This is a genomic window from Dyadobacter pollutisoli (assembly GCF_026625565.1).
Lineage (GTDB): Bacteria > Bacteroidota > Bacteroidia > Cytophagales > Spirosomataceae > Dyadobacter > Dyadobacter pollutisoli.
Genome location: NZ_CP112998.1, coordinates 3,462,788 through 3,578,130, shown reverse-complemented (window position 1 = coordinate 3,578,130; position 115,343 = coordinate 3,462,788). Strand labels below are relative to the sequence as shown.

General features: G+C 45.6%; 96 protein-coding genes and 1 pseudogene (1 of these 97 cut by a window edge). 64 read left to right on the top strand and 33 right to left on the bottom strand.

What is annotated here, in order from left to right; translation table 11 throughout:
- Positions 1 to 169 precede the first annotated feature (169 nt).
- Together ON006_RS14560 and ON006_RS14555 are read right to left on the bottom strand one after the other, a co-directional pair.
- Positions 170 to 532: a hypothetical protein gene (locus ON006_RS14560; protein ID WP_267609992.1), complete on the bottom strand. Its 363-nt coding sequence runs from the start codon at positions 530 to 532 to the stop codon at positions 170 to 172.
- Between the two features lie 112 nt (positions 533 to 644).
- On the bottom strand, positions 645 to 1,028 hold the full coding sequence (locus ON006_RS14555; RefSeq protein ID WP_244823198.1) for a hypothetical protein: 384 nt from the start codon (positions 1,026 to 1,028) through the stop codon (positions 645 to 647).
- A 371-nt stretch (positions 1,029 to 1,399) separates the two neighbouring features.
- Here ON006_RS14555 and ON006_RS14550 point away from each other — a divergent pair, with 371 nt between their 5' ends.
- From ON006_RS14550 to ON006_RS14535, 4 genes are all read left to right on the top strand, one after another.
- On the top strand, positions 1,400 to 3,115 hold the full coding sequence (locus tag ON006_RS14550) for a hypothetical protein (protein ID WP_244823199.1): 1,716 nt from the start codon (positions 1,400 to 1,402) through the stop codon (positions 3,113 to 3,115).
- Positions 3,116 to 3,251: 136 nt separating this feature from the next.
- Positions 3,252 to 5,498 (top strand): M1 family aminopeptidase, encoded by a 2,247-nt coding sequence (locus tag ON006_RS14545; RefSeq protein WP_267609991.1) that lies wholly within the window; start codon positions 3,252 to 3,254, stop codon positions 5,496 to 5,498.
- A 48-nt stretch (positions 5,499 to 5,546) separates the two neighbouring features.
- Positions 5,547 to 7,802, top strand: a complete 2,256-nt coding sequence (locus ON006_RS14540; protein ID WP_267609990.1) for a M1 family aminopeptidase — start codon at positions 5,547 to 5,549, stop codon at positions 7,800 to 7,802.
- Positions 7,803 to 7,868: 66 nt separating this feature from the next.
- Positions 7,869 to 9,986, top strand: a complete 2,118-nt coding sequence (locus ON006_RS14535; protein ID WP_244820518.1) for a metallophosphoesterase — start codon at positions 7,869 to 7,871, stop codon at positions 9,984 to 9,986.
- 6 nt (positions 9,987 to 9,992) lie between these two features.
- Here the strand turns inward: ON006_RS14535 and ON006_RS14530 are convergent, their stop codons facing one another.
- From ON006_RS14530 to cobA, 6 genes are all read right to left on the bottom strand, one after another.
- Positions 9,993 to 10,463 carry a nitrate reductase associated protein gene (locus ON006_RS14530; protein WP_244820517.1) on the bottom strand — a complete coding sequence of 157 codons (471 nt, stop codon included), beginning with the start codon at positions 10,461 to 10,463 and terminating at the stop codon, positions 9,993 to 9,995.
- Entirely contained in the window at positions 10,463 to 11,938 is a 1,476-nt protein-coding gene (locus ON006_RS14525; RefSeq protein WP_244820516.1) for a rubredoxin, read from the bottom strand. Before ON006_RS14525 ends, ON006_RS14530 begins: the two co-directional genes overlap by 1 nt.
- Before the next feature lie 25 nt (positions 11,939 to 11,963).
- Positions 11,964 to 15,494, bottom strand: a complete 3,531-nt coding sequence (locus ON006_RS14520; RefSeq protein WP_244820515.1) for a nitrate reductase — start codon at positions 15,492 to 15,494, stop codon at positions 11,964 to 11,966.
- A gap of 153 nt (positions 15,495 to 15,647) precedes the next feature.
- On the bottom strand, positions 15,648 to 16,958 hold the full coding sequence (locus ON006_RS14515) for a NarK family nitrate/nitrite MFS transporter (RefSeq protein ID WP_244820514.1): 1,311 nt from the start codon (positions 16,956 to 16,958) through the stop codon (positions 15,648 to 15,650).
- Positions 16,959 to 17,007: 49 nt separating this feature from the next.
- A complete protein-coding gene (locus ON006_RS14510) occupies positions 17,008 to 18,366 on the bottom strand; it encodes an alginate export family protein (RefSeq protein WP_244820513.1) in 1,359 nt (452 codons plus the stop codon).
- Between the two features lie 36 nt (positions 18,367 to 18,402).
- The gene (gene cobA, locus ON006_RS14505; protein ID WP_244820512.1) at positions 18,403 to 19,161 is read right to left on the bottom strand and encodes a uroporphyrinogen-III C-methyltransferase; all 759 of its coding nucleotides are present in this window, start codon (positions 19,159 to 19,161) and stop codon (positions 18,403 to 18,405) included.
- 275 nt (positions 19,162 to 19,436) lie between these two features.
- On the opposite strand from cobA, the gene nirB reads away from it, so the two are divergent.
- The 12 genes from nirB (at position 19,437) to ON006_RS14445 (ending at position 31,172) form a co-directional block, all read left to right on the top strand.
- Positions 19,437 to 21,953, top strand: coding sequence for a nitrite reductase large subunit NirB (gene nirB, locus ON006_RS14500; RefSeq protein WP_244820511.1), 2,517 nt, complete (start codon positions 19,437 to 19,439; stop codon positions 21,951 to 21,953).
- A gap of 82 nt (positions 21,954 to 22,035) precedes the next feature.
- Positions 22,036 to 22,389: a nitrite reductase small subunit NirD gene (gene nirD / locus ON006_RS14495; RefSeq protein WP_244820510.1), complete on the top strand. Its 354-nt coding sequence runs from the start codon at positions 22,036 to 22,038 to the stop codon at positions 22,387 to 22,389.
- A gap of 4 nt (positions 22,390 to 22,393) precedes the next feature.
- On the top strand, positions 22,394 to 23,824 hold the full coding sequence (locus ON006_RS14490; protein ID WP_244820509.1) for an ATP-binding protein: 1,431 nt from the start codon (positions 22,394 to 22,396) through the stop codon (positions 23,822 to 23,824).
- 23 nt (positions 23,825 to 23,847) lie between these two features.
- Entirely contained in the window at positions 23,848 to 24,522 is a 675-nt protein-coding gene (locus ON006_RS14485) for a response regulator (RefSeq protein ID WP_244820508.1), read from the top strand.
- Between the two features lie 86 nt (positions 24,523 to 24,608).
- Entirely contained in the window at positions 24,609 to 25,526 is a 918-nt protein-coding gene (locus tag ON006_RS14480; protein WP_244820507.1) for a ThuA domain-containing protein, read from the top strand.
- A gap of 74 nt (positions 25,527 to 25,600) precedes the next feature.
- A complete protein-coding gene (locus ON006_RS14475; RefSeq protein WP_244820506.1) occupies positions 25,601 to 25,834 on the top strand; it encodes a type II toxin-antitoxin system Phd/YefM family antitoxin in 234 nt (77 codons plus the stop codon).
- Positions 25,831 to 26,229, top strand: a complete 399-nt coding sequence (locus ON006_RS14470) for a type II toxin-antitoxin system VapC family toxin (RefSeq protein ID WP_244820505.1) — start codon at positions 25,831 to 25,833, stop codon at positions 26,227 to 26,229. The genes ON006_RS14475 and ON006_RS14470 overlap by 4 nt, the downstream gene beginning before the upstream one ends.
- A gap of 376 nt (positions 26,230 to 26,605) precedes the next feature.
- The gene (locus ON006_RS14465) at positions 26,606 to 27,550 is read left to right on the top strand and encodes a hypothetical protein (RefSeq protein ID WP_244820504.1); all 945 of its coding nucleotides are present in this window, start codon (positions 26,606 to 26,608) and stop codon (positions 27,548 to 27,550) included.
- Positions 27,551 to 27,685: 135 nt separating this feature from the next.
- Positions 27,686 to 27,856, top strand: a complete 171-nt coding sequence (locus ON006_RS14460) for a hypothetical protein (protein ID WP_244820503.1) — start codon at positions 27,686 to 27,688, stop codon at positions 27,854 to 27,856.
- A 107-nt stretch (positions 27,857 to 27,963) separates the two neighbouring features.
- The gene (locus ON006_RS14455) at positions 27,964 to 29,391 is read left to right on the top strand and encodes a sulfatase (protein ID WP_244820502.1); all 1,428 of its coding nucleotides are present in this window, start codon (positions 27,964 to 27,966) and stop codon (positions 29,389 to 29,391) included.
- An 11-nt stretch (positions 29,392 to 29,402) separates the two neighbouring features.
- Positions 29,403 to 30,914, top strand: a complete 1,512-nt coding sequence (locus ON006_RS14450) for a sulfatase family protein (RefSeq protein ID WP_244820501.1) — start codon at positions 29,403 to 29,405, stop codon at positions 30,912 to 30,914.
- Between the two features lie 126 nt (positions 30,915 to 31,040).
- On the top strand, positions 31,041 to 31,172 hold the full coding sequence (locus ON006_RS14445; protein WP_255772873.1) for a hypothetical protein: 132 nt from the start codon (positions 31,041 to 31,043) through the stop codon (positions 31,170 to 31,172).
- Positions 31,173 to 31,460: 288 nt separating this feature from the next.
- Here the strand turns inward: ON006_RS14445 and ON006_RS14440 are convergent, their stop codons facing one another.
- Positions 31,461 to 32,411 (bottom strand): EamA family transporter, encoded by a 951-nt coding sequence (locus ON006_RS14440; protein ID WP_244820500.1) that lies wholly within the window; start codon positions 32,409 to 32,411, stop codon positions 31,461 to 31,463.
- Positions 32,412 to 32,417: 6 nt separating this feature from the next.
- Positions 32,418 to 32,894 carry an Lrp/AsnC family transcriptional regulator gene (locus ON006_RS14435; RefSeq protein ID WP_244820499.1) on the bottom strand — a complete coding sequence of 159 codons (477 nt, stop codon included), beginning with the start codon at positions 32,892 to 32,894 and terminating at the stop codon, positions 32,418 to 32,420.
- Between the two features lie 213 nt (positions 32,895 to 33,107).
- Here ON006_RS14435 and ON006_RS14430 point away from each other — a divergent pair, with 213 nt between their 5' ends.
- The 5 genes from ON006_RS14430 to ON006_RS14410 all read left to right on the top strand — a co-directional run bounded on the left by ON006_RS14430 (position 33,108) and on the right by ON006_RS14410 (position 38,889).
- On the top strand, positions 33,108 to 34,217 hold the full coding sequence (locus ON006_RS14430; RefSeq protein WP_244820498.1) for a glycoside hydrolase family 26 protein: 1,110 nt from the start codon (positions 33,108 to 33,110) through the stop codon (positions 34,215 to 34,217).
- Between the two features lie 288 nt (positions 34,218 to 34,505).
- A complete protein-coding gene (locus ON006_RS14425; protein ID WP_244820497.1) occupies positions 34,506 to 34,946 on the top strand; it encodes a hypothetical protein in 441 nt (146 codons plus the stop codon).
- Positions 34,947 to 35,116: 170 nt separating this feature from the next.
- The gene (locus ON006_RS14420; protein ID WP_244820496.1) at positions 35,117 to 37,075 is read left to right on the top strand and encodes a UbiA family prenyltransferase; all 1,959 of its coding nucleotides are present in this window, start codon (positions 35,117 to 35,119) and stop codon (positions 37,073 to 37,075) included.
- Entirely contained in the window at positions 37,068 to 37,763 is a 696-nt protein-coding gene (locus ON006_RS14415; protein ID WP_244820495.1) for a methyltransferase domain-containing protein, read from the top strand. Before ON006_RS14420 ends, ON006_RS14415 begins: the two co-directional genes overlap by 8 nt.
- Complete coding sequence (locus ON006_RS14410) at positions 37,747 to 38,889, top strand: NAD(P)/FAD-dependent oxidoreductase (protein WP_244820494.1); 1,143 nt, start codon at positions 37,747 to 37,749, stop codon at positions 38,887 to 38,889. The genes ON006_RS14415 and ON006_RS14410 overlap by 17 nt, the downstream gene beginning before the upstream one ends.
- Here the strand turns inward: ON006_RS14410 and ON006_RS14405 are convergent.
- The 6 genes from ON006_RS14405 to ON006_RS14380 form a co-directional block, all read right to left on the bottom strand.
- Entirely contained in the window at positions 38,845 to 39,585 is a 741-nt protein-coding gene (locus tag ON006_RS14405; protein WP_244820493.1) for a lycopene cyclase domain-containing protein, read from the bottom strand. The two genes, ON006_RS14410 and ON006_RS14405, sit on opposite strands and share 45 nt — an antisense overlap.
- Positions 39,582 to 40,055 (bottom strand): sterol desaturase family protein, encoded by a 474-nt coding sequence (locus ON006_RS14400; protein WP_244820492.1) that lies wholly within the window; start codon positions 40,053 to 40,055, stop codon positions 39,582 to 39,584. Before ON006_RS14400 ends, ON006_RS14405 begins: the two co-directional genes overlap by 4 nt.
- A gap of 38 nt (positions 40,056 to 40,093) precedes the next feature.
- On the bottom strand, positions 40,094 to 40,615 hold the full coding sequence (gene idi / locus ON006_RS14395) for an isopentenyl-diphosphate Delta-isomerase (RefSeq protein WP_244820491.1): 522 nt from the start codon (positions 40,613 to 40,615) through the stop codon (positions 40,094 to 40,096).
- Between the two features lie 71 nt (positions 40,616 to 40,686).
- Complete coding sequence (locus ON006_RS14390; protein WP_244820490.1) at positions 40,687 to 41,523, bottom strand: phytoene/squalene synthase family protein; 837 nt, start codon at positions 41,521 to 41,523, stop codon at positions 40,687 to 40,689.
- Positions 41,520 to 43,031 (bottom strand): bifunctional phytoene desaturase/3,4-desaturase, encoded by a 1,512-nt coding sequence (crtID, locus tag ON006_RS14385; protein WP_244820489.1) that lies wholly within the window; start codon positions 43,029 to 43,031, stop codon positions 41,520 to 41,522. Before crtID ends, ON006_RS14390 begins: the two co-directional genes overlap by 4 nt.
- Complete coding sequence (locus ON006_RS14380; RefSeq protein ID WP_244820488.1) at positions 43,021 to 43,920, bottom strand: MerR family transcriptional regulator; 900 nt, start codon at positions 43,918 to 43,920, stop codon at positions 43,021 to 43,023. The genes crtID and ON006_RS14380 overlap by 11 nt, the downstream gene beginning before the upstream one ends.
- Positions 43,921 to 44,050: 130 nt before the next feature.
- Here ON006_RS14380 and ON006_RS14375 point away from each other — a divergent pair, with 130 nt between their 5' ends.
- Together ON006_RS14375 and ON006_RS14370 are read left to right on the top strand one after the other, a co-directional pair.
- Positions 44,051 to 44,869, top strand: coding sequence for an XRE family transcriptional regulator (locus ON006_RS14375; protein WP_244820487.1), 819 nt, complete (start codon positions 44,051 to 44,053; stop codon positions 44,867 to 44,869).
- A gap of 377 nt (positions 44,870 to 45,246) precedes the next feature.
- A complete protein-coding gene (locus ON006_RS14370) occupies positions 45,247 to 47,343 on the top strand; it encodes a choice-of-anchor A family protein (RefSeq protein WP_244820486.1) in 2,097 nt (698 codons plus the stop codon).
- Positions 47,344 to 47,413: 70 nt separating this feature from the next.
- Here the strand turns inward: ON006_RS14370 and ON006_RS14365 are convergent, their stop codons facing one another.
- Entirely contained in the window at positions 47,414 to 48,565 is a 1,152-nt protein-coding gene (locus tag ON006_RS14365; protein WP_244820485.1) for a glycosyltransferase, read from the bottom strand.
- A complete protein-coding gene (locus ON006_RS14360) occupies positions 48,562 to 49,563 on the bottom strand; it encodes a lysylphosphatidylglycerol synthase domain-containing protein (RefSeq protein ID WP_244820484.1) in 1,002 nt (333 codons plus the stop codon). Before ON006_RS14360 ends, ON006_RS14365 begins: the two co-directional genes overlap by 4 nt.
- A gap of 7 nt (positions 49,564 to 49,570) precedes the next feature.
- Here ON006_RS14360 and ruvC point away from each other — a divergent pair, with 7 nt between their 5' ends.
- Entirely contained in the window at positions 49,571 to 50,155 is a 585-nt protein-coding gene (gene ruvC, locus ON006_RS14355) for a crossover junction endodeoxyribonuclease RuvC (RefSeq protein WP_244820483.1), read from the top strand.
- Between the two features lie 2 nt (positions 50,156 to 50,157).
- On the opposite strand, the gene ON006_RS14350 is transcribed toward ruvC, so the two are convergent.
- Positions 50,158 to 53,544, bottom strand: a complete 3,387-nt coding sequence (locus ON006_RS14350) for a zinc-dependent metalloprotease (RefSeq protein ID WP_244820482.1) — start codon at positions 53,542 to 53,544, stop codon at positions 50,158 to 50,160.
- Positions 53,545 to 53,801: 257 nt separating this feature from the next.
- Here ON006_RS14350 and ON006_RS14345 point away from each other — a divergent pair, with 257 nt between their 5' ends.
- The 8 genes from ON006_RS14345 (at position 53,802) to rodA (ending at position 64,695) form a co-directional block, all read left to right on the top strand.
- Positions 53,802 to 54,446 (top strand): TetR/AcrR family transcriptional regulator, encoded by a 645-nt coding sequence (locus ON006_RS14345; protein WP_244820481.1) that lies wholly within the window; start codon positions 53,802 to 53,804, stop codon positions 54,444 to 54,446.
- Positions 54,424 to 55,764, top strand: coding sequence for a TolC family protein (locus ON006_RS14340; protein ID WP_244820480.1), 1,341 nt, complete (start codon positions 54,424 to 54,426; stop codon positions 55,762 to 55,764). The genes ON006_RS14345 and ON006_RS14340 overlap by 23 nt, the downstream gene beginning before the upstream one ends.
- A gap of 73 nt (positions 55,765 to 55,837) precedes the next feature.
- Positions 55,838 to 56,950 carry an HlyD family secretion protein gene (locus ON006_RS14335; protein ID WP_244820479.1) on the top strand — a complete coding sequence of 371 codons (1,113 nt, stop codon included), beginning with the start codon at positions 55,838 to 55,840 and terminating at the stop codon, positions 56,948 to 56,950.
- A gap of 31 nt (positions 56,951 to 56,981) precedes the next feature.
- A complete protein-coding gene (locus ON006_RS14330) occupies positions 56,982 to 58,556 on the top strand; it encodes a DHA2 family efflux MFS transporter permease subunit (RefSeq protein ID WP_244820478.1) in 1,575 nt (524 codons plus the stop codon).
- A 109-nt stretch (positions 58,557 to 58,665) separates the two neighbouring features.
- Entirely contained in the window at positions 58,666 to 59,751 is a 1,086-nt protein-coding gene (locus ON006_RS14325) for a PLP-dependent cysteine synthase family protein (RefSeq protein ID WP_244820477.1), read from the top strand.
- Positions 59,752 to 59,778: 27 nt separating this feature from the next.
- Positions 59,779 to 61,350 carry an NFACT RNA binding domain-containing protein gene (locus tag ON006_RS14320; RefSeq protein ID WP_244820476.1) on the top strand — a complete coding sequence of 524 codons (1,572 nt, stop codon included), beginning with the start codon at positions 59,779 to 59,781 and terminating at the stop codon, positions 61,348 to 61,350.
- 111 nt (positions 61,351 to 61,461) lie between these two features.
- Positions 61,462 to 63,375 carry a penicillin-binding protein 2 gene (gene mrdA, locus ON006_RS14315; protein WP_244820475.1) on the top strand — a complete coding sequence of 638 codons (1,914 nt, stop codon included), beginning with the start codon at positions 61,462 to 61,464 and terminating at the stop codon, positions 63,373 to 63,375.
- Positions 63,376 to 63,411: 36 nt separating this feature from the next.
- A complete protein-coding gene (gene rodA / locus ON006_RS14310) occupies positions 63,412 to 64,695 on the top strand; it encodes a rod shape-determining protein RodA (protein WP_244820474.1) in 1,284 nt (427 codons plus the stop codon).
- A gap of 122 nt (positions 64,696 to 64,817) precedes the next feature.
- Here rodA and ON006_RS14305 read toward each other — a convergent pair whose 3' ends face one another.
- On the bottom strand, positions 64,818 to 65,195 hold the full coding sequence (locus ON006_RS14305; protein ID WP_244820473.1) for a DUF423 domain-containing protein: 378 nt from the start codon (positions 65,193 to 65,195) through the stop codon (positions 64,818 to 64,820).
- Between the two features lie 196 nt (positions 65,196 to 65,391).
- Between ON006_RS14305 and ON006_RS14300 the strand changes: the two genes are divergently transcribed.
- Positions 65,392 to 66,450, top strand: coding sequence for a glycosyltransferase family 9 protein (locus ON006_RS14300; RefSeq protein WP_244820472.1), 1,059 nt, complete (start codon positions 65,392 to 65,394; stop codon positions 66,448 to 66,450).
- Positions 66,451 to 66,456: 6 nt separating this feature from the next.
- Here ON006_RS14300 and ON006_RS14295 read toward each other — a convergent pair whose 3' ends face one another.
- Complete coding sequence (locus ON006_RS14295) at positions 66,457 to 67,119, bottom strand: YggS family pyridoxal phosphate-dependent enzyme (RefSeq protein ID WP_244820471.1); 663 nt, start codon at positions 67,117 to 67,119, stop codon at positions 66,457 to 66,459.
- A 140-nt stretch (positions 67,120 to 67,259) separates the two neighbouring features.
- On the opposite strand from ON006_RS14295, the gene ON006_RS14290 reads away from it, so the two are divergent.
- The 4 genes from ON006_RS14290 to rplI all read left to right on the top strand — a co-directional run bounded on the left by ON006_RS14290 (position 67,260) and on the right by rplI (position 69,442).
- Positions 67,260 to 68,201 (top strand): DUF8428 domain-containing protein, encoded by a 942-nt coding sequence (locus tag ON006_RS14290; RefSeq protein ID WP_244820470.1) that lies wholly within the window; start codon positions 67,260 to 67,262, stop codon positions 68,199 to 68,201.
- A 138-nt stretch (positions 68,202 to 68,339) separates the two neighbouring features.
- Positions 68,340 to 68,720 (top strand): 30S ribosomal protein S6, encoded by a 381-nt coding sequence (gene rpsF, locus ON006_RS14285; protein ID WP_244820469.1) that lies wholly within the window; start codon positions 68,340 to 68,342, stop codon positions 68,718 to 68,720.
- A gap of 3 nt (positions 68,721 to 68,723) precedes the next feature.
- Positions 68,724 to 68,975, top strand: a complete 252-nt coding sequence (gene rpsR / locus ON006_RS14280) for a 30S ribosomal protein S18 (RefSeq protein WP_233848921.1) — start codon at positions 68,724 to 68,726, stop codon at positions 68,973 to 68,975.
- 20 nt (positions 68,976 to 68,995) lie between these two features.
- Positions 68,996 to 69,442: a 50S ribosomal protein L9 gene (rplI, locus tag ON006_RS14275; protein WP_244820468.1), complete on the top strand. Its 447-nt coding sequence runs from the start codon at positions 68,996 to 68,998 to the stop codon at positions 69,440 to 69,442.
- Positions 69,443 to 69,592: 150 nt separating this feature from the next.
- On the opposite strand, the gene lysM is transcribed toward rplI, so the two are convergent.
- On the bottom strand, positions 69,593 to 70,051 hold the full coding sequence (gene lysM / locus ON006_RS14270) for a peptidoglycan-binding protein LysM (RefSeq protein ID WP_244820467.1): 459 nt from the start codon (positions 70,049 to 70,051) through the stop codon (positions 69,593 to 69,595).
- Between the two features lie 208 nt (positions 70,052 to 70,259).
- On the opposite strand from lysM, the gene ON006_RS14265 reads away from it, so the two are divergent.
- The gene (locus ON006_RS14265) at positions 70,260 to 71,891 is read left to right on the top strand and encodes a glycerol-3-phosphate dehydrogenase/oxidase (RefSeq protein WP_244820466.1); all 1,632 of its coding nucleotides are present in this window, start codon (positions 70,260 to 70,262) and stop codon (positions 71,889 to 71,891) included.
- Between the two features lie 32 nt (positions 71,892 to 71,923).
- On the top strand, positions 71,924 to 72,967 hold the full coding sequence (locus ON006_RS14260) for a beta-ketoacyl synthase chain length factor (RefSeq protein ID WP_244820465.1): 1,044 nt from the start codon (positions 71,924 to 71,926) through the stop codon (positions 72,965 to 72,967).
- A gap of 6 nt (positions 72,968 to 72,973) precedes the next feature.
- On the opposite strand, the gene ON006_RS14255 is transcribed toward ON006_RS14260, so the two are convergent.
- From ON006_RS14255 to ON006_RS14245, 3 genes are read right to left on the bottom strand one after another with little or no spacing between them, the layout of a single operon-like run.
- Positions 72,974 to 74,218 (bottom strand): NAD(P)/FAD-dependent oxidoreductase, encoded by a 1,245-nt coding sequence (locus ON006_RS14255; RefSeq protein WP_244820464.1) that lies wholly within the window; start codon positions 74,216 to 74,218, stop codon positions 72,974 to 72,976.
- 1 nt (position 74,219) lies between these two features.
- Positions 74,220 to 75,752, bottom strand: a complete 1,533-nt coding sequence (locus ON006_RS14250) for a phytoene desaturase family protein (RefSeq protein ID WP_244820463.1) — start codon at positions 75,750 to 75,752, stop codon at positions 74,220 to 74,222.
- A 50-nt stretch (positions 75,753 to 75,802) separates the two neighbouring features.
- Positions 75,803 to 79,636 (bottom strand): trifunctional MMPL family transporter/lysophospholipid acyltransferase/class I SAM-dependent methyltransferase, encoded by a 3,834-nt coding sequence (locus tag ON006_RS14245; protein WP_244820462.1) that lies wholly within the window; start codon positions 79,634 to 79,636, stop codon positions 75,803 to 75,805.
- Positions 79,637 to 79,808: 172 nt separating this feature from the next.
- Between ON006_RS14245 and flxA the strand changes: the two genes are divergently transcribed.
- The 19 genes from flxA (at position 79,809) to ON006_RS14150 (ending at position 95,914) form a co-directional block, all read left to right on the top strand.
- Positions 79,809 to 81,338, top strand: a complete 1,530-nt coding sequence (gene flxA, locus ON006_RS14240; protein ID WP_244820461.1) for a flexirubin biosynthesis tyrosine ammonia-lyase FlxA — start codon at positions 79,809 to 79,811, stop codon at positions 81,336 to 81,338.
- Positions 81,335 to 82,066 carry a flexirubin biosynthesis SDR family reductase FlxB gene (gene flxB / locus ON006_RS14235; protein WP_244820460.1) on the top strand — a complete coding sequence of 244 codons (732 nt, stop codon included), beginning with the start codon at positions 81,335 to 81,337 and terminating at the stop codon, positions 82,064 to 82,066. The genes flxA and flxB overlap by 4 nt, the downstream gene beginning before the upstream one ends.
- A 3-nt stretch (positions 82,067 to 82,069) precedes the next feature.
- Complete coding sequence (locus ON006_RS14230; protein WP_244820459.1) at positions 82,070 to 83,293, top strand: beta-ketoacyl-[acyl-carrier-protein] synthase family protein; 1,224 nt, start codon at positions 82,070 to 82,072, stop codon at positions 83,291 to 83,293.
- A gap of 213 nt (positions 83,294 to 83,506) precedes the next feature.
- Positions 83,507 to 83,752 carry a phosphopantetheine-binding protein gene (locus ON006_RS14225; RefSeq protein ID WP_244820458.1) on the top strand — a complete coding sequence of 82 codons (246 nt, stop codon included), beginning with the start codon at positions 83,507 to 83,509 and terminating at the stop codon, positions 83,750 to 83,752.
- 3 nt (positions 83,753 to 83,755) lie between these two features.
- Entirely contained in the window at positions 83,756 to 84,625 is an 870-nt protein-coding gene (locus tag ON006_RS14220) for a lysophospholipid acyltransferase family protein (protein WP_244820457.1), read from the top strand.
- Positions 84,622 to 85,041 carry a hotdog family protein gene (locus ON006_RS14215; RefSeq protein ID WP_244820456.1) on the top strand — a complete coding sequence of 140 codons (420 nt, stop codon included), beginning with the start codon at positions 84,622 to 84,624 and terminating at the stop codon, positions 85,039 to 85,041. Before ON006_RS14220 ends, ON006_RS14215 begins: the two co-directional genes overlap by 4 nt.
- Positions 85,042 to 85,061: 20 nt before the next feature.
- Positions 85,062 to 85,475, top strand: coding sequence for an acyl-CoA thioesterase (locus tag ON006_RS14210; RefSeq protein WP_244820455.1), 414 nt, complete (start codon positions 85,062 to 85,064; stop codon positions 85,473 to 85,475).
- Positions 85,476 to 85,477: 2 nt separating this feature from the next.
- On the top strand, positions 85,478 to 86,560 hold the full coding sequence (locus ON006_RS14205) for a beta-ketoacyl-[acyl-carrier-protein] synthase family protein (protein WP_244820454.1): 1,083 nt from the start codon (positions 85,478 to 85,480) through the stop codon (positions 86,558 to 86,560).
- Positions 86,557 to 87,168, top strand: coding sequence for a hypothetical protein (locus tag ON006_RS14200; protein WP_244820453.1), 612 nt, complete (start codon positions 86,557 to 86,559; stop codon positions 87,166 to 87,168). Before ON006_RS14205 ends, ON006_RS14200 begins: the two co-directional genes overlap by 4 nt.
- A gap of 41 nt (positions 87,169 to 87,209) precedes the next feature.
- Entirely contained in the window at positions 87,210 to 87,467 is a 258-nt protein-coding gene (locus tag ON006_RS14195; protein WP_244820452.1) for a phosphopantetheine-binding protein, read from the top strand.
- Between the two features lie 19 nt (positions 87,468 to 87,486).
- The gene (locus ON006_RS14190) at positions 87,487 to 88,671 is read left to right on the top strand and encodes a beta-ketoacyl-[acyl-carrier-protein] synthase family protein (protein ID WP_244820451.1); all 1,185 of its coding nucleotides are present in this window, start codon (positions 87,487 to 87,489) and stop codon (positions 88,669 to 88,671) included.
- 11 nt (positions 88,672 to 88,682) lie between these two features.
- Entirely contained in the window at positions 88,683 to 89,642 is a 960-nt protein-coding gene (locus ON006_RS14185; protein ID WP_244820450.1) for a beta-ketoacyl synthase chain length factor, read from the top strand.
- Entirely contained in the window at positions 89,632 to 90,402 is a 771-nt protein-coding gene (locus ON006_RS14180; protein ID WP_244820449.1) for a polysaccharide deacetylase family protein, read from the top strand. Before ON006_RS14185 ends, ON006_RS14180 begins: the two co-directional genes overlap by 11 nt.
- The gene (gene lolA2, locus ON006_RS14175) at positions 90,389 to 91,021 is read left to right on the top strand and encodes a flexirubin biosynthesis/transport protein LolA2 (protein ID WP_244820448.1); all 633 of its coding nucleotides are present in this window, start codon (positions 90,389 to 90,391) and stop codon (positions 91,019 to 91,021) included. Before ON006_RS14180 ends, lolA2 begins: the two co-directional genes overlap by 14 nt.
- 17 nt (positions 91,022 to 91,038) lie before the next feature.
- Positions 91,039 to 91,395 carry an ApeI family dehydratase gene (locus ON006_RS14170; RefSeq protein WP_244820447.1) on the top strand — a complete coding sequence of 119 codons (357 nt, stop codon included), beginning with the start codon at positions 91,039 to 91,041 and terminating at the stop codon, positions 91,393 to 91,395.
- A 13-nt stretch (positions 91,396 to 91,408) separates the two neighbouring features.
- Complete coding sequence (locus ON006_RS14165; RefSeq protein ID WP_244820446.1) at positions 91,409 to 92,578, top strand: DUF2062 domain-containing protein; 1,170 nt, start codon at positions 91,409 to 91,411, stop codon at positions 92,576 to 92,578.
- A 278-nt stretch (positions 92,579 to 92,856) separates the two neighbouring features.
- On the top strand, positions 92,857 to 95,097 hold the full coding sequence (locus ON006_RS14160) for a sodium-translocating pyrophosphatase (RefSeq protein WP_244820445.1): 2,241 nt from the start codon (positions 92,857 to 92,859) through the stop codon (positions 95,095 to 95,097).
- Between the two features lie 130 nt (positions 95,098 to 95,227).
- Positions 95,228 to 95,452, top strand: a complete 225-nt coding sequence (locus ON006_RS14155) for a hypothetical protein (RefSeq protein WP_244820444.1) — start codon at positions 95,228 to 95,230, stop codon at positions 95,450 to 95,452.
- Between the two features lie 153 nt (positions 95,453 to 95,605).
- Entirely contained in the window at positions 95,606 to 95,914 is a 309-nt protein-coding gene (locus ON006_RS14150) for a hypothetical protein (protein WP_244820443.1), read from the top strand.
- An 80-nt stretch (positions 95,915 to 95,994) separates the two neighbouring features.
- Here the strand turns inward: ON006_RS14150 and ON006_RS14145 are convergent, their stop codons facing one another.
- Positions 95,995 to 96,843: a dienelactone hydrolase family protein gene (locus ON006_RS14145; RefSeq protein ID WP_244820442.1), complete on the bottom strand. Its 849-nt coding sequence runs from the start codon at positions 96,841 to 96,843 to the stop codon at positions 95,995 to 95,997.
- Positions 96,844 to 97,061: 218 nt separating this feature from the next.
- On the opposite strand from ON006_RS14145, the gene ON006_RS14140 reads away from it, so the two are divergent.
- Positions 97,062 to 98,294: a multidrug effflux MFS transporter gene (locus ON006_RS14140; RefSeq protein ID WP_244820441.1), complete on the top strand. Its 1,233-nt coding sequence runs from the start codon at positions 97,062 to 97,064 to the stop codon at positions 98,292 to 98,294.
- Positions 98,295 to 98,297: 3 nt separating this feature from the next.
- On the opposite strand, the gene ON006_RS14135 is transcribed toward ON006_RS14140, so the two are convergent.
- Genes ON006_RS14135 through ON006_RS14125 form a run of 3 tightly spaced genes read right to left on the bottom strand, consistent with a single transcriptional unit; the run spans position 98,298 to position 100,754 of the window.
- Entirely contained in the window at positions 98,298 to 99,236 is a 939-nt protein-coding gene (locus ON006_RS14135) for a nucleoside hydrolase (RefSeq protein WP_244820440.1), read from the bottom strand.
- A 10-nt stretch (positions 99,237 to 99,246) separates the two neighbouring features.
- Positions 99,247 to 100,143 carry a ribokinase gene (gene rbsK, locus ON006_RS14130; protein ID WP_244820439.1) on the bottom strand — a complete coding sequence of 299 codons (897 nt, stop codon included), beginning with the start codon at positions 100,141 to 100,143 and terminating at the stop codon, positions 99,247 to 99,249.
- Entirely contained in the window at positions 100,143 to 100,754 is a 612-nt protein-coding gene (locus tag ON006_RS14125) for a class I SAM-dependent methyltransferase (protein WP_244820438.1), read from the bottom strand. The genes rbsK and ON006_RS14125 overlap by 1 nt, the downstream gene beginning before the upstream one ends.
- 109 nt (positions 100,755 to 100,863) lie before the next feature.
- On the opposite strand from ON006_RS14125, the gene ON006_RS14120 reads away from it, so the two are divergent.
- Positions 100,864 to 102,639, top strand: a complete 1,776-nt coding sequence (locus tag ON006_RS14120) for a DUF885 domain-containing protein (RefSeq protein WP_244820437.1) — start codon at positions 100,864 to 100,866, stop codon at positions 102,637 to 102,639.
- A 98-nt stretch (positions 102,640 to 102,737) separates the two neighbouring features.
- Here the strand turns inward: ON006_RS14120 and ON006_RS14115 are convergent, their stop codons facing one another.
- On the bottom strand, positions 102,738 to 103,385 hold the full coding sequence (locus ON006_RS14115; protein WP_244820436.1) for a hypothetical protein: 648 nt from the start codon (positions 103,383 to 103,385) through the stop codon (positions 102,738 to 102,740).
- A gap of 212 nt (positions 103,386 to 103,597) precedes the next feature.
- On the opposite strand from ON006_RS14115, the pseudogene ON006_RS14110 reads away from it, so the two are divergent.
- The 3 genes and pseudogenes from ON006_RS14110 to ON006_RS14100 all read left to right on the top strand — a co-directional run bounded on the left by ON006_RS14110 (position 103,598) and on the right by ON006_RS14100 (position 109,658).
- A pseudogene (locus tag ON006_RS14110) lies at positions 103,598 to 105,860 on the top strand (PSD1 and planctomycete cytochrome C domain-containing protein).
- A gap of 123 nt (positions 105,861 to 105,983) precedes the next feature.
- Positions 105,984 to 107,438 carry a DUF1501 domain-containing protein gene (locus ON006_RS14105; RefSeq protein ID WP_244820434.1) on the top strand — a complete coding sequence of 485 codons (1,455 nt, stop codon included), beginning with the start codon at positions 105,984 to 105,986 and terminating at the stop codon, positions 107,436 to 107,438.
- Between the two features lie 105 nt (positions 107,439 to 107,543).
- Positions 107,544 to 109,658, top strand: a complete 2,115-nt coding sequence (locus tag ON006_RS14100) for a c-type cytochrome domain-containing protein (RefSeq protein WP_310590194.1) — start codon at positions 107,544 to 107,546, stop codon at positions 109,656 to 109,658.
- Positions 109,659 to 109,665: 7 nt separating this feature from the next.
- Here the strand turns inward: ON006_RS14100 and ON006_RS14095 are convergent, their stop codons facing one another.
- From ON006_RS14095 to ON006_RS14085, 3 genes are all read right to left on the bottom strand, one after another.
- A complete protein-coding gene (locus ON006_RS14095; RefSeq protein WP_244820432.1) occupies positions 109,666 to 110,844 on the bottom strand; it encodes an AGE family epimerase/isomerase in 1,179 nt (392 codons plus the stop codon).
- Positions 110,845 to 110,928: 84 nt separating this feature from the next.
- Positions 110,929 to 113,565 (bottom strand): glycoside hydrolase family 2 protein, encoded by a 2,637-nt coding sequence (locus ON006_RS14090; RefSeq protein ID WP_244820431.1) that lies wholly within the window; start codon positions 113,563 to 113,565, stop codon positions 110,929 to 110,931.
- A gap of 207 nt (positions 113,566 to 113,772) precedes the next feature.
- Positions 113,773 to 114,102: a hypothetical protein gene (locus ON006_RS14085; protein WP_244820430.1), complete on the bottom strand. Its 330-nt coding sequence runs from the start codon at positions 114,100 to 114,102 to the stop codon at positions 113,773 to 113,775.
- 221 nt (positions 114,103 to 114,323) lie between these two features.
- Between ON006_RS14085 and ON006_RS14080 the strand changes: the two genes are divergently transcribed.
- Positions 114,324 to 115,343, top strand: partial view of a PQQ-dependent sugar dehydrogenase gene (locus ON006_RS14080; protein ID WP_244820429.1) — the 5' portion only. The gene runs 264 nt beyond the window's last position; only the first 1,020 of its 1,284 coding nucleotides appear in the window; it begins with the start codon at positions 114,324 to 114,326; the stop codon falls past the right edge of the window.

Here is a 115,343-nt window from a genome sequence, read left to right as displayed (position 1 = left end):
AAACAACCCCGTCGAGCTCAACACCATCCAGTACAACACCGTCGTCCAGCGCTACCCAACCAAAAACGGTTCCAGGCAGTACCTTGCAGCCGTCGACCTTACCTGGCGCGGCGCAGCCTGGCAGTACTACGCAGCAGCCGGCGTCCTCAACAATACCGGGCAGTACTACTCAGCCGACTACCATTCCGCCGGGCACAGTGCCGGATCGTACCACACAACCAATTAACACTAATCCGGCAAGTACCGTAACGCCATCGAACAATGTACCGCGGACAGGTACGACGGTGCCAGGTGCCAATTCGTCGACGACTATTCCCGGCAGCACAACACAGCCGTCCAATACGCTTCCGAACAGCAATAATGTTCCGGCCACGACGATTCCAGGTAATACAACACAACCTTCAACGGTACCGCGGAGCACAACCATTCCTTCGTCTACGGTTCCCGGAAGCGCTACTACTCCATCTGCTGTTCCGGGCAGCACTACTCCCGGCAGTACGACGATTCCAAGGAAATAAAGGCTTTTGGACATTGAATTATCCAGAAAGCCTGCCGGTTTAAGGCAGGCTTTCTGGCAAACCAAAGGACGGTTTGGCGCAATGCACTTTCCGGATATGTTTATTTATAGAATGCTCAATGCAAGATTAGCGTGAAGATTTAAACCCGGAATTGAAAACATCGCTGCTATCGCGTTCCTGCTCCATTGCCTCAAATTCCTTCCGCGGATTGAACCACTTACTGCCCGCAACATTTCCAATGGCAGTTACTTTTCCATTTGAAATTTCAATCAGGACTTTATTGCTTTTCAGTTTTTCCCAACTGTCGACTTCGCAAATTTGCATGCATCTGAAAAGAAACCTCCCTAAGTACGGTGCATCACAGGATTCCCCTCCATTCATTCCCGACATGAATATTTTATGGCCTCCGAATGAGTGATTGATCCCTTTCAGATTAAGTTCGAGTTCTGCTGTGACATATAATTGCTCATGTATGTATATGTGAACAGCTTTTATTGTTCCGATTTCCATAATGTTTTAGGTCGATATTGGACGTATAGGGTACCAAAAGCATGCCATTTGAAAACGATCGGGCCAAATTCAACTTTCGATGATAATTCGGTAGCAATATAGACGTTTTGAGTAAAAATTGTAGTACTAATATTACGAATTATTTTTACTAAATGTCCAAAGCCTGAACACTTTGTGGAGAAATTCTTCAAAATTATGCGGGATATAGATTTTTGAATTAAGTGTTACAGCTCTGATGATCAGGATATTAATATGCTACTTTGTCTTGAATGTTTGCTAGAGTGAAAAAAAATCCCGGTTTTGTTCATTTTGAATGGTATGCAGCAGCATGAAAGGGTATCCTGTTTATGGATATTAACCACTACGGCAAAATGAAGACGTGCTTACGGAATTCTTTTTTATCGCTTTTAATGTTTTCTTGCTCCAAAGACGATCAGCTTCCCAAACAACCTGATCCGATCGTGAATGTGGTGCCCGTGGATGATCCAGCCATTGAAAGTACCGTAGGGTTTTTTCTGGATAACTGGCGGCCCAAAACCTTTACCGCTCCTGCCTATACTGACGAGAATGTGCCGGATGCAGCCGGGGCAACAGTTACTTTGGATGCATCTTCTGTTATCACGAGGATTCCGGGTGCTATTTTTGGTCAAAATGCGAATACCTGGATGGGAGTTCCTACCACCAGGGCGCAAACAGACATTAGAAACCTTGATCCTCACATCCTTCGTTTTCCCGGAGGCAACCTGTCAAACAACTATTTCTGGAACGCCGGACAAGATGAACCACCTGCCGATTTACCCGAATTTTACGTCGATAAAGATGGTAAAAAGCAAAAAGCATCATGGGTTTACGGACGGACGGATCATAACTGGGAGGTCACCCTGGATAGCTACTATGCACTTTTGCAGCAAACGAATAGCCTGGGGATGATATCTGTTAACTATGGATATGCCAGGTATAGCACCGCCGCAAATCCGGTCGCAAATGCGGCTCATCTCGCCGCAGACTGGGTGCGTTACGACAATGGCCGGACAAAATATTGGGAAATAGGCAACGAGCACTACGGTGACTGGCAGGGCGGTTACCGCATCGATCTGTCGACGAACAAGGATGGTCAGCCGGAAATTATTACGGGCGAATTGTATGGAAAGCATGTCCAGGTTTTTGTCGACTCAATGAAAAAGGCTGCGCGGGACATTGGAAAGACAATTTTTGTGGGTGCCGTGGCTTACGAGAACCTCGCTGAGGCATGGGATAGCCAGACCACTAAAACCTGGAATGCAGGGATGTTTAAAGCCATCAGCAACAAGGCAGATTTTTATGTCGTGCACAATTATTTCACACCGTATGATCAGAACTCCGATGCTTCGGTAGTTTTCAATTCTGCATTGACGCAAGGAGAAAAAATGATGAACTTCATTAAACAGCAAATTCAAACATATGGCGCTGCGCCTAAGCCCATTGCGCTGACAGAGTGGAACATGTGGGCCAAAGACTCCAAACAGCAGGTTTCGAACGTAAGCGGGCTCTTTGCTGTAATTGTGCAAGCGGAAGCCCTGAAAAATAAGTATGGAATGGCTGCCCGATGGGACTTATTGAATGGTTGGGACAACGGTAACGATCATGGCCTTTTTAGCAACGGTGATGAGGGTGGCGGAATTCCCAAGTGGACGCCGCGACCGTCTTTCTATTACATGTACTATTTTCAAAAGCTGCTGGGCGACAGGCTGGTGCCCACGATGGTTTCAGGAACGTCGGCTTCGGCGATAAAGGCTTACGGGTCCACGTATTCTTCGGGCCAGTCGAATGTTACACTGATCAATACTTCCGGGGCGGTGCAGGTGGTGGAAGTTAAATTCAAAAACTTCAATGCAGGCAAGAGATTTTACTGGTATACCCTTGAAGGCGAGAATGATAATGGAGAGTTTTCGCGTAAAGTCAGGATCAATGGAAGCGGGAGCAATGCAGTGGCAGGCGGGCCGTCGGATTATGAAACGATCAAATCCAGATCAGCTTCCACTTCAAAAGGCATCAAAGTGACTGTTCCGGCGCGCGGAGGCGTTTTTGTAGTTATTGATAAGCCTTAGTAGTTCTCATTTACTTTACCGGTTTTTCATTCATCATGGCCTTTTGAACATTTGGTTTGAAAGGCCGTGATGTTATCGGGAGGATGTGGTAAATTAGTGTTGGAATAGTGATGTCATTTCTCCAAAAAATGATTGTATGAAGATACTTCTGATGCTCTGGTTTACTGCGGTTTTTTGTGTGGCATACGCCCAGGAAGACAGGCATGTGTTCCAGGATCAGGATGTTTCGGTCATGGAAGCGAGAAGTCACTATAAGATTTTCGATTCATCCCGAAAGGCCTCATTATCCGCTGCTTCCACTAATTTCGATGTCAAATATTATCGTTGTGAATGGGAGGTTGACCCTGCCGTCAGATATATTAAGGGCACGGTGACGACCCACTTTGTGATGAGTTCGCCGGGCAATGTAATTTCGCTTGACCTGAGTGATGTACTGACAGTTTCGTCTGTCAAACAGCGTGGTAGCTCATTGCCCTTCACAAGATCTGATAATACCATTTCGATTACTTTTCCGGCATCTGTTGCGACAGGGGTAAAGGATTCCATAAGCATTGCATATGAGGGTGTTCCGCCCCTGCTCGGGGACGCGTTTGTGTCCGCCACACATGGCTCAGGCCCAACTCTTTCGGCTGTGATGTGGACATTGAGCGAGCCCTTTGGCAGCAAAAACTGGTGGCCCTGCAAAAACGGCCTGTACGATAAGGCGGACTCTGTGGACATTCATATCACACATCCCGCTGCTTACAAGGCTGCATCCAACGGACTTTTACAAAGCGAGGTGGCGGTGGCGGGTAGTAAAATAAAGACACATTGGAAACACAAATATTTGATTGCGAGTTATCTGGTATGCTTTGCGGTCAGCAATTATACATTGCTCAATCATTCGGTGATGATCGGAGGTACCAATGTGCCGATGAAAACTTACTGTTACCCCGAGAGCCAGGCCTCTTTTCAGAGTGGTACTCAAAACGCGCTTGATGCGATGGTACTGTACAGCAGTTTATTTGGGGATTATCCATTCAAAAATGAAAAGTACGGGCATGTGCAATTTGGCTGGAACGGCGGCATGGAGCATCAGACCAGCTCGTTTATGATGAGTCTGAACGAAGTGCTCGTGGCCCACGAACTTGGTCACCAGTGGTTTGGCAATAAAGTAACATGCGGAAGTTGGGAGGATATCTGGCTCAACGAAGGCTTTGCGACACATTTGTCCAGTATTTACAGGGAAAATAAGTATCCTGTTGCCATTAAAACCACACGCACCAATGAGATCAACACCATTACTTCACAGCCCGATGGGTCAGTGTGGGTCGATGATATAACTAACGTCAACCGGATCTTTAGTAACCGGCTCAGCTACTACAAAGGCTCGCATTTGCTGTATATGCTTCGCTGGATACTGGGTGACGCGACGTTTTTTACTGCGGTCAAAAATTATATCAATGATCCGGCGCTGGCGTATGGTTTTGCTACTACCAATCATTTGAAGGGCCATTTGGAAGCAGCCAGCGGTAAAGACCTTACCTATTTCTTCGATCAATGGTATACCGGACAGGGTTATCCGTCCTATAAAGTAGAATGGTCACCGTCGGGTAATTCTGTGGATGTGAAACTCAGTCAGACCACTTCACATAACTCGGTGAGCTTCTTTCAACTTCCAGTCCCGTTGCTTTTTAAAAATTCAGTCACAGCTGAGCAGAAACTTGTCGTACTCGACAATACTTCCAGCGGGCAGGTGTTCACGGAAAATCTGGGTTTTGCCGCCGATGTGGTCGAGTTTGACCCGGAAGTCTGGCTGATTACCAAGAACAATGTGCTTACAAAGATCTCAGGCCCATTGCCCGTTGTGTTCGCGTCGTTCAAAGCTGAATGCAATGATGGATCGCCACGATTGACCTGGGAAACATCGGAGGAAGTCAACGCTCATTACTTTGAAGTACAGAAGAGCAGCGATGCAGTTTCGTGGAAAATGATCGGCGCGGTGAATGCAGCGGGAGATAGCAAAATCCGGAATGTCTATGCATTCGTGGATACCTCTGTGGGCTCGGAAAAAGGTTATTACAGAATTTTGGAGCATGACCGGGACGGTAAAACCCAGCAGACACGGATCGCTGTGGCTGAATGCAATGTGTCCGCTCAATCTGAGGTTACATTATTACCCAATCCTGTCGGTCAATGTATGCAACTCAACGTATCCGACCAGATTACAGAGCCAATCAGTATTTACATTTATGACATTTCCGGGGTAATGCGTCAGGAGGGGCCGGTGTCCTCTGAGCAAAAATTGATCAATGTTTCCAAATTATCTCCCGGGCTGTACCTTTTGAAATGGACGAGTGATAATCAAAAAGACTCAGGTACAGTCCGGTTTTTGAAAGAATAATTACTTAGAATTGAGTGCTTTATTGACACACTATACAATTATATTATTATGAAACCTTACTTGCTTCTTTTTGGCATGCTACTAGGGCATGTTGCGTATTCGCAAATCGACAAACAAATTTTTAATAACGTCGATAAAATATCCTCGATTGAACGTGAAGTCCATAGAAAAAAATTTAGAGAACGAAAAGAGACAACGCGATTAGGTACGTCTGAAAATTTTGATGTTAAGTATTACCGGACGCGCTGGGAAGTGGACCCAACTGTTAAATATATTAAAGGAGAGGTAACGATATATTTTCAAATGACTGCCGCTGGAAATAAGGTTACGTTTAATCTAAGGGATAGCCTAATCATTTCTTCCATTAAAAATAATAATCAGCCTCTTTCCTATTCCAGAGAGAATAGTTCCTTCGAAGTAAGTTTGCCTATGACGCTTCAAGCAGGAACATTGGATTCTGTAAGTATCTATTATGAAGGCAAGCCACCACTAAGCAATTTTGGTGCATTTGAGATTTCAAACCATATAACAGACTTATCATCCACACCCATCATGTGGACGCTGAGCGAGCCTTACGGGAGCAGTGATTGGTGGCCTTGTAAAAACGATCTTACAGATAAAGCAGATTCGATCGACGTTTACATTGTTCATCCATCCATCTATAAAGCTGCATCCAATGGCTTATTGCAAAGTGAAACATTGATTCAGGCTGGAAAAACTGCTACTCATTGGAAGCATAGATATCCAATTGCTAGCTATCTGGTATGTTTCGCTGTAACTAATTATGTTCAGTTGACAGATCATGTTACGATCGGGAATTCAAATGTATTGATGCAAACATATTGCTATCCGGAATCCACGGGAGCTTTTCAGGCCGGAGCTCAAAAGGCGATCAGTGCCATGATTTTCTTTAGCAACCTGTTTGGTGATTATCCATTTAAAAAAGAAAAATATGGACATGTCCAATTCGAGTGGGGTGGTGGCATGGAACATCAAACGGCTTCTTTTATGGGTGGAATTGATGAAGGGTTAATTGTACATGAGCTGGCTCATCAATGGTTCGGAGATAAGGTTACGTGCGCGAATTGGAGCGATATCTGGTTAAATGAAGGGTTTGCCACTTTCCTGTCGCGTATTTATTTTGAAGACAAAGACCCGCAAAACAAACTTGTTTATCGTAATGGAGTAAAGAATCTTATCACCTCCAAACCTGATGGGGCCGTAATTGTCACTGATGACATGTATGATCTGGCTCGACTTTTTGATCAGCGGCTCAGCTACTACAAAGGCTCGCATTTACTATATATGCTTCGCTGGATACTGGGTGACGCGACGTTTTTTACTGCGGTCAAAAATTATATTAATGATCCGGCGCTGGCGTATGGTTTTGCTACTACCAATCATTTGAAGGGCCATTTGGAAGCAGCCAGCGGTAAAGACCTTACCTATTTCTTCGATCAATGGTATACCGGACAGGGTTATCCGTCCTATAAAGTAGAATGGTCACCGTCGGGTAATTCGGTGGATGTGAAACTCAGTCAGACCACTTCACATAACTCGGTGAGCTTCTTTCAACTTCCAGTCCCGTTGCTTTTTAAAAATTCAGTCACAGCTGAGCAGAAACTTGTCGTACTCGACAATACTTCCAGCGGGCAGGTGTTCACCGAAAATCTGGGTTTTACAGCCGATGTAGTGGAGTTCGATCCGGAAGTTTGGCTGATTACGAAAAACAATGTGCTTACAAAGATCTCAGGCCCATTGCCCGTTGTGTTCGTGTCGTTCAAAGCTGAATGCAATGATGGATTGTCACGATTGACCTGGGAAACTTCCGAAGAAGTCAACGCTCATTACTTTGAAGTACAGAAGAGCAGCGATGCAGTTTCGTGGAAAATGATCGGCGCGGTGAATGCGGTGGGAGATAGCAAAATCCGGAATGTCTATGCATTCGTGGATACCTCTGTGGGCTCGGAAAAAGGTTATTACAGAATTTTGGAGCATGACCGGGACGGTAAAACCCAGCAGACCCGGATCGTTGTGGCTGAATGCAATGTGTCCGCTCAATCTGAGGTAACATTATTACCCAATCCTGTCGGTCAATGTATGCAACTCAATGTATCCGAACAGATTACGGAGCCAATCAGTATTTACATTTATGACATTTCCGGGGTAATGCGTCAGGAGGGGCCGGTGTCCTCTGAGCAAAAATTGATCAATGTTTCCAAATTATCTCCCGGGCTGTACCTTTTGAAATGGACGAGTGATAATCAAAAAGACTCAGGTACAGTCCGGTTTTTGAAAGAATAATTTCTTAGAGTTGAATGCTTTATTGCCAAACTATCACTACATTATTAGTATCACTACATTATCAGTATGAAATCATTGGTGTTATCCGCGACACTTCTGTTGCTTTGTACCTATCATGACAGTTCCGGTTTGGCTTTGAAAACGATCAAGCAAGAAAATAATGCAGCACTAGCGCTTTTGCGGGGCCCATATCTTCAATCCGCCACATCGACCAGCATTATCATTAGATGGAGAACAGACCAGCCCGCTACCAGCCGGGTCAGTATTGGCAATGCGGCAAACGCTTTGACCATTGAAATCGACGATAATAATCTCACTACCGATCACGTGGTGAAAGTGTCCGGGCTGCAAGCTAAGACGCGCTATTTTTATTCAATCGGGTCCATAACTGAGGTTTTGCAGGGGGATGCCAATAACTATTTTGAAACGACACCTGTTCCCGGCGCCATTGGCAAGTACAGAATAGGGGTTTTCGGAGACTGCGGGACTAACTCAGCCAACCAGCTGAATGTACGAAATCAAATGGGTGCGTACCTGGGTGCCAACTACATGGATGCCTGGCTCTTACTCGGTGATAATGCTTACAATACGGGTACAGACGCTGAATTTCAAAGCGGCTTTTTCAATGTCTATAAAGACAGTTTTCTAAAACAAAACCCGCTTTATCCCTGTCCCGGTAATCATGACTACGCCAATACGCTGGCGAGGCAGAATGACCATGCGATCCCGTACAACAACATTTTTAGCTCTCCAATTGCAGGCGAGGCTGGCGGCGTAGCTTCCGGAAATAATGCTTACTACTCATTCGATTACGGCAATATCCATTTTTTATCCCTCGATTCTTACGGCAGGGAAGATAATTCGACCAGGCTTTATGACACACTTGGAAAACAGGTTCAATGGATCAAACAGGACCTGGCTGCGAATGCTAATAAAGATTGGGTAGTGGCATACTGGCATCATCCGCCGTTCACGAAAGGCTCACATGATTCAGACACGGAAACCGAGCTGCTGAAAATCAGGGAGAATTTTATCAGGATACTGGAAAGAAGCGGTGTGGATCTGATCTTGTGCGGGCATAGTCACGACTATGAAAGATCAAAATTGATGAAGGGGCACTATGGCTTAGAAAACTCGTTTGATCCGTCATATCATTTAAGTTCTTCGTCGGGGAAGTACGACGGCTCTGTTGATTCTTGTCCGTATTTCAAGAAATCGGCTAGTAATGAGGGGACTGTGTATGTCGTATCCGGTTCGGCGGGGCAGCTTGGCGGAAGCAAAGCGGGCTACCCGCATGACGCGCTACCGTTTGCAGATGCTACACACGGCGGTGCTACGATGATGGAAGTGGAAGGTAATCGAATGGATATCAGGTGGGTAGGAGCCGATGGTGTCATCAGGGACCAGTTCACAATTGAGAAGGATGTGAACCAGAAACAGAGTCTTTCTATTAATAAGGGAGAGAGTATAGTCCTCAATTCATCCTATATTGGAAACTACATTTGGAGTACCGGTGCAGCAACCAGATCTGTTAATGTTACGCCGGACGTCGATACCCAGTTTATTGTAAAAGACGGTTTGCAATGCCTGAGTGATACTTTCAATATCCAGGTAACCAATCCATTGCCGGTTCGGCTGGTGTCATTTGTGGGGGCGGTAACCAACCAAAATTGCGTTTCGTTGAACTGGCAGACCGCAGGTGAGGAGAACGCTGACTATTTTGCGATTGAGCGGTCATTGAATGGCATCGATTTTAAAGAAATAAAGCAGGTAAAAGCGGCGGGAAATGCCGTTGAAGACTTGTTTTACAACTGGATCGACCAAAATGCAGCTACTCTTGATTCCAAAATACTTTATTACAGACTCAGGGAAGTTGATTTCAATACAAAATCACAACTTTCACGGATCATCGCCGTCAGACTTAACGATCCTGAAAATGTGGATGTGGTTATTGTTCCTAATCCTTCATCCGGGAATGAAACCCAAATTAAATTGATCGGAGCTGAGAGCCTGGAAGCAGAAATCGTTCTTAGTAATTTGTCAGGTCATGTTTTTAAAAGACAGGCTATGACATTAACGAACACATTACAGCCGCTTGCAACAGGAAAACGGAAAGCTGGGATCTATTTCTTGAAAATTAAAACCAAAGGAAGGGATATTATTAAAAAGCTGGTGATTTATTAACCACTCCTAGACAATTTGAAACTCCCGGAATGCCCTGGGGAAGTTTTTACCTTCATGACCCGACCGGCTGAGTTTCACCAGCGCAAAACGCTGCAATAGGTCTAGGTTTCTCCATTGGGTAATGGTAATGTCCGGGCAGTTCCATTCCTGTGCCTTGGAAATCACTTCGTCCGGTATCCGTTGCGTGTAAATCCAGTTGTCGTTCAATGTTTTCAAAATGTTCGGAACCACACCGGTATATTTCACAACGAGATTGTTCACGAAGTTCGCATAGCGTTGAATGTCAGCGGGAAGCGAGCAAGGTAATTCAGCAAGCTGGTCTTTTTCCTGGTAATTCAGTTTTACCCAGTCCGAAAGCTGTAATTTAATGCGGCAGGTATCCAGTTTATATCGTACGATCATCGGTATACACCTCAGGTTGTCCACAAAATCGCTCTCAAATTGAAAGTAATGCGTTTTAATTTCCGGAGTTTTCATCAGGCTGCGGTATTTAATGCGATCAATTTATTCATTTCAACGGGCTGCATTGCTGACTTGGCAGTGTCGCAGGTAGGGCAGCAGTAAGTTCCGGGAAGTTCGTCGAAAAGCGTTCCGGCGGGAATGTTCTTGGAAATATCCCCAAATTCCGGATCGTAAACCGTCAGACAGTCCGGGCATTGGTGGACGAGCTTTGTGTTTTTTTGAATAGTTTTCAGTTCGTCCGGCTCAGTTACTACGGTTCTGAAAGTTTCTTTGGAACGCTGGTTGTTAAATCTGCGGCACAGACGTTCCAGTTGCACCGCCACGTGAATTTTGAAAAGTCCTTTCTCAAACAGCAGTTGGGTACGGCTGTTTGGATTGAAATTTTCAGTATAATAAATGTCATAAACGCTGAATATTGCAAGCTGGCCGATGGTTATCAAAGGGCGTTTTTTGACCAGTATGGAGCCAAAAACCTCTGATTTAGTACGGGTTTGAATACCAAAACACAAGCCAAATGTACGGGTGTCGTTTTTTTCAAAGTATCGGAGCAGCTTATTTTTGAGGATAGCGCCGTCCTGGTTATGATCCTCCGTTTGCCAGGCCAGTTCGTTGGCCGCATGCCTTACGTTGATATTGTGTTTGCCCAGAATTCCACTCCATTCGGCCCGGTACTGGTCAATGATGCCTTTGATTACAAGTGATTTCCAGGGTGTTGTGCATATTTCCCCAATCCTCGTTTTAAGGCATAATGCGCAAATGTCGAGCAATAATTCGATCGGGAACTGCTCGTCTCGACGGTAAAGCCCCAGCCAGGTACGCGATTCGTACCGGTTGAAACCTTCGTAATAAGGAAGTGAGAACGACGGAAGTTCCAAGTCCTGGGCGGCAGGTTGCGATACATACCGTATTTGAGCATTCACTGCGGCAAACAGCGATTCTTCATCATTACATTCACCCGCCAGCATACAGGTTTCCACGGTTTTCGCAACCTTCCCGATTTCATTAGTATATATCAGGTCTTTCCATTTGAAGATCAAATTGCTTTGCTTGAACCGTACATACAAGTACCAGAAATGTGGCTCAGGCGAAGATATAAAATTGAGGTTGCCGGTAAAAAAAGGCGTAAAGCTCTGATTGGAATCTGAAATATTGATTTTTAGCAATGGCTCGAAATCGAAGCTGTCAAGAACAGAATGGTACTCATTCGCAACCAGCCATTGCCCTGTCCGGAACACGTCCTCGCCGCAATATGAGCTTACAATATTCGGATTCCGATCCGTATTGGTCTCATAAATAACGCCTATTTCCTTGAAATTCCGTTCGAGACCACGCATATCCTCATAGTGCACGGTCATGAGCATTTGCTGGCGGGAGCCAAAGCGCACATTGCGCACATTGGCCTGCCAGGCGGCAGATAAAATATCTTTCAGATAACCCGGAGAAGCAATGCCGCCGGGCAGGTTAATTTTGATGTTATAGTAATCTCTCATCGCTTTACCCGTTTGAATGAAGTGTTCATACCAAAGCCGCCTCTGTCATTTTTTCCAAAATGGCCCTTACTTCCGGTCGGCAAGAGCCACAGCCGGTTCCGGCACCGGTTTTTTGGCACAACGTCTGGAAGTCGCTGCAGCCAGCGGTAATGGCATTTTCAAGGTTTCCCTGGCCCACATTGTTGCAGGAGCAAACCAGTTTTCCCTGTAACGGTTCTGCTTTCTGGCTGGCGCGCAACAGTTGCAGGCGTTTTTCAGAAAGTTCGATACCATTCGCGATCAGGTCCCGGAATTCGAGAAACTCGTTTTTATCACCGATCAGGATAGTTCCTACGAGCTTATCACGGTGTACAATGCATTTTTTATAATATCTTTTCGATTTATCAATAAAAACGATCTGCTCATAAGCCGGATCGTTCGCGGGAACGTCGATCAGTCCGATGCTGCATAGGTCCAGGCCTTCCATTTTGAGGATATTCATAGAAGTACTGCCGGTGTAAGGCTGCGAAATGTCGCCCGTCAGGTATTTGGCGATCACTTCCGACTGCTGTTCGGCGGCGAGTGTGATACCCCACATTTGCCCGTTCCACTCAGCAATTTCGCCTGCCGCGTAAATGTCTTTGTCAGATGTTTGCAGGTAATCGTTCACCATTACGCCCCGCTTGCAATCCAGCCCTGCTTCCTGGGCAAGTTCAATGGTCGGAACCGTTCCTATCGCCAGTACCACTACCTGACAGTTGATTTTTCTGCCGGATTTCAGCCTGAGGCCTTCCACTTTTTCGGAGCCGGAGAAGGTGGCGACTTCATCATTGAAATAGATCTCAATGCCACGGTTCAACAGTTCCTGGTACAACAGTTCGCTGGCCAATGGATCCAGCTGCCTCTCCATAAAACGTCCACTGCGCTGAACTACGCTCACTTTAATGTTCATTTCAACAAAAGAAGCCGCCAGTTCGAGGCCCAGGATACCGCCGCCGACAATGACCGCATGCGGATCAGGCTGTTTCAAGAACGGCAGGAGTTCATCGGCATCCATCCGCGACCGCATATTAAAAATACCCGGCAGATTAGGAACGCCTTTGGGCATGAATGCTTTGCTGCCCATTCCCAAAATCAGCTTGTCGTAGCTGTGTTCCAATCCGTTACTGTCGATAATGGTCTTGTTCTTACGGTCAATATGGACAATGCTGACGCCCTTGTGAACAATAATATTGTTTTCTTCAAACTGATCTTCCCTCAATTTAACAAGCTGCTCCCAGTTCTGCGCGCCGCTGATATAGTCAGGCAGCATGACCCGGTTGTAGAACGGATAAATCTCTTTGGAAAAAACATGGATTTCGTCGTCCTGATTCAAGGTGCGGTAGGTATTGATAAAACCTAATCCCGCTGAACCTGCGCCGATAATGATGATTTTTTCAAAGGGTTTTTTATACAAAGCGACTTGTACCGCCGAGAATTTGAAGTCTGGTTCTTTGGATTTTGGGTCAACCAGATTATTGGTCAGGTTATTGGCCCTGCCGAGGTTGCTACCCAATATTTTTCCCCAATGCATTGGTAAAAAGCAAAGTCCGCGCCGCACGTCATCCGTGAGCTGCACTTTCACCCGTACCTCGCCGCGCCGCCCGCTCACTACCACGAGCTGCCCTTCCTGAATGTTCCGGTCTTTGGCGTCTTCGGGGTGGATTTGCACAAAAGGCTGGGGGATATGCTTGTTCAGCTTGGCGACACGACCGGTTTTGGTCATGGTATGCCATTGGTCACGGATCCTGCCGGTAGTGAGTACCAGCGGGAAATCTTCGTCCGGTTGTTCAGACGTATTTTCGTCGGCAACTGCGTGAATTTGCGCCCTTTTATTTTGGGTATAAAACTGATGATCCGTAAAAAGCCGTTTGGTACCAGGGTTTTCACCATAATAGGTTTCCTGGCCAAGGGGCAAAGGCCATTGGATGCTTCTGTTTTTTTGTATCAAATCATAATCTACACCGGTAACATCAATGCTTGTTCCAGCCGTGACGCGCACGTATTCGTCATAAACCTGAGAGACATTCTGGTAGTTAAATGACTTTCCGAAACCCATTTTCTCAGCGAACCGCCAGATAATTTCCGAATCAGGCAGTGCTTCGCCTGGGGCGTCGATGGCTTTGGGTAAATGCGTGATGCGTCTTTCCGCATTGGTCATGGTGCCTTCCTTTTCCAGCCAGGCTGCTGCAGGTAGTACCACATCCGCAAAATGCACCGTATCGGCGCGGTTCGAAACATCCTGAACTACCACAAAACGTGCTTTTTTTAATGCACTTTCAGCGACATTGATATCCGGCATACTGACCAATGGATTGGTATTGATGATCCAGATCGCTTTCAGCCGATCGTCAGCCAGCGCTTCGAACATTTCGGTTGCTGTGAGCCCGGGTTTATCGGCAATTTTGACAGGACTTTTCCAGAAGTTTTCCATTTCCTCCCGGTGCGTCGCATTCAACACTTCCCGGTGCCCCGGAAGAATGTTGGCCAGCCCGCCGGTTTCGCGTCCGCCCATGGCATTAGGCTGTCCGGTCAGTGAAAAAGGCCCATTGCCAGGCTTGCCGATTTTTCCGGTAATCAAATGCAAATTGATCAAAGAGAGGTTTTTGTTAACCCCTATCACGGACTGATTCAACCCCATTGTCCAGAAAGACAGGAAGCCGTTCGCTTTTCCAATCCATTCAGCAGCCTGTTCGATAGCATCCGGCTGGATACCACAGATGTCAGCTGCTTCCTGAATTGTTCTCTGCATAATTTTTTCAACAAAGGCCTCGTACCCATCAGCATGATCGCGGATGAAATCATTGTCCACGTAACCCTTTTCAACCAATATTCTGCCAATGGCGTTGTTCAAAACAATGTCCGTGCCGGGCTGGATCTGCAAATGGAGGTCCGAAGAACGAACAGTATCTGTACGGCGCGGATCGGCACAAATGATCTTTACATGCGGATTGGCGGCTTTATGAGCTTCCACTCTGCGCCAGATAATGGGATGGCACCAGGCAGGGTTCGCCCCGGTAACATAGATCACATCGGCCGCCTCGATGTCATCGTAGCAAACCGGCACGCTGTCCTCGCCCAGTGCCAGCTTGTAACCCACCACCGCAGAACTCATGCAAAGGCGCGAGTTGGTATCAATGTTATTGGAACCTATAAAGCCCTTGATCAGCTTGTTGACCAGATAATATTCTTCTGTCAAGCATTGACCTGATACATAAAAAGCAACCGAATCGGGCCCGAATTTTTTTATAAATGTCTTGAAAACAGCAGCAGTTCTTTCCAATGCATCATCCCAGCTCACTTTTTGCAAAGGCATGGACCTGTTGAGGCGCATTTGAGGATATAACAGTCTGTCCGACTGGTCCATCACGGTGTAATGCAGGTTCATTCCCTTCGAACAAAGCATTCCTTTGTTCGAAGGGTGTTCCTTGTCGCCTTCCAGTGTCAGCTGGCCATTTGTTTCCTTCGTAACCACGACCCCGCAACCCACGCCACAATAGCAGCAGGTTGATTTGAAGGAATTGGATGTCGTTTTCATGATTTGATGATGTTTTTTAGAAACAGGTAGCCGCTCTTCGGCTTGGTTAGTGCGTACGATCAGCGTTTTTGGCTCCGTAGGAGCCCCCCCTGTTTCTAGGAAAAAGATTTGATGTTCATGATTTTTTGGCCCCGGCGGGGCCGCCTGTTTATGTTACGCCTCGGCTGTTTCCAATGCACCGGTTTCGGGCACAACGCTTCTGGTTTTGTCAAAGTTGATCAATGCTACTACTGCGGCGATACATGCTATGGCTACGCCAATGTAAATGAATGCTTGTGAGTAGGAGATAGAGCTGGATTTGAAGAGGAAGCCTGCGAGAACCGCACCTACATTACCTCCCGCACCCACAATCCCGCTCACGGAACCAATCGCTTTGCGGTTAATGAAAGGCACGATGGCGTAGGTAACACCATTGGCCATTTTCAGGAACATGGCGAAGGAAAGCATTGTGATCACCGCTACTGCGATGCTTCCGCTTTGTGCGAAAAGTGCAATACCGATTCCTTCCAGGGCCAGCAACAAAGCAAGCAAACGTCCCTTGCCGATCATTCCGTACTTATTTCCAACTTTATCAGCCACGATACCACCTACTGCACGGGCGAAAATATTCATGAAACCAAATGCTCCGGCGAGGATACCCGCAGTGGCCAATGTGGTGTTGAAGTTCTCAAAGAAGTAAAGCGCGGCGACATTATCGAAGGTAATTTCAATGCCAAAACATGCCCCGTAGGCTAGGAAAAGCGCCCAAGTACGTGGGTCTTTCATTGCTTCCAGCAATGAACCTTTGGTTTTTACAGCCTTTGGGTTGGAGATCGCCAGTTCTTCAAAGTTACCAGCCGGGGTGTCTTTGGTAAAACGGTAGTATACAAATGCGAAGATCAGCAGCATCACGCCGGGGATCACCATGGCAATTCTCCATGCTGACGCAGGAAGGTAACCCAGTCCTACAACACCAGCGAAGATCAGTGGCATAACCATGTTGGTAATACCGCCACCCAGGTTACCCCAGCCACCGGCCACCGCATTGGCAGTACCGACGATTTTCTTGTCAAACATGACCGAAGTGTGGTATTGAGTGATCACAAATGATGCACCAATAACACCGATAGCAAGCCTGAAAAGAAGAAAACCCTCATAGGAATGTACCAGCCCGACTGTCATCACCGGTATGGAACAGATCCCCATTAATGCTGCGTAGGTTTTTCTCGGTCCCCAGGTGTCGCAAAGTTTCCCGATCAGAATACGGGCGACGACGGTTGCGGCAACAGATGCGATGATGATATTTCCGATCTGGCTCTTGGTCAGGCCGAGATCCGTTTTAATGACGGTCATTAATGGAGCCAGTCCGAACCATCCAAAAAAGCAAAGGAAGAACGCCATCCAGGTCAGGTGGAAGGTGCGCATTTGTACGCCTTTGAAACTGAAAATGTTCAACTTTTCAAGCGGCTTATTAGTCGTTTCCATAGTAATAAGAGTTATGAGATTGATGGTTGTTACAGGAAATACTTATTTTTTATTTCAAAAATTCAGGCTTGATATTGATCATCAGATAAGCCCAGTTAGCCATTTTTTGCGGGTCTTTCACACCTTTAACCTGCGCCAGGCTAGTGGTAGGAAGGAACGTGCAGTAGCCGCCCTGGAAGCTGATCGTTTTGGTAAGATTGTAAGTAGCTATAATATCCAGCTCGTTACCGAAGTTGGCCGAGAGCTTTTCATCCTTGGCATTGCGCACCTGTGCTGAGCTTGAAAACTGGTGCAGGTCTGCCTGTAACACCAATTTATCCGAAGCTTTGATTACTGTATTGATATAAAAGTCGGTGAGACCTCCCTTGCCAAAACCATTGGCTGTATAGAAGTAATCCATTTGGCCCCAGAACTTGTGCGGAGTGCCATAAAGGGGATCAAATGTCCTGTTTTTGCTTGATCCTGTGCTGGTTCCGGAAGTGTAGTCAAAGCCCGGTCCGACAGAGAATACCTTGTTCATCGTGTACAACCCGCGTACCGAGTACATGTAGGAGCTCAGGGATGCGCCGTCTTTGTCCTTTCCGGCCTGATAGTATGCATTGGCCGTCAGGTTCCAGGATTTACCCAGTTTGGTTTGCAGGTAAGGGCCTAATGTTACCCTGCTCCAAGTTCCTTTTTGCACTGTTCTTGTACCGGCTTCTGCAACCGCATATTTTTGAAAATCATCCTTTAAAACCAGGAATGACGCCGTTCCCTGTTTCAATTTCTTGCCTAAATAAAGAAATTGAAGCGATTTGTACATCGTACCGATTCCGTTGGTCCCCGCTGCATAGCCACTAGGTACGCCGTCGTACAAAGTTCCGGTTTTGAGCTCACGGTTTTGGTTATACGCAAATCCCAGGTGCGCAGTGAAGCCATTGTTTCCGTATTTTATCAAAGCAGCGTCGTGGCGTCTTGCCTGTTGGAGCCAGTCCAGGTTACCCAACACACGGCTATCGTCATACAGCAATTCCTGTCGCCCGATTTTCAAGGCAAACTCTTTTCCCAGCTTGGTCTGGTTCGTGTCCAGCAGGCTGATCTCGCCCCATGCCTCATGCAACATCAGGCCGTTAAGTCCCTGGTTGGTAATGCGGTTGTTGGTAGATGCATCCTGTCCCCAAACCCTTACGTCTTGTACCGCCACGAAAAACTGTGTCCGGTAGCCCTTGTAACCAGCATTAAGCCTGGTTCTTTGCGAAGTGAAAAAGGCCGGTTTGTCACTTTTTGACAACGGCGAACCCTGTCCGTGCAGAAGTTCTGTCCGGGTTCTCAACTGTCCCGAAGCACTGAACTGGGCGTAGGATGTACGCGGGGCCAGCAGACCGATCCCGGTGATACCCAGCAAAAGGAGGTAAACGGTTGTTTTCATTTTATGGTTGGTTAATTGGAGTGCTTGGTGGTATTCTCAGGATACTAAACTCATACTCTGCAAATATTCAAGGGCATAGGAAGGGTGCAATGCAACCACTTCGCCCAGGATCATGATGGCAGGTGTGCCGATATTATTCTCTTCAACCAGTCTCGGGATCTCCCAAACTTGTCCCATTACACTCTTTTCGTCCGGGCGGGTGCCGTTCTGGATCACTGCCATCGGCAAATGTCCTCTTCCGAAATGTTTATAAAGCGAGCAGATCTCCGTCAGTTTGCTCATGCCCATTAAAACGACTACCGTTGCTTTTGACTGGACCGCCAGTCTGATATCGTCCGAAAGTTCTCCGTTTTGCGTAGTACCGGTGATCACCCAGAAGCTTTCACTCACTCCGCGGCGGGTTACCGGTATGTCGAGGGAGGCAGGTACCGCAATGCAGCTGGATACGCCGGGTATTACTTCGCAGGTGATGCCGTGGTCTCTTGCATATTCCATTTCCTCATGGCCCCGACCGAACACGAAGGAATCTCCGCCTTTCAGCCTCACTATATGCCCGCGCTTACGTGCAAGGCGTACGATCAATCCATTGATTTCCTCCTGAGAGAAGGATGAGCTACCGGCTTTTTTGCCTACGTACATTTTCAATGCGTGCTCGGGAGCAAATTCCAGGATGTCGGCATTTGCCAGTTCATCGTAAAGAATAACGTCCGCATTTTTCAGTGCCTTGATTCCCTTCAGCGTGATTAGTTCCCCGTCTCCCGGGCCAGCTCCCACCAATGTCAGTTTCGCCTCCATCTCTTATATATAATAGGGTGAATATTAGAAATGTACTATATATAGTAAATTGTAACTATATCAATTGTTGGTTCAAATTTAAGGGCAATATTTTATAAAACAATGCTTTTGCCAAAATATATGTTTAGTTTTGATCATAAACACGAATAAAAAATTAGGAAATTGAATAAATGCGATTTAATTTTGACCATTGAAAATTTAGTTAACAGAGGCTTAATATTTAAATAATACAATAAAATAATAATGTATTCACAAATCAATAGTTATTATTTACTATGAACACTACCTCAAACACCCATGTTGTCGTTGTCGGCAATGGTATGGTCGGCTACAAATTCTGTGAAAAATTACTGGGCAGAAAAAAAGAAGGTCAGCAAATTACACTGACAGTTTTCGGCGAAGAGCCTCGTGTAGCCTATGACAGAGTGCATTTGAGTGAATACTTTGCTGGTAAAACAGCAGACGACCTCACACTGGCGGGCGCTGAATGGTATGCTGAAAACGGAATACGCTTATTTCTGTCGGATCCGGTAGTGGACATTGACAGAGAAGAAAAACTGGTTAGATCGCACCATGGACATATAGTTCATTATGACTACCTGGTACTAGCGACAGGCTCAGGAGCATTTGTTCCCTCGATCCCGGGTGTTGAAAAGGACGGGGTGTTTGTGTACCGGACCATTGAGGACCTGGAATTTATTCAGTCCTACGCACGCAAGGCGAAAAAGGGTGCAGTGCTGGGTGGTGGATTACTTGGATTAGAGGCGGCGAAAGCTTTGCTGGACCTTGGATTGCAGGAAGCACATGTGGTAGAGTTTGCTCCAAGGCTGATGCCGAGGCAGATTGACGATGCGGGTTCGCGTATGTTGCAGGGGCAACTGGAAGCATTAGGTTTGCAAATTCATCTTTCTAAAAGTACACAGGAAATTAAAGGTGGCGATTGCATTGAAGGAATGCAGTTTGCTGATAATTCATTCCTGGATGTGGATATGCTGGTGATATCTGCCGGTATTCGTCCACGTGATGAGCTGGCCAAAATCGCAGGCCTTGAAACGCATCCAAGAGGTGGTATCGTGGTGAATAATCAGCTGCAAACGTCTGATCCATCGATCTTTGCGATCGGAGAATGTGCTTTGGCCCACCATATGATCTACGGCCTGATCGCGCCGGGCTATGAAATGGCGGACGTGGTAGCTATGATGCTGACGGGAGGCGAAAAGGAGTTTTTGCCCTATGATATGTCCACCAAGCTGAAACTGATCGGTACGGATGTGGCGAGTTTTGGCGATCCGTTTATCGAGGAGCCGGCTTGTAAAACAGTGCGTTACGAGAATAAAGCAAAAGGTGTTTATAAGAGGATCAATGTAAGTGCTGACGGAAAAACGCTACTAGGAGGGATCCTGGTGGGCGACGCGGAGCAATATAATATGCTGCTGCAAACCTGCAAGAATAAAACCATTCTTCCGCCGGATTCGGAAGACCTTATTTTGGGGTCAAGAGGCGGGGAGGAAGCAGGTGCGGGGGTGATGAGTTTCCCGGACGATGCTTTGATCTGTTCCTGCGAGGCGGTTACCAAAGGTATGATCTGTCACGAGGTAGGAGAGAATGGGCACCAGACCATTGATGCTATAAAAAAATGCTGCAAAGCAGGTACCGGCTGCGGCGGATGCGTACCGATGGTGAAAGACATTATCGCCGGGGTGATGAAGCAAAAAGGACTTTATGTACGGAATGTGGTTTGTGAGCATTTTGAGCATTCGAGGCAGGAGCTTCTGGATTTGGTGAAAATGCAGGGATTGAAAACGTACAGTGCGGTTTTGAATGAGTTTGGAAAAGGTGATGGCTGTGAGGTTTGTAAACCGGTAGTAGCATCGGTACTGGCCAGCTTGTGGAATGAAAATATTTTGCAAAAAGACCGTGCGACGATTCAGGATTCGAATGACCGGTACCTTGCTAACATTCAAAAAGGCGGTACTTATTCGGTAGTACCAAGGATCCCGGGTGGTGAGATAACCCCCGAAAAACTGATCGTGATCGGTCAGGTAGCTCAGAAATACGGGTTATATACCAAAATCACAGGCGGCCAGCGAATAGATCTGTTCGGTGCGCACCTGGGAGATCTGCCGGAGATCTGGGAGGAGTTGATCGGGGCAGGATTTGAAAGCGGCCATGCGTACGGAAAGTCACTAAGGACCGTAAAAAGCTGTGTGGGATCTACCTGGTGCCGTTTTGGAGTACAGGATTCGGTCTCGTTCGCCATTGAAGTAGAAGATCGTTATAAAGGTTTGCGGTCACCGCACAAGCTGAAATCGGCCGTATCTGGCTGTATCCGTGAATGTGCCGAGGCACAAAGCAAAGATTTCGGGATCATTGCCACCGAAAAAGGGTGGAATTTGTATGTATGCGGCAACGGAGGCTCCAAACCACAACATGCGCATTTGCTGGCGACGGATGTGGACAAGGAGACCTGCATCAAATTGATCGACCGATTCCTGATGTTTTATATCAAAACCGCTGACCCGCTGACAAGGACTGCGACCTGGCTCAATAAAATGGAAGGCGGGATCTCGTACCTGAAAGCAGTGGTAGTGGAGGACATTCTGGGGATTGCGGAGGAATTGGAACACGATATGCAAAAGCTGATCGATGTGTACCAATGCGAATGGAAGGAAGTGGTGGAAAGCCCTGAGCTACGGAAACGGTTTTCACATTTTGTAAATACGCCTGTGAAGGATCCGTCGATCTCATTTGAAGAAATGCGCGAGCAAAAGCGGGCCAAAGAATGGGCCTGAGAAAATAAGAAGGTAGTAGTAGGTAATATCTCCCAAACCCCGGGTTTTTCGCCTGGGGACCAAGGTCTAACCAACAAAAAACATGAAAACAATAACTGACACAACAAACCTGGTTACCTGGCATATAGCCTGTCACGTAAATGATATTCCGGAAGATGGTGGCGGCTGTGCCCTGATTGACGGAAAACAAATCGCTATCTTTAACTTCGCCAGAAGGGGTGAATGGTATGCAACCGACAACCAATGTCCGCACCGCCAGCAAATGGCCGTGTCACGCGGGATGATCGGAAGCCAGGACGGAGAACCGAAAGTTGCTTGTCCTTTTCATAAAAAAACCTTTTCATTGCAAAGCGGCCAGTGTCTCAATGACGAGGCTTACCAAATCAACACCTTCCCGGTTATGGTGAAAGAAAACCTGGTGTATATCGGATTATGAGCGAATGGAGAGACTTGATAAACGCGTAGCGGGCAGTCTGACACGGTTTTATGTAGTAGCACTTTGTGTTGTTGCTATGCTGACTATCAGTGGTTTATTTTTGATCAGAAGAACGATCAGTAATCTTAACCACGACAGCCGGGTCGTGAATGTTGCGGGAAGGCAACGCATGTTGAGTCAACGTCTCACTAAGCTGGCAATCCTTAAACTGGAAGGCCGGGAACACCGGGATTCAGTCAGTTTCAGCTCCCTGCTACAATTGTGGAAAGGGAGTAATGAAAGTCTGGCCCATAGAAGGTTACCTGTTGGCAGCGATTTTGTAACCTGGAAAAGTCCGCCACTGGATACGATGTTCCGCGACCTGGCACCGGTTTTCGACAGGATTTACCAGAATTTTCTGCTGATCAACGCGGATACGGTATCTCTGGGCGACAAGCAAAATGCATTGTCCGAGATATTGGCAAATGAACCATTGTTTCTTGCCAAAATGGACAAGATCGTTTTTCAGTTTGACAAAGAAAGCTTTGAAAGACTGGAAAACCTGGAAAGGATTGAATGGATCCTGGACCTGATGACGATCCTGGTACTAATCGCAGAAGGCTTACTGATTTTCAGGCCGGTGGTCAATACCACCAGAAGGGTCGTGAGAATGCTTACAGAGTCGGAGGATGCGCTGCAATTGTCCAACCAAATGCTGAAAGAGGCTAACTACCAGTTGCTGGAAGCCCAGAAGGAGTTGCTCAGGGTGGAGGAAGAAAAATATCAGTTGCAGCTGGCCGAAGACAGAGTCCGGGCCGGGGCATTGATAGAGGGACAGGAAGAAGAGCGAAAACGGTTTGCGCTGGAACTGCATGACGGGATTGGTCAGATGTTGACTGGCCTGAAACTACATGCTGAAAAGCTGAAAGTAGTACAATTTCATGATGAAAAACATCGAAGGAGATTTGAGCAACTGGTTCAACTGATCCAGGATACTATCCAGACGACCAGACAGGTATCCTTCAATTTAATGCCTTCTGTGCTGAGTGATTTTGGCCTGGCGTCGGCATTGCGGTTACTTGGAGAACAGACAGCAGACTCTTCGGGAATAAATATTGAGTTCGAAGGAGACAGCAGCCAGCGCATTGAAATGAGCCGTCCGATGGAAATCGGGCTATACCGGATTGCACAGGAAGCCTTAAATAATGCGGTCAAGCACGCAAATGCGGACATGATCAAGATAAAATTGGAACAAAATAAGAATCGCATTGTTTTGGAAATTTCTGATGACGGAAAAGGATTTTTAATTAGTAATTTGAAATCAGAAGAAGGATTTTCTTTGAACCGTAACGGAATGGAAAACATTCGAACAAGGTCTCAGTTGCTGAATGGGAAGATGGAAATTGTCTCAAAAGTGGACAGCGGAACGAAGCTGAGTATCACGGTTAATTTGTAAATTTTTGTTCCTGAAATATCAAAATGCCCATTAGGATCTTAGTTGTCGATGATCACTCGGTTGTAAGGCAGGGAATAATTACGCTGCTGGAAGACGAAGAGGACCTGCTGATTGCCGGAGAGGCGTCGGACGGCGATGAAGTGTGGGATTCCGTGGAGCGGGTAAAACCTGACGTTATCCTGCTCGACCTGACCATGCCGCGTGTTTCGGGACTGGAAGTGATCAAGCAACTTGTACCCGCTTTTCCCGGTATTAAAATATTGGTATTCAGTATGCATAACAACCCCGATTATATGCTGTCGTCGGCATTGAGCGGGGCTGCGGGCTATCTGCAAAAGGACACAAGCAGGGACGAAATGCTGAAAGCGATCCGAAGTATTGCCAAAGGAGAGCTATATTATCCGCCGTATGCGTCATCGGTTATCATCCGAAACCTCATTAAACAAGTCGGCAGGACTTCGGCTGAACCCGCAAGGGAATCCGAAGAAGCTACGGGCAGCAGCGTCTGGAAAATGATCACACCCCGCGAGCAACAAATCCTCAGGTGCCTCACCGAAGGCATGAGCAGCAAGGATATTGCTGAAAAATTTGACATCAGCTCCAATACCGTCGCGAACCAGCGTGCGAGTATCATGAAAAAAGCAAACGTAAAAAACACTGCAGAATTGATCAGTCTGGCATTGAAAACCAGTCGGTAACAGGTAAATGGCCTGATTTTTATAGTGTCTGTCCAAAGGTCTATTTGATTTCTGAAAACGGAAATCCTGATTTAAATCCATGGATCATGACAGGCAGGAAATTAAAAATCATGTTATGCTGTATCGGGCTGAGCGCAAATTTGTCAGCACAAATCCAAAACAATGGAGTCGTGTTGCCCACCAAACAGGCACAGAAGAAAATTGTGTTCATTGCCGGCCCTGATAGTCACGGGAAAGGTGAGCACGAACATAACGGCGGCAGTACATTGCTCGCCAAAGCGCTGAATGATAATGTACCGGGCGTGAATGCGATCGTGATCCACAACGAATGGCCAAAAGACAGTACCGTTTTGAGCGACGCCGATGCCATCGTGTTGTACATGGATGGGGGCGGCGACCACATGGCGCTCAAACATACCGAGGAGCTAGACAGGCTGATGAAAAAAGGAATCGGGCTGGTTAATCTTCATTTCGCACTTGAAGTGCCACAGGGAGAAAGCGGAAATCGCTTTCTGAGCTGGATAGGAGGATATTTTGAGATCAACTGGTCGGTGAACCCGGTTTGGGAGGCAAATTTTGCGAGCTTTCCCGACCATCCGGTAGCGAATGGCGTGAAACCTTTTGGTACGACAGATGAATGGTACTATCACATGCGGTTTGTCGACGATATGAAAAACGTGACGCCAATCCTGAAAGCGCTACCACCTGAAGCCACATTGAACAGACCTGACGGCACACATTCAAACAATCCGGCTGTTCGGGATGCTGTGATTACCAAAAAGGAGTTGCAGGTATTGGCCTGGGCCTATGACCGGCCGGGAGGAGGCAGAGGTTTCGGTTTTACGGGCGGCCATGTCCATAAAAACTGGCAAAATGATAGTTTCAGAAAGCTGGTTTTGAATGCAATCACCTGGACTGCTCACGTAGAAATTCCGGAAAATGGCATTCAGTCCCCAACCCCGACAGACAGTGAATTGAATGCTTTGACGAAACGGGTTAACTAGGAAGTACTAATGAACTGCTTAACTTGACAAGTTGACAACTTTTGCTATATTTGGTTGTAAATAAGAAAGATATCATGAAAACAATGAGCGTAGGGGAGTTCAAAGCCCATTTCTCACAGGTATTGAAGGAAGTTGAGAAAGGAGAAAAAATAGGGATCACTTTTGGGAGAAAAAAGGAAGTAAAAGCATTCCTGGTGCCCAAAGAAGAAAATAAAGAGCCGAGAAAACTGGGGATTTTGGAAGGGCAGGCAGGATACTTTATGAATGATAATTTTAAACTAACAAGCGAAGAAGAATTTGGAATATGAAGTACTTACTGGATACACACATTATAATCTGGACATTTTTTGAAACCCCAAAACTTTCCGAAAGCATTAAATCGATCCTTTCCAACAAGGACAACGATATTTACGTAAGCTCGGTAAATTTTTGGGAGATTTCTATTAAGGTTAATACCGGGAAAATAGGCCTGGGGAAAATTAGTCCCGAGGAATTACCGGGAATTTGCCTCGAAGCGGGTTTCAATTTGATTGACCTCAATACCACGGAAGCTAGTACTTATCATCAACTCGCAGCTCAATACCACAAAGACCCCTTCGACAGGATGCTGATCTGGCAGGCGATTTCGAACCGGTATACTCTGATTAGCGATGATGACAATATCAAAAATTATACTTCAGAAGGATTGAAAGTAGTCTGGTAAATCCAGTTTTTCAGCCGAAATAGCGTTATTTCCTTTAAAATTGCGGGAATCACTTGCCATTTTATTTTCTTTAACCTTACTTTGTCTATCAAATTAGTAGGATTCTTTCTTGTTAACCACCAACACGAGAGATAACCATAAAATCCGTTTCAATGATGAAATCGATGAATCCGTATTCTTCGCAACGTAATGTTGTGCCTGTGGTGGTACCATTCCCATATTTCCAGTGTGCCCCGGACTCCTGTTGTTGCTGCTAGTCTTCTTTTTCTGAAAGCCCCAGGTTTTCAGATCTGATATTCATTCCTGTTACTCATTATTAAATCTGCATAGTGGTAAAACCATGCGCGGACAAATCCATCACTACTACTTTATAATCATGAAAAAAATTAAATCACTACTTGCTGCGTCAATTTTGTCCCTGGTAGTTGCGCCTGTATTTGCACAGGAATCTGCTGATAACAAGGTAATTATCACCGGCGTGAGGTTTGCTTACCCACTTGTTGAAAAATGGATCAAGGATTATACTGCGGCGAATCCAAAATCTCAGATTGTCATTGAAACCAGGACGATAACTGATCCGCAGAAATATGACCTGCTGATTGAAGCTTATGATCAGGACAAGGCGGTGAAGGAAACACGCGAATACTTGTCGGTTGGGCGATATGCGTTGCTTCCTGTTGCCAATGCCAAGTCTGCATTTGCGAAAGAATATGCAGAAAAAGGCTTGAATGAAAAGACATATAAGTCCATATTCTTTCATGACATTTATGCGGAAAAAGATAAATCCATTACCACTCCTTTTACTATTTATACCCGTTTGCAAAAAGCCGGCGCTCCTTTGACATTCGCGAAATATTTCGGTTACGAGCAACAAAATATCAAAGGAAAAGCCATTGCTGGGGCTGACGAGCATTTGATCAAAGCGCTTTTGAAGGACGAAACCGGTATCAGTTATACCACTCCCGGCCTGGCGTACGATTTGCAATCGAGGAAACCTATCGACGGAATTACGATTATTCCGGTAGACCTGGACGGGAACGGGCGTATTTCGAAAGAGGAGAGAGCATTGGAAAACCTGGATCAGGTTATTGAGAGTCTGGAAAATAACAAGGTAAAGAATGTGCCGGTTGAGTATATTCACTTTTCAATTGACAAGCACAATTCCAATCCGGAAGCAAAGAAGTTTTTGCTTTGGGTGGCAACCAATGCTGTTGCGTCCCATGCTGATAAAGACTTGCACCAGTTTGGTTACCTGAAAGCCGAACCGAAACGTCTGGCAGACGACAGGGAAAAACTGGAAAGATTCGAAGCCGTAAAATAGAGCCCATCTTCTTTGTCTGTACCGAAACGATACTTATTTTACCCGCTTACTTTTAATAGCAGGACAGGACTGTGCGTATATTACTAGGCGTGTATGGTTCGAGGGTAGTGCACAACGGCGGGTTACTTTACCGCTATGACCGGCAAATGGCATGTTGGGCAAGCTGCTGGTACTGTTCCCTGGAAACGCGGTTTTGACAGATCATTGAATGCACCTGCTGGTGGTTTTTATTATGGCGACGGCAAAAATGCGAAGGTGTTTTTAAATGGAGAAGAATTGGCCAATGACTCGATCACTCCCCGCTAACAACGCACGGATTTGGAAATCATGGCGTTCGCTCTCAAAAATGGGTATATTGCTATAATGACGGATCCGACGAATTATACGATGATGAGAATAAATCAAACAACCCCATGATGAGAAAACACTTACTAATTGCTGTCTTAACGCTTTCTATCTCCGGCTTGGCAGGAATATCTGTACAAAGTCTGGCGGGTCCCGGTGACAAGAATGCAAAGAAAAAAATGAACGTACTGTTCATTGCCGTCGATGACCTGAATACGGATTTGGGATGCTATGGAAACACGTTTGTGAAGTCGCCTAACATTGACCGACTTGCCAAAAGAGGCGTGAAGTTCAGCAAAGCTTATACCCAGTTCCCGCTCTGCAGTCCAAGCCGTTCGTCCCTATTGACCGGGCAACGTCCTGATGTTACCAAAATTTACGAGTTGCAAACGCATTTCCGGAAAAACCTGCCGGACATTGTAACATTGCCTCAGCTGTTTAAAAACAACGATTATTACAGTGCACGGGTTGGTAAAATTTACCATTACGGCGTTCCCGGACAGATTGGTACCGATGGGCTCGACGACCCGATTTCCTGGGATGAAAGGGTGAATCCGAAAGGCAGGGACAAGGCAGAGGAAGCATTGATCAAAAACCTCACACCCGATCGCGGACTGGGCAGTGCACTGGCGTGGCGCGCTACGGAGGGTACTGATGAGGAGCAGACTGATGGTATGGTAGCGAGCGAGGCTATCAAAATCATGACCAAGAAGAAAAACGAGCCATTCTTTTTAGCAGTAGGTTTTTACAGGCCACATTCGCCGTACGTTGCCCCAAAAAAGTATTTCGATTTGTACCCTGTCCAAAAAGTACCACTGCCAAAAGAACTTGAAAACGACCTGGATGACATTCCGGAAGCAGCATTGTTTACAAAACCAGCGCACTGGGGGCTTTCGGTAGCGGACAGAAAAGAGGTGCTGAGAGCTTACTATGCAACTATTACCTTCATGGACGCACAGGTTGGAAGGTTATTGGACGCGTTGGATAAGTTGAAGCTGACAGATAACACCGTGATTGTCCTTTGGAGTGACCATGGTTATAATGTCGGGCAGCACGGGCAATGGATGAAGCAAAGTTTGTTTGAAAATTCCGCTCGTGTACCATTGATATTCTCAGTTCCTGGCGGTACTAAAGGCAAAGCTTCCACACGTACGGTTGAATTGCTGGACATTTATCCAACATTAGCAGAATTATGCGGCCTGGTCCCTGGTCAGAAGCTACAAGGAAAAAGCCTGACGCCATTGCTGAAAGCGCCCGACGCGATTTGGGACAAACCTGCTTACACACAAGTCAAACGCGGCCAGATTATGGGCAGGAGCGTGCGTACGGAACGATTCCGGTACACCGAATGGGACGGAGGCATTGCAGGAGCCGAATTGTATGATCATCAAAAGGATCCGAATGAATTTGCTAACCTGGCGAAGGATAACAATTTCATCATTACAGTAAATGAGATGTCTACATTGCTTAAAAAAGGGTACCCAGCTGTTGATTAGAATCTTCTGAAATGTTATTGAATACAAAAACCTTCTTCCGGTTATCAGCCACGGGTATTTTTGCCTTGCTGATAACCGGTTTTGCATTAGCTGCATCTGGCCCGGTGATTACGGCCAAACGTCAGAAAGCTGCAAAACCCAATATTTCCATCGTTGACCAATGGAAATATTGGTATGACGGGAAAGATAGTATGCGCGTCGCGGAAACGAAATCCGTGGCAAACCGTCCTAATGTCATCTTCCTGCTGACAGACGACCACCGATGGGATGCGTTGGGAGTAATGGGCAATAAAATCATTCAAACACCAAACCTTGACGCGCTGGCCAATCGCGGTATTTTGTTTAAGAAAGCCTACGTAACCACGGCTATTTGTATGGTGAGCCGGGCGAGTTTATTGAGTGGGCAATACATGTCGCGGCATGGGATCAACGATTTTAACACGGATTTTAAGAAAGAAGCATTAGCGCAAACTTATCCTGCATTGCTTAAACAGGCTGGCTACAAGCTGGGTTTTATTGGTAAATGGGGCATTGATGTGCAAAATCAGCCGGACTCACTTTATGACTATTGGGCGGCGGCAAAGGAAGGTCAGCCTAAATATGAGCTAAAAAATAAGAGTGGCAAGATCATTCATCATACCGATAGTGTGGGAAAAGATATTACTCAGTTTTTGGATCAATTTGCTGGAAAAGAACCGTTTTGCCTGGCTGTAAGTTTCAAAGCGCCGCACGAGCTTGACGGCAATCCGCCGACATATCCGGTGCAGGAGCGTTTCAAGGATTTGTATAAAAATGTAGACATCCCCGATCCGGTCACGGCAGACACGAAATACTGGAACAGCCATCCCGACTTTTTCAGGACAGACGCCAACATTGGGCGCGACAGGTGGAAACCATTACTATCAACGCCAGAGCTCAGGGCGGAAACGACACGAGATTATTACAGGCTGATTACGGGTGTCGATGAAGTGGTAGGTGATCTGGTATCACAATTAAAACAGTTGAAAATCGACGAGCATACCATCATCATTTTCATGGGAGACAATGGTTTTTCACTCGGAGAACATGGTTTGGAGGGTAAGTGGTTTGGTTTCGAAGAATCCATCCGAGTGCCGCTGATCATTTCAGGAGGAGGATTGTCTGCTAATTTAAAACACACTCAATCGAATAACATTGCATTAAACATAGACGTCGCGCCCACCATTTTATCGCTTGCCGGAGTGCAGGTTCCGGGTTCAATGCAGGGAATGGATTTGATTAAATCTATGCAAAACAAAACTTCGGCGAGGAAAGATTTTTTCTACCAACACACCTTTATGGGCAGCCCGCGGCTACCGAAAGTGGAGGGAGTGGTGACGGGTGATTTTAAGTATATGAAGTATATTGAGCATGGGTATGAGGAGTTGTATGATACTAAAAATGATCCTCATGAAACCGTTAATCTGGCTGGGAACGATGTGTACTCGAAAAAAATGGCGGAATTGCGGAGGCGGTACGAGGAGTTGAGGAAGCAGGTCCGATAATCTACTTCTACGCAGTACGGCCATGTATTTTCCAGTCAATAACGAGGCCGAAAATACGAATTTTTTGCCCTCGTTATTATTCCAAATTTCGGCCTCGTTTTCTTTCAAAGGATTTAATCTGAGTGCTTGGATCGACAACAACAAGCTGGTTCTATTTACGCTGCGACCAATGCGACAGGAAAGTACGCGGGAGTACTGGTGCAAACGCTGGATGGTGGAGATGTGGAACATGGCAGGCTAACAATAAATCAGGCGTAGCGGTACAGTTGCCCATTGGAACTACTGCACCAGCGGGAGTGATCGTGTATGAAGACGGTATCATTGCCCCGGCGTAACGGCGGATGGCAAACCCTAACACGACCATTGTTTTGGTGGAGCGCTACTATAAAGTAAAGTTGTTTACAGCAAAAGTACGGGTATCAATAAAGCGAGTGTTGCTTTGTTGTGGCTGGCTGAATTTGGTTATATCCCTGACGGGATTCGATTCGAAACAAAAAATGCCGTAGACAGATGTTACATGCCTAGGGCATTTTATTTAATCAAAGATTAATAGGCGGCGGCTGCCACCGGTTTCGGTTTTCTGTATTTGTGAAGGTTGATCAGCAATACACTCACCAGGATGACGATCAGGCCGGATATCTGCAAAGGTGTGATAGATTCATTTGCGAAAAAGACTCCTAAAATGACCGCAACCACTGGGTTCACATAAGCGTAGGTACTCACTTTGGTAGCTGGCTGGACTTTCAGCAGCCAAACATATGCACTAAACCCGGCAATGGAACCGAAAGCGATCAGGTAACCAGTTGCCAGCCAGGCATCTGACGGAATGCTGGCAATGTCGAACCGGGAAATTTCACCGGAAAGAATGGCTCCCGGAAAAAACGCAACACCTGCCGCCAGCATCTGCCAGGTGGAATTCACAGTGGCGGATTGGGAAACTGAATTGTATTTTGAATATAAAGAGCCACCGGCCCAGGCCATTGACCCTAGCACGACCAGCCCCATTGCAAATAAGTCACGGGTACTGTTCAGGGAGGACATGGAAACCATAATTTTCTCACCGAACAACAGTACCACACCTGCAAAACCGATCAGTAAGCCCAGAATAGTGGATTTATTAGTCAGGTTTTCGGACCATTTCGGCTTGTCCAGCAACACAAACCATAGCGGCGACATGGATACCATAATGGCTACCATAGCACTTGGAAGGAACTGTTCCACCCAGATAACCACACCGTTACCCACTAATAAAAGCAGTAATCCCGTGATAATGGCGGGTTTCATGGCTTTCCAGGAGAACACATTTTCGCCTTGCAGCACACTCCATCCCAGCATGAGCAAGCCGGCAACTATAAAGCGGAATGCGCCCAGAATAAATGGCGGAAAGCCTGCCAGTGCACGTTGGATGAAGAAATAAGTGGAACCCCATACAATGTAAACCGTGGCGAATGCCAGTACAACCAACAGGGTGGAAGGAGCTTTACTTTCTGTTTGCATGATCGTTTATTTTTCAGGTATGACTAATTGTTGTTCTTCTTTCACGGTTTCCAGCACGATAGTGGTGCGTGTGGATAGTATGTTAGGGATTTTGCTGAAAGAGTTACGCATCAGGCTCATTAATGATGCCGAATCTGCCGTCCGGACTTTGACGAGGTAACAATCCTCTCCCGCAATGTGATGTACTTCCTGCACTTCCGGGATCTTCGCCAGCTCTTTCGCCGTATTGTTGCTGCCCATGCCTTCCGAGGATTTCATGGAGATAAAAGCCAGCAATTTTTGGTGCACCGCTGCCGGGTTCAGCCGGGTAGTGTATTGAAGGATTACATTCTTTTGTTCCAGTTTTTTGACCCTTTCCAATACTGCGGAAGGTGCCATTTCAAGCTCACGGGCCAGGTCTGCATTACTGATCCTGGCATTTTCCTGCATTAGCCTTAGAATGCTAAGGTCAATTTTATCGAGGGTAATTTCGTTTCCGTTCATAATTCTGTAAAGTTATTATTATTCAGAATTAAATTCATTTTTAGTGTATATATAATGTATAATGTTCACGTAAGACATTCTGGTACCTTAAAAGGTTCGGCCATTTGGAGTTTTTTTCTAAAAATTTTTTGAACAGATTTTGAACGGCACCGACTTTACCTCTGAAAGGCAAATATTTTCACATTCAACGCACTTAACGACTTCGTGATACCTATGAAAAATTTTGCAAACTACCTGGCGGTCTTTTTGTTATCATTTCATATTTCAGTGGGGCAGATCGATAAAAAAGCGACGCGGGAGACGCAGGCGCTCTATAAAAATCTGATGCTATTGAGTAAGAACCATATTGTGTTCGGCCACCAGCATGCTACCGAGTATGGACACGGCTGGTCGGGTGACGAAGAGCGCTCGGATGTGAAATCGGTAACCGGCTCACATCCTGGGATTATTGGCATCGATTTCAGCGGGTTATCGGGACGTCCGGATGCCGATATTGTGCGAACAGCGGAGGCGTTGCGTAAGAATGTGGTGGATACTTACAACCGAGGCGGTATCACGACAGTTGCCTGGCATTTCTCCAATCCTGCGTCAGGTGGCGGATTTTACTGGAAAGATTCTGTTTCTACGGCTTCAATGGCATTGATCAAGCCCGGCGGATCGCATCATGAAAACTATAAGCAGATATTGAAAACGGTTGCTGATTTTGCCAATTCAGTAAAAGCTAACGACGGTACGCTCGCTCCGATGATCTTCCGGCCCTATCATGAGTTCGATGGTGACTGGTTCTGGTGGGGAAAGGGTCATACTTCGCGGGAGGACTTCATCGCAGTGTGGCGGTTTACTGTTTCGTACCTGCGTGACAGCCTGAATGTGCACAATTTTATATACGCATTTTCCCCGGACAATAAATTCAATTCCGAAGCCGAGTTTTTGGAGAGATACCCTGGCAATGAATGGGTTGATATGGTAGGGATGGATAATTACGGGGATTTTGGCAGGGATGGAAAGTATAATCTGGCCGCCGGATTGAAGAAACTGAAAATTGTTTCAGATTATGCCATCAAGGCAGGAAAGCTCGCTGCTTTCACGGAAACCGGCCTCGAAAGTATCCCGAACCCCACCTGGTGGACTGAAACGCTTCTCAAAACATTGAAAGCAGAGAAAATGTCACTGGCTTATGTGCTGGTATGGCGGAATGATGCCAAGAGCCCGACGCACTTTTACGCGCCTTTTCCGGGTCAGGTCAGTGCCGACGACTTTGTGAAGTTTTACAACGATCCTTACACGCTCTTTGAAAAGGATTTGAAAGACATTTATAAGTGAAACTCGCTAGTCTTGGGATGCTCCTCCGGCATTCAGTGGGTCACTTAATAATTCGAGTACCCAAGAATATGATCCAATGCCATTGCTCAGGAAAACGCATCATGCCGAGTGGATGGCAACTTCTGATCACATTCAAGCCTGTGGATATTCCTTTCGATAACTGATTCTTACCGAAGGGTAATTATAGTGCTAAGTAACTGTAAACGTGGTTTTTGTCGGAAATGCATTTGATTATTATTGCGATCAATAATCAAACTAAATGTATTTTTTATGGTAAACCGGTTTTCTATGCTCAGACTTTCCATTATCTCATGTTTGAGTTTTCTTTCACTACTGCTGTTCAGTTTTTCCTGTGCAGATCACGTAGTACCTACCAATCCAGTTCCTGCGCAAATCAAAACCTTGGATGCCTTTAGAAGCATTGGACAAACAGGTGCAGAGGTTAGTAATTTTGGGGTGCAGTTTGAGAACCTGGGTAACATTCCTATCACCGAGTATGGAGTGATTTTCGTTCATGGCTCTTTGGTAGCCACTCCAACCATGAATAATAGTGTCAAACTTATTATCGCATCTCCTGCTGATCTAAATCAGAAATTCAGAGGCGGGCCTGGCCTTCTTTTTGCGCCAGTAGAACCAGTGATCATGTTCTCTTACCGGGCTTACGCAATGTTGAGTAACGGAAGCGTAGTTTTTGGAGAGGTTAAAAGTGTGTCTTTTGCACAAGAATGAGAGGGAGTGTTACTTTTTAAAAATAACGGATGTGCATTAAACAGCGATGTTGATGCACATTTTTTTTGTTGAATTCTCGCCAATGATAACTCCTAAACTTAAAACCACTGTAAAATATTAATTGACAGACTTCCCCGCGTTCAACGACCTTTTCTGACTAAATTGGGGGCATGTTCAAGCCTGGCAATACAATCAAACTTCTGAGAATACCATTCTCGTTTTTTCTGCTGCCGCTGTTTTTGTTTGCTTATAGTCAGGCAGAAACGGTGATGCATCATCAGGCACTATTTTCCTTTCTGATCATCCATTTACTCATCTATCCCGCCAGCAATGGCTACAATAGCTACATTGACCGGGATGAGGAGAGCATTGGAGGACTCGAAAAGCCTCCTGCACCAACCATTCACCTTTTTTATCTCACGCTTTTTCTGGACATCGCCGCAACCTTTCTGGCTCTTATTTTCGTAAATACATTGTTTGCAGGTTGTCTGGTCCTATACATTGCAGCTTCAAGGGCATATAGTTCGCGGCAGATCAGATTGAAAAAATACCCGGTAATCGGTTTTTTGACCGTTGTCATTTTTCAGGGAGCGTTTACTTATTACATGTCGATCGCAGGTATTTCCGGAAATGCATTGGTATTGAACCCGGAGAATATATACGTGCTGCTCGGTTGCTCTTTCCAGATCGCGGGCGCATATCCGCTCACGCAGGTATACCAGCACCGGCAGGACCTGAAGGACGGGATTACGACATTGAGTTATAAACTCGGATATATCGGGACTTTTCTGTTCACGGCATTGATGTTCGCACTCTGCAATGTGTTTTATTATTTGTATTTTACGTCCAGGGACCTTGGAATGATTTTTTACATTATCCAGGTGTTCTTTGTGCCGATTGTAGTTTATTTTGGCTACTGGTTTTATCTGGTCAAAAAAGACACCGGCCAGGCCAATTTCCGGAACACCATGCGGATGAACTGGATAGCGGCAATTTGCATGAACAGTTGTTTCATAGTTCTTATTATCATTAACAGAAACCCTTTGAGTTACCTAGCAGCTATTGAGACAGCCGTTCCCGACTACGCGTATTCACAGGAAAGCCTCACCGCTTTTTACCTGAAATCAACGGACGATCTAACGAATAAAAGGAAGATCAGGATAGTCGCCGGGAAAACCGGGATTGATACGAGATATTCTGTGATCCCTGATTTTGATAAAGAACCGGAAGAATATACTTTTTTTAACAAGACTGCCTCGCTTCTGCCCGAACCGAGCCTGACGCAGCGAATGCAGTTGTATCAGCAACATGCTACTAAACTTTCGAAAGCCGCTATTGAAAAAATAGGGGGTTTCGAGGACATCAAAAAGGATATTACTCACCTGATCACGGTTACTTGTACGGGCTTGTTTGCACCTGGCCTGGATGTCGAACTCATGAGGGAGCTTGATTTAAATCCTACTATCCAGCGTAGTTCCGTTAATTTTATGGGCTGCAATGCGGCGATTATTGCATTGAAAAACGCCGATGCGATTTGCAAAAGCGAGCCGGATGCCAAAGTCCTGATTGTTTGCACAGAACTTTGCTCCATTCATTTTCAGAAACAATATAATGACGATTACCTGCTTTCTAATTTGATTTTCGGGGATGGCGCAGCCTCGGTACTCGTTACTTCTAAACCCGCAGGCAACTATTTGCATCATGTAAAGATCAATTCGTTTAACTCGATGATCCTGCATAACGGATATTCTGACATGGCTTGGCGCTTATCAGAGACGGGCTTTATCATGAACCTGTCGTCCTATGTGCCTGATTTGATCCGGAAAAATATTAAACCCATGCTGCAATCGGTTGGTTTAAAGCCGGATGATTATAATCATTGGGCGGTACATCCGGGCGGAAAACGGATCGTCGATGATTTTGCCGCTGCATTGGAGCTCGATAAATGCTTTTTGGCCCCGACCTACAATGTCCTGAAAAACTACGGTAACATGTCTTCGCCGACTGTACTTTTTGTTTTAAAAGAGGTTTTGGAAAAGGCCAAACTTGAAAACAGGGGCAATAAGTTATTTGCAGCCGCCTTTGGCCCCGGGCTAAGTATTGAAACCATGCAGATGCAATATGTTTAGTTTCCGGAGCAACGAAAAGGAACTGCTGGATCAGGAAGAAATTCCGCCGGCTGACCTTTACCGGAACCTGAAAGAACTGGATTTTATCAATCACTGGCTGGGAGGCTACAACATTTCATTCGCGGCTTTAAAAAGGGTTTTTCAAAAAGACAGGCGCTATATCGTCGTTGACATTGGCTGTGGGGGCGGGGATACGCTGAAACGTATTAATGTTTGGAACAAAGCCGCGGGATTTGAACTGGAACTTTACGGCGTTGATATCAAGCCCGTTTGCATTGAATATGCGGAGAAAAATCTTGGTAGTGAGCCCGTTCGGCTAATTTGTGATGACTATCGGAATGTATTTGATCATTTACAACACGCTGATATCATTCATGCGTGCTTGTTCTGCCACCACCTCACCGAATTTCAACTTGTTGATCTGGTGAATTTTGCCTTAAAAAACAAAGCTATTCTGGTCATCAATGATCTGGAACGCAATCCATTGGCCTATTATTCAATTAAGTGGCTGACGCGTCTCTTTTCCAAGTCCTATCTGGTGAAAAACGATGCTCCGTTATCTGTTTTGCGTGGCTTCAAAAGAGTGGAGTGGCTGGATATTCTGCAAAAGGCGGGGGCTGAAAAGTACTCGGTACGTAACAAATGGGCATTCAGGCATGAGGTAATTGTATATGGAAACGCAAGCTAGAACCTACGAATGCGCCATCATTGGAGGCGGTCTGGCAGGGTTGTGCCTGTCGATACAACTGGCCGACCAGGGTGTATCCGTTGTATTGTTCGAAAAAAATCAATACCCATTTCATAAAGTCTGCGGGGAATATATTTCGATGGAAAGTCATCACTTTCTTGGGAGTCTGGGTTTGCCTTTTGAGGATCTTAATCTGCCAATTATCAATCAGTTAGGGGTTAGCAGTGAAAAAGGTTTTATGCTGAATGCTGCGCTACAAATGGGCGGATTTGGGATCAGCAGGTATAGTCTGGACGGTTTCTTGTCCCGGATCGCGGCTGAAAAAGGAGTAACCATTCTGCAAAACTGCCGGGTGACTGGCGTTAATACGGCGGAAAAGGGAGACTATAATATTGATAGTAACCAAGGGTGTTATACCGCTGAAATTGTTTGCGGCAGCTACGGAAAATATACACCGCAGTTTCTGGCCCAAAACGATCTGAGTCTTCACCAGTCAGCTGGTTCGGCTAATTTTATTGGTGTGAAATATCATATCAAAACGGATTTGCCAGCCAATCGCATTGAACTACATAATTTCAAGGACGGCTATTGCGGGGTTTCCAGGGTGGATAGTGATCAATACTGCCTATGCTACCTGACCACCGCCCAGAATCTGCGGGAAAATGGCAAGGATATCAAAACGATGGAGGGTAATGTACTTTTCAGAAATCCTTTTCTTGAAAAATATTTTACCGAATCCGAATTTATTGATCCCAATCCGCTGGCTATCAGTAATGTGCAGTTTGAAAGAAAACGTACAGACACGAATGGTATATTCCTTTTGGGCGATGCAGCCGGCTCTATCACGCCGCTTTGTGGAAACGGAATGAGTATGGGAATGCGCGCGTCGAAACTGCTGGCTAACGAACTGGTTCCCTATTTTGCTAAAAAGCAAAGCAAGCAGCGTGCAGTCGAGAATTACCATCGCGCCTGGAATGAAGCTTTTAGCAGAAGAATTACGGCTGGGTACTACCTTCAAAACCTGTTGGGCAAAAGAAACACCACAGATCTGGCACTGAGATTTTTAAGTAAAACGCCAGGATTAATGAACAGACTGATCGCGCTTACCCACGGCGATCACTTCTGAATCGGCTGGTAGAGAAGATTTTTCAAGAAAAAATTCAAAGAGAAAAGTGTTCAGAAGTAGCATCAGCATTCCGTAAAAAATATCTTCGAAGGGAATAGTCAGCAATCTTATCCCAATGTTTTCTGCATTGTTATACCAGACAATGGGTTCGTCCAGTCCGGTACCAGTCAGGATACCATTCACTATGAAAAAGGGAATGAGCAGAAACAAATGCGAGAAGTAGAACAAGCTCAGCCATTTGGCTTTCACTATCAATTTTAGAAATAACAGAAAAATAGTGAGCCCTGCTGCTGTATAAGACGTGTAGTAGCGGTCGAAACAGGTTATAGCCAGGAAAATACATGAAGCAAGGAACAACCCGGTTATAGCTGGCTCAGATTTAAGACGATAATTCACCCCGTAGTAGATCCGGAAGCAGTAATAGGTAAACAAACAGGCATAGGGAATGCAGATAAAGAACAGAATTTCCTCCACTGGAAGGTGGAAGAGATAATGGCCTGTCAAATATTTAGGTGTAAATCCCCAAACACCTATCTGTGTGAAAATGCTGTCCCAGATTACAAACGGGATGGTCGAGAGCAGGATCGCCGGCCATAACAGATGCCACTTTTTGTAAAGAGCAATCCTGGGGTGGAACGAAAACAGCAACGGAACAGAAATGGCCGCGAGATCAACGATCAGGTATAAGTAATTCATTTGGCTGTTGAATTTTTCGCCTCGCGGAAATATTTCAGCGGTACCCACAACATTCCAAAACACTCTCCCTGATGCTTGCCCAAATGCTTGTGATGCATTTTATGTGCTCTGCGGATCGCCTTTAAATACACGGAATCTGTATTTCGGAATATTTTGAAACGCTGGTGAATGAAAATATCATGGACTAAAAAGTAAGTAAAGCCATAAATCGTGATGCCCAACCCAATCCAGAACAGGTAATTGAAACCCTGATTGATCCCCAGTAGCAGCCCGAGGATCCCCGGAGTTGCGAAAATCACAAAGAAATAATCATTTTTTTCAAAGAAATCGCCGTCGTCACGCTGGTGGTGATCGTGATGAAGAAACCACAAAAAGCCGTGCATAAGGTATTTGTGTGCGATCCAGGCCACGCATTCCATTCCAACAAAAGCGGCCAGGACAGTTAATGTATTGCTGATCCAGGGAGTCATAGAATGTGTAGAATCGCTGTTTTAAGTTTTGAAATTAGCTACGAACGCAGCTTGATCTTGTCTTCCACCTCGGCCAGGCATATCTTAAACCATTCGGTATACTGAGCGGGATGGGCAGCCATACCCGCCTTGATGTCCTGAATTTTCATGTACCTGAAATTGCTGACTTCGGTTGTATTGATTTCAGGTTTTGCGTCCGAAATACCCCAGTAAACGTGGTCTAACTCGTTCTCCGTTAGTCCATTTTCAAGATTGACACGATATTGGAAGCTGAAAAGAAAGCGCAGATCGGCATGGATGCCCATTTCTTCATGCAAACGTCTCACCGCGCCATGATGTGCCGACTCGTTGGGAAGTGGGTGGCTGCAACAGGTATTGGACCACAGGCCTTCGGAGTGATATTTGCCGAACGCTCTCTGTTGCAGCAACATTTCGCCTTTCGAATTGAAAATAAAAACAGAAAATGCGCGATGCAGCGCACCTTTTTGATGCGCTTCCAGCTTAGGCATGAGCCCAATCTCGACATCATGTTCGTTCACCAGGACTACTTGATCGTTCATATAATAATGATGTGGGTTTAATGGCTAATAGCCCAAACAATGGCATTAGTAATCAGTACAACAAAAAAACGTCATAAAAGGTCAAACTGATGCCTTAGCAGTGAGCGAAACATTAATCCAATTTTATTATAATCCGGTATTCTGATCCTGGCGTTCATCACTTTATCGGGAGGCGTCTCTTTGATCCGCAGATACAATTTTTTGTAATAATAGTAAGCCAGGTAAACGCCCCGGCGCGAACCAGTCGGTAAACCTTTAATGCCCACCAATGCCAGTTTGAAATCTTCCTCGATTTCACGTTGAATGTTTTCTTTATCTGCTTTGGAAAAATGATCGAAGTTAACACCTGGGAAATAGGTGCGTCCAAGATTTTGATAGTCGGCCTTTAAGTCACGGAGGAAATTGACTTTTTGAAATGCTGCACCGAGTTTCATAGCATAAGGTTTAAGCTCGTCGAACAGGTGACTGTCGCCCTCAGTAAAAACTCTCAAACACATTAAACCCACCACTTCGGCTGATCCCAATATGTACTCGTTGTAAGAATCGGGAGTGTGTTCTTTCTGGTTCAGATCCATTTCCATACTTTTCAGAAAAGTATCGACGAGGCTCCATTCAATGTTGTAAGCGTGCACCACATGCTGGAAACTGTTTAGTATAGGATTAATGCTGATCCTGTCGGCAATCGCATCAATGGTGTCATTTCGCAGTTTGTTGATCAGGAAATCCTTATTATAATCGTGAAAGCTATCCACGATTTCATCAGCCAGTCTGACAAATCCGTAAATTCCATAAATGGGTTCGTGAAATGCGGGTTTAAGAAAGTAGATCCCCAGCGAAAAAGAGGTGCTGTAAAGTTGTGTCGTCTTTTTGCTGCAAGTGGCCGATAAATGATCGAAAAGCGCTTTCATGATTTATCTTTTAGGAATTTAAGTACTTCGTTGGCTGCAATTCTTCCTGATATAATGGACGGCGGGACACCCGGGCCGGGAACGGTCAGCTGGCCGGCGTAAAAGAGATTACCCACCTTTTTACTTTTGAGTTTCGGTTTAAAAATGGCCGTCTGCATCAGCGTGTTGGCAAGCCCGTAAGCATTACCCTTGTACGCATTGTAGTCGACAATAAAATCTGAGACCGAATAGCTTTTTTTGTATACCACATGGTCCCGTATGCTGGCTTTTGTAAATCGTTCTAGTCTGTCGATGAGTGTATTGTAATATTTTTCACGAATTTCTTCGGGATCATCCAAATCAATGGCGATGGGCATGAGAATGAACAGGTTCTCGCTTCCCTCGGGTGCAACTGACGGGTCGGTTTTGGATGGGCAGCAGACGTAAAACAGCGGTTTGGCGGGCCACTTTTTGGTTTTATATATTTCAATGGCATGCTGTTCAAAATCCTCATCAAAAAACAGGTTATGATGTTGAAGAGCTGCTATCTTTTTATTGATACCCAAATAAAAGATCAGGCAAGAAGGTGCGAACGTCCTGCTCTGCCAGTATGAATCGGGGTATGACCGGTAGGCAGGTTCCAGAAGGGATGATTCAATGTGTTGATAGTCAGCGCTGCCTACTACGGCATCAACCCTGGTGGCTCTCCCGGCCGAGTACACGCGGGTGATATGCCCGGCTTCAATTTCCAGCTTGTCGACATTTTGGGATGTTACAAAATTCACCCCCGCATTTTCAGCAATCGTGCGGAATGCGGTAGCTACTTTGCCAAAACCACCCATAGGATAAAATGTGCCCTGTTTTAGTCCCGAAAAATTCATCAGACTGTATAAAGCAGGGGTGTCTTTCGGCATGGCGCCCAAAAAAAGCACGGGAAATTCGATCAACGCGAGTAGCCGCGGATCTTTGAAATACCGCCTGACGTGCTTACTGAAAGATGTGAAAAGTTGCAGGCGCAATGCGTCCCTGAACAGTTTAAAACTGAAAAATTCGGTGGCTGAATGCCCGGGTTTGTACACCATATCCTGCATTCCGACCAGGTATTTGAACTCACCTTCCGCAATGAATTTCCGTAGACGTTGTGCGCTGCCACTTTCAATCGCCTCAAAAAGCGTGCAGATTCCATCGAAATCAGCCGGAATGTCCATGACTTCATTCTCGCCAAAGATTACTGCAAAACCAGGATCCAGTTGTTTCAGCTCATAAAAATCAGCCGTTGTTTTGCCAAAAAGATCATAAAAGCTGTCATAAACGTCCGGCATCCAGTACCAGCTTGGACCCATATCGAACGTAAAACCGCCTTCGCTAAATGTTCTCGCCCTACCTCCCGTCTCCATATTCTTTTCGAGTACGGTGACCTGCTGGCCATGTAATGCCAGGATCGCCGATGCGGCCATTCCTGCGAAGCCGGAGCCTATTACCGTTACATTACTGCTTTTACTCAATATGCCGGAAGCGTTATTTTGCATGGTTTTGGTTAAGAATTTCGATCAGGTTTTCAATGCTGGCAATCTGCGTGACTCGTTTTCCGGCATTGGCGGTTTTGGCTTGGTCATAAGAGCCAGAAATGCAGATACACATATCTTGAAAATCTGAGGTAAGCTTGTCTAGCAATGTATCTATCTGATCCTCAAATTGATTTCGGACAAAAAAGGAATAGATATGTGTAGGCTGGCTCTGCTTCACTACCACAGCCAGGTCCTGATAAGGTACCCTCGCGCCCAGGTAAATCACCTGCTTACCGTATTGCCGAATGAGGTAGCTGGCAAAGAGCAGCCCAATCTCGTGATCCTCTTCCTCATTCAAAAAGAGCACCCATTTTTGATCAGAACTGGCTGGTAGCGGTAGCGAATCAATGGCCGCAAACAATTTTTGACGTACCAGATTCGATAAAAAATGCTCCTGAGAAGGTAACAGATCATCCTTTACCCACATGAGCCCGGTGCGCACCAGGAGCGGGTAGAGGATTTTTTCGTAGGTTTTTTTTAATCCCAATCGTTTGGCTGCTCCTGTAAACAGCTCATCGAAGAGCGATACATTAAATGTGGCTATGGCGATCAGCATCTGATTGATGATCGCTTCAATATGTAGGTCGCCCTGAAACGATCGAGCAATAATTTTGTCAATTTCGTCTGCGATCTGCGCTTTGTCCAGCTTGCTGATTTTCGAAATTTTCATTCCCTGGTTTAGCAACGTGCACACATTCAGTAACTTTTTGATATGGTCATCATTATAATACCGGATGTTGGTGTCTGTCCTTTCCGGTGTGAGTAGCCCATATCGCTGCTCCCATATCCGTATAGTATGCGCTTTCATATTGCTGATTCGTTCCAGGTCGCGGATAGAGTAGGTTGACATATTTTGTTTAACGTTTTTCAAAAATAATTAAACAAAATTATTTTATCTACTTTTTGTAGGAAAATTAAAATTTGCTGCTACTTTTGATATTTAAAATATCTTATGTTTGATTTTTAAAATATCAACGGTTATGGGATCTCAGGTAATTTTTTGGTCGGTCAATATTAAGTTCCTTCGTTTACGTCAGCGGCTAAGCCAAGAGGCGCTGGCGGAGAAGCTGGGAATCAGCAGGGTAAAGCTAAATGCCCACGAAAGTGGCAGAACAGCGAACCCTACGATCGACGATCTGATCAATTTCTCTGAATTTTTCAGGATGAGCATTGACAGTATCCTCAAAATGGACCTGAGTAAGCTTTCCGATCAGAAGATCCGTGATCTCGAAGAAGGCAGTGAAGTGTTCATGAAAGGTGATCAGATCCGCGTTCTGGCCATTACTGTTGATAAGGAAGAAAAAGAAAACATTGAATACGTACCGGTTCATGCCAAAGCCGGATACCGCTCAGGGTACAGTGACCCGGAGTTTTTAGCGACGCTGCCACGGTTTAACCTGCCTACTGTTCCCAAGAATGGTACCTTTCGGATGTTTCCTACTGTCGGGGACTCCATGCTTCCGGTTCCCGAGGGTAGCGATATTATCACGCGATATGTACAGGACTGGACGTCTATAAAGCCGGAAACACCTTGCATTGTCATTTTAAGAGGCGATCAGGATTTTGTTTTCAAGCAGGTGACCATTAACAAGGATGGGACTATGCTTTTGCAATCATTCAACAAGCAATATTTCGCTTATACGGTGCCAGTATCGGAAGTGATAGAGGTTTGGGAATACTACAGTTTCCACAGCAAGGAACTTCCTGAGCCGCAGACGGATATGCAGCAATTGATGCGAATGTTGCAAGAGATGCAGAATGAAATTAAGGAGATCAAGAAGAAGTCAGGCTCCAAATAATTGTATGCTATGAAATGTAGATACTTGAAATTTTACAATTTGCCGAGGATTTTATTTCAGTATTTTCATTATCATCGAAACGCTATTAAAGCAAAATGGAAGACCTTTTTGTAAAATAGTAGAGATATTTTGTGCGGGATGACACTTTTTTGAGCAATTTGTGTAGAAATAGTGTCTGTTTGTCACGGTAACTAAATTTCTAGGAAGCGCTAGTTAGTTTTTAATACGAGGAGTGCTATATTCGTAAAGTACAATTTCGGTATTTTTTTGACCCCCGGAATTTGCCTGGTAACCCCAAACTTCCGCAGATTGGTCACAAAAAAAATGACAAGTTTTGGGTGTATTCTACCTTCGTCGAGTTAATAATCACTCGACATATGAAATTTACGAAACTTCTATCACTTTCACTTTTTACTGCTGTTGCCCTAACTTTCGGACAGGCAATGGCACAGAGCCCGACTTCTGCCTCTCTAGGCTTTAATATTTTCGTCAAAGGAGATGTTACACTTAATTCGAATGAAACAGAAGGCCCCATTGCAATAGGGGGAAACTTGATTTCAAATCAGCACCAGATCAGTTTTAATAAAGATCATGGTGTGTTCTTCGTAAAAGGTGCTTCGATTGGCCTTGCGGTTCGCGGCGGGGTGAAACTCAACAGCGGAAGTTTGCAGGTGAACGGAACCAACTACGTAAAAATCGGCCAGTGTGCTTCTGACGGATCGGTCACTACAAACCTCAAAACCTGGTATAAAGACAATAACAACGCATCTACTAATATTCGCATTACGGCGGACAATGGTGCAGGCTACGATCAAACTCCCAACATTCACATTAACTCACATCCCGATGCCTGGGGAAGCCCTGATGTAAGCGATAGCTACAATCCGGTTTGTGAGAATGTGTTTGGCACAGACGATGCAAGTAAAATTGATATCGACGGCGCGTTCATTAAGATGATCAAAAGATCCAACCAGTTGAAAGAAATGGCGGACAACCTGCCGATTCTCGACCAGAACGGCAACGAGATTCCGGGAGCTTTAATAGGACCTTATCTGGATCCGAATGCGATCGGGAACAATCCTAAAATCAGGGTTAATCCAAATGCAGTCAATGTATTGACCGTTTCGGCAGCGGTTTGGAACAAAATTGGCAATACTAACATTGAAGGCATTCCTTCCGGACCATCGTTAGGGACCAAAACCTACACAGGTCCTTTCGCACTGATTATCAACATCGTTGATTTTCCTACTTTTAGTGCCATGAACGGCGGAAGCACGAAGATCAATTTCCCAAGTGTGGGCGGTCTTTCTGATCCACAGGGTAGCTACGTGATATACAACTTTCCGGACGCAACCAATACGCTTACATTGGGTGGTGGAACACCCATTCACGGGACGATTTTTGCGCCTTGTGCTAATCTGATTAAAGAGAACAATGGTAACATCAACGGCCAGATCATCGCGAAAAGTTACATTCATAATGGTGACGAAATTCACTTCTGGCCATTTCTGCCTTCAATTCCTGAACCTGCGGAAAAAAAGATTTCAGTAGTCGCCAACTCAAAATGTTTTAAAAATGCGCCGTACCTTGACTATGTGATTACGCCTGCAAACTTTGATGCTACTGGCAAGAAAGCTAAAATCGAATGGATCAATTCCGAAGGAAAAGTGATCCAGGAAGACAATGACAGGGATTTGTCGGGTAGCATACTCTTCCCCGGTGCAGCAGTGGACGGCGATGGAAATGGTATGGCCTGGCCTGGATGGGTTAAAAACGGTAGCAAATGGGAGGAGACCGATGATCGTAACGGGTCCCTGCGCATTTTGGGTGCAACGATCCGCGTTACAGTGGATCCCTGGACAGTAATCAGCATTACCTATCCTGAATCTGAGGGGACTTGCTACACCAGCCCTCCTCCGGGATCGACATTGCCGGTAACATTGGCGAGTTTCACTGCCAGCAATGATAACTGCGATGTGAAATTGAAATGGGTGGTGACCGAATCGAAGGATTTCTCACATTTTGTGGTTCAGCGCTCTACTGATGCAAAAACTTTTGTAGCTGTGAGTCGCATCGATTACAGTGCAAGCAAAAGCGAATACAGCTTTAAAGATTCCCCCTATTCATCGGAAACTACTCCTTCAAGATATTACTACTATCGTTTACAGCAGGTTGACACCGACGAATCGTTCGAATACAGTGCGATCCGCAGCGTAGAGGCAGGGCAGTGCGACGCGAGACTTGCGGTGGATTTTTATCCAAATCCAACACAGGATGTGGTGAATGTGAAAAGTTTCTCTCCTCTGAAAAAGTTTGAAATACTGACTTTGGGCGGAAAACGGGTGTATGAAATGCTGCCCGGCCAGAACCAAACAGAATTAAAAGTGAATGTCCAGGCTTTTGCTCAGGGTTTATATATCGTGAACGTGGTGAATGCGGAAGGAAAATATTCCTCCAAAATCCTGAAAAAGTGAGAGTCTGATCTTATATAGCGTTATGTGAAGCTTAAAACTGTCGGCCATTTTGGTTGGCAGTTTTTTATTTTCAAACCAGTTTCCGGCCTTTCCACATGTATTCGCTTTGCTGCGCGACCAACCCAAAAAAGCAGACATAAAACGGATAGAAAACCTGGGTAACGGGGATATACCAGACCGACTTGGGTTTTTGAAGAAACTGTAACACCGTGCCCAGAAATAACCATTCAGGCAAGCATTTCAGCGCGGCCAAAATTAGAAAGGCGTTCAAAGTGATGTGGCCAGAGAGAAGCAGCGGACCGGTGAGCAGGAATGAAAAATTGCTCATAAAGATATAGAGCGCTAAAATAAGTGGTGTGCGGCTTTGATAGTGCTTCCATTTGCTAGCCCATCTTTTTCGTTGCCGAAAAAACCCCGCCCAATTTTTGTGAGGTGAAGTGCTTACGACCGCCTGTGGATTTTTGAGAAAATGAATGCTGCCGGGATACTTTGCGGCAATTTTATGCATTAAAAATTCGTCATCGCCGGATGCAATGTGCCGTACGCCGTCAAATCCGTCGACTGCCAGAAATGCTGCCTTCTCGTAAGTCAGGTTGGCGCCGTTACATAATGACGGATATCCAGCCGAAATGGCGCTCGCCCCGCTGCCGATCAGGCTTGCGAATTCGACAGTTTGCAAATGATCCGTCAGGGAAGTTTCTTCGGAAAAGGTAACCGGCGCGCTGATCAGCCTGGCACCTGTCACTTTGTGGCAGGTAGCGATGGCTTGGAGCCAGCCCGGTTGTACACGGCAGTCACCGTCGGTAGTGACGATCAGATTTCCTTTTGCGCTGCCTATCGCCGTTTCGATCGCCCTTTTCTTTGGCGAGCTCGTAGCGATGTCAGGCAATGATATCAGCCGAATGTTGCAAGCTGCATGTTGACTGATATCGTTGACGACCTTGGCCGTATTATCCGTAGAGCTGTCATCCATGACCAGTACCTCGAATTGCGAAAATGAAAAGGATTGATGGGCCAGATCTTGCAAGAGTGCACCGATATTTTCCTCTTCATTCCGAACCGGAATAATCACGCTGATAAAATCAGGAGAGTTAACCGCTGAGTCGCGGAAACTTTTTATTTTATTCCAAAAATAAGTAAGCCACAGCGTGAATATGGCATAGCTCACTATAAAAACTACAATGACAGGAAGCAGCCAGGAAAGAAGGTATTGTTCGATCATCGGTTCCGTTTCAATTTATATTTCCAGATCAGAAATATGCCGATCAGGATGGGGCCTAGCACATTCACGATCCAGACCATAAAGGTAGCTGCAATGACTTTCTCTGCGGGAAGACCGTAGGAAGCAAACACCAGCAGTGCCGTAAATTCCCTTAAACCCAGGTCGCCGAGCACATTTACGGCCGGGATCAATGTTTTGGCAAGAAATATCAGCGAAACGCAGGAAGCTAATTCCAATGCAGGTATAGGAAATTCAAAGAGGGAGAGTGCGAGGACAAACTGCGTCAAAAATACAAGGTATCGTAAGCTGCCATAGAAAGCCGACAGGCTGAGTTCTTCGCCCGTGTATGCACCTATGATGCGCAGGTAGGAGTGGATTTTTTGTATTGTCGAATTTTTTGGGTGCCAGTCGGTGAGCTGCCTCCTGAATGCAACTGCCAGTACGCCGAGCAGCAATATCGTGATGAGCAGAATGCTTAGCATTTGCTTCGCAGCGGGTGACAGGGCGAGTTTTTCCTGCAAATGAAACCATCCTACCGCGCCGGCAGCCACGGAAATGTAGAACTGAATGCCGTTGGAGACGATCGCGGCTCCGATCGCTTCCAGCCGCCTGTCCGACTTCAATGCTGCCACCCGGCCAATCGTATCGCCAAGCTGCGCAGGTGCCGCGACGCCTACCGCGAGGCCGGTTAATGTTCCGCGAAAAGCATCCCAAAAGCTAAGTACTGCTACTTTTTGAGCTAGTTTCTGCCATTTCAGGCTTTCTAGCGCCCAGTTTGCAGGGACGAGGAAAAGCATGAATGCAATGATAGGGAAGTGGTCTGCCGTGAGTATGCTACCAAATACATTACCGACGTCAGAAATGCCTTTTTGTTCGTTTGTAAATGTCCGGTAAATGTAGCTGAGGATCAATACCGTAACCGCCAGCTTGCCCAGCCAGAGCAGGTTTCGCCGGTTTCTTTTTTCTTTTGGAGGGGAGAGTTCCTTATCTTGCACCATGATTAAAATGCAGCAAACCGAAGCTACCGAAAAGGTGATTATTGGAGTAGATCCTGGTACCCAAATCATGGGCTACGGCGTAATTTCGGTCAAAGGCCAGCAAATTTCTTTGGTTCAATATGGTGTGATTCATTTGAGCAAATATACTACCCACGAGTTGAAGTTAAAGAAAATCTTTGAACGCATTACCCAGCTGATCGAGGATTATCTGCCGGACGAAATGGCTATCGAGGATCCTTTTTATGGCAAAAATCCTCAATCGATGCTCAAATTGGGACGGGCGCAGGGCGTGGCGATGGCAGCTGCACTGGCCAGAAATATACCGATCGTTGAATATTCCCCAAAGAAAGTAAAGCAATCCGTGACCGGCAGCGGGAGCGCGTCCAAAGAGCAGGTTGCCTACATGCTTGAAAAGATCCTTAAAATGGAGCTAAGCAAGGAATTCATGGACGCAACCGACGGTATCGCGATAGCCATATGTCATCAGTACCATGCCAATTCCCCGGCAACAATAGCAACAGGCTCTTCCAAAAAGTCGAAAAAAGGAGGTTGGGGCGCGTTTGTAAGCGAAAATCCCAGCCGTGTGAAATGACCCTATTTGGCCATTTTAAGCGATTTGACAGTACTTCCTGCTTTTAACTGATAAATGTAAATTCCTGAGTTCAGCTGGTTTCCATCGACTTTGGCAAAGTGCCAGCCTTCTGCTAAAAGCCCTTTTTTCAGTTCCGCGATTTTTTGTCCCCGTACATTATACAGGTTAAGAATGGTTTCCTCGGGCTGCGGTAGGTAAAAGGCGATTTCACCCGCAGCTGTTACCGGGTTGGGTGTGTTTTGAAGCAATGTAATTTCAGTAGGACGGTTCAATGATACCGGAACTACACTGGACTTTGTCTGGCAGCCACCCCGATTGGTAATGCTCACGGTGTAATCCCCCGACTGGTCAGCAATGATGGAGGAAGTGGTTGCATTGGCGATATCCATGCCGTTCCGCTGCCACTGATACGTCAGTCCGGCACCTTCGCTGGTGTTTAACATGACCTTGAATTTATCGGTTGCCACCATCGATATTTCGGCAGGCGTGGCGCTATGAACGGTAAATGCTTTGCTGATGTTGCTTGCGACCGCCGGATTGCTCGTTACAGTTTGGAGCGTGTAATTGCCTTTCAAGATAGACTCTGGAAGTTTGACCTGGAACACATTGCCGTTTTTCGAAAGGGCTGGTACCATCGTAATTGCGCTGCTTTCAGTATTTTTTAATGCAAATGTGGTCTCATTGTCTTTGGCAAAAGTGGAATTGGAAGTGATCGTCACGTCGGCCACATTACCTGCGCAATAGTCCGTTTTCGGTTCAAATCGCTGGATTTTGTTTTCTTCGAATGTGTGAATTTCGCCGCCGCTGGTCAGTATCAGGAGTTTATCATTGAAAATGGTGAGGTCAAACGGCTCTTTGAAAAAGTTAAGCCCGTCCTGGTAAACATTCAATTTCTGATCAATGTAAGTGATCAATGCATGGTTTTGAATGTCCTGGTCATATATCGTGTAGGAAGCCAGGTACATTTCATTTTGTTTCCCAAATACCAATTTTCGGATCGGATACGCTGAAAAAGCATTCATGATTTCCCACCGCTGCAAATCGCGGTTCAATTTTGCGACGCCCCATTCTCCGAAAGCGTAGCAGGTCTTTTCGTTATCAAAAGCCAACCCGGCCAGCCCTCGCCAGTTTGCAAAAAATGGCTGGGTCGACCACACGTTATTTTTGCTGGTCCATACGCCGCCTCCTTCCATCACCGTCCAGATCTGCTCATCCTGATCCATAGCAATGCTGACGGATTTGTTGCTTTGCAGCATTCTTTCATCAAAAAATTCCCACTTCCCGTCCTGAAAATGACCCACACCTTTATTGGATGTTTTGAAAAATATACCATTGTTTTCGGTAGGCATGATCGCGCTGTATTCATCCATATAAAATGCCTCAGGCGACGTGAAGCTTTCAAAACTGTTGCCCGATTTCCGAACCAGCTTATTGACCTGATCGATCATATAAACATCCCCTTTTTTGGAGACGCCGAAGAAATTCATGATGTTAGGGCTTTTACCATTTGATGTAGAAGACAGGTGTGGCTGCCAGGTTTTCAGGTCACTGGATGAGTAGTAGCCGCTGAAAATATCATATACAAATAGCTCAGAACCAATGTTGTAAAATCTGTTTTTGACAAAGTTGCTGTTGGCATAATGGGTCGCCTGCAGATTTTGTGAAACCACACCAAGATACTCAAAACGCTCGTCGAGGTAGCCTGTCGTAAACTGGCCCGTGGACCAGCCTGAGTACAATTTCGGTGCCCATTGCACCATTGACCGCATATAATAGGAAGTATTTTCAGCCAATGTCGGCTGGAAGAGCATTTTGTTGGAGTACCACTGGTTCAGGTCATTGGAAACAGTGGTGCCGGTGTAAGCGATATTTTTGAAATCAGGATCAGTTGCAATCTCCATTTTACCTGTAATACCTTTGTCATGGAGCGTAGTTTGGAATAAAAGCGATGCCAGCAGCGGTTTGCTTGATGTTTTTTCGACCCGGTTCAAGCTCCATAAGTCGGCGCTCCATGCTTGCGGTAGGTAGGAAACAGCGGACCATTTACTCCAAGTATTGCCGCTATTGACCCTGAAACGCGCATTATAGAGTTTGTATTTTTCAAAAGTCACAGGGAGCGAAAATGTCTGAAATGCGTGAGGGGTGGCGTCGAGCTGCCAGCTGTAAACTTTGTTTTCATAATAATCCGTAACCTCCACTTCATAGGAGCTGATATCGGTGTATTTGTGAAACATACCACTCACTTTTCCGTAGTTGTCAACCGCAATTTTCAATAATAATGGCGGTTCACTGTTGTTTGAAAAAGGTGAGATGGTGAAGCCAACCGATGGAGACCATCCTTCCGCACTGAACTGGTTTTCGGTCCGGTAGCGTGCAAAATAGGAGCCCTCGCTTTGGCCAAATGATTGGAAATAAGATTGTTTGATCAATGTATCTTCTACGATCTGGGTAAATGCTTCGTCCTTTGCGATCTGAAACCTGTAATTTTCGACGCGCAGCGATGCGTACCATTCAAATGAAGGAGTATTGTTGACAGCTCCCGGATCGAGATTATTCAATGTGAGCAATCCGGAACGGGTTGGTTTTTCATTGAAAGCGCTGAGCTTGAAACTGGGCTGTAACTTACCTTCGGCATAGTCGCGCATCAGGTTCTGACAAAGCGGATGAAAGCTCAGTACCGAGCGGCAATAGGACATGATCGAACCGTTGACACCTTCGGGATATCCATCTTCACATTCAGCATTGGTGGATTCGAGATTGGTGCAGCGGTCAATAGGGCCGCCCGGCCAGTAGCAGCTGTGCGTATGCGGGGAGCCGAGGGTATGGCCAAGCTCGTGACAAAGCAAATCGACTGATACTGCATTGCCTTCCGGGCGCGGGAAATTGGAAGAGCACATCCGGTAGCCACCATAAAACCAACCATCCCTGCACGATAAACTTACCACAGCGTCTCTTTCCTCGTGCCGGTTGGAGGTCCAGTAGTTGAGGACATTGCTGAAATAATCACCGTCCTGTTCCAGCGCGTAAGGCTCGGGTTTATCCCAGATATAAATAAAACTGACGGTGAGTTTGATGTTTACATCCCTTTCAAAAACGTCGGACGCTTCCTGAATGAACCGGTATGCTTCTTTGGTGATCTTGTCTTTGTCCCCGCCGTACAATAAGTAGGTTTTGTAGTTAATGTCCAGCGCAATTCTGTATTCCAGCTTTTCTTCCGCGCCGAGTCTTGCCTTCGTCAGGTCTTTTGTCTTTGAATATTTGGCCAGGTAAGATGCAGCCAGTGAATCATTGGTGCCACAGCTGGGAGGGGTTTTCTGGCCAAAGGCAGGCCCCAGCAGAAGCAGGAGAAAGAGAGCGAGCAACAGCTTGTAAGCGGTATATATTTTCATAATTGGTTCAAGATAGAGGAGCGTTGATGTGGTACTATTCCCTGTACTCTCAGGACAATATTAATCGGGGAAACGTTGCAGCCGTTTTAATCATAACATTAAAAAAATTTAATGGTACTAATCGAATAAATGTTTCGACTAATCAAACGTTTGTTTGAAAAAATCAAACGATCGTTTGATTTTTATTTTTTGGCCTTTTATCTTTGTGCGGTCATTGACATTCGAAGTAACCATAGCCTTGTTAATGAGATAGTTAAATGGAATACAGCGCAAAACAATTGCAGATTATAGAGGTCGCGGAGCGGTTATTTTCCCAAAAGGGTTTTGCAGGGACTTCGGTAAGGGACATTGCACAGGAGGCAGACGTGAATGTCTCGATGATATCCTATTATTTCGGTTCAAAGGAAAAGCTGATTGAAGCATTGTTCGAGATCCGGATGTCGGAGTCGCGTTCGAGATTGGAAACGCTTGTCCAGAGCGAGGATCTGAATCCGATCCAGAAGATCAACATGCTGATTGATAATGCGATTGACAGATTGATGGGAAACCAGTGCTTCCATAACATTATGCTGCGGGAGCAACTTTCGAGCGAAAGAACGCCGGTTATATCGGATCATATCAGGAATTTGAAGTTGCGAAACCTGGAACTGATGCAGCAACTTGTCCGCGAAGGGCAAGAAGCTGGGGTGTTTCGCAAAAACATCGATATGAGCCTGATGTCCACGACCTTATATGGCACGATTAATTATGCGATAGCGACACAGGAATTTTACAGAAAAATCAATGATCTGGAAAATATGGAAGAGGAGGAATTCCAGAAGTATCTCCGGAAAAGATTGAGCCAACACCTTAAAAGTTTATTTAAATCGACAGTTACAAATGAACACCACATCGAAAACTAAAAGAATGGTTTCTGTGGCTACCGCGATCGTCTGGATTGTGGCCACGGCTCATTCATATGCCCAAACCACACGCACAATCAAGTTGGAAGAAGCCATTGAAATGAGTTTGAAAAACAGCAAACAACTCAAATTAAGCCAGACGAATGTTGATATGGCCGGTTTAAATATCCGCCAAATCAAAGAGAACCAGCTGCCTACTTTGAGTGTATCGGGCTCTTATTTAAGGGTTAATACGCCAAACATTGACCTTAAAATCAAACAAAGCGGAAACGATAGCACCGGAAGCTCGGGCGGTACGCCGGCGGTACATCAGGCGATGTATGGCATGGCAAGTGCGTCATTGCCCCTTTTCTCAGGTTTCAGATTTAAGTACGGCCTGGAATCGGCACATTACCTGGAACAGGCTGCCAAACTGGACGTCGAAAACGACAGGGATGCGATCATTCAGAACACCGTAGCGGCTTATAGCAATCTTTATAAAGCAAAAAAATCGGTTGACCTTGTTTCAGAAAACCTGCTGCGGGAACGTCAGCGTGTGGAAGAATTTACAAACCGTGAAAAAAACGGAATGCTGGCAAGAAATGACCTGATGAAAGCAAAACTACAGGAATCGAATGTTGAACTGGCGCTTTTGACGGCCGAGAATGATCTGAAAGTGACGACGATCAATATGAACCTGATCCTGGGAATGCCGGAAAACACTGCGCTACTAGCAGATTCTGCCAGTTTTATCACATTGAAAGAAGAGGGCAATGCAGGAGAATGGGAGCAAACGGCTTTGACACACAGAAAAGACATCGCTGCCAATGGTATCCGCCAGAAAGCTGCTGACACGGATATTAAAGTAGTAAAGGCTGATTTTTATCCAAGCGTCGCGCTGACAGCCGGATATGTCGCATTGAATATTCCGGGAGTGGCCATGATTCCGAATGCAGTGAACGCTGGTATAGGTTTTAAATATGATATCGGCGCATTGTGGAAGTCGGGCGCGAAAATGGCGCAGGCCCGGACGAAAGTTTATCAGCTCAAAACCAACGAGGAAGTGCTGCTGGACCGTATTCACCTGGAAGTCAATACTGCTTATTACAATTATGTGTTGAGCAAAAGGAAAATTGATGTGTATGCCAAAGCAGTGGAGCAGGCGAACGAAAATTACCGGATTACCAAAAACAAGTACGATAACAGCCTGGTAACCACCACCGAACTACTAGACGCAGACGTTGCCCAGGTTCAGTCCAGAATCAACTACGAAACCGCCAAAGCAGACGCTATAGTAGCCTACAAAAAACTAGAACAAACAGCCGGAGTAATCAACTAACCATCGCACCGGCAAACATTCATCGCACCGGCGACCGGTCATTCACTAATTCAATCATTCAGTCATTATATATATGGAAACCAACCAAAACACATCAGCAACCGAGGAAACTGCACCTAAAAAGAAAAATTACCGCTTCATTATTATTCTTGGTGTATTGATCGCCGTAGGAGGAAGCTGGGGTTTTACAAAGTATAACCACGGCCTGCACCACGAAGAAACAGATGACGCACAGATAGATGCCAATATCAGTCCTGTAATCCCAAGAATATCAGGCTATGTGACAGCCATTAAAGTAAAAGACAATCAGTTCGTGAAAAAAGGAGACACGCTGATCGTACTCGATAACCGCGATCAGATCATCAAATTGGAACAAGCGAAAGCTGCTTATGCTGGTTCGGAAGGAAGCCTTGTGGTTGCCAATGCGACTACCAATGCATCTGCGGCGAGCGGAATTACTTATGAAGCAAATGTATCCATTGTAGAAGCTCAGATCGAAGAAGCGAAAGTGAATGTGTGGAGAGCGAACCAGGATTTCGCGAGATATGAAAATCTGATCAAGGACCATTCGATCACACAACAGGAATTTGAGCAGGCTTCGGCTGCCAAACAAAAAGCGGAACGTCAGCTGGCGGTGCTGGTAGCACAGAAAAATGCAGCGGAACGTCAGGCGAAGGCTGCTGGCAAGCAAACACGCGCTACTTCTGTACAAACGAGCGTAGTAAATGCTAACATTAAAGCACGTCAGGCTGAGATCGATAATGCAGAACTGAACTTGTCATACACTGTGATCACAGCTCCGACTGATGGCCGCGTTTCCAAAGTGAATGCACAACTGGGACAGTTTTTACAGGCAGGACAACAGCTTTTCAGCATTATTTCAACGACAGAGCCCTGGGTTGTAGCCAATTTCAAGGAAACACAATTGACCAAAATGAAGCTGGGCCAGAAAGTTCGCATACACGTAGATGCTTACCCGGATCATGAGTTTGAAGCAAAAGTAGCGTCATTTTCACCTGCTACCGGAGCACGTTTTGCCCTGCTGCCTCCTGATAATGCGAGTGGTAACTTTGTAAAAGTAGTGCAACGCCTGCCGGTAAGAATTGAGTTTACACAAGCGCAGGATGAAAGAATTTCAGAATTACGTCCCGGAATGAACGTGTTCGTAGATGTAGAATTGAACTAAGGATCGGAACTTGATTCTAAACCAATATTAAATGGAATTACAGGAATCACTCGTCGAATACGGCTCGCGCAGGGTCATTATCACGATCACAGCCGTATTGTGCGCATTGCTTGAAATCGTGGATACCACGATCGTCAATGTAGCGCTCAACGACATGCGCGGGAATTTGGGCGGTACGTTGTCAGAAGTTAGCTGGGTGATCACGGCCTATGCCATTGGTAACGTGATCATTGTGCCTATGACTAGCTGGCTTTCGCAACAGTTTGGCCGCCGGAATTATTTTGCTGCCTCCATTATCATTTTTACCGTGGCATCATTTCTCTGCGGTAATGCAGATAACATCTGGGAACTGGTATTTTTCCGGTTGATCCAGGGACTTGGCGGAGGTGCCTTGCTGGTGACTGCTCAAACACTGATCACAGAGAGTTACCCACCCGAAAAGAGAGGAATTGCCCAGGCTATTTATGGTTTGGGAGTAATTGTGGGACCTACATTGGGTCCGCCGCTGGGAGGTTACATTGTCGATAATTACAGCTGGCCTTACATTTTTTACATCAATATTCCTTTGGGTATCATTGCGGCCATGCTTACGCTGCAATTTGTAAGAAGCCCGAGATTCTCAGTGAAAAAGACAGCCAGTGAAATCGACTGGTGGGGAATTGTCCTGCTGGCAGTGGCTGTGGGCTCGCTTCAATATGTGTTGGAAAAAGGACAGGAAGAAGATTGGTTCAATGACGAGATCATTGTTTTGCTGACAGTTACGGCAGTATTTGGCTTCTTCTTCTTTATCTGGCGGGAGCTTACTTACAAAAATCCGATCGTGAATCTCAGGGTACTGTCCAATGGAAACCTTCGGGTTGGTACCATCCTCTCATTCATATTAGGTTTCGGATTATACGGTTCCACATTCATCATTCCATTGTATACCCAGGCCACATTAGGCTGGACGGCTACGCAATCGGGGATGCTGATGGTACCTGCGGCGATTGTGACGGCGATGATGATGCCGGTCGTGGGTCAGCTGCTGCAACGGGGCGTGAAACAACAGTACCTCGTCGCGCTGGGAATGATATTCTTTTTCGGATACAGTTATTGGGGATACCTGATCCTGTCACCGGATACTGGCAGCGACGCGTTTTTTAATATGTTGATCGTGAGGGGAATTGGTCTTGGATTATTGTTTGTACCCATCACCACACTCGCCTTATCGACATTGAAAGGCCGTGAAATCGGCGAGGGAGCTGCATTCACCGGGATGATGCGCCAGTTGGGCGGATCGTTTGGGGTAGCGGTGATCACCACCTTCATCGCGCGGCAGAATATGTTTCACCGCAATGATCTGGTTAGTAAGCTGGATATTAACAATCCTGCTGTGCAACAACGGGTTGAGGGCTTGCAGCGTACTTTTATGGGAAAAGGAATGACTTCCGACATCGCTTTGAAAAGCGGCTATAAAATGCTTGACTTTACAGTCTCCAAGCAGGCGCAGGTGATGTCGTATATGGATGTGTTCCTGTACCTGGGCGTGATGTTCCTGATATGTGTTCCATTCGTTCTCTGGACCCGCAGCGGCAAAACCAAAGTCGATGCCTCGGCTGTACATTAACATGTTTTAAGTGTAGTAGTAATATTGAAGAAGCTTTCCTGTTCGGGGAGGCTTCTCTTTTTTGTATTTATCTGGTTAGCTACCTACATTGCTTTGAAAAACCTTCATCGTGCAATTAACAAACACTTCCAATAACTGGTGTACCAGGGCGATAACGAAAATTGAGGCGGATTATCAGCGATCGGCGGATACGCATTTGATTCCGCTGATTTTGCCAGCTTTTCCGGACATTGATTTTTATTTCAAAGACGAGTCCACACATCCCTCCGGGAGCTTGAAACACCGCCTGGCGAGGTCGTTGTTTTTATATGCCCTTTGCAATGGCTGGGTTCACGAGGGTACTACCATTGTGGAGGCTTCCAGTGGCTCTACGGCTGTTTCAGAAGCGTATTTTGCAAGATTATTGGGTCTTCCTTTTATTGCTGTGATGCCTAAATCCACCAGTCAAGACAAGATCCAGGCCATTGAATTTTATGGAGGGCAATGTCATTTTGTCGATCATCCGGCCCAGGTTTACGAAGTTTCAAGGCAGATCGCCCATGAAAACGACGGCCATTTTATGGATCAGTTTACTTATGCGGAACGAGCGACTGACTGGCGTGGTAATAACAATATCGCAGAATCTATTTTCAGGCAAATGCAGTTTGAAGCCTATCCGGTACCCACCTGGATCGTAACCGGCGCGGGCACGGGCGGTACCTCCGCGACATTGGGCAGGTACGTGCGGTACGAACGATATGCAAGCCGCGTATGCGTGGTAGACCCAGAAAACTCTGTGTTTTTTGACTATTGGAAAAATAATGATGCCGCCATTTGCAGCGAGCATGGCTCCAAAATAGAAGGTATCGGGCGTCCGCGGGTGGAGCCTTCCTTTGTCAGAACGGTGGTGGACCATATGATCCAGGTACCGGATGCGGGGAGTTTTGCAGGCATGAAAATGCTTTCGGCACTCATTAACCGAAAGGTAGGCGCTTCCACAGGGACCAATTTCTGGGGTGTACTGCAACTGGCTTTACAAATGAGGGATAACGGCGAAAAAGGCTCCATTGTAACGCTCATCTGCGATTCGGGTGAACGGTACCAGGATACTTATTACAGTGAAAAGTGGCTCGCCGACAATGGTTTCCTTGACGATTTGAACAAAGAAATGTCCAAACTCTTCCTGCTGACTGGTTACCCGGCGAAAACTGCCTAATTTTGCCCGAAATGTTTCAGAATTACCGTGCACCAGAATTACTATTTTTTAAAACAACTTGCTCCGAAGCTTCATGACGAACTGGCCGGCAAACAATTTATCGAAGCCTTCAGTCAGGAGAAAGACGAGCTGATTATGGTGTTTGCGGATCAGGGCGATGAGGAGGAGCTGGTGAATCCTTATTTTATTAAGGCCACATTAAGGTCCAATTTTTCCTGCCTGAGCTTCCCTGATAAATTTGACCGTGCCCGAAGGAACAGTGTTAATCTTTTCACTCAATTCCATGAGAAACAGGTTGAGTATGTCAGTGTTTTTCAAAATGAACGGGCGATCCAGATCAGTTTTTCGGATCAGCAAAAACTGGTTTTCAAGCTGTTTGGTAACCGTGCCAATCTAATCGCATTCGACAGTAATGGCGGGGTAACCCAGATTTTTAATAACAAACTTCCTGCCGACAAAACCATTACCCTTCCCTCACTGAACCGTTCCATTGATCAGTCTTTTGAAGCTTACATTCAAAATGACCTGCGGCATGAAGCATTGTTTCCGACATTTGGAAAGCTTGTTAATCAGCATCTGGCAGTTTTATTAAAGGGGATTGATACGGCTGAGGAACGTTGGAACGTAATTCAGAAGCTGCTGAGTGAACTGAATGCAGGAAAGTTTTATGTTGCCAAAGTAGAATTGGTACCGGTTCTAGCGCTTTTTGAGATCGGCGAGATCATTGGAACCTATACCGATCCTGTCGAAGCTCTCAATGCTTTTTACCTTGCCTATATCAGGCTGAGCGGCATTGAAAAAGAAAAGGCTGAAATACTGCGAATATTGAAAAAACGGATCCAGCAAACCGAGAATTATCTGGAAAATACATTCAAAAAACTCGTCGAACTGGAAGAGGCGGTGAAGAATGATGAGATAGGAAACATCATTATGGCCAACCTGCACCAGATTCCTGAGCGGACGGAGCGGATAGAGCTTTATGATTTTTACCGGGAGCAGCCTATTATGGTGAAATTGAAAAAGGATCTTTCGGCCCAGAAGAATGCGGAAGGATTTTACAGAAAGTCCAAGAACGAAAAAATTGAAATAGGTCGTCTGAATGATAGTCTGGAAGCAAGGGAAGCGGAAAAAGCACAGCTTCAACAGCATCTGGAGAAAATCGACGCCATTGATTCATTGCGGGAGCTTCGGACTTATCTCAAAAACAATGGTCTTGATCAGAGCAAAACTGTTGTTGCTGTCGATGATCTATTCAAAAAAGTGTCATTCATGGGCTACATCATTCTGATTGGCCGGAATGCTAAAAACAATGATCTGCTTACGAAACAGTATGCCAGCAAGGAGGATTTGTGGCTACACGCGAAGGATGTTACCGGCTCACATGTGGTGATCAAAAATCAATCAGGCAAGAAATTTCCGGCACCTGTGATCGAGCGCGCGGCAGAATTGGCGGCCTTTTATTCCAAAAGAAAAAACGATTCGCTCTGCCCTGTGATCTACACGCCGAAAAAATTTGTGCGAAAACCCAAAGGCCTGCCCGAGGGTGCCGTGATGGTCGATAAAGAGGATGTGGTGATGGTGGTGGCCAAAGGTGAATAGGCAGAATATATTCCTTTAAAAATGAAGTTTTTATGCGCATCGGGGCTTTGATAAGTCTTTTGATATAGCGAACTTCGTGTGAAATTTGGGAACAGGAATTTATAGTGCAGAATGCTTGAAAATCGTCGCTTCGTTATCATTGGTTTTTTTGCTTTAGTAGGTCTAATATACTTATTGCGACTTTTCTACTTACAGGTTCTGGACGAAAGCTATTCAATCGAGTCGTCCAGCAATTCTATTAAGCGGGTAATCGAAATCCCGTTCCGCGGGCAGATATATGACCGTACCGGAAAGCTCATCGTATACAATACACCCGTTTATGATTTACTCGTTACGCCCCACAAGGCGAGAGTAGAGGATACGCTGCGTTTTTGCCAGGTTTTGGGCATTGAAAAGCATGATTTTGATAGTCTCATGGCCGCGGCCAGCGCATATAGCCGGTTTAAACCGTCGCTTTTTCTCCGGCAATTATCGAAGGAGGATTTTGCTTCCATTCAGGATATCATGGTGGACTATGCAGGGTTTGAATTTGCGAAAAGCTCATTGAGAACCTACACGGCGCCGACATTGGCGAATACATTGGGCTATGTGAGTGAGATCACCAAATCGCAGCTTGAAAAGCAGGAAGAGCCATATTACCGCCAGAGTGACTACATTGGCCAAAGTGGTATCGAGAAGATTTATGAGAACGAGCTGCGAGGGAAGCGGGGTACCAAGTTTGTGATGCAGAATGTGAGCGGTGTTTACAAAGGCCCCTGGAAAGGTGGCGAGCTCGATACCATGGCGGTGGCGGGTGAGAACCTGTACTCGGGTATCGATCTGGAAGTTCAGCAATATGCTGATAGTTTGATGGTTAACAAAGTAGGTAGCGTTGTGGCTATTGAACCGAAAACCGGTAAAATAATCAGTATGGTTTCTGCTCCGACCTACGATCCTAACATTCTGGCCAGCAGGTATTTTTCCAAAAATTTCGCCGCGCTTGTCCGTAACCCCTACAAACCGTTGTTTAACAGGCCGGTCATGGCGAGTTACCGACCGGGATCTACATTCAAGCTGATTCAGGCGCTGATCGGGTTACAGGAAGGTGTTATTACGCCGGGCAGCGGCTTCACGCATGCCAATTGTCCTATGCATTGCCATAATCACCCCGCGACGGGAACGGTTGCTTTGGGTGTGATGCATTCGTGCAATCCTTATTTCTACAATGTTTTCAGGAGATTGATTTATAAAAATAATATCAAAAATACTTTCCGCGCGTCGGCCGTCGGACTGGATCACTGGCATGATGCGATCAGTAAATTCGGGATCGGACAACGTCTTGGGATCGATTTGCCGAGCGAGTATAAAGGGAATTTGCCTAACAAAAAGTACTATGACCGTTTTTACGGCGAGTACCGGTGGAAATTTTCAAATATCTATTCATTGAGCATTGGGGAGGGAGAGTTGCTGATCACACCCTTGAAAATGGCCAATGTTGCCGCTATTATCGCAAACCGAGGGTATTTCTATACACCTCACGTCATTCATGGCATAGGTGATAAGAAAACGGTAAACCCTGAATACCTCATCAGGCATGAAACCGGCGTCGAGGCGCATAATTTTGAGCCGGTTATCGAAGGAATGATCGGTGCAGTAGAAGGCGGAACGGCTAGAAGGTCAAAAGTAGAGGGTATCACCATTGCTGGAAAAACCGGGACTTCACAAAATAAGCGCGGGGACGACAGTTCTATCTTTATCGCGTTCGCGCCTGTGGACGATCCCAAGATTGCGATAGCTGTTTTTGTCGAGTATGCGGGTGCGGGAGGTTCGGCCGCCGCTCCGATTGCCAACCTTGTCATTGAAAAATATCTGACCAGAAAAATTACTAACAAGGCATTGGAAGAGAGAATGCTCAAGGCGGACTTTATGAGTAAAGTTATTTTGCCTGGCCAGAAGAAACCCGTTCCGGTGGATACTACCAAGAAGAAGCCGGTGACACCTGTAAAACCAACAGCAGCTAACAAACCCGTTGCTATCAATCGATAACATTGGCGAATTTTAAAATCTTCAATCAACATTATAATGCCGGAAAATAAGCCCATTACCAAAAATGTAGACTGGGTCGTCGTACTCATTTACATCGCCTGCCTCGGGATAGGGTGGATTAATATTTACGCGGCGGTGTATAATCCGGAAGTGCAGACGAGTATGTTCGACCTGTCTAACAATGCCGGAAAGCAGCTAATGTGGATCGGAACGGCGGCTTTACTGATCATTTGCATTCTGGTGATCGACTACAAGTTTTACGAGACATTCTCTTTCATCATTTATGCTGTTATCATATTCCTGTTGGTGGTTGTCTTGTTTGCCGGTTCTAATATTAATGGATCCCGCTCCTGGATTAAGTTTGGTGCGTTTTCACTGCAACCGGCCGAGTTTTCCAAGCTTGCGATCAGCCTGGCAATCTCCAAATATTTAAGTGACCCGGCGATCAGCCTGACCCGGAAACTGAAAGATTACTATCCGATACTGGGCATCATTGCATTGCCTGCATTCCTGATCCTTTTGTCAAATGAAACCGGTTCTATGCTGGTTTTTGCATCATTTGCGATTGTTTTATACCGTGAAGGAATGCCTGGTTTTATTCCGGCCATCGGTATGGTAGGCGCAGCTTTGCTGATTATTACATTGCTTTTCTTCAAATGGTACATTGCTGGGGCTATCATCGTGATTGCGGGATTGGTGATCTGGCTGATGCCCGTCATGACCCGGCGACGCGGAGGGCTTTGGGCTACAATCCTGGTCGCGTTCGTGATGATTGGGATCGTTTTTGGGGTGGACTTTTTTATGAATAATGTGCTCCAAAAGCACCAGAGAGGCCGTATCATGGTACTGCTCGATCCTGATTCAGATCCGAGGGGGATAGGCTGGAATGTAATTCAGTCCAAGATCGCCATTGGCTCGGGAGGATTTACGGGAAAGGGCTTTTTACAGGGTACCCAAACGAAATTTGACTTTGTTCCCGAGCAAAGTACTGACTTTATTTTCTGTACAGTAGGCGAGGAGCACGGTTTCGTAGGTACTGCGGTAGTGGTGTTCCTTTTTATTTGCCTTATTTCAAGATTGGTAGTGCTTGCGGAAAGGCAGCGAAGTCGTTTTGCGCGGGTTTACGGTTATTGTGTGGCGGGGATCATTTTCTTCCACTTCCTGGTCAATATCGGTATGACCATCGGGCTGATGCCGGTGATTGGGATTCCATTACCGTTTTTCAGTTACGGAGGATCGTCGCTGTGGTCGTTTTCTATCCTACTTTTCGTATTCCTGAAAATCGACGCACAACGTCCTTTTACGCTTTCGAGGGGTTAGGGAATTTTGAATGCGTGAATGGTTAATTGTGACCGGGTCGCCGGTGCGATGAGTGAATGACCGAATAGTTTATAATTTACTCATTAAAAATTCACTCATTCACTCATTCACTCATTCACTCATTAAATCTTCCCCGCCGCCAAAATCAGCAACACCCAGCCAGCTATCAGCGCTAGTCCGCCGATTGGAGCAGTAGCGCCAAATTTGGTGATGTCTGTGAAGCAGATCGCATAGAGAGAGCCTGAAAAAATGATCACGCCAATCGCAAAGGCATTTCCCGACCAGCCTAGTAACCTCACCGCATCCTGGCCGGCACGCTGCATGAGCAATCCCACGAGTACCATTGCCAGCGCATGATAGAATTGGTATTTCACAGCCGTTTCAAATGTGTCCGATCTGCCCGAAGCTTCGAGCATACCTTTTAATGCATGGGCTCCAAAAGCACCGAGGGCCACAGCCAATGCGCCTAAAATCCCGCCGGCCTGAATCATGAATTTCATATAATAGGATCAATAAAATGATTAGAAGAAATATTCGGTACTGACTTGCCCGTTTAATAAATAGAGGGTTTATCAGGCTGGTAAAGTTAGGCCGCGGATCAAGGTCAACCAACTCTTTAAGCCAATTTTATTATCTTGCGCACCTAAAATTCGAGCGGAACGACACTCGCCGCACATCTTGGAAAAGACTTATCAAATGACGTTAGAACGCTTTATTCAACTGTGGACTCACCGCTACCATAAATATTCACACATTTTTAAAGCGCGTCTCCTTGGCTATCAGGCCCGGCTACATTTTGCGGCTGTGAAGCGTAGCCTGAAAAAGGAACAAAAGCTGATCGCGATCATTCGTACAGAACATTTTGGCGATATTATTGCGGCGGAACCTATTTCAAGGCACGTCCGGTCACGCCATCCCGATGCTTACATCGTCTGGTTTGTGAAGCCTGTTTTTCATGAGCTGGTCGATTTCAATCCAGCTGTTAATGAGGTGTTTCAGGAGTTTTGTGTTACGCAGCGGGAAGTACTTTTGCAGGGGAATGTTTTCGACGAAGTTTTCCAGTTACAGTTCAGGAACAACAACCATTGTGACAAGTGTCAGGTCTTTATTGAAAATCCAGTTGCTCAGCAACGTCAGATTGATATTTTTACCTATTTCAATTTTGGAAACCTGCTGGAAGTTTTTGCAAAAACAGCGGGGCTAATTGCCGAAAGAGCAACATTCCCGGGGGACGATCAGCCGCAGGTTTACTTGCAGGATAGCCACCGGCAAAAGGTTGATTCATTGGATCTTCCGCAACGTTTTATTGTACTTCATTGTCGCTCCAATTACGCCCCAAAAGACTGGCCTGCCGATCGCTGGGAGCAATTAATAACATGGCTTTCTGAAAAATATAATTATCAGATTGTGGAAGTGGGGTCGGCTAGTAACTTGAATGTCAAGACTAAATCCTATCGAAATCTGTGCGGCCAGTTGTCTATTCTGGAAACTGCGGAAGTGATCCGTCGTGCCAATTATTTTATCGGTCTGGATAGTGGTCCGTCACACCTGGGCAATGCGACGGGTACTTATGGTATTATTTTAATGGGTTCGCTCAACAACTTTCCGGATTATAATCCCTATTCGGGCGGTTATGGGCGGCAGGAGAATGCGGTTTTCGTACGTCGCAAAGGTTCGCCCTGTGCTGAGCTTTCTTTTGATTTTGTAAAAGAAAAAGTGGAAGCCGCATTAGGTACCAGCGAACGGAAGGTTTAGTGCTATTTATCTGGATCCGAAAATCGCACTGCCGACACGTACCAAAGTGCTGCCTTCTTCCATCGCGATGGTATAGTCGCCGCTCATGCCCATGGAGAGTTCCTGCATCTTAATTTGGTCATTTTCATATTTTTTGAACGAATCAAACAGGCTTTTCAGGCTGCGAAATTCAGCTCTGACAATGGATTCATCTTCGGTATTGGAAGCCATTCCCATTAAACCTGTGATTCGGATGTTCGTCAGAGCTCGTAACTCTTCGGATGTGAAAATTTCAATGGCCTCTTCCTCTGAAAGTCCGAATTTGGTTTCTTCCCTTGCAATGAAGATTTGAAGGAGACAATCAATGATCCTGTCGTTTTTTCTCGCTTCCTTGTTGATCTCCTTCAATAATTTGAAACTATCTACTGAATGGATCAGTGAAACGAAGGAAGCCATATATTTTACCTTGTTCGTTTGCAAATGACCGATCATATGCCACTCGATATCTTTGGGAAGTACTTCATATTTGGAAGCCATTTCCTGAACCTTATTTTCGCCAAAACGCTTGTTACCAGCATCATAGGCTTCCTGTAAAGCCTCCACGGGCTTCGTCTTGGTTACTGCGATCAGCCTGGTTTCCTGTCTAAGTCCTTTTTGTATTTCATCAATATTCGCAGCAATAGAAGACATTGGAGAGGAGTAATTTTTTGATAATAAATGATTTAAAACAAAAATTTATCGAACGGAGGCTATAAATCAGTGTTAACGTATTTCAAAATTGAAAAAAACATAGTTCTTTTACCAACTAAATTAAAAATTTAACCTTCTGTATGGACTATAACCAGGAACAAAAGCAGGACAGAAAAACACTTTTATGGGCCGCTTTGGCCGTATTGCTACTGCTTAATTTGGTACTTGTTTACTTTATATACCACGAGAAGCAGGAAAACCTGGCCAAGGATGAAATTATTACAGCTAAAACAGAAGAAGTCCTCTCTATCAAGACGAAACTGGATTCTATTTCTGAGGAGCTGGATGTGAAAATTGCGGAAATCCAGAAATTGGGCGGAAGCGTCGACTCGCTGATCGCATTGAAGGCACAGTTGGAGAAGGATAAGAAAGAGCTTAAAAATGCCAGCACTTATTCCGCAGCCAATTACAACAAAAAGATCAAATCCTACGAGTCAGTATTGGCGGAAAAAGACGGAGAGATTGCCAAGCTGAGAGAAGAGCTGGGTATTGCAACGTCCAAAAACGAAGAACTGAACCAGAAAGTGACTGGCCTCGAATCAGAAAAACAGCAATTGGCTGATTCGGTAGTCAATTATTCAGTCCAAAATAAAGAGTTGAGTGAAAAAGTGAACATTGCATCCGCGCTTCGGGCAGAAAACCTCACTGTGAATGCTGTATCTGCGAAAGGAAAAGAACGTGAAGGCGGAAAATACAAGGCAAAACGCATTGATAAGCTGAGGGTTAATTTTAAACTCGGAGAAAATGCGGTCGCAAAACAAAATGAAAAAGAGATTTTTCTGCGTATCCTTGATCCTGATGGAGCAGTACTTTCTGATATGGCAACCGGCTCAGGGTCATTTATGATGAATGGCAAAGAGCTCATTTACAGTTCCAAACAGTCTGTTACGTTCAATAATACAGGTCAGTCGGTGGATATTTTCTATGGCCGCGGTGGGATTCCTTTGAAGGATGGCAAGTATACCATCGAAGTTTACAGCGAAGGATTCAAGATCGGACAGGGTGATTTCACTGTAAAGTAAGCTATTTGACAGTATAAGTTGAAGTTAAGTCATATCAGGGCTTGGAATTTTAAATTTCAAGCCCTATTTTTGCACCCTCATTTTGGTGTTTAGCCATTGTGAGGGTTTTTACATTTATAATAATTAATCAATTACCGTATGTCTAAGCAATATGAAACGGTGTTCATTCTAACTCCCATTTTGTCTGAGGCCCAGGCAAAGGACGCCGTTGAAAAATTCACTGCAATCATCACCTCAAATGGTGCTACGATTGTACATGAAGAAAATTGGGGATTGCGCAAGCTGGCCTACCCCATCCAAAAGAAAAACTCAGGTTTCTATCACGTAGTAGAATATACTACAACCGAAGGAAACGTAGTTGACGTTTTGGAAACAGAATTCCGTCGTGACGAGCGCGTTTTGCGCTTTATGACTATCGTCCTTGACAAGCATTCAATCGCTTACAACGAGAAGAAACGTAAAGGGTTGGTAGGAAGAAAGAAAGAAGAAGCAACTGAATCTAAAACCGAAAACGCATAAGCTATGTCACTCGTAAACGAACCGGTTGAGAAAAACAATAACCGTAAAAAATATTGCCGTTTTAAGAAATCAGGCATTAAGTATATCGATTACAAGAACCCCGACTTTTTGTTGAAACTTGTAAACGAGCAAGGAAAGATCTTGCCACGCCGCCTTACAGGAACAAGCTTGAAATATCAGCGTAAAGTTTCTCAGGCAATTAAAAGAGCGCGTCACTTGGCTTTATTGCCTTTTGTTGCTGATCAATTGAAATAATATAGAAAGAGCTACAAACAATGGAAATCATACTAATAACTGATATAGCAGGTGTAGGTTATAAAAACGACATCGTTACTGTGAAAGCAGGTTACGGTCGTAATTACCTTATCCCTCAGGGTTTTGCATTATTGGCTAACACCTCTAACCGCAAGATCGTTGCTGAAAATGTGCGTCAGGCTTCGCACAAAGCTGAAAAGCTGAAGAAAGACGCAGAAGAAATTGCAGCAGCAATCGGCGATCTTACAATTGACATCAAAACTGTGGTAGGAGAAAGCGGCCGTATCTTCGGACGTGTTACCAACACACAGGTATCTGATATCCTGAAAGCAAAAGGTTTCAATATCGATCGCAAGAAAATTACTTTGGACGATGTGAAGTCAGTTGGTACTTATTCAGCACTGATCGATCTACACAAAGAAGTGAAACACAAAATCGCTCTGAACGTTATTGCGGCAGAAGATTAATTGTCTTTGAAAATAGCATAAAAAAAGGCAGCCTTTCGGGCTGCCTTTTTTTATGCTATTTTCAAAACTTCGGCTGTCGGCTGTCAGCAATCGGCTTTTTTGACAGTCGACAGTCGACTGTCGATAGCCGATAGCCGATAGCCGAAGTCATTAAAGTGCTGGAATCCTCAACACCTGCCCCGGATATATCTTGTCGGGATCGGTCAGCATGGGCTTGTTAGCTTCGAAAATGATCGGATATTTCATCATATCACCATAAACGGTCTTGGCGATCTTTGAAAGGGTGTCGCCTTTTTCCACAGTATGGTAGGTCGCTTCCGGCGCCGGGGTCGCTACTTTCAATCGGTTATCTACTACCTGTACGCCTTCCACATTGCCTACGGCCAGGGCAATCTTTTCAGCATCTTCCTGTTTAGCTACTTCGCCTTCAATGGTAACGGTGTCTCCTGATGTTTTTACGGTTAAGTTGTTGTAAGCAAGCCCCAACGACTTAACGTGCGCCAGCAATGCACTGGCCCGGAGCGGCTCTTTTTCGGGAGCTGGTGTGGCAGGATCTTCTTTGTGGAACACTTTTTCCCCCACGCCTTTTAAAAACGATAGTAAGCCCATGTTTTTTGAGTTTTGGTTAAAATAATGAAATGAAGTAATGTCAAAGCAGGTGATGCCCTGGTTTGTAAAAGCATAGGTTGCAATTATTATACCAATCTTAGCATTGCAGAATTACTTTTCGATTTGACTTGATCAGGGAAAGGTTTTATGTTCCGACTTCGTACTTTTGCATCAGGTAATCTTCACACCGATCCAGTAATTGCTAGTAATGAACCGCACCGCATCTCTTGATAAATTAAAAAGTGAATCGTTTGATATCTGCATAATAGGAGCGGGCGCGAGTGGCGCCGGTTGTGCACTGGATGCCGTATTGCGTGGCTATAAGGTGGCTATTATCGACAAAAAGGACTTCGCATCGGAAACATCTTCTCGCTCTACCAAGCTGATTCACGGCGGTGTAAGGTATCTGGAACAGGCTTTCAAAAAACTTGATTTTGCACAATTGAAGCAGGTCCGTCATGGCTTGGAAGAGCGGCATATCGTTTTAAAAAACGCCCCCCACCTGGCTCGCCCACTTGCTTTGATGACGCCTGTCAACTCCTGGTTGGAAGGTTTGTATTTCAAAATCGGCCTGCAGCTGTATGACACATTTGCGACCAATGACACATTACCCAAGAGCAAATGGCTGAATAAGAGCGAGGTAATGGCCAAGATACCAACATTGGACTCTAAAAAATTACATAGTGGCGTGTTGTACTACGACGGCCAGCTCGACGATGCACGCTATTGCCTGGCATTGGTGCAGTCTGCTTCGGAAGCGGGGGCTGTGGTAGCGAATTATGTGGACGTTTCGGGCTTTCAAAAAGACGTAGCGGGAAAAATACTTGGTGTAAATGTATCGGATACGCAGACGGGAAATGCATTTACGATCCATGCGAAACTGGTGATCAATTGTACCGGTCCATTCTCGGATAAGGTACGGTTAATGGCCAATTCCGGGCTACCTGAGCGGCTTCGGCCCAGCAAGGGAGTCCATGTCATGCTCCCGAAAGAAACATTGAACAGCGAGTACGCCATGCTGATCCCGAAAACCTCGGACGGTCGTGTCGTATTTGCGATTCCGTTTGAGGGGGCGACCATGATCGGTACTACGGATACCGAATGTGATGATATTCAGTCAGAACCGACATTAAATCAAAAAGAAAAACAATACCTGGCTGACACGCTCAACCCTTACCTGGCCACTCAAATCGATATTTCGCAATTGAGGTCCGGCTTTGGTGGTTTGCGGCCATTACTTTCCGCAGATCCGTCCAAATCAACCAAAAGTCTGACGCGCGATCATGAGATCGAACTGGATGAAACGTCAGGACTGGTGAGTTTGTTAGGCGGTAAATGGACAACTTACCGTTTGATGGCGAAGGATACCATTGACCAGGCCGACGAAATATTTGCGAAAAGCAATGTCTGCATTACTGCTGATCACATTCTAGCGGGAGGCGAAAATTATAAACTCGATTCCTGGAAAGAGTTAGCCCAAAAATACGATCTGACACAAGAAGTAGCAGTTCACCTTGTTAAAAAATACGGGTCAAGAGCGGAACGTATCTGCAAACTGACTGTAGATGAGCCGCTACTCAAAGAAAAACTGAGCGAGCATTATCCTTACATCAAAGCCGAAGTAGTGTATGCGGTTAGGGATGAAATGGCGGTTACACCCCGTGACTTTCTGGCGAGAAGGATCCGGTTTGAAATTACGGATTGGGATGAAACTTTGAATTCTTTACCGGTTGTTACCACATTAATGGCGCGCGAATTGGGCTGGAATCCGGAGGAAAGAGAACGGCAGGCGGATAACTATGCCAGAGAAATTGGCAAATTCATTTCCGACGCTGAGTAAGCGCAGTTCAATCACTCACGTTAAATTTACGAATGTATATTACTGACTCAGCCTGCATTTCTCCTCAAAGAACTTTCGATAGTGCTTTTTTTGAGGGCAATGTAAAGGTGCATCTGGGTGACAGGTATGTCGCTATCGAGCCTGATTACGGGCAACTTATTCCCGCTGGTCTGCTACGGCGCATGGGTAAGGCTGTACGTATGGGTGTGGGAGCGGGTCTGCCTTTGATTAGAAAATCCGAAGTAGACGGGATCATTCTGGGGACTGCCAATGGTGGCCTCGAAGATTGTCTCAAATTCCTAAACCAGATCGTAGACTATAATGAAGGCACATTAACACCTACCAATTTCGTGCAGAGTACGCCCAATGCAGTTGCCGGCAACCTTGCATTAATGAGCAAAACGACGGGCTACAATACTACCCATGTTCACAAAGGTCTCGCTTTCGAAAGTGCGTTGCTGGATGCAATCCTGCTTTTTGAAGAAAAAAAGGCCAATACATTGCTGGTAGGAAGTGTGGAGGAAATCTCGGATTATAATCACAATATCGATTTTCTGGGTGGAGCCTTTAAAACCGGCGAAATATCCTCGGAGACATTGTTTCAAATGGATTCGCCCGGTTCGGTGAATGGGGAAGGTTCGACAATGTTCATACTGGAACCTGCAAATAGGCCAAATGCAAAGGCACAGATTACGGATGTGTACCAGACGAGTTATTTGCAGGAAAGTGGTCTGGAAGATAGAATTCGCTATTTCCTGAACCGTAACGGACTTAATGTGTCCGAAATTGATACCCTGATCTTAGGAATAAGCGGTGATAACCGGACGGACCACTGGTATACCAATCTGCAAAAGGAATGCTTTCCAACTTGCAATACATTCGCTTATAAGAACCTCGTGGGCGATTATCCAACAGCATCGGCCTTCGCGGTGTGGTTTGCGGTACAGTTGTTTTCAGGTAAAAAGGTGCCAGAACAATGCGTGTATGATCAACGCGATTTTCGCAAAACTGAAAACGTGCTCATCTACAATCATTATAAAGCGGAGCAGCACGGTTTTATCCTGCTCCGCCGGTAATGCGGGCTATTGTTTGCCTTCCAGATTCTTTTCCTTCATTTTGATCACTTTCGCAAGCGTAGGAAGTATGGTGTCATGCTTTTTTACAAATGGGTTTGACTGGTCCCAAACGTAACCGGCAAGTACCGAACAAATCTGATTTTTGAAGTCGTTATCAATTTCTTTCGCAAATACAATGGTTTGAAAATCACCACTGTACCAGCCAGAAACATAGCTTCTGAAAACGTCGATTCCTTTCTGTATCACATCTTCGTATTCCGTTTTCCAGTCTACCGCTTCTCCCCGTAAATGTCTGTGGGTCATTTTGGCGGATAACAAACCGGAAGCTGTGGCGAATGTAACGCCCGAAGAGAAGATCGGGTCAAGAAATTCAGTACTGTTTCCCGAAAGAACGAATCCATCTCCATACATTTTTTTGACGCCAATGGAGTAACCCAGAATGTGACGGGGTTCAAATTTCAATGCAGAATCCTTAAATCTTCCTTTGAGGTCTTCAAACTCGCGGATGAAAGCTTTATATCTTTCGCCGTCGTTTTCGGCCAGTTCCAGGATCTTTTCCTTGTCTCCCACAATGCCAACAGACGTGGAACCGTCGGAGAATGGAATGGCCCAGATCCACGAACGGTTATCGTCAAAAGAATGGACGAAAATGTTGTTGCTGGCTTTCTCAGTGCGGTTTTTATCTTCTAAATGGGAGAATATCGCGCCTCTTGGCGAGAATGCCGACGGCTTGCTCAGGTCAAATAACCGTGGCAGCACCCGGCCGTACCCGCTGGAATCAATGACGAATTTGCAGGATATCTGATGAATGTTCCCGTCGACATCTTTGTATTCCAGCATCTGAATGTCCGGCGTGCAGGTTACTTTCAAGACTTCACATTCAAAATTCACATCCACGCCTTTCGCCCGTGTCGCCTCTGCCAGCGTGCTGTCAAAGTCGGCACGTTTTACCTGCCACGTCCAGGTCCAGCCCTTTGTAAATTGCTCGGAAAAGAAGAACTCGCATCTTTTTTCGCCGCGCATAAATGCTGCGCCTGTTTTTTTCTGAAAGTTTTTGGTTTTGACAGCTTCCAGCAGGCCTGACTCATCCAGGTGCTCCATGCAGCACGGAAGCAAACTCTCACCGATCTGGAAGCGCGGAAATTTCTCTTTTTCCAGAATGGTCACATCATACCCTTGTTTTTTCAAATAAGAAGCGGCAACGGTACCGGCTGGTCCGGCGCCAATCACTACAACATCGACAGTTCGCATGTTAGGCATTTTTTACTTTTTGAATGAGTTTATCTTTATCAACAAAGGAAAAGCAAGTTACAAAAGCACTGACTGTGACTCCTAAAATCCCGTGCATTGAAATGTTTTGACCTGTCAGGTGGAGGTTGGGTATTCTCGTTTTAGTATTAATCTGAGTCCTGGCGGGTGAATTGGAATTCTTCAATATGCCGTACAATGAGCCGTCCCGATTGCCAATGTAATCCCTGAATGTGAGCGGAGTAGCGCTATGAACAGCCTTTATTTTGCCGGTAATGCCTGGAAAAACCTCTTCAAGCTTATCTATCACTTTTCCTTCTTTTAATTTTTTGAATTCAGCATATTCTTCGTCGCGTCTGCCTGGCTCGGCGACTGTACTGAAACTGTCGGCCCATTTATCAGTTTCGCAGGATTTCATGTAAGTCATGATCGACATTGAATCCGCATACTTGCCTGTTTTAGATATACACGGCGTGCAAATGAAATAGGTTTGCGGCCATGTTTCCTCATCATAGTCAATGCCACCCCAGACGCTGTCTATATGATGCTGGTAAATGTTATAATTAAGATATTCAAAACTATTTTCGTGGAAGGAAATATGGACCAGAAATGTGGATATACTATTTTCAAGGCCCTGGACACGGTTTTTGTATACATTCAAAAAACGATCAGCACCAAAAATATCGATAGTCACGGCGGGGTGAACATTGGAAATGAATTGTTTTCCCTTAATAATCTCGCCGTTTTCCAGTACTACTCCGGTGATCTCGCCCGCTTCATTGTAATTCGCCGAAACTACTTTTTTATGTTTGTAAATCTCCCCTCCATTCTTGCGGATAGCCCTGCTCATTTGAATGGCGATCTGTGAGCCACCATCGACAAATTTGTAAGACCCCGACAGGTAGCTTTTCATGATCAGCGCATGCACATAAAAAGGCGTTTTGTCCTGAACCCCGGCATACAGCAGATTGGAGCCCGCGAGTACATTTTGCAGCCTTACATTGTCGGTTAATGATGCAATGTAGTCGTAGGTATTCATGCCGAGCACGTCGCCATCCATCTGGTAGTTTTCGCCAGAAATGCGCAGGTTATAGAGTGGGAATTTATTGCAGATTTCAATGATTTTGTCACAATAAGTTTCGATGGCCGTTTTTTCGTCCGGAAAGTAGCCGATCAATGTCTCCTTGAAACGGTCGAATCCCTGCGCATAATGATATTCTGAACCGTCGTCGAAACGGATGACGTCAAATTTGTCATCATCCATTCTTTTCACTTTGAGATGATCGAGAATGCCGAAATATTTGAAGAACTGATAAAGATTTTCACCCTCATCCAAACTGCCTACATAATGAACGCCGGTATCATAAATGCTTTTACCCCGGCTGTAAACCTGAAGATGCCCGCCGATCTGGTGGTTTTTTTCCAAAACAACCACACTGAAACCTTCCGATGCCAGGATATTTGCACAAGCCAGGCCGCCCAGCCCGCTTCCTACAATCACAAAATCGTACTCCTTTTGACCCTCGGAAGACTGCATTTAATGGTGATGAAATTGTTAAAAATTGGTTGTCAGAATCAAGCTTAATGTTAGTCGTTTCTCAAAACAAACAGCACATTGGACGTATTATTGGAATGTTCAAGCATCTCAAAGCTCAAATGGTGCTTTTCGGCGAAACTGCGAATGTCATTGGAAGAGAAAAAGTGGAAATCATCCGATTTTCTGTTGAATGAAAACAAGCCTGTCGACAATGCTTCGGTGGTCTTGGTCTTTTTATGTTTTTCCTCGTTGTCGGTTATGCCGTCCCTGATGAATAATATCCCGCCAGGATTGAGCGCCGTCGCACAGCGGTCAAGCAAGGTAAGTTGTTTTTCTTCCGATAAATAATGAAGGATGTCGTTTAAAAATATGACGTCCTGTTCACCACAATCAGCGGTCATAATGTCTTGATATACAAAGTGTAACTGTTCTGTCTTGTTATAACTATTCTGCGCGATCTGGATCTTTTCCTCGTCATAATCAATTCCGGTAATGACCCTTTCCTCATTTTTATAATGCAGATAAAAAGACAAATATCCATATCCGCAACCGATATCCAGAATGTTTTTCCTGTGAGCTATTAAATGGTTGTAAAAGGAGTAGTTTTTGCTTTCCAGGTTCCATTTGATTTTAAAATACCATTCCAACACAGGCCCTTTGAAAACATAATTGGTAAAGACCTTATGTTTCAGGTAGGCTACGTCCTCCATTTCGTATTTGTAGGCGGCAAATTCTGTTTTAAAATGCGCAGCAATATTTTTCGTACGGTCACGAAGCGTTGTTCCCCATTGCGGATCGTCGTGCGCCAGACGTGGCATGACACGCACATTGAGTGCGCCGGAACTGATCAAAAAGTCGTTTTTCGGCAACACGTCCGAAGCTCCGTGGAGTAAAAGTGGCTGAATGTCGAGGTTAAGCTGCTCGGCCAAGTGAAATGCTCCTTTGTGAAATCGCCCGATTGTACCGTCCTGCGAGCGGGTGCCTTCCGGGAAAATTAGCAACGAATAGCCGTCCGCAACGAGTCCTTTTAACTTTCTGATGTTCTCTTCCGGGCCGTCGTCCGTGTACACATAGCCCGCATAGCGGATGATGGGTCCGAAGAATGGGGAATTGTAGACCCAGCCTTTAACCATCAGCACAATTTTCGGATGCAGCATGATAGCCAGCAGAATGTCCAGAAACGAAGTATGGTTAGCAATGAAAATCACCGGTTTATCCATATTCAGATTTTCAAGTCCCGAGAAATTTTTGCGCACGTGCGGGCCGGAGTAGATGACCGTTTTGGCATAAAAAGACAGTGACCGGTTGATCATTTCCCGCTTCCTTTTCTTCGAAATGGGCAAAATAAGAATCGTAACCAGTTTGGAATGCAGAAAAAGGCATCCTGACAAAAAATATGTAAAACTTGAAACGCTGATCAGGAAAGGCAGCATGGTTACCGGCGCCTTCTTTTTTGCAATTCTGTTCTGGACAAAAAAGTCAAAGAAAACGGGCTGGAAAACGAATGAAATGAAAAGGATACAAACAATCCCGAGCACACTGATGAGGGCAATGGAATGAATGGCAGGGTGTTTGGCAAAAATAAGGACGCCCGTACCTATAATAGTAGTGGTAGCGGACAATGCAATCGCCGATTGGTAGGAACGTAATGTATCCTTGCCGGTTTTGTACTTGCTGAGCAGCCCGTCCGTCACAAAAATGCTGAAATCGTCGCCCAATCCGAAGATGAATGTGGTTACAATGACATTGACAAAATTGAATTTAATACCCAGTATCGCCGCTATCCCAAGTATCCAGATCCAGCTGATCACCATAGGTAAAAATGAAAGGAATGTTAGCTCAATTCGTCCGTAAACGACTAGCAATGTGAGGAATACAATGGAGGCCGAGATTAATAACAGGTAGTTGAAATCGTCCTTGACCATTGTGAGCAGCTCGCCAGCCAGCTCGCCGCGGTCAAATATGTCTACGCCGGGGATCGTTCGCAGGTCTTTTTTTACTTCCGAAAGTTGTTTTTGAGGAACGATCAGCGTGGTAATGAATGTGGTACCAGACGATTTTACATCTACCAGATTATCTATCCCCAGTTCATTAAAAAGCGTGTCCAGGGAAACAGAAGACTGATTTCTCCCTGAAACCCAATCTTTGAAGTCATTAAAAGCATAAGCATTGAAGCCACTTTTCGCGGCAGTTTGGTCCAGAATACGAAACGTGGAATCCTTACGCTGTACATTCCAGAAGCTATTCCATCGCAGCTTTCGTTCGATTTGAAGATCACGAGGGATCAAAAAAGCGCCTGACGACACAAAGCTGTTGATCTTGCTATTTTGTTTGAGTGCTACCAATTTCTGATATACCTCAAAATTGACTTTTTCCGCATGGGCGCGCACCGGGCTGGTAGCGAAAACATAAATCCGCTTTTCCGCGCGTGGATTGATACCGGTAAGTGCCTGCTCCCTGTTGCTCAGATCGTCATCCTGAATGCTGAGATTTTCAAAACCGCTGTCGAATTCAGTAAAACGCGCGAAGTAGAGGAAAACCAATGTGAGCACGCCGATCGCGACCAGCACATAAGACCTTACCGAGGCAGGTATCTTCGGAATGTTAAAAGATCGCTGTTCTGCCGGGATCTTTTTGTAATCAAACGAAGTGGCGTCGAGAATGAGTGGGAGGGCAATTAATGTAAATATAGCAGCGCCCAGGAGGCTCAGGGAAGCGAATAGACCAAAATCCTGCAACACCACGGAATTGGCAAAATGCAAAGCGCTGAATGCCATCACGGTCGTGAAACTGCCCGTTAGTAAAGGCGCACTCACTTCTTTGATCGCCTGCGAAAGGGAATGGGTATGTCTGAGATGCGTAAAAAAATGAAAGGCGTAATCCAACAGAATACCGAAAATCACCGCTCCGGTCGCCAGCGAGATACCTGACACTTCGGGGCGAATATAACCGATGATCCCCAAAGCAAAAATTCCGCCGAAAAGTCCTGGCAGGATAATGTAAACAGGTACGAGCAGTTTGCGATAGTAGGCGATTAGCAGCAGTAATATCCCACCCAGGGCCAGGAAAGACGTGAAATAGGAATCGCGCTTGACCTGGATTGCATTTCTGGCAGAGATTTCGAAGGTTCCGAAATACGTGAAATGATTATGCCGGTTTTGTTTGTTCCATTTTGATCTGAATGTTTCGGTCAGGTTGTAGAGCTCTACATTTTTTTCAGAATTGCCCGAATCGTAGCTAGTAGATGCGAAAACAATGACTTTTTTACGGTCTGCGCTGAACATGACGCCATCGTCCAGCACCATGCCATTGGAATTATTATTGACATTGAGCTCCCGAAAATACTTCCCTGTGATACCGAGCGGGTCGTTGATTATAAACTGTTTCAGGAATGACCCGCCGGGCGTAATGAGCTGGTTATAAGTCCCGGTAACAGCCGAACGGATAGAGTCGGGTACCAGCCGGGCATTGATATGGCCGTAATATTCAGGATTAATGAGCAGGGGAAAATGGGTATAGACATAATCGTACACATCTTCTTGTACATTAGGTCGCTCAGCGCGGATATTCCGAATGTAGCCTTTGGTATAGCGGCTCAGCGAATCGGAAAAAGCTTCGGCCAGCTCTTTCGCTTCGTCGGTAGCAGTTTCGGCGGGGATTTCAATGGAGAAAACGACCTGATTGATGATGTTTTTACTTTCCACCAAACGATTGAATTCTTCGAAGCTTTTACCATCCGGTAAGGTGGCGAAAATACTTTCGGTTACTTTTAGGCGCAAAATACCCGCAAAAAGTACGCTGACAATGATGGCAAGGCTAAGAAAAAACGCGGTTTTGTGACTGGAAAGAAATTTATTAAGCCTTAAAAGTAAATCGCCGATCATTGACAGGGAAAACGTGAGTGTCAGACAAAATTAATGAAATGTACAGATCCGGCAACTTCCGAATGTATTACCGCACGCCGGACTGCCCCGCGGTTATGAGCGTCAGACAACTGGTTTGTCAAAGCCGCAAAAAAAGATTTATTTTACACAATATTAATTACGCTATCACTAAATGAATAGTATTTCCTTAGCTCAGATCGAGCAGTATGCTTTTGAAAAGAAGGAATTTATCTTGCCCGAAAACGCCCTCAATCAAGTTTCGAAATCCTTTGCCTTTTTAACGAATTTCTCCAAAGATAAAATTATATATGGAATCAACACTGGTTTTGGACCGATGGCCCAGTACCGTATTGAGACCGACAAACTAAGTAACCTTCAGTACAATCTGATCCGCAGCCATTCAAGCGGAATCGGTAAGCCGCTGAACGAAATTTACGCCCGTAGCGTGATGGTTGCCCGTCTGAACTCGTTTTTACAGGCCAATTCAGGGGTAAGTACAGCGGTAATCAAGCAATTGGTTGCGTTTTTGAACAAAGGTATCGTTCCTGAAATTTTTGAACACGGCAGCGTCGGAGCCAGCGGAGACTTGGTCCAGTTGTCACATCTGGGCCTCAACCTGATCGGGGAGGGGTATGTATATAAGGATGGTGTCAGAACAAAAACAGCAGATGTTTTAGCTGAAAAAGCCATTGAGCCGCTCAAAATGGAGCTTCGTGACGGTCTTGGCCTGATCAATGGCACCTCCTGCATGACGGGTATGGCGGCGATCAATGTGATCTACGCGAAACGCCTTTTGCAATGGGCGATCGCGGCTTCTTCTATGTTGAATGAGGTGATTGAGGCGTTTGATGATTCTTTCTCAAAGCAACTGAATGCGGTAAAACACCACAAAGGCCAGCAGCTGGTAGCGCAGCAAATGCGCGATTTTGTGGCAGGCAGCCAGATGATACGCAGCCGCGAGGAGCTGTTCAAGGATGACACCGCGCTGCAACGCAAGGAATTTGAACGTAAAATACAGGAGTACTATTCGGTAAGATGTGTACCGCAAATCTTGGGGCCAATACTGGATACGATCCAATACGCCCAGGAAGTCATTGAGAACGAATTGAATTCTACCAATGATAATCCGATCGTAAGCCCTGACGATGATAACGTTTTTCATGGTGGCAATTTCCACGGTGACTACATTTCGCTGGAAATGGATAAGGTAAAAATCGTGCTGACGAAGCTTTCCATGCTCATGGAGCGACAGCTGAACTTCCTGATGAATAGCAAACTGAACGGCAAATTCCCTCCTTTTCTGAATGCAGGGACCTGGGGCTTGAACTTCGGTTTTCAGGGTGTGCAATTTACGGCGACTTCCACAACTGCTGAAAATCAGGCATTGTCGAGCTCGGTATATGTGCATAGCATTCCCAATAACAATGATAATCAGGACATTGTGAGTATGGGGACCAACAGTGCGGTGCTCGCCAAGCAGGTACTGGAAAATTCATTTCAGGTGATGTCCATTCATATTATGGCGATTTGCCAGGCGATCGACCTGCTGGATCCTGAGGAAAAGGAGCGACTTTCGCCCAATGCCAAATCTATTTACGACCGGATTCGTCAACACGCACATTTTGTTACGGAAGACATTCCACAGGCTGAAAGTATCGCCGCTGTTTTTGAATACATTAAAGAAAACCCGTTTAAATTATGAGTTGTGCATTGGTAACAGGCGCATCCCGAGGAATTGGCCGGGCAATTGCGGTGCAGCTGGCCAAGGATCATGGACTATATATATTGATCAACTACGCTTCAAATCAAGCTGCTGCGGAAGAAACATTAGCTGCGATTACGGCTTCCGGCGGTCAGGGGGAACTTTTGCAGTTTGATGTGCAGGTAAAGCAAGAGGTGGATGATGCATTGAACAACTGGAAACAGCAGAACGAAGATAAGACCATCAGTGTTTTGGTGAATAATGCCGGCGTGACACGCGACGGGTTGTTTATGTGGATGCCCGAGAAAGATTGGGACGAGGTACTGGGAACGTCCGCGAAAGGTTTTTTTAACGTTACCCAGAACGCCATTCAGCAAATGCTGCGGAAGCGCACGGGCCGGATCGTCAACATCGCGTCGGTATCGGGGATGAAGGGAGTGGCAGGGCAGACCAATTACTCGGCCGCAAAAGGTGCGATGATTGCGGCTACCAAAGCATTGGCGCAGGAAGTAGCGAAACGTAAGATCACAGTGAATGCAGTGGCACCGGGGTTTATCACCAGCGACATGACCAAGGACCTCAACGAGGAGGAACTGAAACAAATGATCCCGATGAGCAGGTTTGGAAAAGCAGAAGAAGTCGCTCATCTGGTGAGTTTTCTGGTTTCGGACAAAGCGGCCTACATTACCGGCGAGGTGATCAATATTAACGGAGGAATTTATTCATAATCGATGAGCCACAGAGTTGTAATAACCGGTATTGGAATTTACTCTTGCCTGGGTACGAACCTGGACGAGGTGCGAGACTCACTGTATGCCGGTAAAAGTGGTATTATATTCGACCAGGTCAGGAAAGATTTCGGCTTCCGCTCGGCATTGACGGGTATGGTTGCTGAGCCCGACCTCAAAAATTACTTATCGAGAAGGCAGCGTCTGGGCATGCACCAGCCTGCTATCTACGCGTACATGGCTACGAGGGAGGCATTGGAACTCTCCGGCCTGGACATTGATTTTCTTGAAAAAAGCGAAACAGGTATTATATATGGTAACGACAGCACGGCCGCTTCGGTGATAGAGGCTGTCGATAAAGCCAAAGAAAAACACGATACGACGCTCATCGGAAGTGGTGCTATCTTTCAGAATATGAACAGTACCGTCAACATGAACCTTTCGACGATATTTAAACTGAAAGGCATTAATTTCACGCTGAGTGCTGCTTGCGCTTCGGGGTCTCACTCCATTGGCATGGGCTACCTGATGATCAGCCAGGGACTGCAGGAAAGGATCATTTGTGGCGGCGCACAGGAAATCAATGCTGCCGCTATGGCGAGTTTCGACGGTTTGGGGACATTCTCAGTTCGTGAATCGGAGCCAGCCAAAGCATCCAGGCCATTTGACCGCGACCGTGACGGCCTGATCCCAAGTGGCGGAGCGGCTACTGTGATCCTTGAATCCTACGAATCGGCAGTGCAGCGAGGAGCGCCTATTTTAGCTGAACTGATCGGATATGGCTTTTCTTCCAATGGTGACCATATCTCCAACCCGAGCATTGATGGACAATCGAGGTCATTGAAAATGGCTTTGAAGCAAGCCGGTATCTCAGTTAACGAAGTAGATTATATCAATGCGCATGCTACTTCCACGCCTGTGGGGGATGGGAGCGAGGCGCGTGCGATCTACGAAGTCTTTGGAGGTGATGTTCCGGTAAGCTCTACCAAATCCATGACCGGTCATGAATGCTGGATGGCGGGAGCGAGCGAGATCGTGTATTCGATGCTCATGATGCAACATTCCTTTATAGCTCCCAATATCAATTTCGAAAACCCGGACGAAGATTCTGCCCGGATCAATATCATTTCTCAAACGAAAGAACAGACTATCGACTGCTTTCTGTCTAATTCTTTCGGATTTGGAGGTACCAATTCTACGCTGATACTCAAAAAGTTCCGGAATTAATGCCATCTTCCAGCGTTTCGAACTTCGTAAACGGCAGTATCCGGCGGAGGAATTTGTGTATTTTTGTTTTACCCAAGTATTCCGGAAGACGTCAATGATATTTTATAAAAATTATTGTGTCAGAGATGTATTATATTTCAAAATTTAGGAATATTTTTAAACTATCAGCGCAAATAAATTAATTTTGTAGCCATGTATGCTAACGACGTAAAAATGAGTTGGGAAGAAGTTATTGAAGAAACCAGAGATTTTTTATCTGAGGAGTTTGAGGTGGACCGGGATCTGATTCTTCCTGAAAACAGTCTTAAAGACACATTAGATCTGGATAGTTTGGACTATGTAGATCTGGTGGTGCTCATTGAAGAAAATCTCAACGTCAAACTAACCGGCGAAGACTTTAAGGAAATTACCACTTTCGGAGATTTCTATCAGCTTGTACGCAAGAAACTTGCATTATAATCAATGAACCGTTGGGACGGTAAGACCAAAGGATCCTTAACGGGGTATAAAATCTTTCTTTTTTTTATCAATTCATTGGGGCTGGGTTTTGCATACCGCCTTTTGCAAATAGTTACTTATTACTATTATCTGTTTGCTGCAAAACCCAAAAAGGCGCTTCTGGATTTTTATCAGGACACTCTTCACATTTCGGGTTCCGACGCCAGGAAGCTGGCGCGGAAAAACTTTTACATTTTCGGCCAGACGCTGGTCGATAGGGCTGCTTTTTTGCTTGGGAAGGACGAAAAGTTCTCGCATACCTTTCAGAATGAGCAATATCTGGTCGATATCAGGGATGGCGGAAAAGGAGGTATCCTGCTGAGCGCGCACCTGGGAAACTGGGAAACAGCCGGTAACCTGTTGAAAGGACGCATTACGCCGACGATCAACATTGTGATGCTGGATGCCGAGGTCGAGAACATTAAGAAATATATGGATCTGTCGACAGGCGGTTCGCGGTTTAAAGTGATAGCCATTAAAAACGACCTGTCACATATTATTTCGATCCGCAATGCTTTGATAAACAATGAGTTTGTTGCCATTCATTCGGACAGGTACCTGGAAGGTTCGAAATTTATAGAGCTGGACTTTTTTGGTAAAAAGGCCAAATTTCCATACGGACCTTTCGTGATCGCCTCCAAGTTCGATGCACCGGTCACATTCGTTTTTGCTGCGAAGGATGGAAAATACAGTTACCACCTGAGTGCAACACTACCCGTTACGGGGCGGATCAAACCGGAGGAAATCGCCCGGCAATATGTTGCGGAACTGGAAAGAAAGGTGCGGGAATATCCGGAACAATGGTTTAATTATTTCAATTTTTTCAGCGAATGATTGTCTCCAAAGACGCTATCACGCAGTACATTCCGCATCGTCAGCCATTTGTTATGATTGATAATCTCGTCAGCGTTGCGCCGGAGAGATTTGAATCGGATTTTTACATTGAAAGCGAAAACCTGCTGGTAGAAAACGGCCAGTTTCAGGCTACGGGTCTTGTGGAAAACATAGCGCAGACCTGTGCTGCTTCATTTGGATTTCTGGATCATCAAACAGACGGAAAGCCTAAAATTGGCTTTATTGGGGCTGTCAGCCGATTGGAAGTTTTTGAGCTTCCTGCGGTCAATACAACGATCACAACCATCGTTACACCATTGCATCAGCTTGGAAATATTTACCTGGTGAAAGGCGAAAGTTTCCTGGAAGGGCGTATATTGCTTGGCTGTGAAATGAAGATTGTAGTATCGGAATAACCCCTAACGATAATAGTAGTATGATTGCCTCGGAAATCGAAATTGATATACGATTCAGTGAAACCGATGCCATGGGCGTAGTTTGGCATGGTAATTACCTCAAATTTTTCGAAGACGGCCGCGAGGCATTTGGTAAAGCTTACGGCCTCGAATATCTGACTATTTTTGACAAAGGTTATTTTACTCCCATCGTCAAATCGGAAATAGATCATAAGGCACCGGTGTATTACGGGCAGATCATTAAAGTCGTAACCCGCTATATACCTGCCAAATCCGCCAAAATTCAGTTTGAATATGAGGTATTTAACCTTACTACCAACGAGTTGTGTGCGGTAGGTAAAACCATGCAGGTATTTCTGGACAAAGAGTCGCGAACACTGGAATTGATCACTCCGGAATTTTACAAAGAGTGGAAAGAGAAAAATAACGTTTAAAAATGACCTATATCGGTGCAGAGGTGATCATTAGCCCATTGGGTGAAAGTGCAGAGACCAACTGGTCGGCTGTGTATGATAACCGGTCAGGAATTTCGTTGGTAGAAAGTGCCGGATTTGACGGAGAAAGTGTTTATTTGTCCAAAATCCTTGATTTTACGGCTGACAGCAAGTTTGCTCAGCTTCTGATCAAAGCAATGGAGAAGGTCAGCGCGGGTATTGATGACAGCATCATTACTTCTGACAAAACGATTGTAATCATTAGTTCCACGAAGGGCGAGCTGGACCGGAATATCAATGACCAGTTTGGTGGTCCTGTTGCTGCGATTACCGAGCGTTTTCACCTCGCCAACGAGCCGATAGTGATTTCCAATGCCTGTATTTCGGGCGTATTGGCCATTAATGCTGCCAGTAACTTCATCGACGCTCACATATATGAACACGCCATTGTGATTGGCTGTGACGTGATTTCTGATTTTGTGGTGTATGGTTTTCAGTCATTGTTTGCGATCAGCGACAAGCCGTGCGCACCATTTGACAACGCTCGGAACGGTATTACAATGGGTGAGGGGTGCGGAGCAGTAGTGGTTTCAGCTTCCAGGGGTATTTATAAAAATCCGCCAATGGACTTGCTTTCGGGCACTACGGCCAATGATGCCAATCACATTTCGGGACCGTCTCGTACGGGCGAAGGGCTTTTCAGAAGTGTGAAAAAAACAATGGATAGTCACCAGATCAGTTCGGCAGACATCGATTTTATCTCGGCACACGGTACCGCCACTGTTTTTAATGATGAAATGGAATCCATTGCGTTTGACCGGCTGGGTTTGAGCGATATTCCGCTCAACAGTATGAAAGGGTATTTTGGCCATACATTAGGTGCCGCGGGTGTCATTGAAACGACCGCTTCCATGCAAATGATCCGAAATGGAGTGCTACTGAAAAGCCTTGGTTACCAGGAAGCAGGTACTTCCAAAGCATTGAACATTATATCTGAAAACAGAAAAGCAGAACTGAAAACTATTTTGAAAACAGCCTCAGGCTTTGGCGGAGGTAATGCCTCTTTGATTATCAGGAGTATATGACGCGTATCAAGGCATATTGTCACTTGCGGGAGGATTTCTGTTTGGTAAACGGGCAGGTTATCTCAAAGCGGGACACGAACTCCGAAGACAGCTGGTTTAAGCAAATATATAAGGCACAGGGGTTTGTATACCCCAAGTTCTATAAAATGGACGCGCTTTCGCAGGCAGGGTTTCTAGCTTCTGAGCTGATCAAACGGGCTTACCCGGAAATGGTTACGGCCTATAAGGATGACGAAATTGCGATGGTCTTTGCCAATCAGTCGTCCAGCGCCGACACAGATCTGCGGTTTCAGAGGTCGTACGAGCAAAATGGTGCGCCAAGTCCGTCGTTGTTTGTGTATACTTTGCCTAACATTGTTTTGGGTGAAATTGCAATTTTAAACAAATGGTACGGTGAGAATATGTTTGCTGTTTTGCCTAAATTCGCACCTGATTTTTTTGTGAATTACAGCCGTATTTTAATGTCAGCAGGCTCCAAAGCAGTACTTGGCGGATGGATCGGGATCATGGAAAAACAAATCAATGTGTTCCTTTTTTTTGTGGAGAATGATGGGGAGGACGGATTGGAATTTAATTCTGAAAACCTGTCGGAGCTGGCAAGGATGTAATTTAACAACAAACAGATTTACGCTTAATTTTAATTGAAGTAATGGATAATTTAAAAGAAGATCTGAAAAAACAGATCATTGAGCAGCTTAACCTGGAAGATATTACACCTGCTGATATAGAGGACGATAGCCTGCTTTTTAATGATGCAGGACTTGGTCTGGACTCGATTGACGCTTTGGAACTGATCGTTTTGCTCGAAAAGTACCACGGCATCCAGGTGACCAACCCCGACGAAGGCAAGGAAGCATTCAAGTCGATCAGCACGATGGCAGACTATATCCGCAAAAGAAAAGCCTGAACCTAATTTTTGTTTATAAATGGGTGTCCGCATCACCGGTATTGGTATTGTTTCTGCAATTGGATTGTCGGTTGAGGAAAATTTGCTTGCGTTAAAAGAGGGCAGGTCGGGAATAGCGTCAGCTGCTTTTTTCAAGGAGGCCTCCCGCGACCTGCTCGTAGGAGAGGTCAAAATTTCAGATGATGACCTGAAAACGCAGCTTGGTACTGGCCCTGCCAACATTTCGCGGACTTCATTATTAGGTTTGAAAGCTGCGCGTGAGGCGTGGGGGAGCAATGTACATACGCCCGCATTACGCACAGGGATTATTTCTTCTACTTCCGTTGGTGGAATGGATCGGAGCGAAATTTTTTACAAAGATTACCTCGCTCAAAATAATCCCGATTTTTCACTTCTGAAAACGCACGACAGCGGCAGTACTACCGAAAGGATTGCGGCTGAAATGGGTATTTCAGGGTACATTAATACACTTTCAACAGCCTGTTCGTCGGGTGCCAATGCAATAATGCTAGGTGCAAGATTGCTGATTCAGAATAAGCTGGATCGCGTGCTCGTAGGTGGGTCGGATGCGCTTACGAAGTTCACAATCAATGGCTTCCGGTCGCTTATGATCTATGACGATCAATGGTGCCGCCCGTTTGACGAGTCGCGTAGCGGTCTTAATCTGGGAGAAGGGGCTGCTTTTTTGTTGTTGGAAAATGATAAGAGCGTTGCATTCTCGGGAAACCAAACGCTTTGCTACGTAAGTGGCTGGGCTAATGCGGCTGATGCATACCATCAAACCGCTTCGTCACCAGAAGGCAAGGGAGCGACATTGGCTATTGAAAACGCCATTCAACGCTCCGGCATAACCCGGGAAAGCATTTCCTACGTAAATGCACACGGTACGGGCACGAAAAATAATGATCTGTCGGAATCGGTGGCGCTGAAAAATGTGTTCGGAGAAAATATTCCTGCATTCAGTTCTACAAAAGCTTTTACAGGACATACATTGGCGGCTGCCGGGGCAATTGAAGCTGTATTTTCGGTGCTTTCCATTCAGCATAGCCTCATTTACCCAAACCTGAACTACCGCAACGCGATCGCTGAAACCGGCCTGGAACCGGTCACCAGCTTGCAAACCGACAAACCGGTTGAGGCGGTGCTGTCCAATTCATTTGGTTTCGGGGGGAACAATTCTTCATTGGTTTTTTCAAAAAAATAACAGATACCTAGTTGTTTTACATTTCCGCCGCATCCTCGATCTCACACCAGCCTACATTCAAAAATGCAGGTTTTTCTGCTTTGATTGAACGTTTAAATGAATCATCGGCATTGATCAGCCCGGATTATAAGGGATTTATCGAGGCCGGACTCTTGCGCAGGATGAGCAAAATCCTTCGTATGTCTGTGGCTTGCTCCAAAGATTGCATTGAACAGGCGGGTATTGATCAGCCGGACGCCATTGTGGTAGGGACGGGCCTCGGATGTTTGCAGGACACCGAAAAGTTTCTGAACAATTCCATTACCATTGAAGGGCTGCTGCCGCCAACTGCCTTTATCCAGTCGACCCACAATACGATGGCCGGACAGATTTCGCTGAGTATCGGGAATCATGGCTATAACATGACCCATACCCAGAATACGCTTTCGTTTGAAAATGCATTGCAGGACGCCATGTTGCTGTTGAATGAAGGTGAAAAGCATATTCTGGTTGGCGCAGCAGACGAATACATTGAAATTCTGACTGAAATTTCTGGTCAATTAAGTATAAAACCTGAAACATTACTGACCTCGGGGGCGTCATTTTTTGTTTTATCGAAAGAGAAAGCGAGCAATGCATTGGCTGTCGTCAAAGACTGCGCTACTACTGGTTTTGTGCAAAACGTGCCGGAAAAGATAGATTCATTTTTGACTGATAATGGATTACAGGCGTCAGATCTGGATCTTATTTTGTACTCGGGCACCTCTGATGGTTTGAATGATGACGCGTTTTTGAAATCACTGCCATTCGGGCTAGGTAAATGCATTGATTATTTGCAGCTTTCAGGGATTTATCCGACGGCTTCTGCATTTGCGCTGCATTATGCCGCAGATCTGATGGGTCAGAACAAATCATTGAAGAATATTCTGATTTGTAATTCATTGATAAAAAGAAACTTAGGTCTAATACTCGTCCAGTCCGTTGAAGCATAACATTACCACATTTGCTGCCATTACTGCCTTTGCCCTGTGTGGAATCATATTTTGGGAAACAGGATTTGTATGGGCAGTTTTAGCGGTAATTTTCATCGCATACCTGGCTGCGACTTCTTACGGATCATTCAAAATACAGGCAAATTACTTTCTAAAATCGATCAATAAAGGTCAGCGGAAATCCATTGCGCTTACATTTGATGACGGTCCGGACCCCGACACGACTCCTGCAATTTTGGAGACATTGAAGCAGAAAAATGTCAAGGCTACCTTCTTTGTGATTGGTAAAAAAGCTGAGAAATATCCCGAATTGCTAAGGCAGATTGACGAGGAGGGGCATATTGTTGGTAACCATTCTTACAGCCATCATTACCTGATCGCGTTTTTTTCAACTGAGAAATTAAGAAAGGACATTGTGCGCTGTAATGGTATTATCACCGAGGCTATTGGAAAGCCGCCGCGCTTTTTTCGCCCACCATTCGGGGTAACCAATCCCAGATATGCCACGGTGCTGAAAGAGCTGCAACTGGATTGCATTGGCTGGTCACTACGAAGCTTCGATACCAAAGCGAAGAATAAGTACCAGATCATCAACAAAATCATTTCAAAATTAAAGTCGCGGGACATCGTTCTCTTGCATGATAACCTGCGCGTTACTGCGGATTCGTTGGAAGACGTCATCGAACATTGTCTTCAAAAAGGGGTTAAAATAGAACCGCTTTCCCGATTAATTCAGAAAGAACCCTATGATAAAATATAGATTACTGTTAGCGCTCTGCACGGCATTGACAGGGCACATTTTGCCCGCTCAGTCATTCAAACCGGCTGGCGATACCGAAAAAATCCTGGCAGAGTTGCGCAAAACTTCACAAGCGACCACATCCATCCAGGCTTCGTTTTCGGAGGAGAAATATCTGTCCGTACTGAAAGAGCCGGAGCATTCGACGGGACTTTTTTTTTATCAGAAGAATGACAAAATGCGATGGGAGCAAAAAACACCTTTGAAATACATCATTTTGATCAATGGTGATAAGCTCCGAATTCAGGAAGCTGGGAAGGAAAAGAATGTAGGCCAGGCGGGCAGGATGGCGGCACAGATCAAGGAACTGATGATTGGCCTGGTGAATGGCGATTTTCAGCAGAACAAGGCTTTTTCAATCGCTTGTCTGGAAAGTAATGATCAATATATGGTGGTGCTGACGCCGGTTAACCGTCGGTTGAAGAATATTTATTCCAAAATTTCAATGGTTTTCTCCCGGGATTCTCTGCGTTTGAAGGAGTTGTCATTTTTTGAAAAGAATGGTGACAAAAGCATCATGAAGTTCCAGAATGAAAAATTCAACCATCAGATCGACGAAAACCTGTTCCGGAATTTATAGCTATATTTCTTAAAGGAATGCCCCAGAACGACATTTTTACAATTATTGGCATAGATTCGACAGCCGATACCATTGCTTCCGAAGTCAGGATCAACGCGGAACATCATCTATTTGAAGGGCATTTTCCAGGAACTCCCGTGACGCCTGGCGTGATCCAGCTGCAAATGGTAAAAACGGTTTTAGAGCAGCATTTGCAAAAAGAATTACAGCTAAAATCGGTCAGGACCTGCAAATTTCTGGAAGTACTTAATCCAAATGTAACTCCCGTCATCAGGCTGAACATTAAATATAAAATCCAGGAAGTGATCGAGGTAACAGCTTCCGGCGTATTTGAAGGGACTACATTTTTTAAAGCGCAGGCAACTTATCAGTAAAAATACATTGAAAATGACCCTTTCTGATATCCGTTGCTGCATTCTTATCCCGACTTACAACAATCAGCATACCCTCCGAAGAGTGATCGATGGAGTACTCGAACATTCGAACGGGCAGGATATCATCGTCATCAACGACGGGTCGACGGACGAAACAGGAGCAATTTTGCATTCCTACGGTGGCAAGATTCGTATGCTGACCAATGCGAAAAACTCTGGCAAAGGATACTCCCTCAGAAAAGGTTTCAAGGAAGCGATCAGGCTCGGTTACGACAATGCCATTTCTATCGATTCCGATGGGCAGCATTTGCCTGGGGACATTCCGGTTTTCATTGAGGCAGCTTCCCTAAACCCCGGCGCGTTGCTGATGGGCTCGCGGAATATGCGGCAGGAAGGTGTTCCTGGTAAAAGCTCTTTCGGTAATAAATTTTCCAATTTCTGGTTCAAGTTTGAAACCGGACTTACACTGCCCGACACACAAACCGGTTTCCGGCTGTACCCGCTCGAACCGCTAAAAAAAACCAGACTGTTCACCTCCAAGTTTGAAACCGAAATAGAAGTCATCGTCAAGCTTGCCTGGAAGGATGTGCCCGTAATACCGATTCATATCAGGGTGATTTATGATATGAATGAGCGGGTTACGCATTTCCGGCCTTTCCGTGACTTTACGCGCATCAGCATTCTCAATACCTGGCTGGTGATACTTACATTGCTTTATTATTTGCCCAAGAGATTGCTGACTGCGATTTACAAAAAAGGCCTTTGGAAGATCATTAAGGAAGAGGCCATTAAACCCGACGAGTCTAATTTGAGTAAGGCGAGATCCGTTGGTTTCGGCTTTTTTATGGGAATACTCCCGATCTGGGGCTTTCAACTGCTGGTAGGCATCCCGCTTTCGATCTATTTCAGGATGAACAAAGTGTTGTTTCTGACCGCAGCCAACATTAGTATCCCGCCGTTCATTCCATTCATTATTTTTGGCAGCTATCAATTCGGCGGACTATTTTACAAAAACGGTGTGCAGCTGACTTCATTTGAAGACCTGAACCTGGAATCCATTCATGTCAATATTGTACAGTATCTTTTAGGAGGGACCTTGCTTGCGCTCCTCGCAGGTGCTGTCGGTTTCGTGGTGACCTACTTACCGCTGGCGCTTTTTCGCCCATCTAAAAAAGGCGCCTGATCAGCTTCGCATTTTTTCTAAGGTCTTGAATTATATCAATTTCATCGTTGCATTGTTATAAAAGAGGCTTTGCCGCTTGTTGGGCGTAATGTTTCAGTTATTCAATGACAACCAGACTGTTAATGAGACATTAGGGGTTCGGTTGTAAAAAATGTCTCCAAATTTTTATAAAATCTATACGAATTACTCAAAAATAAGCCTTTTGCGATTTTGTTATGAGGTGCCATTCTCTATATTTACGAGAATTATAAAACCTTTAACCAAATTTTGTTCAGCGCATGAGTAACATTACCTATTTAGTGCCGGCATTAGGCCTTATCGGCTTGCTGGTTATGTTCTTCAAAAGAGGCTGGGTTGTCCGGCAGGATGCCGGGAGTCCCGATATGAAAGAAATCGCGGATGCCATCGCCGATGGCGCTCTTGCCTTCCTGAAAGCCGAATGGCGTGTACTCATAGTCTTTGGTATTATTGTTAGTATTTTGCTAGGTTACTCGGGTACGCTGGTCGAAAATTCCAGTGTCTTCATTGGTGTATCATTCCTGATCGGAGCGTTCGTTTCTGCCTTCGCCGGTTATATCGGGATGAATATTGCGACCAAATCCAACGTGCGTACCACTCAGGCTGCTCGGACAAGTCTTACAAAAGCTTTGGAAGTTTCCTTCACAGGGGGTTCTGTGATGGGTATAGGAGTAGCTAGTCTGGCTGTAATCGGGTTGGGCGGCTTGTTTATCGTTCTTTATTCAGCTTTTGTGGGAGATAGTACGGATGTGAACGGTCTTGGAATGGAGAAAGTGCTGGAAGTACTGGCAGGATTTTCACTGGGAGCTGAATCCATTGCGCTTTTCGCACGTGTGGGCGGAGGTATTTACACCAAAGCTGCTGATGTAGGAGCGGATCTTGTAGGAAAAGTAGAGGCGGGGATTCCGGAAGATGATCCGCGTAACCCTGCGACGATTGCAGATAACGTGGGCGATAACGTGGGTGACGTTGCCGGTATGGGCGCCGACCTTTTCGGTTCTTACGTGGCTACGATCCTCGCTACCATGGTTTTGGGTAGGGAGATCATTTCGAGCGGTACCGATAATTTTGGAGGGATATCGCCGATTTTGTTGCCGATGGTGATCGCTGGCGTGGGATTGATTGCATCTATTATAGGAATGTTCCTGGTGCGTGTAAGTGACGATAATGGTAATGTGCAGGGAGCATTGAACCGTGGTAACTGGGGTTCTATCGTGCTGGTACTGATCGCAAGTTATCCATTGACAATGTGGATGTTACCCGAAGGAACCCTTACGATTCGAGGCGTTGATTTTACTTCAATAGATGTATTCTGGGCGATTTTGCTTGGCTCAATCGTTGGTGCAATTATGTCTACGGTTACGGAATATTATACTGCTATGGGCAAGCGTCCGGTTCAATCCATTGTAAACCAGTCGTCTACCGGCCACGCTACTAACATTATCGGTGGGCTTTCTGTAGGGATGGAATCGACGGTTATTCCAACATTGGTTTTGGCAGCCGGGATTTATATCAGTTATGAATTCGCGGGACTATACGGAGTAGCGATCGCGGCCGCAGGAATGATGGCTACTACTGCTATGCAATTGGCAATCGATGCATTTGGACCAATCGCAGATAATGCGGGTGGTATCGCTGAAATGGCACATTTGCCCGAAGAAGTTCGTGGTCGTACGGATATTTTGGACGCGGTAGGAAATACCACAGCTGCCGCAGGAAAGGGATTTGCCATTGCGTCAGCCGCACTGACTTCGCTGGCACTTTTCGCGGCTTTCTGTGGTGTGGCAGGTATTAATTCCATTGATATTTACAAAGCCAATGTATTAGCAGGCTTGTTTGTAGGAGCAATGATACCATTCATTTTCTCGTCACTTGCGATTGCCGCAGTAGGACGTGCCGCCATGAAAATGGTAGAAGAAGTGCGCCGTCAGTTCCGTGAAATACCGGGAATTATGGAGGGTACCGCGAAACCTGAGTACGACAAATGCGTCGCGATTTCAACGCAGGCATCTATCCGTGAAATGGTAGCGCCTGGTTTGATCGCATTGATCGTTCCGGTACTGGTTGGTTTCCTGTTCGGGCCGGAAGTACTGGGAGGTACATTGGCTGGTGTGACGGTTTCTGGTGTCTTAATGGGTATTTTTCAAAACAACGCAGGTGGTGCCTGGGACAATGCGAAAAAATCATTTGAAAAAGGGGCTGTGATCAATGGAGAGACTTTTTACAAAAAATCAGAGCCGCATAAAGCCGCTGTAACTGGTGATACTGTGGGAGATCCTTTCAAAGATACCTCGGGGCCTTCGATGAATATTTTGATCAAACTCATGTCTATCGTGTCGCTGGTTATCGCTCCGCACATAGGGGTTAAAAACGCTCATACTGGTAGTTTGAATGTGAATGATGAAAGTAAGAAAGTGGTAGTTGCGGTTTCAAAAGCCGAAGTCGCTGAAAAATCTGTGGAGGTGGTTGCTGCTTATCCATTGGAAAAGAAGAGCCGCTAGTTAATGTATTTTTATTTGATAAAATAATGCCCGGTCTTAATGGTCGGGCATTGTTTTGTTATCCCCGATACACATTACCCAGGCTTTGTTTTGAGAGAATTATACGATATATTAGATTAAAAGTTAGGCTATGGAAACGTTAACGATTGAAATAAATAACCCCAAAGCCAAGCGTCTGATCGATGACCTGGCTGATTTGGGACTTATATCTGTAAAGGAGTCCAAGCCTTCCTGGAAGGAGCGCTGGCAGGAACTGGCAAAGTCTCTTCCTGATTCAGAAGCCATAACAGAGGAGGATGTGATGGATGAAGTTTCTGCTGTAAGGAATCCCGCACTATCAGTATTTTTGGTTTGACCGATTTTTTGGAAATACACAACTAAAAGTCCAAAGCTAACACCCGATTTTCCCCCGGAATGATTTTTGTTGTAGGAAACTGCCGAACGTGGCAATGTATCTGATCAGGTACTTGGCAGTCGGCAGATGTCTATTTCAACAAAACAATAAATTATGAAAAAAGTAATGGTACTCGCTGCTTTGATAGGATTATCGTCAGCGGCATTTGCGCAGGAAAAGCAGACAAAAGCGGAGAAAGCTGCGGAGGAAACCAAGGCAGCTGGGAAAAAAGCAGGGAAGGAGATTAAAAAAGATGCCAAAATCGTTGGCGAAAAAACCGAGGAAGGTGCTGAAAAAGTAGCTGACGGCACAGAAAAGGCTTATAAGGCCACCAAAAAGGGTACGAAAAAAGCGTATAAGGCGACTAAGAAAGAAGCCAAAGAACTCAAAGATGACGTAAAGGAAAAAGTCGATAATAAATAATTCGAGTAACACTGACCCAGGAAATGCAAACGTCCCGGCTGACAATCAGCCGGGACGTTTGCATTAAAAATCAACTGATATCAGCCCAATTTCTTTTTAAGGTAGTCCAGTGAAAGTTTGTAAGCGTCAGCAGTGGCCGCAGCGTCGTGTTTGGGGTTGCTGGGATTAGCAAAACCGTGTACGGCGTCATACATTTTGACAGTAACCGTTTTACCTGCAGCCTTCATGTCTTCCTGAAACTTCGCGACAGTAGCAGGAGGAATTCCCTGATCCTGGCTGCCGAAAATGCCCAGTACATCGGTATTCAATGTTTTTAACTTTTCCACGTCACCTTCCGGACGGCCGTAATACATCACACATCCTACCACCTGCTTGCCACCGGCAATTGCATTCTGTAATGAAAGCATTCCACCGAAGCACCAGCCAATACTTGCAATTTTAGCATTGCTGCCCACATATTGAACACCTCCTTTTGTAATGGCGGCAAGTCTCTCAGCGGAAGCGCCTTGCACCAGCTTGCCAGCTTCTTCGCGGGTGGTGGCTACTTTGCCGTCATACATGTCGAGTGCCAGCACATTCACATCGGCCAAATCTTTATGAAGCTTCGCCGCTTCCTGCTTGATATGATCATTCAGGCCCCACCATTCCTGATAAACAAAAAGCCATTTGTCTGATTTCTTTGCAGATTTCAGCAAAAAGCCGCTGCCTGTTTTACCATCAGAAGTTGGGAAAGTGACTGTTTCTCCTGCTCCCTGGTAATGAAAAGGAACCGGCGCTTCGTGCAGCATTTGAAAATCCGTGTTCGCTGCCAATGCCGACATATCATTTGCAGGCGTATAGCAAACCGGGATCGTGCTTTGTTTCTGTTCCGTCTCAGGCGGGAACATCTTGAAGAGAAAAATGGATACCAATATAAAAATTGTTCTCATTGAAACGGATTTAGAAGTGAATGGATTATGACAGTATCTTAAAGATATGCAAAATACGAATGAAACCGAACGAAGGGTTGCGTAGACAAAATACGGAGGATTTTGGTAGGTCTCCTATTTGAAATTGTCATCATTGATGAAAATATTGTACTTATTGAAAGAGAGGAACTTAATCTTCCAAAACACCCGTTAACTTTGCAGTATGTTTCTATAAGTACATGAGTCGCAAGCAATATTTCTTTATAATTCTTATTCTGGGTTCCCTCGCTACTGTCAGTCCTTTTTCTATTGACATGTACCTTCCGGGGTTTCCCCGCATCGCGGCGGACTTAAAAACCACTATTGATAAAGTACAACTTTCATTAACCAGCTATCTGATCGGAATTTGTCTGGGCCAGGTCATATACGGGCCATTACTCGATAGGTTCGGAAGGAAAAAGCCACTCTATGCGGGATTGATTTTGTACGTGATCGCTTCTTTTGGATGTGCAATGACTTCGTCGGTCGATGCACTGATCACCATGCGGTTTTTTCAGGCAATGGGCGGCTGTGTAGGTTTAGTAGCTTCGCAGGCATTGGTCAGCGACCTTTTTGCAGCCGATAAGAGAGCAGAAGTATTTTCGCTGATCACATTGGTTATCGCAGTTTCTCCAATGATAGCACCGACAGTGGGCGGTTACGTGACTGCTTCTATCGCGTGGCAATGGATTTTTATCATTCTCGCGGGGATAGTAAGTTTGATTCTGGCCGCTATTTACTTTTTCTTGCCAACAGGACGGGATGCTGATAACTCGGTTTCGCTGCGACCGAAGGCCGTATTGAATGGCTATGCGACCGTTATTACCCAGCCTCAGTTCTTGATTTACACACTGGCAGGAGGATTAGCCACCGCGGCACCATTCGCCTATATAGCAGGTTCGTCGGATGTTTTTATGAATATCTATAAAGTAAGTGAGCAGCAGTACGGATGGATCTTTGCATTTCTGGCGGTAGCCATGATCGGTTCTACGCAGTTGAATCACGTACTTTTAAAAAAATACACCAGCGAGCAGATCATCAAAGTGACACTGGTTTATCAGAGTATCGTCGGGTTTGTATTAATCCTCGGCGTTTATAACAACTGGTTTGGGCTGTTTTCATTGATCGGAATGATGTTCGTATTCCTTACCGGACAGGGACTTACAGGGCCCAATGCTTCCGCATTGTCGCTCGCGCCATTCAAAAAACACACAGGTAGTGCGTCCGCATTGATGGGCAGCTGGCGGATGGGCGCAGGTGCGATCATATCCGCGATCGTGAGCTTGTTGCACAATAACACTGCCATGCCTATGGTTGGTATGATGGCATTTTGTTCGATCGGCGGTCTGGTTATCCTGCACGCCGGGAATGCCGTGGTAAGGCACCAGGGCAGCCGGGGCGAAGTGGAAGAAGAAATTTCTGTTTTGTTGTAAGCACTAAGGCAGATTTTTCACCGCATTGTAAATCATATTAATGTATTCTTCCCGGTCTATATCCAGAGCAACCAGCACATTGGGTTCTTTGTGAAGGACATTGTAAAAATCAACCACTGTTTTGCCACGGGTCAGTTCTCCTTTTGTTTCAACCTCCACATAGCAGGGTTTTGTTTTGAAAATACCGGGATTGATCAGCCAGGCAATCGCACACGGATCATGCAAGGCTGCGCCACCTTCCAGTTCAAGACGATTTTTTCGGTAATAAATGGAGAAAAAATCCATCAGATCAGCCGCTGCATTTCCTGATTTGTTACCCAGCGATCTGAAAAGGTCAATGTCCTTTTGAAAGACTAGCGCCTTATGGGTCACATCGAGGCCGCACATGGTAATGGGCAGACCGCAACTGAACACAATGGCCGCAGCTTCCGGGTCGGCATAGATATTGAATTCAGCGGAAGGTGTCATGTTACCACGAAAAACACCGCCGCCCATGAGCGAAATCCTTTCAATTTTGTCTTTCAAATGCGGATAAGCGAGCAAAAAAACCGCAATATTGGTCAATGGTCCGGTAGGTACGATCGTGATCTTCTCCGTCGCATTTATTAGAATGTTCGCTATGCCTTCCGACGCCGTGATCGGCTCGGCTTTGGTTGTGTAGGCAGGTAGGGAAGGACCGTCCAGACCGGTTTCGCCGTGTACGTAGTCCGCTATTTCCAGATCACGGAACATTGGTTTTTCTGCCCCATGGTAAACAGGTACATTCGCACCGATCAATGTGAGGATTTTCAATGCATTCGCAAGCGTCTTTTCCTGCGTTTGGTTACCAGCCGATATCGTCACCGCTTTCACGTCGAACATTCCGCTTCCAAATGCCAGCATGAGCATCAGCGCATCGTCGTGGCCTGGGTCGCAATCTATAATGATGGGTATTTTGTTCATAATGAAGTGTTTAAATTAATTCAAAATGATAGGGCGCGGAACTTTGAGCTCCCATTCTCGTAACGGAAATGGCCGCAGCTTTGCATGCAAACCGGCAAGCTTCCAGCCAGTTTTCCCCCGAAGCCAATGCTTTCAAGATAGCCCCATTAAAAACATCGCCAGCGGCAGTCGTGTCAACTGATTTGACCGACAATGCCGGTATTAATTCATTGAATGCCTCATTGGAAAGAAAAACACCCTGACTACCAAGCGTAATGATCACATTCTGAACTCCTTTTTGATGAAAGTACTGGGCAGCTTTCCGTAACGTTTCAGTGCTATCAGTCGCAATGCCTGTCATGATCTCAGTTTCTGTTTCATTGGGCGTGATTAAAAACAGCCCGTTCAGAAAATCGTCGGGCAGTTTCGCGCCGGGAGCAGGATTTAGAATGACTTTAATGTTCTCGTCCCGACATTTTCCGATCACATACCGGACCGTTTCCAGCGGGATTTCCAGTTGCAGCAAAACCATTTCAATACCTTCAAAAACTTCGTCAGCGATATCTGCGGGCATTAAATCCATATTGGCTCCCGATGCCACTACGATTTCGTTCTCGCCATTACCATTCACCGTGATCAGGGCAACGCCTGATGCCAGTTCAGTTGACTCTACAAAATATTGAATGTCAAGTCCTTCTTTTATAAAACCTTCCCGGGCCTGTTTGCCGAATATATCGTTACCGGTTTTGGCAATAAACCGAACGTCAGCCCCAAGTCTTGCAGCTGCTACGGCCTGATTGGCGCCTTTTCCTCCCGGATTCATCAAGAAAGTCCCGCCCAAAACCGTTTGGCCGGGCTTGGGAAACTCCTCCGTTTTGACAACCATATCGGTGTTGGAACTGCCTATGATCAAAACTTTTTGTCCCATTATCTTCTTAAAATTGATTTTTTGTCAACCAAAATACCTAGTCCGTAATGCTCCGGGTAATTGTACAATGTCTGTCCGGTGGCTGTCGCAATATCCTTCACAGCATTCCTTACTTCGGGAAAGCTTTCGGTATCATGAAAAATCGTGCAGTCACTGTGTTGCGCCGCCCAGAGGCCACATTCAAACGTTTCTTTATAATTATGGACAATGTCGACGTGGGCCAGGTCGTACCTTTGATTATCCGCAATGATCCAGTCGCGGTAGTCGGATTTGATCAGCTTAATATTGGTGTAGGCACCCAGCCGCTTGCTCGTTTCTTCAAAATGTTCGTTTTTATTGACTGTGTGAATATCGCCCTCGAACGTATCCACGCCGGTTACCGACTCAAAAAAATTGGAAAATACCACCGCTGAGTAACCGAATTCCACTCCGAATTCAATGCAGCGTTTTCTTCCCAGCCTAAATTCTTCAATTATGTCCTCAATGATCAGTTCCAGCCCTTTCCATGCCGACACAATTTCGAGCATTTTCTCCGGCTGACGCAGCTTTTTCGGTTTGTAAGGTTTAATGTCGGCGATGAAGTTATCCCTGATGTATGTTCTTAATCCCATGGCTGTAATTTGCTAAGCAATCTTTTTTGCAAGTAAAGTCTTGTCAGGTAAATATGCTAGTTTTAGACATCTATAATCAAACCTTCATTCTTCTCAAACCAAAAATGATATGAGAAAATACGTTCTGTTATCATTCATACTAGGACTTACCATGCAATATTGTCAACAAAAGACGGAAAAAGAAAACGATGCCCAGGCGCCAATAAGCAAGGTTTTTGCCAATTATTATGAAGAACGGCTTCCGCTTTATCCGCTGGAAGCTACTTTTAATGGTGATAACCGTTACAATGATAAGATGTCAGACGACCTTTCCCAGGCAGGGAAGGCAAAGGCTATCGCATTTTATAAAAAATACCAGGATGAACTCGCAAAATATGATAGGGAGAAGCTTTCCGGTGAGGAAAAAGTAAGCTGGGACCTATTGCAGTGGGAATGTAACGTGAACCTGGAAGGGTTGAAATTTCCAACCGAACTATTACCGCTGAACCAGATCTTTTCAACGCATTTACTGATCGGCCAAATGGCCAGCGGGAGTAGTGTTCAGCCCTTTAAGACGGTGAAAGACTACGAAAACTGGTTGAAACGCGTCGATGGCTTTGTCGTTTGGTGCGACACTGCGGTGGTGAATATGCAGAAGGGGATAAAGGAAGGCTACGTACTGCCGACGTCGCTGATCAAAAAGGTAATTCCGCAGCTCGCCGATATGGATCACGGGCCGGTTAAAGAGCATTTGTTTTATTCTCCTGCCAAAAATTTTCCAAAAGAATTCACTCCTGAAGAAAAAGCGCGATTTGAGAAAGAATACGCCACAATGGTTGAATCTAAAATCATTCCTGCTTTTCAGAAGCTGCATACATTTATGGCGAAGGAATATCTGTCTGCTGGCCGGAGTACCAATGGTTTTGATGCTCTGCCGAATGGAAAGGCGCTTTATGATTACTACATTAAGTTTTACACCACCACAGAAATGACAGCCGATGAAATCCACAAACTTGGCCTGAGCGAGGTTGAAAGGATTTCAAAGGAAATGGAGAAGGTGAAGGAGCAGGTAGGCTACAAAGGCGACCTGAAATCGTTTTTTAATGATGTACGGAGCAACAAGAAATTAATGCCATTCACCACTGCTGAGCAGGTGATCGCGAATTTCAATAAGATCCACGATACGATGAAGCCAAACCTGAAAAAGCTGTTTGAACTGACGCCAAAAACGGCTTTCGAAGTGCGCAGAACGGAAGCATTCAGAGAAGCATCGGCGTCGGCGGAGTACAATCCGGGGCTGCCTGATGGATCTCGCCCGGGTATTTTTTATGTGCCGGTTCCGAATGCGAAAGAGTACAATACGGTTTCGGATGAAAGTTTGTTCTTGCATGAAGCGATTCCGGGTCATCATTACCAGTTCTCGTTGCAGCAAGAAAATCAGGCATTGCCTGCATTCAGGAAAAATATCTGGTATAGTGCCTATGGTGAAGGCTGGGCGCTTTATTCTGAGTCACTAGGCAAAGAGCTTGGCCTGTACACCGATCCTTACCAATATTTTGGGATGCTTGGCGCCGAAATGCACCGTGCGATCCGTCTGGTGGTAGATACTGGCCTTCATTCCAAAGGCTGGACGCGCGAACAGGCGATCCAATACTCGCTCGATCACGAAGTAGAATCGGAAGAAAGCATTACCGCGGAAATAGAACGCTATATGGCAGGAGCAGGACAGGCATTGTCCTATAAAATCGGTCAATTAAAAATCAGGGAACTGCGGGCGAAATCTGAGAAAGACCTGGGCACTAAGTTTGACATTCGGGAGTTTCACAAACTCGTACTGGAATCAGGCTGTGTGCCGCTGAAACTGCTGGAAGATAAGATTAATGCGTGGGTTGCAGCGAAGAAATAGTGGTCATGTTTGATGATATTGACCTTGTCAGGAGCGGAGTCGAAGTGCATGCACTTCGACTCCGCTCCTGACAACTTCGGCCGCTGATAAAAAGAAAATTACTTCTTGCTTTGGACAATGGTCACATTGCTAACCCTGGCTTCTTCTACTACCGCCGGGTTATGGGAGCAAATGAAGAGCCCAACGAGCACTTTTTCTTTCAGATTAGCCATCTCATGTGACCCTACTACCTGCAATGGAGCGCCTTTGGCGCCTGCCCGCATGGTATATTCATTTCCTTTACGCCCGACCTGAACGGTCCGGATATTTTTTTCTTTGCTAAAAATCTCGTCTTCCGGGTCACGCATTTTGTCGCCTTTGGCAACCCGCCATTGTAACACCGTGAGTCCGTCTCCGTGCACTACCGCGCTTAAATGTGAAGCGTTGTCTTCTGTCGATTCCCGTACCATCCAGCCCACTTTCCGGTGCGCGTCTGTTCCTTTTCCGGTCAGTTCAAAATCTCCGGTTACTGTGAAGTCGCCTGTCAGTTCGCGGAAGAGAAATTGGAACTCATCGCGTTCGAACCAGATGTTATAGCCCGATCCTTTCAGTACATATTCCTTTTTTTTGGCGTCATAGCGTGAGGAGCCCGCTAGCTTGGGTTTTCCTACATCTGCACTCTTCTGAAATTGGCCGATTTTGGCCGGGGCAAAGCTCGCCAATACGATAGTTATCAGTAGAATAGGTAAAATTACTCTTTGCTTCATAGAGAAATAAATGATGGATTTAACAAACAAAGCAGTATAGAACAGGATAGTTGCCGGTATCAAAATGGAGATTATTGTCCCAATAAATGTACATTTTTTTAGTTAATTATTTATATTAATGAAAAAGTGAGATTTAATATTCCTAACCCACAACATGATTTTCAAGACAAGATTTTTTTTTAGCCGTTATAGGAGCTGGAATTGCGTTTTCTATTCAATCCTGTAACCAAACACCGGGTCAGGCTGCGGAGGAGAAGTTACCTAAGGAGGTTAGTTATAACTTTGATATCAGGCCTATCCTGTCAGATAAATGTCTGGCCTGTCACGGCCCGGATGCCAATAAACGTGAGGCTGGTTTACGCCTTGACGTTGCTGAAAGTGCTTTTAAAGCATTGCAGGAAAATCCAAAAGCGCACGCACTGGTAGCTGGCAAACCCGATCTTTCGCAGGCATATCTGCGGATTACCACGCAGGATACGTCGCTGCGAATGCCGCCGCCCGGCGTCTAACCTGAAACTGTCCCAGCGCGAGATTGATCTCATTGAAAAATGGATCAAACAAGGTGCAAAATATGAAAAGCACTGGGCGTTTGTAGCTCCCAAAAAACCAGCCTTGCCGGAAGTAGATCATGAAGACTGGCCGCGAAACGAAATCGATCGGTTTGTACTTCAAAAACAGGAACAAAAAGGTCTTGCCCCTAATGAAGAGGCTGATAAAGAGCGACTTTTGAAAAGACTGAGCCTTGACCTCAATGGCCTGCCACCTACTTTACAAATGATGGATGAGTTTCTGGCTGACCAAAGCCCGGACGCTTATGAGAAAATGGTCGACAAACTGCTGAAAAATCCTTCGTATGGTGAAAAAATGGCCATTCACTGGCTTGATCTCGCTCGATATGCAGATTCGCATGGGTATCAGGACGATGGTTACCGGACGCAGTGGCCGTGGCGCGATTGGGTGATCCATGCATTCAATCAAAACATGCATTATAATGACTTCGTGACCTGGCAACTAGCGGGCGACCTTTTGCCGAATTCGAGCAAAGAACAACTATTGGCGACGGGTTTTAACCGAAACCATAAGATTACCGAGGAAGGTGGCGTAATCCCGGAGGAATACAGGATTATGTACGTGACAGATCGTAATGATCTGTTTGGTAAGGGATTACTCGGTGTGACATTGGAATGCGCACATTGCCATGACCATAAATACGATCCGTTCTCGCAAAAGGAATACTATCAGATGTTTGCCTTTTTTAACAATGTAAAAGAGGTAGGGATCGAATCGGTGATTGGTGGGCCCGAAACTTATGCAAAGAAACCTTTAATGGAGATCAGTAATGATGACGTGAAGAAGATCCTGACATTCATTAATAAGCCTGATACCAACCGGCTGATCGTTTCCGTGATGGGCGACCTGGATACCCTCCGTAAAACCCACATTCTGAAAAGGGGCGTTTACGATGCGCCCGGCGATGAAGTAGAGCCAGGTACCCCATCTTCTATTTTGCCTTTTGATAAAAACTATCCTAAAAACAGACTAGGACTCTCTAAATGGCTTTTTGACAAAAAGAACCCATTGACTGCGAGGGTATATGTGAACATTCTCTGGCAGGAATTCTTTGGTAAAGGCATTGTCAAAACTTCGGGTGACTTTGGAATGCAGGGCGAACTGCCTTCGCATCCCGCATTACTTGACTGGCTCGCTGTCGATTTTATGGAACACAACTGGGATGTAAAACGCCTTGTAAAACAAATGGTTACGTCGGCTACTTACCGGCAATCGGCAGTGGTTACCAAAGAAAAACTAGCTGTGGATCCCGATAATATCCTGCTCGCCCGCGGGCCACGGTACCGCATTCACGCAGAGTTTATCAAAGACCTCGTATTGGCAAGCAGCGGCTTGCTAAACAAAACCATTGGCGGACCAAGTGTAAAACCTTATCAGCCTGCAGGGTTGTGGGAGGGTGCAACGTCGGGTAGGGGGTTGCTTTCGGTTTACAATCAGGATCACGGAGCGAATTTGTACCGTCGCGGCATGTATACGCTGATCAAACGGACTGTACCACCGCCAACCATGAGTATTTTCGATGCGAGTAACAGGGATCTTTGCGAGGTTAAAAGGCTGAAAACCAATACGCCATTGCAGGCACTGGTCATGATGAATGACCCCGCCGTGCTCGAAGCGTCCCGCGTGCTGGCTTCTAAACTCGTGCAGGAAAAAAGTGCTACAAAGGACAAAATCATCAAGGCGTTCAGGCTGATCGTGTGCCGGACGCCGAACGACAAGGAGCTGAACGTATTGACCGCCTATTATGACAAGGAGCTGAAAACGATCAAGCCTCAAACGGCCGATAAAATGGTGACGGTAGGAGAGTATCCGCTAACAAAAAATATCGATAAAAAGGCGCAGGCAGCATTAATGCGCGTCATTTCGACTATATATAATCTGGAAGAGACGATCACGAAATCTTGACGGCTGTCGGCTTTCGGCCATCGGCAATCGGTTTTTCGAGTAGTGATGATTTCATGTTATAAAGTTTAAAGAATTTAAATAAAACGCCGACGGCCGATTGCCGAAAGCCGATGTCAATAAATTATGGAAAAGGAAATATTAGAACACGGATTTAACTTCAACAGAAGGCGCTTTTTGTCCACTATGAGTCTGGGGATCGGGAGCGTGGCGTTGGGATCGTTGCTGATGCCCGACTTGTTGAAAGGGGGAGGATTGGAGGACGAAGGACTGGCCCCGGGTATCCCGCATTTTGCGCCGAAAGCCAAAAGGGTCATTTATCTGTTCCAAAATGGCGCACCTTCCCAGCAGGAACTGTTTGATTATAAGCCAAAACTACGCGAGATGCTGGGACAAGAGATACCGCCGTCCGTACGTGGTACGCAGCGACTTACAGGTATGACGGCGAATCAGGCCTCATTCCCGCTGGTAGGTTCTTTTGTAGATTTTAAACAATATGGCCAATCGCAGGCGTGGGTGAGTAACCTATTACCTTATACGTCCAAGATCGTGGACGACCTGTGCATTGTCAGGTCTATGTACACGGAGGCGATCAACCATGACCCGGCCCTGACATTTTTACAAACCGGATCACAGCAGGGAAACCGTCCTAGTATGGGTTCGTGGCTGAGCTATGGGCTTGGTAATGAGAATAAAAACCTGCCGAATTTTACGGTTTTACTGTCCCGCGGTGTGGGTAATGGCCAGGGTGTTTATTCCAAATTATGGTCCAATGGTTTTCTGGATTCCGTGCATCAGGGCGTCCAGTTCAGTAAGGGAGAAGATCCTGTGCTTTATCTCCGTGATCCCGAAGGAATGGACCGCCACGAGCGACGCGAAATGCTTGATAACCTCTCTGAGCTCAATGAATTGTCATACCAGGAGTTTGGTGATCCAGAGATCAGCGCGAAGATCAAGCAGTACGAAATGGCCTACCGGATGCAAACCGCCGTGCCCGAGGTAATGGATTTGTCGAAGGAGCCTGACGATATCATTAAACTATACGGGCCTGAGTGCCTCGTACCGGGTACGTACGCGGCCAACTGTCTGCTGGCCCGCAAGCTTTCCGAAAACGGGGTGAGGTTCGTGCAGTTGTACCATCAGGGCTGGGATCAGCACGGAAACCTGCCATTTGAGATCACCAAGCAGGCAATGGATGTCGACCAGGCATCGGCTGCCCTGGTAACCGACTTGAAACAACGCGGATTACTGGACGAAACGCTTGTGATCTGGGGAGGAGAATTTGGCCGTACCAGCTACACGCAGGGCAAACTCACCGCTGAAAATTACGGCCGCGATCACCATCCGAGATGTTTCACGATATGGATGGCCGGTGGTGGTATCAAACCCGGGATCGTGTATGGTGAAACGGACGAGCTGGGTTATAACATTGCCAAAGACCCTGTACACGTTCATGATTTTCAGGCGACGATCCTACATCAGCTGGGTCTGAACCATGAAAAACTCATTTTCAAGCATTTGGGCAGAAGGTACCGGCTCACCGATGTTTCGGGCAAAGTCATCAGGGACATTATCAGCTGATATTCGCAGTTATTTTCATTGATCAATTTTTTGGGTAAAGTTTAAATGCATTTAAGATTCAGGGTTTTTGCGGAACAGTTATTAGTTGTTTCTAATATCTTCATTTTGTTTTTACTGCTCTTCGAAAGCAAACTGGTCATTCCGGCCTGGCTGCAAACCATCGGCCGAATGCACCCGCTGATCCTGCATTTTCCGATCGTGATCCTGCTTTTGGCAATGCTTTTGGAGTTTTTTCGCTTTAAACCGGAGTATGCTACGAATCTCTTTTACAGGAATTTCCTTCAAAATCTGTTGCTGATTGGAGCGTTGTTTGCGGCTGTGACGGTTATTATGGGGCTTTTTCTTTCCAGAGAAGAGGGTTATTCGGGGGATACATTACTTTTTCACAAATGGACAGGTGCAGGTATTTTCTTCTTTGCATCTATCATTTATTGGGTCAGAAATACAAACTGGTACAAGGCGCCGCTGGCCAAAACCGGGGCTTTACTGACCGTTGTTGCACTGGTGATAACAGGACATTATGGAGCCGCATTGACCCATGGCAATAATTTCATCTGGGAACCCATTTCTTCCGGCATGCAAATAACGGCTGTTCCGCTGGATCAGGCACTTATTTATGCCAATGTGATCCAGCCGATCTTTGAACAGAAATGTACAAGCTGCCATAATCCTGACAAATTGAAAGGCGAACTGATCCTGACGAACCCGGAATCGATTATGAAAGGAGGGAAGTCAGGTAAATTGCTCGTTCCCGGGAATCCTAAAATGAGCCTGCTTTTGCAGCGTGTTCATTTACCCATTGAAGTGAAAAAACACATGCCGCCGACAGGTAAGGCACAACTCACGTTGCAGGAAATTTCAATACTGACATTGTGGGTGAAAGGGAGAGCCGATTTTAAGAAAAAACTGACCGATTTGCCCGCTACGGACTCATTGCGAATTATCGCTTCTGCATTTTTGCAGCCGGCAACCCAGGAGGAAGAATACGATTTCCCTGCTGTGGACGATGAAAAAGTAGCTGAATTGAATAGCGATTACCGTACGATCTTACCGCTGGCGCGCGAGTCACCGGCGCTAGCAGTCAATATTTATAACAGTGCGGCTTATAGTGTAAAGCAGCTGGACGAGCTGAGTGAGATCAAAAAGCAGGTTATTTCGATTAATCTGAACAAAATGCCGGTGAAAGATGCTGATATAAAAAGCATTACACAGTTTGAAAACCTGAATAAACTGGATCTTAACTTTACGGATGTCACAGCAGCTGGTTTGAAGGAACTAGCATCATTAAAGCACTTGCAAAACCTGACTTTATCGGGTACTAAGCTAAATTTCAATGATTTGAAAGGCTTGCTGCCTTCGTTGAAAAGCCTGAAAACAGTCGCAGTCTGGGAGACAAAACTGTCGGCTGAGGAAGTAGTACAATTACAAAAAGCGAACAGAAACCTGGCGATCATTGGTGGTTTCAAAGATGACGGTAAAAATCCATTGAAACTGAACCCGCCGCAGGTTAAGAACAATTCTACGATTTTCGGGCAGTCACTGGCATTGGAGCTGAAACACCCGATCAAAGGCGTAGATATTCGTTTTACAATGGACGGAACAGAGCCTGACAGCATTAAATCGCCATTGTTTGATCATAAAACTGTATTAACGAAAAGTGAAACCATTAAGGCAAAAGCCTATAAAAATGGTTGGTATGGAAGCGATCTGGTCACATTTGACTTTTTCAAAAGCACATTTAACCCGGATAGTGTGAACCTGCTCGCGCCGCTCAACAGGGTACATCAGGCCGAAGGTGCCAAGACATTTTTCGATCATAAATTGGGTGTTATCGGCGCTAACAATCCCGCCTGGGCCAATAACTGGGCGGGTGTTAGGGACAATGACATGGCTTTTATTTCAGAATTCAAGAAACCCGTCACCATTTCTTCGCTCGGAATACATTATATGGTGGAAGAAGATACCGGTATTTTTCCGCCTGAACTCGTTGAAATCTGGGGTGGTGACAATGCAGGAAATTTAAAATTGCTCACCAAATTCAAGGCAGCGCTTCCGTCAAAAGGCGACAAGCCTTCATTGAAAACCGTAGAAGGGAAATTCAAGCCGCAAAGTGTTTCCTACATTAAAATAGTGGCGAAACCATTGAGCAAAATACCTGAATGGCACAGAAATAAAGGCAAAAATGCGCTTTTACTGGTCGATGAAATGTTCCTGAATTGAGCTGGTTTTAGGCTTTTTGAATCCGTCGCCACATTTCGGCGCAGGCACGGGCATTATGGTAAGGACATTTCCAGAAACTGATTTTGGCACCTTTCACGGGCGTACCGTCTTCTTTGACTGTACCAAACCATTCACCTTTGTCCCTGTCGACAAATTCATTGATAATATAATCCCAGCTCCGTTCAGCCTTGATTTTGAACTGATTGTCTTTGGTCAGTTCATATGCATTGTAAAATCCGACCAGCTGTTCGGCGGCTACCCACCAGCTACGGTCCGTTTGGGTATGCTTGGTTTCGGGATCGTATTCGTAGTTGAGGGCGCCATCGGCGCCCAGGCCTTTGTTGACGGCAGTCGCCATTTGAATGGATTTTTTCTTCATTTTTTCAATGAGCTTTTCGTCGTGAAGAACTTCCGCAGTTTCAAATAGCAGCCAGGAAGCTTCGATATCGTGACCGTAGGAAATAATGTTGTCTTTTGGCTTCCATTTTTCGTCAAAGAACAATTGCATACTGTTGGTCTCGGGATTCACAATGTGCGTGATAATCGCTTCCAGCATGTCAGAAGTCTGCTTTTTGAGTTTGGCATCCGGCCACACGCTGTATAAATTCGTGTAGGCTTCCACCAAATGCAAATGCGTGTTCATGCTCTTGATCCAGGGACTTTTGCTGAGAATGTAATCATCCGTATTGGACCAGTCACGGGCGAAAGCTTCGCGGTATCCGCCGTTTACAGGATCGAAAGCATGTTTTTCAATGATGTTAAATAAATCCTTTGCCTGATTCAAAGCGGGCTGATGGTGGGTAATGCGGTAGTATTCGCTCAGGCCGTACATCGCGAAAGCATTGCCGTATATCTGTTTTTTGGTTTCCAGTGGCGATCCGTCTGCCTTCACAGACCAGTATACGCCGCCGTGTTCTGTATCAATAAAACTTTTAACAAGCTGTTGGTAGGCCCTGTCGGCTAATGTCAGATACTTTACTTCTTTAAAAAGCCTGTGCGCCAGTGAAAACGTCCATAATAGCCTGCCTGTCAATACCACCGAGCGCGGCGAATCTTTTACAGGCTCGTTTTCGTAGCTAACCTGACCGTAAAAACCGCCTTTCTCAGGATCTGGGCCATATTTTTCCCAATAATCAAGAATAGCAACCAGTTCTTTTTTGAAAGCTTCGGCAGTAAACGCGGCCATGTTCTAAGTCGTTTTTTAGATAAAGCCGTCTGATAATTAATCATACTTATTGCATGAAGCACTGAAAAAGTGATTCAATAGCTACTATTTGTCAATCTTCACCAACTTCTCCTCTACATTCCAACCCTCCACCGATAACAACGGTGAAACTTCCTTGTTTGGAGTGTATTCCAATGTTACCGTCTTACTTTCGCCTGGTAGGATTGAGACGTAGTTATCTTCGTAGAACACTGGTAAAAGGCGTTTTTTAGTTTTTGGATCGAGTAGTGATAACCGGTTGAAGAATGCAACCGGACCTCCCGCCGGATTGGCAAGTGTCACAGCGATTTTGCCTTTCTGCACCTCGCGGCTGGTAATACTGACCTGCGATTTTTGAATGCTTTGCAGACCACTGTAATTGCCTTTTTCATCGGCTAGCCAGTACAAGTTGCTGCTAACCGTTTCTTTTTTTACATTCAAAAGTTTCAGAGAAAGGAAAACTCCTTCTTGCTTGGCCATTTCCCTGATCTCCTTTTTGATACCCAGAATACTACGCGTCGTGGACGGGCCTATTTCGACGAAAACCTGACCGAGACTTTTGCTATTTCCCTTCATATCAATGGCATCGATCACCAACATCAGGTCATACTGGTGCTTAAACGTATTATTGACGATCGCCACCGCGGTATCGGAAGGGTTGTACATGACATGCAACGGCTCACTACCCGAATGTAATCCGTACAAGCACGCATTGGGGTCGAGGTAGTAGTCGTACATTTGTCCGCGCAGCGACGTCCATGGATTTTGTGTTTTCCAGATAATGACCCCGGTGTACCAGTCCCACATATGCGCGCTGAAACCTTCCATCAGCGCACGGTACTGGTCAAAATTCACGAGCTGCGCTTTTTTGCCAAAGTCGCGGGCATCTTTCGCTTTTCCGTATGGATCAATGTACTGCTCGTAGCCAATGTACTTATGATATTGCCATACCGAATCTACTTTTTCACGCTTGGTATCGGCTGAATAAACAGGGGCGATAAGGTTTTCTTTGGGCAAAAATCTTTCCAGCGATTCATAGTCACCGACACCGACAGAACCTATTTCCGAGTTGAATGGCCAGGTTTTGTAGTTCCAGAAACGGTCCAGCGGCTGGATACCGTACGGGCCGTCGCCATTGCCTCCGAGCGAATTGAACGACATGTCGTCCGAGTTGGAGTAGTCTACAAACCAGCGCGTTCCGTCCAGTTGTGGCAAAATAGAATCCCGCAATGGCGTCATAATGTCGACAGGCAATGTGATCTCATTCCCGCCGCACCATATGGCCAGCGAAGGGAAATTCCGGATCATTTTGATCTGATCGGCAGCGGATTTTAGGAACAGACCGTGATCATCAGGATATTTTCTTCGTGTCCATTGATCGTCCAGTTTCATCGGGTCTACCCACCGGCCGTTGCAGTCTCCCGATCCCCAGAAATCCTGCATGACCAGAATTCCATATTGGTCGCATGCTTCGTAAAACTCAGGTCTTTCGGTCAGTGCACCGCCCCAAATCCGCAATAGGTTCAGGTTCATATCGCGGTGGAAGCGAACCTCAGCATTGTACCTTTCATCAGAAAAACGCAGCATAGCGTCGGAAATGATCCAGTTACCTCCCTTGATAAACACACGCTGACCGTTCACCGATATTTGTTTGCTTCGCGTCGTCGTGTTCCAGTCGGCCTGTATTTCGCGCACCCCTACATTCATTTCCTCAGTATCGGAAACCTTGCCATTCAACACAAACTGCATTTTGAAAGTGTAAAGATGTTGCTCACCATAGCCATTCGGCCACCAAAGCTTTGGATTGTTCAGAATGTGGTCAGGAAGTTTTATTTCAATGGTAGAATGTGGTTGAATCGTGACCTCTTTGGAAACCTTGCTGCCGTCGAGCATGTACTGCAAAGTGCCTTTTTGCGGCAAAGCCGTAGGATTTTCCAGCTCAGCTGAGACTTTGATAGTTGCAGGTTTCTGGCTGCCTTCCGGGTTTCGTCTGCCTGGTACGAGCGTTACAATATGTGGGTTTTTGATGTTGACCTTTCCTGTTTTTTCAATGATCACTTTGTCCCAAATTCCCGTATTGCGGTCCCTGATCGGCTGTATCCAGTCCCATCCGGCCACGTATTGATGCGATACATTTCGGGCAATGGCGCCGTCACCACCCTGTCCGCCATTGGGGTTGCCAACCGGATCAGGCGGGTATACTATGACAGCAAGCCTGTTTTTGCCGGTTTTCTGAATGAATTTGGTGACGTTATATGACTGGCGAAGGAACATTCCTTCATGCGTTTTAGCATTCAGTTTATTTCCATTCAAAAACACGTCGCAGCTGTAATTGACACCCCGCAAATGCAGCCATACTTCCTGCCCGGAAGTGTTATTTTCTTCAAAATCCTTTACAAACCAATAGGTGTAGTACTCGCGACCTGTGTTAAAAATATCGGGAATGAGCTTGTTGTTCATTCCAAAAAACGGATCGCGAATCTGCTTGTTTTCCAGCATCGTGCTCAACACCGTGCCTGGTACCACAGCAGGCTGCCAGTTTTCAGTGGTAAAGGCACTTTTTGAAATGGTTGTTCCGGGGTCTTTTATTTTAGAAACTGGGGCGCATTTCCAGCCTGAATTAAGCTCATAGGATTCTTGGGAATAGGAAGAAAACGCAAGGAATGTGAAAGCAAATATTAATAGCAGTAAGGAGATTTTCATAGAATAAAGAGGCATAAATTATCGCGAAGGACAAATATATCCCAACCTTAGGCTACGAAACAAGAGAGAATATTGGTTTAATTAAAATATTAACGAACATTCATTTAATTATTAAATTTTTGTAAAAATTAGACCAAAATAAAGGCTTTAAAATGTAAAAAGCCTGATAATCAGTTTATCAGGCTTTTACTATGTGTTCTTGGTCGACTAATCACCCTGGTTCTCTTCCAGGTCGTCATGGTTATCGCCGCCGAGGCTGTAATAGTTGTTTTCTTCGTCTTCTCTGCCAATCTCTTCGTCATCATCGTCAAGCTCTGATCCCGGAACGTCGAGGTCGTCGCCTACAAGATCGTCGTCATACGATTTTTCATTCCAGTCTCCTGCTTCAAGCTCTAACTCACGTTTAACTCTGGAAATATCCTCAGGATCAATGTCGGCATCTATCAGACCCTTACGAAAGATGTCCTCTTCGGCGGGGTAATTTCCGGGAAGGTCGTCATCAAATAAATCGTCGTCGTCATCATCAAATGGGCTCATAGCAGTAGTATTTTATTAGGTTACTAAATTACTCAGGATAGGTAGTTTGTGGTTCGATGTCCAAAGATGTTAAAAAAAATCATTCCAAATTAAATTTATTTAAGGAAAAATGAATGACGACTCCAAGTAATAAACTTTCATAGGAATGCTTTTATATGAACCGAAGAAATTCGCGTAATCCTATAATAAAATTAACCTTTTTCACCCAATTTAATCGTTGCATGCAAAGAAAATTAATTAAAACGGCAAGCGCATTTTTTATGCTGGCGGGAGTTACGGGCCTTTTGGCGTACAAAAATGCGACCGACGTTCCTCCCCTAAAAAGTAAATTCACTGCCCCGATCGAAGCCAAGGAACTGAAACTTCCAGCAGGTTTTTCAGCTAAGATCCTCGCGACTGATCTGGGTGCTACGCGACATATGGTGGTCGGTAAAAATGGTGATATGTATGTGAAGCTTTCGAAGCTGAAAGATGGGAAGGGAATGTATCTTTTGCGCGATGCCAATGGCGATGGTACCATTGATGAGCAGAAGCTTTTCGGTGACTATCAGGGCACGGGCGTTGCGATTAAGAACGGCTACCTGTACAGCTCTTCCAATAAAGGGATTTTCAGATATAAGCTGAATGCCAAGGAGGAAATCGTTGATTTTGAGAACCCTGAGAAAATCGTGGATGGTCTTGTGGATCACGGTCGGGACAATGCGAAGCCGCTTGCGCTGGACAACAATGGCAATATTTATGTTACCATTGGTTCTTACAATGACAATTGCCGTCAGGCCGGTTCGGGAAAAGGAATGTCACCCTGTACCATTCTGGACTCTGCGGGAGGAATCTGGAAGTTTAAAGCCGACAAGCTGAATCAGAAGTTTGCGGATGGTACCCGGTATGCGACTGGCGTGAAAAATGCCGTAGGGATCGACTGGGACAACAAAACCAATTCCTTATACGCAACCACGCACGGACGCGGCAAATTTGACGATATGTACCCTCAGTACTACACGCCAAAACAAAGCGCCGACCTGCCTGCTGAAACACTATACCGCATCAAGGAAGGTGACGACGCTGGCTGGCCGTACATTTATTACGATCATTTTCAGAACAAAAAAATCCTTGCTCCTGAATATGGCGGCGATGGTAAAATGGTTTCCGGCGAAAAGGCCATTAACCCGCTGGTAGCGTTTCCGGCGCACCTTGGCCCGAATGCATTGATGTTTTACACCGGTAATATGTTTCCTGCAAAG

Excerpts from the sequence above, each read along its gene's own strand:
- ON006_RS14485 (WP_244820508.1), top strand. The coding sequence starts at position 23,848 with ATGCCCATTAGGATCTTAGTTGTCGATGATCACTCGGTTGTAAGGCAG.
- ON006_RS14365 (WP_244820485.1), bottom strand. The coding sequence starts at position 48,565 with ATGATCGAACAATACCTTCTTTCCTGGCTGCTTCCTGTCATTGTAGTT.
- rplI (WP_244820468.1), top strand. The coding sequence starts at position 68,996 with ATGGAAATCATACTAATAACTGATATAGCAGGTGTAGGTTATAAAAAC.
- ON006_RS14375 (WP_244820487.1), top strand. The coding sequence starts at position 44,051 with ATGGGATCTCAGGTAATTTTTTGGTCGGTCAATATTAAGTTCCTTCGT.
- ON006_RS14550 (WP_244823199.1), top strand. The coding sequence starts at position 1,400 with ATGAAGACGTGCTTACGGAATTCTTTTTTATCGCTTTTAATGTTTTCT.
- ON006_RS14470 (WP_244820505.1), top strand. The coding sequence starts at position 25,831 with ATGAAGTACTTACTGGATACACACATTATAATCTGGACATTTTTTGAA.
- nirD (WP_244820510.1), top strand. The coding sequence starts at position 22,036 with ATGAAAACAATAACTGACACAACAAACCTGGTTACCTGGCATATAGCC.
- ON006_RS14300 (WP_244820472.1), top strand. The coding sequence starts at position 65,392 with ATGACGTTAGAACGCTTTATTCAACTGTGGACTCACCGCTACCATAAA.
- ON006_RS14140 (WP_244820441.1), top strand. The coding sequence starts at position 97,062 with ATGAGTCGCAAGCAATATTTCTTTATAATTCTTATTCTGGGTTCCCTC.
- ON006_RS14345 (WP_244820481.1), top strand. The coding sequence starts at position 53,802 with ATGGAATACAGCGCAAAACAATTGCAGATTATAGAGGTCGCGGAGCGG.
- flxB (WP_244820460.1), top strand. The coding sequence starts at position 81,335 with ATGAGTTGTGCATTGGTAACAGGCGCATCCCGAGGAATTGGCCGGGCA.
- ON006_RS14475 (WP_244820506.1), top strand. The coding sequence starts at position 25,601 with ATGAAAACAATGAGCGTAGGGGAGTTCAAAGCCCATTTCTCACAGGTA.
- ON006_RS14335 (WP_244820479.1), top strand. The coding sequence starts at position 55,838 with ATGGAAACCAACCAAAACACATCAGCAACCGAGGAAACTGCACCTAAA.
- ON006_RS14455 (WP_244820502.1), top strand. The coding sequence starts at position 27,964 with ATGATGAGAAAACACTTACTAATTGCTGTCTTAACGCTTTCTATCTCC.
- ON006_RS14230 (WP_244820459.1), top strand. The coding sequence starts at position 82,070 with ATGAGCCACAGAGTTGTAATAACCGGTATTGGAATTTACTCTTGCCTG.
- ON006_RS14430 (WP_244820498.1), top strand. The coding sequence starts at position 33,108 with ATGAAAAATTTTGCAAACTACCTGGCGGTCTTTTTGTTATCATTTCAT.
- ON006_RS14170 (WP_244820447.1), top strand. The coding sequence starts at position 91,039 with ATGCCCCAGAACGACATTTTTACAATTATTGGCATAGATTCGACAGCC.
- ON006_RS14490 (WP_244820509.1), top strand. The coding sequence starts at position 22,394 with ATGGAGAGACTTGATAAACGCGTAGCGGGCAGTCTGACACGGTTTTAT.
- ON006_RS14380 (WP_244820488.1), bottom strand. The coding sequence starts at position 43,920 with ATGTCAACCTACTCTATCCGCGACCTGGAACGAATCAGCAATATGAAA.
- ON006_RS14340 (WP_244820480.1), top strand. The coding sequence starts at position 54,424 with ATGAACACCACATCGAAAACTAAAAGAATGGTTTCTGTGGCTACCGCG.
- ON006_RS14510 (WP_244820513.1), bottom strand. The coding sequence starts at position 18,366 with ATGAAAACAACCGTTTACCTCCTTTTGCTGGGTATCACCGGGATCGGT.
- rpsR (WP_233848921.1), top strand. The coding sequence starts at position 68,724 with ATGTCACTCGTAAACGAACCGGTTGAGAAAAACAATAACCGTAAAAAA.
- ON006_RS14210 (WP_244820455.1), top strand. The coding sequence starts at position 85,062 with ATGATTGCCTCGGAAATCGAAATTGATATACGATTCAGTGAAACCGAT.
- ON006_RS14215 (WP_244820456.1), top strand. The coding sequence starts at position 84,622 with ATGATTGTCTCCAAAGACGCTATCACGCAGTACATTCCGCATCGTCAG.
- ON006_RS14520 (WP_244820515.1), bottom strand. The coding sequence starts at position 15,494 with ATGAAAACGACATCCAATTCCTTCAAATCAACCTGCTGCTATTGTGGC.
- ON006_RS14190 (WP_244820451.1), top strand. The coding sequence starts at position 87,487 with ATGGGTGTCCGCATCACCGGTATTGGTATTGTTTCTGCAATTGGATTG.
- idi (WP_244820491.1), bottom strand. The coding sequence starts at position 40,615 with ATGAACGATCAAGTAGTCCTGGTGAACGAACATGATGTCGAGATTGGG.
- ON006_RS14245 (WP_244820462.1), bottom strand. The coding sequence starts at position 79,636 with ATGATCGGCGATTTACTTTTAAGGCTTAATAAATTTCTTTCCAGTCAC.
- ON006_RS14555 (WP_244823198.1), bottom strand. The coding sequence starts at position 1,028 with ATGGAAATCGGAACAATAAAAGCTGTTCACATATACATACATGAGCAA.
- flxA (WP_244820461.1), top strand. The coding sequence starts at position 79,809 with ATGAATAGTATTTCCTTAGCTCAGATCGAGCAGTATGCTTTTGAAAAG.
- ON006_RS14450 (WP_244820501.1), top strand. The coding sequence starts at position 29,403 with ATGTTATTGAATACAAAAACCTTCTTCCGGTTATCAGCCACGGGTATT.
- ON006_RS14260 (WP_244820465.1), top strand. The coding sequence starts at position 71,924 with ATGTATATTACTGACTCAGCCTGCATTTCTCCTCAAAGAACTTTCGAT.
- ON006_RS14090 (WP_244820431.1), bottom strand. The coding sequence starts at position 113,565 with ATGAAAATCTCCTTACTGCTATTAATATTTGCTTTCACATTCCTTGCG.
- crtID (WP_244820489.1), bottom strand. The coding sequence starts at position 43,031 with ATGCAAAATAACGCTTCCGGCATATTGAGTAAAAGCAGTAATGTAACG.
- ON006_RS14160 (WP_244820445.1), top strand. The coding sequence starts at position 92,857 with ATGAGTAACATTACCTATTTAGTGCCGGCATTAGGCCTTATCGGCTTG.
- ON006_RS14165 (WP_244820446.1), top strand. The coding sequence starts at position 91,409 with ATGACCCTTTCTGATATCCGTTGCTGCATTCTTATCCCGACTTACAAC.
- ON006_RS14405 (WP_244820493.1), bottom strand. The coding sequence starts at position 39,585 with ATGAATTACTTATACCTGATCGTTGATCTCGCGGCCATTTCTGTTCCG.
- ON006_RS14460 (WP_244820503.1), top strand. The coding sequence starts at position 27,686 with ATGACCGGCAAATGGCATGTTGGGCAAGCTGCTGGTACTGTTCCCTGG.
- mrdA (WP_244820475.1), top strand. The coding sequence starts at position 61,462 with ATGCTTGAAAATCGTCGCTTCGTTATCATTGGTTTTTTTGCTTTAGTA.
- ON006_RS14420 (WP_244820496.1), top strand. The coding sequence starts at position 35,117 with ATGTTCAAGCCTGGCAATACAATCAAACTTCTGAGAATACCATTCTCG.
- ON006_RS14360 (WP_244820484.1), bottom strand. The coding sequence starts at position 49,563 with ATGGTGCAAGATAAGGAACTCTCCCCTCCAAAAGAAAAAAGAAACCGG.
- ON006_RS14370 (WP_244820486.1), top strand. The coding sequence starts at position 45,247 with ATGAAATTTACGAAACTTCTATCACTTTCACTTTTTACTGCTGTTGCC.
- ON006_RS14115 (WP_244820436.1), bottom strand. The coding sequence starts at position 103,385 with ATGAAGCAAAGAGTAATTTTACCTATTCTACTGATAACTATCGTATTG.
- ON006_RS14135 (WP_244820440.1), bottom strand. The coding sequence starts at position 99,236 with ATGAACAAAATACCCATCATTATAGATTGCGACCCAGGCCACGACGAT.
- ON006_RS14220 (WP_244820457.1), top strand. The coding sequence starts at position 83,756 with ATGAACCGTTGGGACGGTAAGACCAAAGGATCCTTAACGGGGTATAAA.
- ON006_RS14105 (WP_244820434.1), top strand. The coding sequence starts at position 105,984 with ATGGAAAAGGAAATATTAGAACACGGATTTAACTTCAACAGAAGGCGC.
- lysM (WP_244820467.1), bottom strand. The coding sequence starts at position 70,051 with ATGGGCTTACTATCGTTTTTAAAAGGCGTGGGGGAAAAAGTGTTCCAC.
- ON006_RS14085 (WP_244820430.1), bottom strand. The coding sequence starts at position 114,102 with ATGAGCCCATTTGATGATGACGACGACGATTTATTTGATGACGACCTT.
- ON006_RS14540 (WP_267609990.1), top strand. The coding sequence starts at position 5,547 with ATGAAACCTTACTTGCTTCTTTTTGGCATGCTACTAGGGCATGTTGCG.
- ON006_RS14095 (WP_244820432.1), bottom strand. The coding sequence starts at position 110,844 with ATGGCCGCGTTTACTGCCGAAGCTTTCAAAAAAGAACTGGTTGCTATT.
- ON006_RS14265 (WP_244820466.1), top strand. The coding sequence starts at position 70,260 with ATGAACCGCACCGCATCTCTTGATAAATTAAAAAGTGAATCGTTTGAT.
- ON006_RS14390 (WP_244820490.1), bottom strand. The coding sequence starts at position 41,523 with ATGAAAGCGCTTTTCGATCATTTATCGGCCACTTGCAGCAAAAAGACG.
- ON006_RS14125 (WP_244820438.1), bottom strand. The coding sequence starts at position 100,754 with ATGGGATTAAGAACATACATCAGGGATAACTTCATCGCCGACATTAAA.
- ON006_RS14425 (WP_244820497.1), top strand. The coding sequence starts at position 34,506 with ATGCTCAGACTTTCCATTATCTCATGTTTGAGTTTTCTTTCACTACTG.
- ON006_RS14410 (WP_244820494.1), top strand. The coding sequence starts at position 37,747 with ATGGAAACGCAAGCTAGAACCTACGAATGCGCCATCATTGGAGGCGGT.
- ON006_RS14150 (WP_244820443.1), top strand. The coding sequence starts at position 95,606 with ATGAAAAAAGTAATGGTACTCGCTGCTTTGATAGGATTATCGTCAGCG.
- rpsF (WP_244820469.1), top strand. The coding sequence starts at position 68,340 with ATGTCTAAGCAATATGAAACGGTGTTCATTCTAACTCCCATTTTGTCT.
- ON006_RS14435 (WP_244820499.1), bottom strand. The coding sequence starts at position 32,894 with ATGAACGGAAACGAAATTACCCTCGATAAAATTGACCTTAGCATTCTA.
- ON006_RS14400 (WP_244820492.1), bottom strand. The coding sequence starts at position 40,055 with ATGACTCCCTGGATCAGCAATACATTAACTGTCCTGGCCGCTTTTGTT.
- ON006_RS14350 (WP_244820482.1), bottom strand. The coding sequence starts at position 53,544 with ATGAAAATATATACCGCTTACAAGCTGTTGCTCGCTCTCTTTCTCCTG.
- ON006_RS14200 (WP_244820453.1), top strand. The coding sequence starts at position 86,557 with ATGACGCGTATCAAGGCATATTGTCACTTGCGGGAGGATTTCTGTTTG.
- ON006_RS14305 (WP_244820473.1), bottom strand. The coding sequence starts at position 65,195 with ATGAAATTCATGATTCAGGCCGGCGGGATTTTAGGCGCATTGGCTGTG.
- cobA (WP_244820512.1), bottom strand. The coding sequence starts at position 19,161 with ATGGAGGCGAAACTGACATTGGTGGGAGCTGGCCCGGGAGACGGGGAA.
- ON006_RS14535 (WP_244820518.1), top strand. The coding sequence starts at position 7,869 with ATGAAATCATTGGTGTTATCCGCGACACTTCTGTTGCTTTGTACCTAT.
- ON006_RS14525 (WP_244820516.1), bottom strand. The coding sequence starts at position 11,938 with ATGAGAGATTACTATAACATCAAAATTAACCTGCCCGGCGGCATTGCT.
- rbsK (WP_244820439.1), bottom strand. The coding sequence starts at position 100,143 with ATGGGACAAAAAGTTTTGATCATAGGCAGTTCCAACACCGATATGGTT.
- ON006_RS14145 (WP_244820442.1), bottom strand. The coding sequence starts at position 96,843 with ATGAGAACAATTTTTATATTGGTATCCATTTTTCTCTTCAAGATGTTC.
- ON006_RS14415 (WP_244820495.1), top strand. The coding sequence starts at position 37,068 with ATGTTTAGTTTCCGGAGCAACGAAAAGGAACTGCTGGATCAGGAAGAA.
- ON006_RS14255 (WP_244820464.1), bottom strand. The coding sequence starts at position 74,218 with ATGCGAACTGTCGATGTTGTAGTGATTGGCGCCGGACCAGCCGGTACC.
- ON006_RS14545 (WP_267609991.1), top strand. The coding sequence starts at position 3,252 with ATGAAGATACTTCTGATGCTCTGGTTTACTGCGGTTTTTTGTGTGGCA.
- ON006_RS14195 (WP_244820452.1), top strand. The coding sequence starts at position 87,210 with ATGGATAATTTAAAAGAAGATCTGAAAAAACAGATCATTGAGCAGCTT.
- ON006_RS14120 (WP_244820437.1), top strand. The coding sequence starts at position 100,864 with ATGAGAAAATACGTTCTGTTATCATTCATACTAGGACTTACCATGCAA.
- ON006_RS14225 (WP_244820458.1), top strand. The coding sequence starts at position 83,507 with ATGAGTTGGGAAGAAGTTATTGAAGAAACCAGAGATTTTTTATCTGAG.
- ON006_RS14440 (WP_244820500.1), bottom strand. The coding sequence starts at position 32,411 with ATGCAAACAGAAAGTAAAGCTCCTTCCACCCTGTTGGTTGTACTGGCA.
- ON006_RS14290 (WP_244820470.1), top strand. The coding sequence starts at position 67,260 with ATGGACTATAACCAGGAACAAAAGCAGGACAGAAAAACACTTTTATGG.
- ON006_RS14155 (WP_244820444.1), top strand. The coding sequence starts at position 95,228 with ATGGAAACGTTAACGATTGAAATAAATAACCCCAAAGCCAAGCGTCTG.
- ON006_RS14480 (WP_244820507.1), top strand. The coding sequence starts at position 24,609 with ATGACAGGCAGGAAATTAAAAATCATGTTATGCTGTATCGGGCTGAGC.
- ON006_RS14295 (WP_244820471.1), bottom strand. The coding sequence starts at position 67,119 with ATGTCTTCTATTGCTGCGAATATTGATGAAATACAAAAAGGACTTAGA.
- ON006_RS14560 (WP_267609992.1), bottom strand. The coding sequence starts at position 532 with ATGTCCAAAAGCCTTTATTTCCTTGGAATCGTCGTACTGCCGGGAGTA.
- ON006_RS14530 (WP_244820517.1), bottom strand. The coding sequence starts at position 10,463 with ATGAAAACTCCGGAAATTAAAACGCATTACTTTCAATTTGAGAGCGAT.
- ON006_RS14465 (WP_244820504.1), top strand. The coding sequence starts at position 26,606 with ATGAAAAAAATTAAATCACTACTTGCTGCGTCAATTTTGTCCCTGGTA.
- ON006_RS14205 (WP_244820454.1), top strand. The coding sequence starts at position 85,478 with ATGACCTATATCGGTGCAGAGGTGATCATTAGCCCATTGGGTGAAAGT.
- ON006_RS14515 (WP_244820514.1), bottom strand. The coding sequence starts at position 16,958 with ATGGAAACGACTAATAAGCCGCTTGAAAAGTTGAACATTTTCAGTTTC.
- nirB (WP_244820511.1), top strand. The coding sequence starts at position 19,437 with ATGAACACTACCTCAAACACCCATGTTGTCGTTGTCGGCAATGGTATG.
- rodA (WP_244820474.1), top strand. The coding sequence starts at position 63,412 with ATGCCGGAAAATAAGCCCATTACCAAAAATGTAGACTGGGTCGTCGTA.
- ON006_RS14250 (WP_244820463.1), bottom strand. The coding sequence starts at position 75,752 with ATGCAGTCTTCCGAGGGTCAAAAGGAGTACGATTTTGTGATTGTAGGA.
- ruvC (WP_244820483.1), top strand. The coding sequence starts at position 49,571 with ATGCAGCAAACCGAAGCTACCGAAAAGGTGATTATTGGAGTAGATCCT.
- lolA2 (WP_244820448.1), top strand. The coding sequence starts at position 90,389 with ATGATAAAATATAGATTACTGTTAGCGCTCTGCACGGCATTGACAGGG.
- ON006_RS14330 (WP_244820478.1), top strand. The coding sequence starts at position 56,982 with ATGGAATTACAGGAATCACTCGTCGAATACGGCTCGCGCAGGGTCATT.